This window comes from Cognaticolwellia beringensis, from assembly GCF_002076895.1.
In the GTDB taxonomy this organism is placed as follows: Bacteria; Pseudomonadota; Gammaproteobacteria; order Enterobacterales; family Alteromonadaceae; genus Cognaticolwellia; species Cognaticolwellia beringensis.
Genome location: NZ_CP020465.1, coordinates 57,672 through 173,014 on the forward strand (window position 1 = coordinate 57,672; position 115,343 = coordinate 173,014).

Annotated in this window: 91 protein-coding genes (2 of these 91 cut by a window edge); 63 read left to right on the plus strand and 28 right to left on the minus strand. The window is 39.8% G+C overall.

Annotated features, from left to right (window positions below; translation table 11 throughout):
• From B5D82_RS00240 to B5D82_RS00255, 4 genes are all read left to right on the plus strand, one after another.
• Positions 1-1,245, plus strand: the 3' portion of a protein-coding gene (locus B5D82_RS00240) for a M28 family metallopeptidase (RefSeq protein ID WP_081148243.1). It extends 450 nt beyond the left edge of the window; 1,245 of the gene's 1,695 nt are visible here — the last part of the coding sequence; the start codon falls outside the window, past its left edge; it ends in the stop codon at positions 1,243-1,245.
• 79 nt (positions 1,246-1,324) lie between these two features.
• Positions 1,325-2,164 (plus strand): HDOD domain-containing protein, encoded by an 840-nt coding sequence (locus tag B5D82_RS00245; RefSeq protein WP_081148245.1) that lies wholly within the window; start codon positions 1,325-1,327, stop codon positions 2,162-2,164.
• Positions 2,165-2,348: 184 nt separating this feature from the next.
• Positions 2,349-3,773, plus strand: coding sequence for a sodium-dependent transporter (locus B5D82_RS00250; RefSeq protein WP_081148247.1), 1,425 nt, complete (start codon positions 2,349-2,351; stop codon positions 3,771-3,773).
• An 86-nt stretch (positions 3,774-3,859) separates the two neighbouring features.
• Positions 3,860-4,753 carry a class I SAM-dependent methyltransferase gene (locus B5D82_RS00255; RefSeq protein ID WP_081148249.1) on the plus strand — a complete coding sequence of 298 codons (894 nt, stop codon included), beginning with the start codon at positions 3,860-3,862 and terminating at the stop codon, positions 4,751-4,753.
• Positions 4,754-4,817: 64 nt separating this feature from the next.
• Here the strand turns inward: B5D82_RS00255 and B5D82_RS00260 are convergent, their stop codons facing one another.
• Together B5D82_RS00260 and B5D82_RS00265 are read right to left on the minus strand one after the other, a co-directional pair.
• Positions 4,818-5,432: a LysE family translocator gene (locus B5D82_RS00260; protein ID WP_081148251.1), complete on the minus strand. Its 615-nt coding sequence runs from the start codon at positions 5,430-5,432 to the stop codon at positions 4,818-4,820.
• 38 nt (positions 5,433-5,470) lie between these two features.
• Positions 5,471-6,349, minus strand: a complete 879-nt coding sequence (locus B5D82_RS00265) for a DNA ligase (RefSeq protein ID WP_081148253.1) — start codon at positions 6,347-6,349, stop codon at positions 5,471-5,473.
• A gap of 219 nt (positions 6,350-6,568) precedes the next feature.
• Here B5D82_RS00265 and B5D82_RS00270 point away from each other — a divergent pair, with 219 nt between their 5' ends.
• Both B5D82_RS00270 and B5D82_RS00275 read left to right on the plus strand, forming a co-directional pair.
• The gene (locus B5D82_RS00270) at positions 6,569-7,081 is read left to right on the plus strand and encodes a hypothetical protein (RefSeq protein ID WP_157673812.1); all 513 of its coding nucleotides are present in this window, start codon (positions 6,569-6,571) and stop codon (positions 7,079-7,081) included.
• A gap of 164 nt (positions 7,082-7,245) precedes the next feature.
• Positions 7,246-7,500: a PGPGW domain-containing protein gene (locus B5D82_RS00275; protein ID WP_081148257.1), complete on the plus strand. Its 255-nt coding sequence runs from the start codon at positions 7,246-7,248 to the stop codon at positions 7,498-7,500.
• 113 nt (positions 7,501-7,613) lie between these two features.
• On the opposite strand, the gene B5D82_RS00280 is transcribed toward B5D82_RS00275, so the two are convergent.
• Positions 7,614-8,327, minus strand: a complete 714-nt coding sequence (locus B5D82_RS00280) for a DUF3581 family protein (protein WP_081148259.1) — start codon at positions 8,325-8,327, stop codon at positions 7,614-7,616.
• Positions 8,328-8,459: 132 nt separating this feature from the next.
• Positions 8,460-8,732, minus strand: a complete 273-nt coding sequence (locus B5D82_RS00285) for a GIY-YIG nuclease family protein (protein WP_172820609.1) — start codon at positions 8,730-8,732, stop codon at positions 8,460-8,462.
• Positions 8,733-8,904: 172 nt separating this feature from the next.
• Between B5D82_RS00285 and B5D82_RS00290 the strand changes: the two genes are divergently transcribed.
• The 5 genes from B5D82_RS00290 to B5D82_RS00310 all read left to right on the plus strand — a co-directional run bounded on the left by B5D82_RS00290 (position 8,905) and on the right by B5D82_RS00310 (position 13,720).
• Positions 8,905-9,705 carry a DUF2797 domain-containing protein gene (locus tag B5D82_RS00290; RefSeq protein WP_425429898.1) on the plus strand — a complete coding sequence of 267 codons (801 nt, stop codon included), beginning with the start codon at positions 8,905-8,907 and terminating at the stop codon, positions 9,703-9,705.
• A gap of 99 nt (positions 9,706-9,804) precedes the next feature.
• Positions 9,805-10,653 carry an HDOD domain-containing protein gene (locus tag B5D82_RS00295; RefSeq protein WP_245807528.1) on the plus strand — a complete coding sequence of 283 codons (849 nt, stop codon included), beginning with the start codon at positions 9,805-9,807 and terminating at the stop codon, positions 10,651-10,653.
• A gap of 331 nt (positions 10,654-10,984) precedes the next feature.
• Positions 10,985-11,323 carry a P-II family nitrogen regulator gene (locus B5D82_RS00300; protein ID WP_081148267.1) on the plus strand — a complete coding sequence of 113 codons (339 nt, stop codon included), beginning with the start codon at positions 10,985-10,987 and terminating at the stop codon, positions 11,321-11,323.
• A gap of 10 nt (positions 11,324-11,333) precedes the next feature.
• On the plus strand, positions 11,334-12,599 hold the full coding sequence (locus B5D82_RS00305) for an ammonium transporter (RefSeq protein ID WP_081148269.1): 1,266 nt from the start codon (positions 11,334-11,336) through the stop codon (positions 12,597-12,599).
• Between the two features lie 197 nt (positions 12,600-12,796).
• Positions 12,797-13,720 (plus strand): Dyp-type peroxidase, encoded by a 924-nt coding sequence (locus B5D82_RS00310; protein WP_081148271.1) that lies wholly within the window; start codon positions 12,797-12,799, stop codon positions 13,718-13,720.
• A gap of 244 nt (positions 13,721-13,964) precedes the next feature.
• On the opposite strand, the gene argR is transcribed toward B5D82_RS00310, so the two are convergent.
• Entirely contained in the window at positions 13,965-14,438 is a 474-nt protein-coding gene (gene argR, locus B5D82_RS00315; protein WP_081148273.1) for a transcriptional regulator ArgR, read from the minus strand.
• A gap of 256 nt (positions 14,439-14,694) precedes the next feature.
• On the opposite strand from argR, the gene mdh reads away from it, so the two are divergent.
• From mdh to lpxC, 22 genes are all read left to right on the plus strand, one after another.
• Positions 14,695-15,630, plus strand: a complete 936-nt coding sequence (gene mdh, locus B5D82_RS00320; protein WP_081148274.1) for a malate dehydrogenase — start codon at positions 14,695-14,697, stop codon at positions 15,628-15,630.
• Between the two features lie 312 nt (positions 15,631-15,942).
• The gene (locus B5D82_RS00325; protein ID WP_245807529.1) at positions 15,943-16,887 is read left to right on the plus strand and encodes a collagenase; all 945 of its coding nucleotides are present in this window, start codon (positions 15,943-15,945) and stop codon (positions 16,885-16,887) included.
• 70 nt (positions 16,888-16,957) lie between these two features.
• Positions 16,958-17,437, plus strand: coding sequence for a YcxB family protein (locus tag B5D82_RS00330; RefSeq protein ID WP_081148279.1), 480 nt, complete (start codon positions 16,958-16,960; stop codon positions 17,435-17,437).
• 362 nt (positions 17,438-17,799) lie between these two features.
• Positions 17,800-18,813 carry an extracellular solute-binding protein gene (locus B5D82_RS00335; RefSeq protein ID WP_081148281.1) on the plus strand — a complete coding sequence of 338 codons (1,014 nt, stop codon included), beginning with the start codon at positions 17,800-17,802 and terminating at the stop codon, positions 18,811-18,813.
• A gap of 24 nt (positions 18,814-18,837) precedes the next feature.
• Positions 18,838-20,466 carry an ABC transporter permease gene (locus B5D82_RS00340; protein WP_245807530.1) on the plus strand — a complete coding sequence of 543 codons (1,629 nt, stop codon included), beginning with the start codon at positions 18,838-18,840 and terminating at the stop codon, positions 20,464-20,466.
• Positions 20,463-21,572, plus strand: a complete 1,110-nt coding sequence (locus B5D82_RS00345) for an ABC transporter ATP-binding protein (protein ID WP_081148283.1) — start codon at positions 20,463-20,465, stop codon at positions 21,570-21,572. The genes B5D82_RS00340 and B5D82_RS00345 overlap by 4 nt, the downstream gene beginning before the upstream one ends.
• Before the next feature lie 273 nt (positions 21,573-21,845).
• The gene (gene mraZ / locus B5D82_RS00350) at positions 21,846-22,304 is read left to right on the plus strand and encodes a division/cell wall cluster transcriptional repressor MraZ (RefSeq protein WP_081148285.1); all 459 of its coding nucleotides are present in this window, start codon (positions 21,846-21,848) and stop codon (positions 22,302-22,304) included.
• Positions 22,305-22,354: 50 nt separating this feature from the next.
• Entirely contained in the window at positions 22,355-23,296 is a 942-nt protein-coding gene (gene rsmH / locus B5D82_RS00355; RefSeq protein WP_081148288.1) for a 16S rRNA (cytosine(1402)-N(4))-methyltransferase RsmH, read from the plus strand.
• A gap of 15 nt (positions 23,297-23,311) precedes the next feature.
• Positions 23,312-23,626, plus strand: a complete 315-nt coding sequence (ftsL, locus tag B5D82_RS00360) for a cell division protein FtsL (protein WP_081148291.1) — start codon at positions 23,312-23,314, stop codon at positions 23,624-23,626.
• A 21-nt stretch (positions 23,627-23,647) separates the two neighbouring features.
• Complete coding sequence (locus B5D82_RS00365; protein WP_172820610.1) at positions 23,648-25,405, plus strand: peptidoglycan D,D-transpeptidase FtsI family protein; 1,758 nt, start codon at positions 23,648-23,650, stop codon at positions 25,403-25,405.
• Positions 25,398-27,020 (plus strand): UDP-N-acetylmuramoyl-L-alanyl-D-glutamate--2,6-diaminopimelate ligase, encoded by a 1,623-nt coding sequence (locus B5D82_RS00370; RefSeq protein WP_081148296.1) that lies wholly within the window; start codon positions 25,398-25,400, stop codon positions 27,018-27,020. The genes B5D82_RS00365 and B5D82_RS00370 overlap by 8 nt, the downstream gene beginning before the upstream one ends.
• Positions 27,017-28,417 (plus strand): UDP-N-acetylmuramoyl-tripeptide--D-alanyl-D-alanine ligase, encoded by a 1,401-nt coding sequence (locus B5D82_RS00375; protein WP_081148300.1) that lies wholly within the window; start codon positions 27,017-27,019, stop codon positions 28,415-28,417. The genes B5D82_RS00370 and B5D82_RS00375 overlap by 4 nt, the downstream gene beginning before the upstream one ends.
• Entirely contained in the window at positions 28,417-29,499 is a 1,083-nt protein-coding gene (gene mraY / locus B5D82_RS00380) for a phospho-N-acetylmuramoyl-pentapeptide-transferase (RefSeq protein ID WP_081148303.1), read from the plus strand. Before B5D82_RS00375 ends, mraY begins: the two co-directional genes overlap by 1 nt.
• Positions 29,500-29,509: 10 nt before the next feature.
• Positions 29,510-30,904 (plus strand): UDP-N-acetylmuramoyl-L-alanine--D-glutamate ligase, encoded by a 1,395-nt coding sequence (gene murD, locus B5D82_RS00385; protein WP_245807531.1) that lies wholly within the window; start codon positions 29,510-29,512, stop codon positions 30,902-30,904.
• Complete coding sequence (ftsW, locus tag B5D82_RS00390; RefSeq protein ID WP_081148306.1) at positions 30,904-32,166, plus strand: cell division protein FtsW; 1,263 nt, start codon at positions 30,904-30,906, stop codon at positions 32,164-32,166. The genes murD and ftsW overlap by 1 nt, the downstream gene beginning before the upstream one ends.
• Before the next feature lie 4 nt (positions 32,167-32,170).
• Positions 32,171-33,265 (plus strand): undecaprenyldiphospho-muramoylpentapeptide beta-N-acetylglucosaminyltransferase, encoded by a 1,095-nt coding sequence (murG, locus tag B5D82_RS00395; RefSeq protein ID WP_081154209.1) that lies wholly within the window; start codon positions 32,171-32,173, stop codon positions 33,263-33,265.
• Positions 33,266-33,273: 8 nt separating this feature from the next.
• Positions 33,274-34,734 carry a UDP-N-acetylmuramate--L-alanine ligase gene (gene murC / locus B5D82_RS00400; RefSeq protein ID WP_094122839.1) on the plus strand — a complete coding sequence of 487 codons (1,461 nt, stop codon included), beginning with the start codon at positions 33,274-33,276 and terminating at the stop codon, positions 34,732-34,734.
• Entirely contained in the window at positions 34,731-35,666 is a 936-nt protein-coding gene (locus tag B5D82_RS00405; RefSeq protein ID WP_081148311.1) for a D-alanine--D-alanine ligase, read from the plus strand. Before murC ends, B5D82_RS00405 begins: the two co-directional genes overlap by 4 nt.
• A 3-nt stretch (positions 35,667-35,669) precedes the next feature.
• Positions 35,670-36,449 (plus strand): cell division protein FtsQ/DivIB, encoded by a 780-nt coding sequence (locus tag B5D82_RS00410; RefSeq protein WP_081148315.1) that lies wholly within the window; start codon positions 35,670-35,672, stop codon positions 36,447-36,449.
• A 5-nt stretch (positions 36,450-36,454) separates the two neighbouring features.
• Positions 36,455-37,690 (plus strand): cell division protein FtsA, encoded by a 1,236-nt coding sequence (gene ftsA, locus B5D82_RS00415; RefSeq protein WP_081148318.1) that lies wholly within the window; start codon positions 36,455-36,457, stop codon positions 37,688-37,690.
• A 77-nt stretch (positions 37,691-37,767) separates the two neighbouring features.
• The gene (gene ftsZ / locus B5D82_RS00420) at positions 37,768-38,931 is read left to right on the plus strand and encodes a cell division protein FtsZ (protein WP_081148320.1); all 1,164 of its coding nucleotides are present in this window, start codon (positions 37,768-37,770) and stop codon (positions 38,929-38,931) included.
• 138 nt (positions 38,932-39,069) lie between these two features.
• Positions 39,070-39,987 (plus strand): UDP-3-O-acyl-N-acetylglucosamine deacetylase, encoded by a 918-nt coding sequence (lpxC, locus tag B5D82_RS00425; RefSeq protein WP_081148322.1) that lies wholly within the window; start codon positions 39,070-39,072, stop codon positions 39,985-39,987.
• Between the two features lie 153 nt (positions 39,988-40,140).
• On the opposite strand, the gene B5D82_RS00430 is transcribed toward lpxC, so the two are convergent.
• Positions 40,141-40,602: a DUF721 domain-containing protein gene (locus tag B5D82_RS00430; RefSeq protein WP_081148324.1), complete on the minus strand. Its 462-nt coding sequence runs from the start codon at positions 40,600-40,602 to the stop codon at positions 40,141-40,143.
• A gap of 32 nt (positions 40,603-40,634) precedes the next feature.
• Here B5D82_RS00430 and B5D82_RS00435 point away from each other — a divergent pair, with 32 nt between their 5' ends.
• From B5D82_RS00435 to mutT, 4 genes are all read left to right on the plus strand, one after another.
• Complete coding sequence (locus B5D82_RS00435; RefSeq protein WP_081148326.1) at positions 40,635-41,531, plus strand: M23 family metallopeptidase; 897 nt, start codon at positions 40,635-40,637, stop codon at positions 41,529-41,531.
• Positions 41,532-41,657: 126 nt separating this feature from the next.
• Positions 41,658-44,336, plus strand: coding sequence for a preprotein translocase subunit SecA (secA, locus tag B5D82_RS00440; protein ID WP_081148328.1), 2,679 nt, complete (start codon positions 41,658-41,660; stop codon positions 44,334-44,336).
• 856 nt (positions 44,337-45,192) lie between these two features.
• Positions 45,193-46,368, plus strand: a complete 1,176-nt coding sequence (locus tag B5D82_RS00445; protein ID WP_081148330.1) for an IS4 family transposase — start codon at positions 45,193-45,195, stop codon at positions 46,366-46,368.
• A 434-nt stretch (positions 46,369-46,802) separates the two neighbouring features.
• Complete coding sequence (gene mutT / locus B5D82_RS00450) at positions 46,803-47,198, plus strand: 8-oxo-dGTP diphosphatase MutT (RefSeq protein WP_081148332.1); 396 nt, start codon at positions 46,803-46,805, stop codon at positions 47,196-47,198.
• A 144-nt stretch (positions 47,199-47,342) separates the two neighbouring features.
• Here the strand turns inward: mutT and yacG are convergent, their stop codons facing one another.
• The 9 genes from yacG to B5D82_RS00495 all read right to left on the minus strand — a co-directional run bounded on the left by yacG (position 47,343) and on the right by B5D82_RS00495 (position 56,012).
• On the minus strand, positions 47,343-47,579 hold the full coding sequence (gene yacG, locus B5D82_RS00455) for a DNA gyrase inhibitor YacG (RefSeq protein WP_081148334.1): 237 nt from the start codon (positions 47,577-47,579) through the stop codon (positions 47,343-47,345).
• Between the two features lie 183 nt (positions 47,580-47,762).
• A complete protein-coding gene (zapD, locus tag B5D82_RS00460) occupies positions 47,763-48,512 on the minus strand; it encodes a cell division protein ZapD (protein WP_081148336.1) in 750 nt (249 codons plus the stop codon).
• A 92-nt stretch (positions 48,513-48,604) separates the two neighbouring features.
• Positions 48,605-49,216, minus strand: coding sequence for a dephospho-CoA kinase (gene coaE / locus B5D82_RS00465; protein WP_081154211.1), 612 nt, complete (start codon positions 49,214-49,216; stop codon positions 48,605-48,607).
• A 205-nt stretch (positions 49,217-49,421) separates the two neighbouring features.
• Complete coding sequence (locus tag B5D82_RS00470) at positions 49,422-50,303, minus strand: prepilin peptidase (RefSeq protein WP_425429871.1); 882 nt, start codon at positions 50,301-50,303, stop codon at positions 49,422-49,424.
• Positions 50,304-50,399: 96 nt separating this feature from the next.
• Entirely contained in the window at positions 50,400-51,656 is a 1,257-nt protein-coding gene (locus B5D82_RS00475; RefSeq protein ID WP_081148338.1) for a type II secretion system F family protein, read from the minus strand.
• Between the two features lie 159 nt (positions 51,657-51,815).
• A complete protein-coding gene (pilB, locus tag B5D82_RS00480) occupies positions 51,816-53,525 on the minus strand; it encodes a type IV-A pilus assembly ATPase PilB (protein ID WP_081148340.1) in 1,710 nt (569 codons plus the stop codon).
• Positions 53,526-53,669: 144 nt separating this feature from the next.
• Positions 53,670-54,098 (minus strand): pilin, encoded by a 429-nt coding sequence (locus B5D82_RS00485; RefSeq protein WP_281255936.1) that lies wholly within the window; start codon positions 54,096-54,098, stop codon positions 53,670-53,672.
• A gap of 504 nt (positions 54,099-54,602) precedes the next feature.
• Positions 54,603-55,490, minus strand: coding sequence for a carboxylating nicotinate-nucleotide diphosphorylase (gene nadC / locus B5D82_RS00490; RefSeq protein ID WP_081148342.1), 888 nt, complete (start codon positions 55,488-55,490; stop codon positions 54,603-54,605).
• Complete coding sequence (locus B5D82_RS00495; protein WP_081148344.1) at positions 55,491-56,012, minus strand: retropepsin-like aspartic protease family protein; 522 nt, start codon at positions 56,010-56,012, stop codon at positions 55,491-55,493.
• 142 nt (positions 56,013-56,154) lie between these two features.
• Here B5D82_RS00495 and ampD point away from each other — a divergent pair, with 142 nt between their 5' ends.
• The 8 genes from ampD to B5D82_RS00535 all read left to right on the plus strand — a co-directional run bounded on the left by ampD (position 56,155) and on the right by B5D82_RS00535 (position 68,459).
• Positions 56,155-56,736 carry a 1,6-anhydro-N-acetylmuramyl-L-alanine amidase AmpD gene (gene ampD, locus B5D82_RS00500; RefSeq protein WP_081148346.1) on the plus strand — a complete coding sequence of 194 codons (582 nt, stop codon included), beginning with the start codon at positions 56,155-56,157 and terminating at the stop codon, positions 56,734-56,736.
• A gap of 208 nt (positions 56,737-56,944) precedes the next feature.
• The gene (ampE, locus tag B5D82_RS00505) at positions 56,945-57,823 is read left to right on the plus strand and encodes a beta-lactamase regulator AmpE (protein WP_081148348.1); all 879 of its coding nucleotides are present in this window, start codon (positions 56,945-56,947) and stop codon (positions 57,821-57,823) included.
• 757 nt (positions 57,824-58,580) lie between these two features.
• Positions 58,581-59,351, plus strand: a complete 771-nt coding sequence (pdhR, locus tag B5D82_RS00510) for a pyruvate dehydrogenase complex transcriptional repressor PdhR (RefSeq protein ID WP_094122841.1) — start codon at positions 58,581-58,583, stop codon at positions 59,349-59,351.
• A gap of 146 nt (positions 59,352-59,497) precedes the next feature.
• Positions 59,498-62,173, plus strand: coding sequence for a pyruvate dehydrogenase (acetyl-transferring), homodimeric type (gene aceE, locus B5D82_RS00515; protein ID WP_081148352.1), 2,676 nt, complete (start codon positions 59,498-59,500; stop codon positions 62,171-62,173).
• 25 nt (positions 62,174-62,198) lie between these two features.
• Entirely contained in the window at positions 62,199-64,187 is a 1,989-nt protein-coding gene (gene aceF / locus B5D82_RS00520) for a pyruvate dehydrogenase complex dihydrolipoyllysine-residue acetyltransferase (protein ID WP_081148354.1), read from the plus strand.
• 256 nt (positions 64,188-64,443) lie between these two features.
• A complete protein-coding gene (lpdA, locus tag B5D82_RS00525) occupies positions 64,444-65,874 on the plus strand; it encodes a dihydrolipoyl dehydrogenase (protein ID WP_081148356.1) in 1,431 nt (476 codons plus the stop codon).
• A gap of 141 nt (positions 65,875-66,015) precedes the next feature.
• Positions 66,016-67,968, plus strand: a complete 1,953-nt coding sequence (locus B5D82_RS00530; RefSeq protein WP_157673813.1) for an alpha/beta hydrolase family protein — start codon at positions 66,016-66,018, stop codon at positions 67,966-67,968.
• A 146-nt stretch (positions 67,969-68,114) separates the two neighbouring features.
• Positions 68,115-68,459 (plus strand): hypothetical protein, encoded by a 345-nt coding sequence (locus B5D82_RS00535; RefSeq protein ID WP_081148360.1) that lies wholly within the window; start codon positions 68,115-68,117, stop codon positions 68,457-68,459.
• Between the two features lie 191 nt (positions 68,460-68,650).
• Here the strand turns inward: B5D82_RS00535 and B5D82_RS00540 are convergent, their stop codons facing one another.
• Positions 68,651-71,446 (minus strand): bifunctional aconitate hydratase 2/2-methylisocitrate dehydratase, encoded by a 2,796-nt coding sequence (locus tag B5D82_RS00540; RefSeq protein ID WP_081148363.1) that lies wholly within the window; start codon positions 71,444-71,446, stop codon positions 68,651-68,653.
• 674 nt (positions 71,447-72,120) lie between these two features.
• Between B5D82_RS00540 and acnB the strand changes: the two genes are divergently transcribed.
• The gene (acnB, locus tag B5D82_RS00545; RefSeq protein ID WP_081148366.1) at positions 72,121-74,712 is read left to right on the plus strand and encodes a bifunctional aconitate hydratase 2/2-methylisocitrate dehydratase; all 2,592 of its coding nucleotides are present in this window, start codon (positions 72,121-72,123) and stop codon (positions 74,710-74,712) included.
• 344 nt (positions 74,713-75,056) lie between these two features.
• Here the strand turns inward: acnB and B5D82_RS00550 are convergent, their stop codons facing one another.
• From B5D82_RS00550 to B5D82_RS00560, 3 genes are all read right to left on the minus strand, one after another.
• On the minus strand, positions 75,057-76,232 hold the full coding sequence (locus B5D82_RS00550; RefSeq protein ID WP_081148330.1) for an IS4 family transposase: 1,176 nt from the start codon (positions 76,230-76,232) through the stop codon (positions 75,057-75,059).
• A gap of 1,150 nt (positions 76,233-77,382) precedes the next feature.
• The gene (locus B5D82_RS00555; protein ID WP_157673814.1) at positions 77,383-78,156 is read right to left on the minus strand and encodes a hypothetical protein; all 774 of its coding nucleotides are present in this window, start codon (positions 78,154-78,156) and stop codon (positions 77,383-77,385) included.
• Between the two features lie 76 nt (positions 78,157-78,232).
• Complete coding sequence (locus B5D82_RS00560; protein WP_157673815.1) at positions 78,233-78,940, minus strand: substrate-binding periplasmic protein; 708 nt, start codon at positions 78,938-78,940, stop codon at positions 78,233-78,235.
• A 386-nt stretch (positions 78,941-79,326) separates the two neighbouring features.
• On the opposite strand from B5D82_RS00560, the gene B5D82_RS00565 reads away from it, so the two are divergent.
• Both B5D82_RS00565 and B5D82_RS00570 read left to right on the plus strand, forming a co-directional pair.
• Positions 79,327-79,770 carry a YacL family protein gene (locus B5D82_RS00565; protein ID WP_245807532.1) on the plus strand — a complete coding sequence of 148 codons (444 nt, stop codon included), beginning with the start codon at positions 79,327-79,329 and terminating at the stop codon, positions 79,768-79,770.
• Positions 79,771-79,919: 149 nt separating this feature from the next.
• A complete protein-coding gene (locus tag B5D82_RS00570; protein ID WP_081148372.1) occupies positions 79,920-80,990 on the plus strand; it encodes a WD40/YVTN/BNR-like repeat-containing protein in 1,071 nt (356 codons plus the stop codon).
• A 96-nt stretch (positions 80,991-81,086) separates the two neighbouring features.
• On the opposite strand, the gene B5D82_RS00575 is transcribed toward B5D82_RS00570, so the two are convergent.
• From B5D82_RS00575 to rapA, 3 genes are all read right to left on the minus strand, one after another.
• Positions 81,087-82,103, minus strand: coding sequence for a DUF3530 family protein (locus B5D82_RS00575; protein WP_081148374.1), 1,017 nt, complete (start codon positions 82,101-82,103; stop codon positions 81,087-81,089).
• 116 nt (positions 82,104-82,219) lie between these two features.
• Positions 82,220-82,903 (minus strand): bifunctional tRNA pseudouridine(32) synthase/23S rRNA pseudouridine(746) synthase RluA, encoded by a 684-nt coding sequence (rluA, locus tag B5D82_RS00580; RefSeq protein ID WP_081148376.1) that lies wholly within the window; start codon positions 82,901-82,903, stop codon positions 82,220-82,222.
• A gap of 96 nt (positions 82,904-82,999) precedes the next feature.
• Entirely contained in the window at positions 83,000-85,912 is a 2,913-nt protein-coding gene (gene rapA, locus B5D82_RS00585; RefSeq protein WP_081148378.1) for an RNA polymerase-associated protein RapA, read from the minus strand.
• A gap of 411 nt (positions 85,913-86,323) precedes the next feature.
• On the opposite strand from rapA, the gene B5D82_RS00590 reads away from it, so the two are divergent.
• Both B5D82_RS00590 and B5D82_RS00595 read left to right on the plus strand, forming a co-directional pair.
• Positions 86,324-87,703 (plus strand): PhoH family protein, encoded by a 1,380-nt coding sequence (locus tag B5D82_RS00590; RefSeq protein ID WP_081148379.1) that lies wholly within the window; start codon positions 86,324-86,326, stop codon positions 87,701-87,703.
• A 171-nt stretch (positions 87,704-87,874) separates the two neighbouring features.
• A complete protein-coding gene (locus tag B5D82_RS00595) occupies positions 87,875-91,219 on the plus strand; it encodes an ATP-binding protein (RefSeq protein WP_157673816.1) in 3,345 nt (1,114 codons plus the stop codon).
• On the opposite strand, the gene B5D82_RS00600 is transcribed toward B5D82_RS00595, so the two are convergent.
• On the minus strand, positions 91,216-92,199 hold the full coding sequence (locus B5D82_RS00600) for a hypothetical protein (protein ID WP_157673817.1): 984 nt from the start codon (positions 92,197-92,199) through the stop codon (positions 91,216-91,218). The two genes, B5D82_RS00595 and B5D82_RS00600, sit on opposite strands and share 4 nt — an antisense overlap.
• Before the next feature lie 165 nt (positions 92,200-92,364).
• Between B5D82_RS00600 and B5D82_RS00605 the strand changes: the two genes are divergently transcribed.
• The 9 genes from B5D82_RS00605 to B5D82_RS00640 all read left to right on the plus strand — a co-directional run bounded on the left by B5D82_RS00605 (position 92,365) and on the right by B5D82_RS00640 (position 103,758).
• Positions 92,365-94,143, plus strand: a complete 1,779-nt coding sequence (locus B5D82_RS00605; protein ID WP_081148383.1) for an acyl-CoA dehydrogenase C-terminal domain-containing protein — start codon at positions 92,365-92,367, stop codon at positions 94,141-94,143.
• A gap of 242 nt (positions 94,144-94,385) precedes the next feature.
• Positions 94,386-95,114 carry a response regulator transcription factor gene (locus B5D82_RS00610; RefSeq protein ID WP_081148385.1) on the plus strand — a complete coding sequence of 243 codons (729 nt, stop codon included), beginning with the start codon at positions 94,386-94,388 and terminating at the stop codon, positions 95,112-95,114.
• Positions 95,115-95,532: 418 nt separating this feature from the next.
• A complete protein-coding gene (locus B5D82_RS00615; protein WP_081148387.1) occupies positions 95,533-96,876 on the plus strand; it encodes a hypothetical protein in 1,344 nt (447 codons plus the stop codon).
• Positions 96,876-97,631 carry an MlaA family lipoprotein gene (locus tag B5D82_RS00620; protein WP_081148388.1) on the plus strand — a complete coding sequence of 252 codons (756 nt, stop codon included), beginning with the start codon at positions 96,876-96,878 and terminating at the stop codon, positions 97,629-97,631. The genes B5D82_RS00615 and B5D82_RS00620 overlap by 1 nt, the downstream gene beginning before the upstream one ends.
• Positions 97,632-97,780: 149 nt before the next feature.
• A complete protein-coding gene (locus B5D82_RS00625; protein WP_081148390.1) occupies positions 97,781-98,554 on the plus strand; it encodes a 1-acylglycerol-3-phosphate O-acyltransferase in 774 nt (257 codons plus the stop codon).
• Positions 98,554-98,904 (plus strand): ribonuclease E inhibitor RraB, encoded by a 351-nt coding sequence (gene rraB / locus B5D82_RS00630; protein WP_081148392.1) that lies wholly within the window; start codon positions 98,554-98,556, stop codon positions 98,902-98,904. The genes B5D82_RS00625 and rraB overlap by 1 nt, the downstream gene beginning before the upstream one ends.
• 38 nt (positions 98,905-98,942) lie before the next feature.
• Entirely contained in the window at positions 98,943-99,101 is a 159-nt protein-coding gene (locus tag B5D82_RS19815; protein WP_157673818.1) for a hypothetical protein, read from the plus strand.
• 506 nt (positions 99,102-99,607) lie between these two features.
• Positions 99,608-101,995, plus strand: a complete 2,388-nt coding sequence (locus tag B5D82_RS00635; protein WP_081148394.1) for a TonB-dependent receptor — start codon at positions 99,608-99,610, stop codon at positions 101,993-101,995.
• Between the two features lie 173 nt (positions 101,996-102,168).
• The gene (locus B5D82_RS00640) at positions 102,169-103,758 is read left to right on the plus strand and encodes a tetratricopeptide repeat-containing sulfotransferase family protein (protein WP_081148396.1); all 1,590 of its coding nucleotides are present in this window, start codon (positions 102,169-102,171) and stop codon (positions 103,756-103,758) included.
• Between the two features lie 130 nt (positions 103,759-103,888).
• Here the strand turns inward: B5D82_RS00640 and B5D82_RS00645 are convergent, their stop codons facing one another.
• The 4 genes from B5D82_RS00645 to B5D82_RS00660 form a co-directional block, all read right to left on the minus strand.
• Positions 103,889-105,148 carry an MFS transporter gene (locus B5D82_RS00645; RefSeq protein WP_081148398.1) on the minus strand — a complete coding sequence of 420 codons (1,260 nt, stop codon included), beginning with the start codon at positions 105,146-105,148 and terminating at the stop codon, positions 103,889-103,891.
• A gap of 108 nt (positions 105,149-105,256) precedes the next feature.
• Positions 105,257-106,675, minus strand: coding sequence for an aldehyde dehydrogenase family protein (locus B5D82_RS00650; protein ID WP_081148400.1), 1,419 nt, complete (start codon positions 106,673-106,675; stop codon positions 105,257-105,259).
• Between the two features lie 84 nt (positions 106,676-106,759).
• Complete coding sequence (locus B5D82_RS00655; protein ID WP_081148402.1) at positions 106,760-107,959, minus strand: pyridoxal phosphate-dependent aminotransferase; 1,200 nt, start codon at positions 107,957-107,959, stop codon at positions 106,760-106,762.
• Positions 107,956-109,605, minus strand: coding sequence for a 5-guanidino-2-oxopentanoate decarboxylase (locus B5D82_RS00660; RefSeq protein WP_081148404.1), 1,650 nt, complete (start codon positions 109,603-109,605; stop codon positions 107,956-107,958). The genes B5D82_RS00655 and B5D82_RS00660 overlap by 4 nt, the downstream gene beginning before the upstream one ends.
• 316 nt (positions 109,606-109,921) lie before the next feature.
• Here B5D82_RS00660 and betI point away from each other — a divergent pair, with 316 nt between their 5' ends.
• The gene (betI, locus tag B5D82_RS00665; protein ID WP_081148406.1) at positions 109,922-110,569 is read left to right on the plus strand and encodes a transcriptional regulator BetI; all 648 of its coding nucleotides are present in this window, start codon (positions 109,922-109,924) and stop codon (positions 110,567-110,569) included.
• A gap of 14 nt (positions 110,570-110,583) precedes the next feature.
• Here betI and B5D82_RS00670 read toward each other — a convergent pair whose 3' ends face one another.
• On the minus strand, positions 110,584-111,534 hold the full coding sequence (locus B5D82_RS00670; RefSeq protein WP_081148407.1) for a GlxA family transcriptional regulator: 951 nt from the start codon (positions 111,532-111,534) through the stop codon (positions 110,584-110,586).
• A 335-nt stretch (positions 111,535-111,869) separates the two neighbouring features.
• Here B5D82_RS00670 and B5D82_RS00675 point away from each other — a divergent pair, with 335 nt between their 5' ends.
• The 3 genes from B5D82_RS00675 to B5D82_RS00685 form a co-directional block, all read left to right on the plus strand.
• On the plus strand, positions 111,870-113,915 hold the full coding sequence (locus tag B5D82_RS00675) for an acetate--CoA ligase family protein (RefSeq protein WP_172820611.1): 2,046 nt from the start codon (positions 111,870-111,872) through the stop codon (positions 113,913-113,915).
• 54 nt (positions 113,916-113,969) lie between these two features.
• Positions 113,970-114,752, plus strand: a complete 783-nt coding sequence (locus B5D82_RS00680; RefSeq protein ID WP_081148411.1) for an enoyl-CoA hydratase-related protein — start codon at positions 113,970-113,972, stop codon at positions 114,750-114,752.
• Between the two features lie 69 nt (positions 114,753-114,821).
• On the plus strand, positions 114,822-115,343 hold the 5' end (the start) of the coding sequence (locus B5D82_RS00685) for an acyl-CoA dehydrogenase family protein (protein WP_081148412.1). It continues 639 nt past the right edge of the window; the window shows 522 of its 1,161 coding nt (coding positions 1-522); its start codon is at positions 114,822-114,824; its stop codon lies beyond the right edge, outside the window.

Consider the following 115,343-nt stretch of genomic DNA (forward strand, 5'->3'; position numbering starts at 1 on the left):
GCGCCAACAGTGTTTGTTGGATATGGGGTGGTATCTAAAGAGTTTGGCTATAACGACTATGAAAATATTGATGTTAAAGGAAAAATTGTTGTTGCGTTAACGGGCAGACCTGATGATTTACCGTCTGAAGAAGGTGCTCATATTGGCTCAGGCGCTGAGAAGAGTCGACATGCAGCGGCGCAGGGGGCGGTCGGCTTTATTACGATACATACACCTAAACGTGAAAAAGTTCGAAGTTTTGAAAAATCTGCACAATATGCCAATGCACCACGTCTAAGCTGGCTCACGAAGGATGATGTGCCGTTTGGCAAACAACCGGAAATCGTATCTAGTGCTTATATTCAGCAAGATGCAGCCAAAGCGCTGTTTGAAGGTGCAGCACAATCATTAACTGATATTTATGACGCAGATACTAAAAATGTAGCTATAAAAGGTTTTGCTTTACCTTATCAAGTAACATTGAAAAACCGCTCTCTATATGAACAGATCACCAGTCCAAATATTATCGCCGCTATTGAAGGTAGTGATGCCGAATTAAAAAACGAGTTTGTTGTATTTAGCGCCCACCTTGACCATATAGGTGTAAGCTCACATAGCGATGAGGAAGACACCATTAATAATGGCGCATTAGATAATGCTTCTGGTGTCGCTATTTTACTTGAAACTGCGCGTTTATTAGCGCAAATGCCAACAAAACCAAAGCGTTCAGTATTGTTTGTTGTGGTAACGGCTGAGGAAAAAGGTTTGTTAGGCTCAAGCTATTTTGCTAATAATCCGACAATACCGGTGACACAATTAGTGGCTAATGTTAATTTGGATATGCCGTTAATTTTATATCCATTTGCAGATGTTATCGCTTTTGGATCAACCCATTCAACCATGGGGGAAATTGTGGCTACAGCGGCGAAGAAAATTGATATAGAGCTGAGTGAAGACCCTATGCCTGAACAGGCACTTTTCACACGCAGTGATCATTACAGTTTTGTTAAAGCGGGTATTCCATCGGTATTTTTGATGACGGGCTTTAAATCAACAGATGACAGTATTGATGGTGGTGCGGTATTTGGTGACTTTTTAAAGAATCACTATCATCAACACAGCGACGAAATCACGTTGCCGATTAATTACCAAGCTGCTGCCAACTTCGCATTGGTTAACATGATGATAGGTTTAGAGATTGCCAACCAATCAGAGCGTCCACAGTGGCATGTCGGTGACTTTTTTGGTCTAACATTTGCGCAATAATGTTTAATACCCATTGGAGTATTTATTTCAATTGGTTTCAATACAGATATTAAGCATTTAAATAAGGAATTATTAATTGATGAATGCCCTCGAATACGCCCAACAGGCAAATGGCTCTTTTGCGCTTCCCGACGCGTGTTTTAAAATAAAAGCCTTGATGGAAGATGACGATTCCACCATAGAAGATTTCGCCAATGTTATCAGTGTCGATCCTTCTATGACATCACGCTTACTGCAAATTGCGAATAGTGCCATTTACAGTTTTCCTGGTGAAATTAGTACTATTTCTCGTGCGATTACTATTATTGGTACTCAAGCTATTTATAACATGATGCTAGTTGATGTTGCCGCTACCGCATTTAAGCATTTTTCAACTGAATCTATCGATTTAAAACGCTTTTGGCATATGAGTGTTTTTTGTGGTTTAGCAACGAAAAACTTAGCTATTACCGCTGGAATTCGAGATATAGAACGGTTATTTGTTGCGGGTTTATTGCAAAATTTTGGCGAGCTTATTGTCGCGAAAATTTCACCAGACTTAGCCAAACAGTGTGAAGCTTATAATGCAGATATACTGCCGTGGGAATTACAGAAACAGGTGTTAGGCTTTACCTACACTGAAGTTTCCGCCGAGTTACTGAAAATTTGGCAGATCCCAGATAAAATAATTTTGCCAATTCGCCATTATAACAATGCCCATAACATTCAAATTAATCAAGATGTGAAAGTGCTTTACTTAGCCTCTCGATTGGCACTAGCTGAATGTCACCCTGAAGACTTTAGTTATGATGACAGTATTGATGCTGTGATATGTAACTCCTTGAAAGTATCAAGCAATGATTTAGAGGATGCGGCAAATTTCGCTACAATTGAAACAGAAAATATCCTCAACATTATGAATGCAAAATTTTATGGTTAACCACTCTTAGCAAGTGCAATATATAGTATACACTTTGCTGGCTAAGGACTGATTTCAAAACAAGACTTTAGGAATAAAGCCTGCTAGCATCGGTCGGCGCTTATTTTGGCGAGCAACAGGTAAATGGGCACTTTTTTAAATAAAATTATAATTATTAGCCCTAAAATTACAACGAAGGACACTTATGAGTACAGAAAGAGAGCATTTTAGTTCCCGCTTAGGGTTCATTTTAGCTGCTGCAGGTTCAGCAGTTGGTATTGGTAATTTGGTTGGCTTTCCTGTGAATGCGGCTAAAAATGGTGGCGGTGCATTTTTATTAATGTATGCACTTTTTGTTTTCTTTATTTGTTTACCTGTGATGGTTGCCGAAATGGCGGTTGGTCGGAAAACGGCAAAAGAGCCTGTTGGGGCTTATAAAACCTTAAGTGGCGGTAGTAGAGCTTGGGGCGCTGCTGGTTTTCTTGGCGTGTTAACCCCCTTTATGATCGCTGTTTTTTATATGGTGTTAACAGTATGGATTTTTGGCTATATCGTTTTAACATTAAGCGGTAATTTAGATTACTTAGCCAGCAGTAATGGTTTTGGTGAGTTTGTTAATAGCCCATATTTATTCGTGGGTATGGGGGTAGTTGCCGCCATTGTTAACTTTATCCTGGTTGCCGGTGTTAAAGACGGTATCGAAAGGGCGTCAAAAATATTGATGCCGACCTTGTTTATTATGCTCCTGATTATGGTGGGCTATGTTTTAACGTTAGATAACGCACTTTTAGGTGTTAAGTTCTTCTTAATTCCTGATGTATCTAAAATTACGCCTGCGGTGATTAATGGCGCGTTATCACAAGCGTTTTTCTCCTTGTCTTTAGGCATGGGCATACTGATTACTTATGGCTCTTATATTGACCGTAAAACCGATATTGTTGGTTCAGCAAAGCTTGTCGCTTTAACAGATACCGCGGTTGCATTCACTGCCGGTTTAATGATTTTACCAGCGGTATTTTCATTCAATCCTAATGTTAATCCAGCGGAATTGAGTGATAGTTCAGTATCATTAATCTTTACCTTTTTACCAAAAATATTTTTAGCGTTGCAAACTTCAATTGGTTATATCGGAGCAAGTGCGGTAGCGGCGTTCTTCTTTATTCTGGTGTTTTTTGCCGCTATTACCTCGTTAGTTTCTATTTTAGAGGTGCCAGTATCTTATTTAGTAACAGAGAAAAAACACAGTCGTAAGAAAGCCTTATCGATATTATTGATGACGGCAGGGGTATTAACTGTTTTTGCAACGTTATCATTTGGTATGGTGTCATATTTCACAGAGTTTACCTCTTATGCTGGCGGAACTCGCTCATTTTTTGATGTGATTTATGATGTTTTCTACGATACTATTTTACCGTTAAATGGCTTTTTATTATGTGTGTTTGTTAGTTACCGCTGGAAAAGATTGCAGTTATCTGAAGAACTTTCGGTAGGGAATACAAACTATAAAGGCTCTTGGGTTGAGAAGTATATTAACTTTTCGTTAGGGACATTTATCCCCGTAATAGTATTTGGTATTTTTATCAATACGGTTATGCAAAAGTTCTTTGGTTATAGTATTTTTGGCTTTTAAATAAAGCTAGTTGTTATTTAAAATGAATAGGGCCGGATAATTTGTTATTATCCGGCCCTATTTTTTTGTAGCTAGAGCTTCTTATAATGATTGAATTTATCCAACCATGTGACTTCAGTGAAAGCCAACGGCTATTCCATGGTCGTGGCCATGCATATCCTGAGTTGTCGCATGTCAATATTGATTGGTTTGAGCCCGTTATTTTGATCAGTTTATATCAAGAAGTCGAGCCAAATTGGTTAGCTGAGCAAGTCGCTCAATTAAAGACATTGACCGATAAATGCCAATCTATTCAAGTACAGTATCGCTGTCGAAAATTTGCCCCGTGCGAACTGCTCTGGGGACAAGAAATAACTAATCTGACCGCAAAAGAGCATGGGTTAAAATATCATATCAGTTTAGGTAAAGCGCAAAATTCAGGATTGTTCTTGGATATGCGAAATGGACGAGAATGGGTTAAAAACTGCAGCGAAAATAAGCGTGTACTGAACTTGTTCTCTTATACCTGTGCATTTTCGGTCGCTGCATTGGCAGGCAATGCAAGTAAAGTGGTTAATATTGACATGAGTAAAAGTTCTTTAACAAAAGGGCGAGAAAATCATCGACTGAATCAACAAGATCTCAGTAAGGTTATTTTTGAAGGTGTTGATATTTTTAAATCTTACGGGCGTCTGAAAAAGCATGGACCGTATCAACTGTTAGTTTCAGATCCGCCATCTTTTCAGAAAGGTAGCGTTGATATTGAAAGAGATTATAAGAAAATTATTCGTCGCTTACCTGATTTAATGTCCGACAATGGTGACGTATTGTTATGCTTAAATTCGCCAGATCTCAATATCGAATTTTTACTGGCAGAAGTGGCAAGAGAATGCCCCGATTGCGTATTTCAATATCAGCTTAATGCCCCAGAAGTTTTTAAAGAAGCGCATGATGGTAAAGGGCTAAAGTGTTTGTACTTTATATATAAACCAAGGGTGTAAGCCTTAATCGCTTGCAGGTATAAATTTTTTATTCAAGCAAAGCACTATATTTTATAATTTTTGACTAATTCAATACCACACGAGCCGCTAATAAAATCAAAAAGCTACCGGTAACTTTATCGACAATATGGCTATTAGCTTTTAGTTTTTCTAATATAGGCCCACGTGACATTGTAAAAGTAATAATGATATACCACAGCATATCGATAATGCCGACGGTTGCGGTCATTATGCCTTTCTGTTGCCAACCTGCATCGGGTTCAACAAATTGGCTAAATAATGCTAAGAAGAAAATCGCTAGTTTAGGGTTTAAGAAAGCAATTAAAAAGCCATCTCGCCAACCATTGATTGTTGGATCTAGGGCGCCATCTTTTTGGGCAAATTGAATACTTTGTTGCTTACTCATTAAGGCTTTAATGCCCAGGTACAACAGAAAAGCTGCGCCAGCGTATTTTATTGCCGCGAAAAGCATAGGCGATTGTACAATGAGCAGGCCAATACCTGTCGCTGTAATCGCTGCATATAATGCAACACCTAAACCGTGACTGATGGCTGTGGCATAGCCTTGTTGTGAACCACCGTTTAAGGTGTTTTTAATCACTATAGCAAGGCTAGGGCCTGGAGATAAGGCACCAAGAATACAAATAACAACCAATGATAACCATAAATGAAACTCCATAATTTGAGACGCCTTAGCTAGGTGAGTGTTTTAGAAAACTAATGTACATTTTTAATGCGAAGAAAACTGGCAAATCTTGGCACACCTCGCTGTGTTTTACCAATGTATTTATAGGTTATTACGCTGCCAACTTTCGGCGCTAACTTACGCTGATGATCAGATAATCCCGTCCCTATTTTAAAGATAATGCCTTCAGGCGTTTTAACCAATAATGCGCCAAGTAAGCCTTGATATTTTCCTTTCCCTGCAGAATGACCTATAACAACGGCTTCAGCGTCTTGATGTCTTTTGAGTTTTAATAGGTTTTTACTACGACCACGTTGATAAGTTGCTGATGCAAGGTGAAGCATTAAACCTTCACCATGATTATCAACAACGCGATTTAACCATGCGTACAAATCTGCATTATTTGCGACTTTTTGTTGTTGGATCATCGCCAGGTAAGGCGAGTGATTATCCTGAATTAATTGCTTCATGGTGGCAATTCGCGCCGTAAAACTATTTGTTTGTTGGGGTAAGTCGAAAATCATGAGTTTAAGATTTTTCCAGCATGCACCGTCTGAGCGTTTGCGTCTGACGCATGCGCTAATTTGTTCAAATTTTCCTCGCTCACTCCATAGTTCTCCTCCCATCGCGACTTTAGGCCAATTTTCAATAAACCATTCTGGAGGGGATAATAGATTACCACTTCTTGTTAATAGCTGTTTTCCAGTCCAGTATCCACGTACACCGTCTAATTTTTCACTCACCCAGTAGTCAGTAATAGCCGTACTTTTGTGATATTTAGTGGCAAGTTGTAATCGCGGTTTTTTCAGGTCCATCTGATCTTTTTTTACTTGTTGAGCTTGCACGCAGGGCAGTATAAATAGTAAAAAAATAAGGCAAAAAAATTGTTGATATGTCGTTGTTTGAAACATCCTTGTTCCTTTATTTATTCGCGTTGAATTTAATCTCATCTAACGCGTATTTTAAGTAAATTTGCATACAGTATAGAAGTGTTTTTTGTTATTGCTTCATCACTTATACATACTCCATAGGAAATAAACAATTAACCTGATTAGTCGTGAGATAAAGTCGATATTTTCTCAATGTTGACTACACTCTGGCTTAAAATGGAATTCAATGGATGATAGACAATGAAACGGACTTTTCTTTTTTGCCTAATGTTAATGATTTTATTAGGCTCATTTTCGGCGATAGCAGGAAAAAAACACTGCCAAGCTTATCGCAGTAAACTCGATAATATTCAAAATCAACAGCGTCAGGCTAGTTCAAACAAGCGTAGTCAAAGTTTATCTAATAAAGAAGCTAAAGCCCGAGATACATGGTGGCGATGTGAAACCGGTAAGCTGAAACCCAAATTAAAGAAAAAAAAGAAGAAAAAATCAAAGAAAAAGTACACGAGTAAGAAAAAATACCACAAAACTAGTACTGATCTAGTCGTTCAAAAATCGATTAAACCTTTAGTGCCTTTTGCCAGTAATAACCCTGTGGTAGTGCGTTCAATATATCAAGATGAAAAGTTGCAAGCTTGGCTGTTATTCTATAAACCAGCGAAAATGTGTGCTCGGCCAAAATCTACGCAACAGTTTGCCGCCTGTGTTGAAGATAAACGTAGCCAACAAACAAAATTTGAACAAAGCTATTAAATATACTTTTGCACTAGCGACTAATATGTTGGCTTTTACGCCACATTATTACCATAGTTTTTAAATGTATATTTTTAATTTATTGATAATATTGAGTAATTAATTTTGGAACGACTCTTGCTTTTTATTTTCTAAATAGACGGTTAATAATTTATAGGCCAAATATGCCAAATACTATAGCAGCAAAAATAAAGCGAACAGGTCTCATTATCCTAGGTTTTATGTGCTTATTGATTGGGGCCATATTTATACTTTTACCCGGCCCAGCAGTAATATTTATACCGCTTGGTTTAGCATTGTTAAGTGTAGAATATGATTGGGCAAAAGTGTGGCTAAAAAGAAGTCAGCGTTATTTTCGCCAAGCGGCTGTCAAAACTGATCAAGCGTGTCATTGGTTAGGCAGGAAACTACGTGGTTAATCTCGATAGGCTGAAAGTTGTAACAGCTTAATTAGCGAAAAATTTAATGAGTAATGGCTTTATCGCAATTACTCATAGTGACTTAAACCAAGCAGTGCTATTGAGCTGACAGGCTACTTTTGCGCTATATAAAGTGCTTTAGTATTATTATATTGTGTCACAATATTATCAATAGTGTCTTGGCAATACTCTCGTAAACCACTCAATAGCATAAACTTCTTGCCGTGACCTATGACTTTGTCTTGTGACACTAAATCAAACGATAAGCAGGCATTACCGCGTTTACCATCAATATCTAACGTCGTTGATGATAAGCGTAATGTGATGTCTTCAAAATCTAGGTTATCAAGATGAATTGACATACTTTCATACATTATCATCGGGCGAGTCGGGTTGATCATCACCTGACATTCTTTCATCAATTCTACGAGAATGTGTGGGAAAGTGTGGCCCGAAAATTCGACATATGCACGGGTCAATGCGGTAATGGAATTGCTGTTTTTGGTGTAGTCGCCTGACACTGACATATTCAAATATTCTTTTTGATTATCGTCGACGATGCTGGCCACTGTGGTTATTTCTGTTGGGATATTTAATTTTGTGGAATCAGTTACCATGCCAGAAAATTTAAAGCTCATTTCTTGGTGCAAACCGGCACGTTCCAATATTAATGAAAACAACAAGTCGCCCGGAACACAAAAGCGTTTGGCATCAATATTATGCAAAGGATTAAAATCATCAGCAATTTGCTTAGCAAAGTCACTTGCCTGTTGGCGTGTGAAACTAATTTGATCATCCGTAATTTGGCAATAATTCTCTAAAAACATGGATACTTGTCATCACTTAAAGCTATTAAAATCGGCGCTATTCTATCAGTATGCCTTGCTAAAATCGAAGGTTATTAATATATAACTCACTAAGCTGACCAGTAAGAATAAGGCCTTTAGAGGATATAGTGGCTATTTTTCTGCTGTACTGGTTGATGTATAAGTATTAACCAGTTGTTCTTTGTTATGTTTACTCAGCTGTTTAAGTTGATACTCACGGCGGCTTGCTTGCTGCCGGTTTAGTTGAGGCTCCGAATATGCCAAAGTTACCGGGCGGCGAACACGGGTATATTTTGCCGCTTTTTTATTACATTTATTATGCTCATCTAAGCGTCGTTCAAGCGAGGTTGTAATGCCTGCATAAAGGCTATTGTCGGCACAACGAAGAAAATATACGTACCACATAATAATAAAGTCTGATCAGAGAGCTAATAATTCATTTTCGCAATTTTTTGGGAGATATTCGAGATAAAAATGAATTAATGGTGGCTGCTAGTAGGCGATTTTTATACTATAAGTGTCTGAAAAAATAATAGGTTGAGATATGTTACAAACAGAAACAGGTGCTCTGCGCAAAATGCGTGCGGATTTAGCTTCAGATGGTACGGTAAATTATCGCATGGTATTGGGCGATCAAGAAGTTGAGCTAAATTCACTTATTGGGAAGCGCCTGACACTGAATTTTAGTGGTTATATCGATTGTCAGCATTGTGGCAGAAAAATAAAAAAGAGTTATTCTCAAGGCTATTGTTACCCTTGTATGCAAAAACTAGCACAATGCGACATGTGCATTATGAAGCCAGAAACTTGCCATTTCGAACAAGGCACTTGTCGAGAGCCAGAATGGGGGGAAAGCAATTGTATGATCCCTCATTATGTTTACCTAGCGAATACCTCTGGCTTAAAAGTCGGTATTACGCGCCATACGCAAATACCGACTCGGTGGATTGACCAAGGCGCCACACAAGCTCTACCTATTTTTAAAGTGAGCACTCGCTTACAGTCAGGGCTAGTTGAAATTGCTTTGGCTGAATTTATTGCCGATAAAACCAATTGGCGAGCAATGCTTAAAGGCAGTGCTGATGCGCTAGATTTAAAAGCCATAGCGGAAGAGCTGAAGCCTAAAATTGCAGAAAAATTGGCAAGCGTTAGTCTCAAGTATGGTGCTGATGCTGTCATAGAATTAGACGAAAGTGTTGTGGATTTACATTTTCCTGTTAAAGAGTACTTAACAAAAATTTCATCCTTTAACTTTGATAAAACACCGGAGGTTTCAGGTGTATTGCTCGGTATTAAAGGACAATATTTAATTTTTGAAACTGGCGTGATTAATTTACGTAAATTTACGTCGTATCATGTTAATTTACAGGTAAGTTAATTATTTCATTTGGTATTACATAGGCTAAACTGAATTTATTACCCGTAGATTTAGTTTTAGCTAAGTTATTATAGCGATGAAAGCGATTTTAGGATCATTATGATGAATGCTAACGATTATGCACAACAAGCCAGTGAAATATTTGTTCTTTCAGATTCTTTTGTCCGTATTAAGGAGTTGATTGATGATGAAGATTCAACGATTGACGACATCGCAGATGTAATTATAGTAGACCCAGCATTATCGGGAACCATATTAAAACTTGCCAATAGTTCATTTTTTAATTATCCCGGGAAAATTGATACCATTTCTAAAGCTTTGCTGGTGCTGGGAATTACCGAAGTATATAACCTCGTGATATCTTTTTTTACTAGCCGCGCGTTTAAGGAATTAAATGTAGATCCGGACTATTTAGATGATTTTTGGTGTAAAAGCGTTGATTGTGCGTTAATCGTTAAATACATTGGCGTTCAACTGAGAATCCCCAATGCTGAACGCCTATTTATTATAGGGTTACTGCATAACTTAGGTGAGCTTGTTATTCAACAGTCGTCCCCTGAAAAAGCATCCGTGGCTAATAAGTTCACAGCGACAGAGTTACCTTGGGATAAGCAACAACAAACCTTTGGTTTTACTTATGGTGAGTGCTCGGCCGAGCTTTTAAAGCAATGGCAATTACCGTATAGCATTATCGAACCTATTCGCAACCAAGATAATAATGATTTTTCCTACAGCACCGATGAAACTAAATTATTGTATCTAGCGAAAAGAATTATGTTGAGTCAATTTGATTGTAGTATGCACCCAATTGAACTGATTTTAACCGAAGATGCGATGCAGCAGTTACCAATAAATGAAGATATGCTACAAGGGGCAGTTAATTTTTGTGATTTTGAGCGCTTAAGTGTCTTATCAATTATAAATCCAGGCTCTGCGATGATTTTTTAATCGTTATGCTTAAAGCGTAAACTTCTCTACCTGAATCAAACACATTTCGATACCTTAATGGTCTTTGTATAGGCCTTTGGTCTTAAAACTAACTCCAGATCCTGCATTTTTTATTTACTGCATTTACATATCTTCTACCTATTCCATTCCTTCGATGTAAACCATTTTTTGCAAAAAATATTGCACCAGCAGCTTACAAATGAATTTCATTCGCACTGTCGTGGTGCGGGAGTATCTCCTTAATAATTTCTATGTCTATGTTTTTTAATGTTTATTCAGTTTGGCATAAAGCTTGATATGTAAAGGTTAATAATAATTAAGGAAATGCAACATGAAACTAGTAAGCGCAATCATAAAGCCATTCAAGCTTGATAATGTCAGAGAGGCTATTTCTGAAATAGGTATTGAAGGGCTAACCGTTAGTGAAGTAAAAGGCTTTGGTCGCCAGAAAGGGCATACCGAGTTATATCGTGGTGCCGAATATCAAGTGGACTTTTTACCTAAGGTAAAGCTTGAAATTGCGGTTAACGATGAGGTTGTGCAACGGTTAGTTGATGCAATAGCAGAAGCTGCACATACCGGAAAAATTGGTGATGGCAAAATATTTGTTTATGACCTTGAGCATGCCGTGCGCATTCGTACTGGTGAACAAGACGTAGAAGCGATATAGGAGCAAACTCATGGAACAAAATATTTTTCAACTTCAGTACGCAATGGATACTTTTTACTTTCTAATTTGTGGCGCGCTAGTGATGTGGATGGCTGCAGGCTTTTCGATGTTAGAAGCGGGTTTAGTTAGAGCTAAAAACACCACCGAAATTTTGACCAAAAATGTCGCGCTTTATGCTATTGCCTGCATGATGTACTTATTTGTTGGTTACGACATTATGTATGGTGGCGGCATGTTTTTATCCGGTATAGAAACGGTTGATCCTGCAAAAGTTTTAGCCGACTTTTCTACGCGTGAAGACGGCTTTACCGGTGCCGCAATATATTCAGCGGCATCTGATTTCTTTTTCCAAGTAGTTTTCGTTGCAACGGCGATGTCTATTGTTTCAGGTGCAGTAGCTGAACGTATGAAACTATGGGCATTTTTAGCTTTTGCTGTCGTGTTAACGGGGGTTATCTATCCAATGGAAGGTAGTTGGACTTGGGGTGGTAATGCCGTGTTTGGTTTATACACTTTATCTGAACTTGGATTCTCAGACTTTGCTGGCTCGGGTATTGTGCACATGGCCGGCGCAGCTGCGGCACTAGCGGGTGTTATTCTATTAGGCGCACGTAAAGGTAAATACGGTAAAAATGGTCAAATAAACGCAATACCAGGCTCTAACTTGCCGATGGCGACCTTAGGGACATTTATTTTATGGATGGGGTGGTTTGGTTTTAATGGTGGTTCAGTATTAAAACTTGGTGATATTGCTAGCTCACACTCAGTTGCTATGGTGTTTCTAAATACTAATGCTTCAGCTGCCGCTGGTGCTGTAGCTGCGTTAGTTTTAGCTAAAGTACTATTTAAAAAAGCCGATTTAACCATGGTGTTAAATGGCGCGTTGGCAGGATTAGTCGTAATAACGGCTGAGCCATCAACGCCAACACCTATGCAAGCAACATTGTTTGGCGCAATTGCGGGCATTGTTGTTGTGCTATCCATTATTGGCTTGGATAAAATAAAAATTGATGATCCGGTTGGTGCAATATCTGTACATGGTGTGGTGGGTTTACTGGGTTTGTTGTTAGTACCAGTAACGAACAGTGCCTCGAGCATTAGCGGGCAGTTAATCGGAGCTGCAACCATTTTTGTATGGGTGTTTGCTACCAGCTTTGTGGTTTGGTTTGTGCTGAAAAAAATCATTGGCATCAGAGTTAGCGAAGACGAAGAATATGAAGGTTGTGATCAATCTGATTGTGGTATGGAAGCCTACCCAGAGTTTACTCGCGGCTAAATAATTCAAGGTCAGTTATTCAGTAATCATAAGCCTGTGTATTAACGTACACAGGCTTGTTTTATTTTAGCATTGATACTTGCTTGAAAACGTTAAAGCTATCGAAGAATATAAATAATTTTCAAAGTTTACTGCCATTAGTAATAAACTGTGTAAAATTAAGAAATTAATCAATATATTTATGAGTGGATTGTTATATGGCAAGAGAGCAGTTTGGCGTTTGTGCGGAGCCCAGTCTTCACGGATATTATTTATTATTTAATGCTTTAGATGATAAAAATTTATTTTTACGTAAAGCACTATCCCGTTTGCCAGCCTTATTTGATAAATATGCTGACCGTTTTTCAGAAGCTAATTTAGCGGGTGTTATTGCTATAGGAACCAATTTTTGGGATGAATTATATCCCCAAGGTCGGCCAAAACATTTGCGACAATTTCCAGAAATGGCGATAGAAGATCGAACGGCGCCTGCCAATAACTATGATCTTTATGTTGAAATTCGTGGTGACCGAGCCGACGTGAATCATATTGTGGCGACAAAAGTTTGTCAGTTATTGTCAGACAGTGTCGAATTGGTCGAGCAAGTTCGAGCGTTTCGTTTTTTAGACGGCCGTGATTTAAGTGGTTTTGTTGATGGCACTGAAAACCCTCAAGGTCATCATCGTCGTCGAGTTGCCCTCATTAATGACGAGCAAGATCCCGAATTTGCTGCCGGTAGTTACTTACATATTCAGCGTTATCGTCATAACTTAAATTTGTGGAATTCATTGGAAGTTAAAGAGCAAGAAGATGTTTTCTCACGTACCAAAGTAAATAATGATGAATACTCAGAAGAAAATAAAGCACCTACGTCTCATATTAAGCGCGTTAACTTAAAAGATAGTGAAGGTAATAGCCTGGAAATATTGCGCCAAAGTATGCCTTATGGCGATATGAAATTGCAGGGATTGTTTTTTGTGTCTTATTGTCACACACCTGAGCCTTTCGAATTAATGCTTAAAAGTATGATTAGTGGTGATGCTCATGGCCATAGTGATCATCTGCTTAAATATACTCAAGCAGAGACCGGTGCAGCATTTTTTGTGCCGAGCTTGAATATTTTAGCGCAGCTTGGCGAATAGTTTCGCTACCAATTTTATTTAATTAGGTGGTCTATTTTATACGCAGATAACCTGGCCAACTAGACATTATTTGTATTAATAACTTCTTGATCACATTATTAAATAGTTGCTTGTTTTAACAAGAAGAAATGATCAGATGGTTGGTGGGATTGGTCTGAGTTGTAACGCTATATTTTTTGAATAAATATAGCGTTGTGCCTACATAAATTTAATTAACAATTGCCTCAATAACGAGGGTGAATAGTTAAGTTAAATTCTTTAAAAATAACGCTTCAAGTCGCGAAATGGTTTGTTTAATTGCTTTCACATTCGTGGGGGCAATAAAAATAGTATCGTCTCCCGCAATTGTGCCAAGCACGCCATCACTTTTACTTAAACTATCCAGCAAACGCGCGATTAATTGAGCGGCGCCAGGACTCGTTCTAATGATTATCATCACGTCGTTATGCTCTATATCGAGTACGAGCTGCTTAAGCGGGCTTTTAGCTGTCGGCATGCCTAACTCTGCAGGTAAGCAATAAACCATTTCTTGGCGGGCATTACGCGTTCTTACAGCACCAAACTTACTTAACATACGTGATACTTTAGATTGGCTGATATTCTCAAACCCTTGAGCTTTTAAAGCCTCGGCAATATCACCCTGTGAACTAAATTGTTCCTGGTTTAATAAATCTTTGAATGCTTGCACTAAAGCTTCTTGTTTTTTTTGTCCGCTCATATAGGTCCACTAAGTGATAAAATTATGGTCGACTATTATTGTGAAATAATACCTAAGTATTATTTCACAATTTTTATTATACGTTATCCTTATAGGTCAATACAGATTAATAATATGAAGTCTACTAAAGTTATGAAGCGCTGAGCGGGGAATAAATTTAATAGAATTAGTATAAACATTGTTTTTTGGCGGTTTATAATATATCTTTTGGCCGACAAATTTTTTACGTAATTACTCAAATCTTCGGAGACATCGAATGAAAGTTGCTGTGCTAGGCGCTGCTGGCGGAATCGGCCAAGCGTTATCTTTACTATTAAAAACTCAATTACCTGCAGGTTCTGAGCTATCTTTATATGACGTTGCACCAGTAGTTCCAGGTGTTGCCGTTGATTTATCACACATCCCAACAGCAGTAAAAGTTGCTGGTTTTGGTGCTGACAATTTAGCCGGCGCGTTAACAGGTGCTGATATTGTAATTATTCCTGCTGGCATGCCACGTAAACCCGGTATGGACCGTGCAGATTTATTTGCCGTTAATGCGGGTATTATTAAAACTTTAGCAGAAGGCATCGTTGCTAACTGTCCTAAAGCATTAGTAGGTATTATTACTAACCCAGTAAACGGTACAGTGCCAATCGTTGCTGAGGTTTTCAAAAAAGCCGGTACTTATGATAAAAACCGTGTTTTTGGTGTAACAACACTTGACGTAATTCGCTCTGAAGCATTCATTGCTGAATTGAAAGGCTTAAACGTAAGTGAAGTGAAAATTCCGGTAATTGGTGGCCATTCAGGTACAACAATTTTACCACTTCTTTCACAGGTTGAGGGTGTTACTTTCTCTGATGAAGAAGTTGCAGCCCTAACGCCACGCATTCAAAATGCCGGTACTGAAGTTGTAAACGCTAAAGCTGGTGGCGGTTCTGCTACACTTTCAATGGGCGCAGCAGCTGCTCGTTTTTGTTTATCTTTAGTAAAAGGTTTACAAGGCGAAGATGTTGTTGACTACGCTTACGTAGAAGTTGAAGGTGGCGATGCGCCATTCTTTGCTCACCCAGTACGTTTAGGTGTTAATGGTATTACTGAAATATTGCCATACGGCGAGCTAAGTGCTTTCGAAGAAAAAGCAAAAAATGACATGCTTGCAACATTAAACGCAGACATTAAAGAAGGTGTTGATTTTATCAACGGCTAATCTTTGCTAAGCTCTGCAAAAAACAAAACCGCGTTATCGCGGTTTTTTTTGTCTAATACCAAGTTGATTAATTAGCTGCTCATTTGAAATGGTTAAAATGAATAATGACGGCGTTATAAAATTGATAAGTAGCATAACTACTGACTAAATTTTATGCCTTGTCATTATCCATTTATCCTCATGAAAAAGTAGACCAATTAATTGAGTAAATTGGTATCAATTTTAATGTAAACCATTAAAACTCGGAGATAATCAATCAACTTTGTATTATATTATAGACAAAATATAAATGACTAACGGCTAGGTCTTACGTTGAAATATTTCACTTTTAAAAAACACGCCTTGAAAAATAGCTTTCCGATAGCAAGCTTTTTTATGACTGTGCTAATGACGTGCTCGGTTATAGCAAACGAAAACTCAGTATCATCACATAAAGCATTACATTCGGTTGATGAGGTATTGCAGCAAGTAACTGATTGCAATGCGACGATTGTTATTCGTTCTCAGTCTTTGAGCGCGAAGCAGTTAGCTAACGCTTGTGAAACACTTATCGCCCAAGAAGATCACTTTCACCTGACCTTTGCTACCAGAGGAAAGCCGGTAGCCGATGACCATAATGATAAAATGCGGGCTAATGTTTATGCTAATCGCGATGAATTTATTAAATATGCTAGCGCACATTTTACTATGCCTACGAATAACGGTGGCATGTATTTGGAAGGTTATCCCGAGCGAGATGACAACCGCGCTGAGTTTGTAGCTTATGAACGTGAAGGAAAGATTTGGAATTTATCACATGAGTATATTCATTATCTTGATGCCCGTTTTAATAAATATGGTGATTATTGCAATGGTTTACATGATGATCATGCGGGGCCTGAATTCTGTCCAAGTCCAAACTTACCCTATCCGCATATTGTTTGGTGGGTTGAAGGTTTGGGAGAGTATCTAGCATGGCGAGAAAACAACCCGAAAGCGGTTGCGCTAGCAAAAAACAACAGCTTTAAGCTGAGCGAGCTATTTAATACCAGCAGTAATGCAAATACCGGTACAGATCGGGTTTATCGTTGGGGCTATTTAGCGGTACGTTTTATGATGGAAAATCATCGTAAACAAATAGAACATATGCTGCATTTCACTCGAACGGGCAATTGGCAAGGCTATCAGGCGCTTGTTACAAGTTGGGCAAGCCACTATGATGATGAATTTAGTCAATGGCTGGTCGATTTACCCACGACTGAAACAACAACACAGTAATCTAGCCAATGTATCATTACATTAATCCGTTTGGTAAAATGCGAATAACTTCATAAAATATAATTGTAATATGACTCAGCCCTTTAGTTATCAATCTAGCTTTATATTAGACAAATCTCATTTTGGTGAGTGCTTTGATGAATCTGTACAAGTACAAACTCCGATTACTTTGTATCGTAAAGGTGCTCTATTGATGCTTGTTGGTGCCGCATTAGTGATGTTTTCAGAACTCAATCCTTATGCTGCTTGGTTTATTTTTTCTTTAGGCATATTAGAAATTGTCAGTAACCACTATAAAAAGTCGTGGTGGGTTGCACGCCAGATGTTAAGCAAAGTAGCGAAAGCTGAGATCCGCTTAGACATTAATGAAGATAGTATCCATATCTCGTCATTTTATAATGATAACAATATGCAATTTAGCGACATAGAGCTGATAACCCCAACAGATAATGGCTGGCTCATAAGCCATAAGAATAATAGACACTATATTTCCAATCGTTGTCTTAATGATTCAGCTAAAGCTTTTTTACACGCTAAAATTAGCCACTAGGCTAAAAGAAAGCTAAAGCTAAAGCTAAATCTAATACCTATACCTATTTGTAACGTTACCCATTAACGGATGATTTTTACTTTTTTAAAATAGCCAATGACCGCGTTATTTAATATTTACAGCAACGGGTTATTACAGTGAATAGCTTTCTGTTTGGCTTTTTTTTGTATGTAAAATAGACCTTAGATTTGAAGAAATAGCCGTTGTAAGCTTGTTTTTATCAGCATCATCAAACGAATTGGTATAAGTACAATAAAAGTTGAATGAGAATAATTCGCAAAAACCTTGACAGAGAAAGGTATCTTGATTAGTCTTGCGGAAAATATAAATTCATCAATTTTCGAATTGTTCAGGCGGGCTACATGTTGAATAAGATTTGGTTTTCTCCCTTTGTTTTAGTTGCACTTTTAGGTGCAAGTATTAATGTTGCAGCAAGTGACGATGTAAATGTTTACTCTTACCGTCAACCATTTCTGGTTGAGCCTTTGTTTAATGAGTTTACGAAAGAAACTGGCATTAAAGTTAATGTCGTTTTTGCAAAACAAGGCATGGCTGAACGATTGGCACGCGAAGGCGAATATAGTCCCGCTGATATTTTATTAACCACTGATATTAGTCGCTTAATCGAGTTAAAAGAAAAAGATTTACTACAAGCCGCTGAGTCTACTGAACTGACTGAGGCCATTCCTGCGCAATATAAAGCTTTAGACAATACTTGGTATGCATTAACAACCCGTGTGCGTAATATTTACTCAGCAAAAAGGTTAGGTAAAATTGACTTTAATTATGAAGATCTTGCTGACGAAAAATACCAAGGTAAAATTTGTACTCGCAGTGGTAAACATCCTTACAATGTCGCATTAGTCGCCTCCATGATCGCAGAGCACGGTGAAGCCGATACCTTAACGTGGTTAGAAAAAGTTAAAGCCAACTTAGCGCGTAAGCCACAAGGTAGTGATCGCGCACAAGTGCAAGCTATTCACCAAAACTTATGTGACATATCGTTAGGTAACAGTTATTACTTTGGTAATATGCTTAAAGATGAAAAGCAAAAGGTCTGGGCAGATGCGGTTTACATTAACTTCCCTAATCAAAAAAATCGTGGTGCCCATGTTAATATTTCCGGTATGGCGATGGCTAAATATGCACCCAATAAAGCTAATGCGTTAGCATTAATGAACTTTTTAGTGTCGGAGCCAGCGCAAAAAATGTACGCTGAAACTAACATGGAATATCCAGTACGTCCTGGCGTAAAGCCTTCCAAGTTAGTGGCTTCTTGGGGGCAATTCAAAGCCGATAACTTATCGTTAGAAGTTATCGCTAAACAACGCAAGGCAGCTTTGATTTTACTCGACAAGGCACAATTTGATTTATAGAGCTTTCAATTAAGATTTTACTTCGTGAACATCGGAAATAAAAGTACCAGCTGGAAGTTCTTCAGCTGGTTTTTTGCCTTCGCATTAATGTCGCCAATTATGGTGATGTTATTCGGTAGCATCAGTGCCTCTAGCGATCTATTTGCCCACTTATGGGCCACGGTATTACCTGAATATATTCGCAATACATTAGTGCTTGGATTTTGGGTGGCATTACTTTCATTTTGCTTTGGTGTGCCCGCTGCAGCGCTTATTAGCCAAACCAATATTGTGATGGGTAAACAGTTGAGGTGGTTGCTGATGTTACCGCTGGCAATGCCTGCCTATTTAGTCGCCTATTTATATACCGATTTATTTGATTATGCCGGCCCTGTGCAACGGTTATTACGCACTTGGTTTAATTGGCAATCTCCCAATGATTATTACTTCTTTGATATTAGAACCATAGGCGGAGCGGCAATTGTAATTGCCCTAGTGATGTTCCCTTATGTTTATATGTTGACACGCACCGCCTTTGAGCAACAAGACCGTAATTTACTTCGCGCTAGTCGTTTATTAGGCTGCACCGAACGACAAAGTTTTTATCAGGTCGCGCTTCCCTTAGCACGTCCAGCTATTGCTGTATCATTAGCATTGGTGACCATGGAAACATTAGCTGACTTTGCCACCGTGCAATACTTTGCTGTTAATACCTTAACTACCGCTATTTATGATACTTGGTTAGGCTACAGTGACTTTGCCGCCGCGAATGCACTCGCCAGTGTCCTGATGCTCTTTATTTTATTTATTGTCGTCGCCGAACAACGCGCTAGAGCAGGGCAACTGCATCAATCGAGCCGACCCAATACACAACACCAGCGTAAGCAGCTTAGTGTTGTTCAGCAAATAATAGCCAGTATATTTTGTTGGTTTTTAGTCTTTGCGGGATTTTTATTACCGATAATTTTATTACTCACAATGGCTATCGACTATGCCGACTATAATCAACTTGTTGCCTTAATTGCTACCGGAAAAAACAGTATTGAAATTGCAACTTACAGCGCTACTATAGCGACGTTAATTGCCTTAATGCTGGCTTTATTTCAACGTTTACATCAAAGTCGCGGACGAATGATACCTGTGCAAATTTCTGGTTTTGGTTATGCCATTCCTGGTACCGTACTTGCCATGGCGATGTTAGCCACATTTGGTCCTTTAGATCATGTTATTAACGATGTTGCCAAGGCGTTTGACTTTAAAGCACCAGGTTTAATTTTATCAGGGACAGTTTTTGCCATCGTCTTTGCTTTTGTGGTTAGATTTTCAGCCATTGCTAATGGCACAATTAACGCGGGTATTAGTCAAATACCCAAGTCACTTGATTTAGCACCATCTAGCTTAGGCGTAAAAACCTTACCGGCTATTTTTAGGGTACATTTACCGTTATTAAAATCATCTATCCTGGTCGCTTGGTTGTTAGTTTTTGTTGAAGCCATGAAAGAGTTACCCGCGGTATTGTTATTACGCCCGTTTAACTTTGAAACCTTAAGTACGCAAATATACCAGCTTATTTCTGATGAGCGTTTAGAGCAGGGTGCATTAGGCGCTATCTTGATTGTGCTTTTTGGCCTATTGCCTATTATTTTCCTTAACCGTCAGAAGGACAGCCAATGAAGTCACTTATTAACATTGAAAACTTAGCGGTTGAATTACAATCAAAAGTCATTTTATCGCAAGTAGATTTAACACTTTCAAAAGGTGAAATATTAGGACTTGTTGGTCCTAGCGGTTGTGGCAAAACAACTTTGCTGAATACCTTAGCTGGCTTTATTGCTCAAAGTGCAGGTACGATTGAAATTAACACGAACGATAATCAGCAAATAAAAATTAGCATCGAAGACATGTTGCCGGCTGAAGAACGCAATATTGGTATGATATTTCAAGATTACGCGTTGTTTCCGCATCTTAGCGTGAATGAAAATATCTGTTTTGGGTTGAAGAAGCTATCCAAAGCAGAGCAAGGCAAACGCTGTGAAGAATTATTGACTTTACTTGAATTAACTGAGTTTGGGCAACGTTACCCGCATCAACTATCCGGCGGGCAACAACAGCGAGTGGCCATTGCTCGAGCTTTGGCACCACAGCCTAGCTTATTATTACTCGACGAACCGTTCTCAAATATTGATGCCAGACTGCGTAACGAGTTAATGATTGAAATTAGACAGTTATTAAAGCGTTTAGGTATGACCGCTATTTTTGTTACCCATAATAAAGATGAAGTGTTTACTTTTGCAGATAAAATCGCCGTTATGCATCAAGGTAAAGTGCTACAAATGGGCTCTCCTGCCAACGTTTGTCAACAGCCTAACAGTTGGCAAGTGGCTGACTTTTTGCAATTGGGGAGTTGGCTACCTATCGCATTACCGGCACAAGAGCATGACGCGCAAATAACGAGTTTAGTCGGTCAATTGGCGCGCAGTGCTATTGTTAATGCCTTAGCTGACGAAGATGATAACAAGTCACTTAATTATCAATTATTAGTTAAGCCTAATAATATCGAGCTATGTCAGCATCAGGCGAATAATGTGCTTGTCGAACATATCAGCGTAACTGAGCAAGGCTATCATTATTTATTGAGTAGTATTGAGCAAAATAACGTATTGTCCTTTTCACAATTAAGTTTTTATAGCCAAGAACTTTATGCGTTAGGTGCTAAGTTAGCAATTAAATTAAAGGGTGAACATTTTCATTTATATGCCGCTGCTGATCCCCATTTATAAGGCAATTTTATCGTTGCTGTCGCCAATTTGTGACACTAAAATCACTTTTTTAGCTAAAAATAATTAATTGTTCTGCCTTAAAAGGGTATCAGATCCACAAAACCCCACAATTTCATTCACTTCCCTCAAAGCCTTTATTTTATTGGCACTCAGCGTGATCAATTAACGAAAACTTTGCTTGACATAAGTTTGCTTTACTCACTAAACTGTATCAGTGTGGGGAAAAGTGGGAATTAGTGGATCATTGGAGATCCCAAAACAATAAAGTGGATTATGTTTAGAGGCACTAGCGCAATTACGCTCGACAGCAAAAACAGAATTACGATGCCTACAAGGTATCGCGAAGAGCTGTTCGCTGATTGCCAAGGGAAAATGGTCTGTACTGTAGATATACAGCATCCCTGCCTATTGTTATACCCACTACCCGAATGGGAAGAAATAGAATTAAAGCTTTGTGGATTATCGAGCATGAATCCACAAGAGCGGTTATTACAACAAGTACTATTAGGTAATGCCTCAGATTGCGAAATAGATAAAAGTGGTCGTTTATTAATTAATGGCCCACTTCGACAACATGCTGGCCTAGAAAAAAGTTTGATGTTAGTAGGACAGTTGAAAAAGTTCGAAATCTGGAGTGAAAGCGCTTGGCAGGCACAAATGCAGCAAGGCATTGCAAAAATTCAGTCAGGTGAAATTGAGCTTACTGACCGTTTACTTGATTTATCTTTATGATAAATCGTTGAATAAAATAATGATAACTAGATGGCGTTTATAAACACATAATGCAACACGATAATGCACATATTTCAGTTCTGCTTGCCGAATCGATTACAGGGCTCGCGATAAAACCAGCAGGTATTTATATCGACTGTACTTTTGGTCGTGGCGGTCATTCAGGACTTATTCTTGAAAACTTAGGTCCGAACGGACGCTTGATAGCGATAGACAGAGATTTAACGGCGATAGCTGCGGCTGAAAAATATGCCGATGATCCACGTTTTATTATCGAACATCATGGCTTTGCTGATTTACAGATGATTGTTGAAAAACATGATTTGACAGAAAAAATAGACGGCATTTTATTAGATCTTGGCGTGTCATCTCCGCAACTTGATGAAGCAGAACGCGGCTTTAGTTTTATGAAAGACGGCCCGCTTGATATGCGAATGGATACCACTCGTGGCCAAACGGCTGCTGAATGGATAGCGGTTGCTGATGTTGAAGATATTACTTGGGTGCTACGTACCTTTGGCGAAGAAAAACATGCTTGGCGCATTGCTAACGCCATCGTAGATGAACGTGAAGTAACACCGTTGACTCGCACGGGACAATTAGCGCAATTAATTAAGAAAACAGCCCCACAAAGAGAAATTAAAAAGCACCCGGCAACACGAAGTTTTCAAGCCATTCGCATGTACATTAATAGCGAGTTAGAACAAATTGAGAAAGTATTGGCGGCATCATTGTCAGTACTCGCGACCGATGGTCGTTTGGTGGTCATTAGTTTTCATTCACTTGAAGACAGATTAGTGAAACAGTTTATGAAAAAGCATTCGCAAGGCAAAAAAGTGCCAAGAGGTATGCCAATCAGCGAAGAAGAATTAAATAAAGGTAAAAACTTGAGCTTAATTGGCCGTAAATTAAAACCAAGTAAAGATGAAGTGGAAGAAAACGTACGCTCTCGCAGCTCAGTATTAAGGGTTGCACAGAGGCTAGCGCGCTAACAATGGTGCGTTAGTATGGCAACCCCAAAAGTTGTGTTAACACTTGATATTTGGCATGACATTAAGCGCCATTTAGTTATTTATGGCATTTTGTTATTGGTATTGATATCGGCGTTTTCAGTGATTTATTTTACCCATTTGAATCGTCAAACTACCAGTAAAATTGAAGTGTTGTTAACCGAGCGCGACGCATTAGAAAATGAATGGCGAAATTTGTTATTAGAGCAAAATAGCTTAGCTGAACATAGCGCCATTGAAAGCAGCGCTGAAAAGCAATTGAATATGACCAGGCCAGATGCAAGCTCGGAAATTATTATTAAATTACTATGATTTATTACCACGGGTATGGCAATGAAAAAACCAGCACAATATAATCCAAACACGGTAGCATGGCGTTTTTACGTCGTGGTAGGCGCTGTTTTGCTTATTTATGCTGGCTTGATGGCTCGCACGGCTTACATTCAGGTATTTGAACCTGACATGCTGAAAAAGCAAGGCGATAACCGTTCACTGCGCACTAACACAAAAACCGTGCAACGGGGTTCTATCGTTGATCGTAATGGTCATGAGTTAGCGATCAGTGTACCAGTAGAAACGGTCTGGGCTGATCCTAAAATAATTTTTGATACTAATGCCTTGTCCATGACAAAACATTGGCAAGCGTTGGCTGACGTTCTGGGCCAAGACGTTAATAAATTAAAAGTTAGAGTCACTAAAAATCCAACTAAACGTTTTGTCTATATTGAACGTAAAGTTGCACCCGCCATGGCCGGTTACATTCAAGAATTGAAAATCCCCGGTATTTATTTACGTAAAGAATCTAAACGGTTTTACCCTGCGGGCGAAATAAGTGCGCATATTGTCGGTTTTACTAATGTCGACGATAAAGGCATTGAAGGCGTTGAGCGGGTTTATGATCAACTACTAACCGGTGAAGATGGCGAGAAAAAATATCGTAAAGATGCCAAAGGCCGTAAAATAGAAATTTTATCGGTTAAAGCGTCAACACAACCAAAAGAAATTACCTTGAGTATCGATCAGCGCATACAAGCACTGGCTTATCGTGAGCTAAAGGGCGCGGTTAAGGCGTTTAAAGCTACATCAGGCTCAGCGGTTGTGACCAATGTTAACACCGGTGAAGTATTAGCCTTGGTTAACAGTCCTTCATATAACCCCAATAATCGTGCTGGTGTTGCTATTCATCGTTTTCGTAATCGTGCAATTACCGATATTTATGAGCCTGGTTCAAGTGTGAAACCATTGACGGTTTTGACCGCCTTGGAATTTGGCAGTGTAACAAAAGACAGTATTATTGATACTTATCCAGGCTGGATGCGTTTAGGGGGAAGTCGTGTTTCTGACCCGCGTTACCTCGGTAAAATAACCTTATCTGAACTCCTCGTACACTCGTCAAATATGGGTACGACTAAATTGGCCCTGTCGGTACCAAAAGATTACTTAATCGATAAATTTTTTGACGCCGGATTTTCTGAAGAAACCGGTACAGGTTTAGTCGGTGAAAGTTCTGGCATGATGCACGATAGAGCACGTTGGTCAAAATTTGAATTAGCAACGTTATCTTGGGGTCACGGCGTGGCAATTACCCCTATTCAGCTAGCGCGTTTTTATACAACCTTAGGAAATGGTGGTATTAAAATACCTTTAACCATTTTAAAACAAGACGCTGACTCGCTAGCAAAACAAAAGCATGAACGTATTTTCTCTGCTGAAAACAGTCAAAATGTTGTAGAGATGTTAGAAAATGTGGTTAACGAACATTACACCGTTGCGAAAGTAGATGGTTATCGTGTCGGTGGCAAAAGTGGTACCGCGATTAAAGCGTTTGCCGGTGGTTATGGTAATGACTATGTTGGTTTGTTTGGCGGTGTAGCACCTATTTCTGATCCTGAAATTGCAGTAGTGGTGGTGATCGATGATCCCGGTGGTGATTTATATCATGGGGGAGAAGTTGCTGCGCCCGTTTTTTCTCGAATTATGAAGGGCACGCTGCGGCTGCTCAATGTCCCGCCTGATGCGAATACAAGAATGACCTCTGTAAAAGCAGAGCAAAAAGTTGAGATTTTACCCAAGGAGCGTGACCATGTTTGATCACGCTTTAGACGTTTCTAATGCATCGAAAAACTTTGCCGCTATTGAAGCGGTTTTAAGCGTTGGTGAAATAACGCTTTCATCAAGTGAACTCACAAAATTGAAAGCACGATTTAAAGTACAATTATCCGCGCAAAATAGTCAGCAATCAGCCGTAGCTAAGGCCAACTTAGTGAATGATACGCGTGCACTAAATGCCGGTGATGTATTCTGTGCGGTTATCGGTAGCTTACGCGACGGTCGTGAATATGTAGAACAAGCAATATCGGCAAACTGCGCCATGATATTGCAAGAAACCACTGAACAATCAGCACATGGGCAATTAACATGGCTTGAACAGGTGCCAGGCTCACAATTGCCCGTGTTGTCTTACTTTCAGTTAAACGATAATTTATTTAATGTCGCCAAAGCATTTTATGCTGAGCCACAAAAATCTTTAAATATTATTGGCATTACCGGCACCAATGGTAAAACCAGCACAAGCCAAATTATTGCCAATTTACTCGATTATTGTCATAAAAATTGTGCCGTTATTGGCACCAATGGCGCAGGTAAACTTGCGCAACTGCAAACTATTGAAAATACCACGCCAGGCGCAACAGAATTACATCAGCTATTGGCACTCTTTATCGAGCAAAATATTACCGATGTTGCCATGGAAGTGTCATCACATGCCTTGGCACAAAAACGCGTCAGTGCGAGATTATTTAATACTGCTGTGTTTACAAATTTAAGCCGCGATCATTTAGATTATCACCAAACCATGTCTGCGTATGCCGCAGCGAAACAAGAAATATTTACCGGTGATAATAAGCAAGTTGCGGTTATTAATGGCGACGACAAACAGGCGCAAAAATGGCTCGAAAATTGGCCAAAAGCACAAGCCGTTGTGGTGTATGGTCGAGATAAACATATTGCAGATTATGCCCGCTTCGCACAAGCGTTAAATGTTAAGCATCATGCTAACGGGGTTAGCTTCCAACTGATTACCGAGCAAGGCGAATGTGAAATTCATAGCCAGTTGTTAGGTGACTTTAATGTTGAAAACCTCTTAGCTGCTATTGCCGTGTTAATGGTTGAGAACATAGCACTAACTACAATTGCCAAAGCGATCACCCAGCTTGTGCCCATTATTGGTCGCATGGAAGCATTTTCGTCAGCGGGTAAACCTACGACTGTAGTAGATTACGCCCATACCCCAGATGCACTGGCTAGCGCGTTAGATGCTTGTCGATTACATTGCCATGGCAAACTATGGCTGGTATTTGGCTGCGGTGGTGACAGAGATGTGGGTAAGCGAGCATTAATGGCGAAAGTTGCCGAAAGTAAAGCGGATCATATGATCATTACTAACGACAATCCTCGCAGCGAAGACCCTGAAAGCATAGCCGCAGATATTATTGCAGGCTTAGGGGAAACAACGAATTTTGAAAAAATATTAGATAGAGAAACTGCCATTTTATCAGCATTAACACAAGCAGCTGCCGATGATGTCGTGCTTTGTGCCGGAAAAGGCCATGAAAACACCATTATTTTTGGCAATGAAAAACGCCATTATGATGAACGTGCTGTAGTAAAAGCTTTTTATTCAGCAGAAAAAGAGGTGACGGTATGATCTCGTTAACCTTAACTGAAATATCAAAAGCTATGAATGGCCAACTGCTGGGTGAAAACTTAACCATAAACGCGATTAGTACCGATAGCCGTGCATTGAAGGCTGGTGATGTTTTCCTCGCATTGCGAGGGCCAAATTTTGATGGTCATAAATTTCTAACGCAAGCCAGTGAACTTGGTTGTAGTGCGGTTATTGTCCAAGAAGCACAAGAAAACCTCAATATTGCACAAATCGTCGTTGAAGATACACATAAGGCATTAGGCGAAATTGCCGCGTATGTTAAAGCAAAAGTGGCGCCTAAAACGGTAGCGATAACCGGTAGCAGTGGCAAAACTACGGTAAAAGAAATGGTCGCAGCGATTTTAAATCGCTTAGGTAACGTACTCGCTACAAAAGGCAATTTTAACAACGATATTGGTGTACCACTAACGTTATTACGATTAGAAGAGCAGCATGACTTTGCCGTGGTGGAATTAGGCGCAAATCACATTGGTGAAATTGCCTATACCTCAGCACTGGTTAAGCCCGATGTCGCTATTATTAATAATATCGCCGCTGCTCACTTAGAAGGTTTCGGTGATTTATGTGGAGTTGCACGTGCGAAAGGTGAAATTTTTTCTGGCTTAAACGCTGGTGGCGTTGCTATTTATAACCAAGACACGCAGTGGGCTAACAAATGGCAATGGCGTTTAACAGATAAAAACGTTCTGCGATTTTCATGTAAGGACACCGCTGATTTTTACAGTCATCAAGAAGTTTTAGATGACAATGGCTGCGCAAATTTCACATTAACGACCCCCATTGGCAGCGTTGAAATCACACTAACCGTGCCAGGACATCACAACGTCTGTAATGCCGTTGCAGCAGCGACTATCGCAGTTGAGTTTGGCGCTAGTTTAGAAGATATTCGTTTAGGTTTAGCTGAAATGGCTGAAGTTAAAGGCCGATTGAATTTACATCAACTCGATAGCAAGACTAAATTAATCGACGATACCTATAACGCTAACGTCGAATCAATCAATGCCGCGTCAGACTTATTGGCGAGTTATTCAGGTCGTAGAGTGCTTATTTTGGGCGACATGGGTGAATTAGGCGAAGAAGCACGTCGTTATCATCAAGATGTCGGCGAACATGCGAAAAGTAAGCATATTGATGATTTGTTGACCTTAGGCATATTAAGTCAACATGCCTCTGATGCCTTTTATCAAGGACAAGAGACTCTAGCTCAACATTTTAGTAGTAAAGAAAAGTTAATGTCACGACTACAGCAGTTACTTCAAGGTGAAGAACAGCAAGTGACTATTTTAGTTAAAGGTTCGCGCAGTGCTCATATGGAATACGTAGTGGCTGATATTATTCAATGGCATAACAGTCAGACTATGCAGGAGCAGGCATAATGTTACTTTGGTTAGGTGAGTATCTCACCCAGTTTTATTCATTTTTCAATGTTTTTTCTTATTTAACATTTCGAGCCATAATATCAACGCTGACCGCGTTGATTATCTCGTTATATTTTGGCCCTAAATTGATCCGTGCTTTGCAAAATATGCAAATAGGTCAAACAGTCCGTGACGACGGTCCAGAAAGTCACTTAGTTAAATCGGGTACACCTACCATGGGTGGGTTATTAATATTGGCCGCCATCGTGGTCAGCGTTTTATTGTGGGCTGACTTAACGAACACCTATGTGTGGGTAGTGCTATTTGTGCTCGTTAGCTTTGGCTTAATTGGTTTTGTTGATGATTACCGAAAAGTTATTCGCAAAGACTCAAATGGCTTAATTGCCCGTTGGAAGTATTTTTGGCAAACCGTCATTGGGTTAGCCACCGCAATATTTTTATATCAATTTGCTCAAAGCCCTGAAGAAACCACGTTACTCATTCCGTTTGTTAAGAATGTATTACCGCAGTTAGGTTTGCTTTATATCGGCTTAGTGTATTTCGTTATTGTTGGTACTAGTAATGCAGTTAACTTGACCGATGGTCTTGATGGCCTTGCCATTGTGCCGACCATTATGGTGGCAGGAGCTTTCGCCGTTTTTGCTTACATGACTGGCCATGCTAATTTTTCTGAATATTTACATATCCCCCATATCGCTTTAGCCAGTGAACTTGTGGTTGTTTGTACCGCTATTGTTGGTGCTGGTTTAGGGTTCTTGTGGTTTAACACTTACCCTGCACAAGTTTTTATGGGTGATGTTGGCTCGCTTGCCTTAGGTGCGGCATTAGGTGTTATCGCTGTATTGGTTAGACAAGAGTTAGTGCTATTTATTATGGGTGGCGTATTTGTGATAGAAACGCTGTCGGTAATTTTACAGGTTGGTTCATACAAATTACGCGGCCAACGCATATTTCGTATGGCGCCAATTCATCATCATTATGAGTTAAAAGGTTGGCCTGAACCAAGAGTGATTGTTCGCTTTTGGATAATTTCTTTAGTGTTAGTGTTGATTGGCTTAGCCACTCTGAAATTAAGGTAAAAATAAACGCGTGAATAAACAATTGCAACAGTCGGTAACGACGCAATTAGCGAATAAACGAATCGTGATCTTAGGTATTGGTATCACAGGATTATCGTGCGCGCGTTTTTTACATCGTCATCACATTGCATTTGCAGTAAACGATAGCCGAGCAATGCCTATTTCTCCGGGTGATTTTAAACACCAATTTGCTGATAACACTTTAGTGTTAGGACAATGGGATCAAGCACTGATCGCCCAAGCAGATGTGTTAATTGTCAGTCCAGGTATTGATATTACAACACCAGCAATTAGTCATGCCATTGCTAAAAATTGTGATGTTATTGGTGATATAGAACTGTTTTGCCGATTAAGTACTACGCCGATAATAGCGGTTACCGGCTCAAATGGTAAATCTACCGTGGTGTCGATGTTAAATTATGTCGGAAACGGCTTAGGCTATCACGTGCAGTTAGGTGGTAATATTGGTTTGCCGGTACTGGATCAAATTGACCAAGAGCAAGCAGACTTTATTGTTTTAGAGCTATCAAGTTTTCAGCTTGAAACAGTAAAAAGTATGAAGCCACTTGCCGCTACCGTATTGAACTTAAGTGATGACCATTTAGATCGTCATAAAACCATTGAAAACTATGGCGCTATCAAGCAAAGCATTTATCAAAATAGCAAATATGTACTTTATAACCGCAATGATAATGCGACTAAACCTAGTAGCTGTTATGCCAGCAGTCAGCAGTTAAGTTTCGGTAGCGAACCTGCACAAACAGGTGATTTCGGCATTGCTGAACTCGACGGTGTTAGTCACTTAATGTTAGGGGATAAACCGTTATGCACCTTGGCTGAATTGCCATTACAAGGTGTTCATAATGCTTTAAATTATTTAGCCGTGTTAGCTTTAGGAAAATGTGCCGGCTGGGATTTAACTTCAATGCTAGCCAGTTTAATGACCTTTAGAGGCTTAGCACATCGTTGTGAAGTGATTGAAACAAACGACGGTATTCGTTGGATTAACGATTCAAAGGCCACCAATGTTGGTGCAACCCTTGCTGCTATTGAAGGGCTATCGCCTACACTGCAAGGCAATAAGCTGATTCTAATCGCCGGGGGTGATGGCAAAGGTGCTGATTTCTCTCCACTGACACAAGCATTAACCCAGCACGTCGATTACTTGATCACGATTGGCAAAGATGGTCGTAATATTGCTTCGCTAAGATCACCAGAGCAAGCAGAAAAAACTTCACACCTTGATTCACTGTCAGCGGCGGTAAAGCTTGCCCGAACACAAGCGAATGCAGGCGATATGGTCTTATTATCACCGGCGTGTGCCAGTTTAGATATGTTCGCTAACTATGTTGAACGTGGCGTGGTGTTTATAAAATCAGTGCTAACGCACAAGGAGCGAATATAATGATCGCCTCCTTTGCTAATTTGTCACAGTGGACGTTACCACCCTGGTTACGAGTTGAGTCAAGTTCGGTCGCCACTTTTGACCGAAGCTATGTGTTACTTGCGCTCAGTATGTATATGATCGGCTTAATCATGGTGGCAAGCTCTTCGATGCCAATTGCAGAACGATTATTTGCCAATCCATTTCATTTTATTGTTCGCCATATGATTTACATTGGGCTCAGCCTTTGTGTGGCAGCCTTGGCGTTACAAATACCAATGCATCAATGGCATAAATATAGTGGCAATTTATTGTTAGTAGGTATTGCTTTATTGGTGGTTGTTTTAGTTGTGGGCCGAAACGTAAACGGTGCTACACGCTGGATTGGTATTGGGCCGATAACCATACAAGCGGCAGAGCCAGCGAAACTATTTTTCTTTTGTTATTTGTCTGCTTATTTAGTTAGGCGACGCGATGAAGTCATGGAAAATGTTAAAGGCTTTGCCAAACCCTTATTGGTTTTTGGTGTGTTAAGTGGTTTGTTACTTATGCAGCCTGACTTAGGTACCATTATCGTCATGTTTGTCACGACCTTTGGCTTATTATTTTTAGCGGGTGCCAAGTTATGGCAATTTATTGCAATTTCAGCGGTCGGCGTCACGTTATTGTCAATGTTGGCCTATTTCTCACCTTATCGTTGGGCGCGGGTAACAGGCTTCCTCGACCCATGGAAAGACCCTTTTGGTAGTGGTTACCAATTAACACAATCGTTAATGGCTTATGGCCGTGGTGAAACATTCGGTCAAGGATTAGGTAACAGTGTACAAAAATTAGAATATTTACCTGAAGCACATACCGATTTTGTGATGGCTGTGCTTGCTGAAGAATTCGGTTTTATCGGCATAAGCGTTATTTTATTGTTAAGTATGACCTTGGTTTTTAAAGCCTTATTACTGGGCAGGAAAGCAGTCAGTCAAGAAAAATATTTTGAAGGCTTTTTTGCTTATGCCATTGGTATTTGGTTCTGCTTTCAGGCAGCGGTTAATATTGGCGCCAGTGCAGGCATAGTGCCAACCAAAGGCTTAACAATGCCGTTGATTAGTTATGGTGGTAGTTCCATGATCATTATGACTATGGCTTTGGTGATATTAATCCGCATTGATCACGAAATTAGATTACAAAGTATTCAAGCAACCAGTCGTGCAACTGGTACTCATAAAGGCTCTAAGAAGAAACAAAGTAAAGTGAATAAAACAAAACTTATCGAGGGCGAAAATGACTGAACAAATGAGTCATGACTCAAAGCGCCCAACACTGTTAGTAATGGCAGGCGGAACCGGCGGACATATATTTCCAGGTATTGCAGTTGCAGATGCCTTAGTAAAACAAGGCTGGAAAATACATTGGCTAGGCACTGCTCAGCGAATGGAAGCAGAGCTAGTGCCAAAAAGTGGCTATCCGATCTCATTTATTAATATGGCCGGTGTGCGTAATAAGAACTGGCAGACATGGTTGAAAACGCCATTCAAAATTTTGCAATCTGTGCTGCAGTCTATTCAAATATTGCGCAAAGTTAAACCTGATGTTGTTCTAGGAATGGGCGGTTATGCTAGTGCTCCTGGTGGAGTAGCAGCATGGTTATTAGGTATCCCGTTGGTATTGCATGAACAAAATGCCGTTGCGGGCATGAGTAATCGCTACCTGTCGTTTATAGCGACAAGAACGTTAAGTGCATTTCCTGGCGCTTTTAGTAAAAGAGTCAGCTCAAAAGTAGTCGGAAATCCATTGCGTAGCAATATTATCGCCATTAAAAACGTCATGCCGGAACAACCAGCAACCAGTAAAAAAGTGTTGGTAGTGGGGGGCAGTTTAGGTGCGAAGATACTGAACGATGTTGTGCCTCAAGCAATGAATCAAATTAAAGTACAGAGTATTGATGTTTGGCATCAAACCGGTGGTGGCAATGAACAAGCCGTCTTGAAAAGTTATCAAGACTACGGTTTGCCAGAAGAAAAGGTCAAGGTAACAGAATTTATTGAAGATATGGCCGCGGCCTACAAATGGGCTGACGTAGTTATTTGTCGAGCGGGTGCATTAACCGTGTCTGAATTAGCAATGGCGGCAAAACCGGCTATATTCGTGCCCTTGCCGCATGCGGTTGATGATCACCAAACCAAGAACGCTATGTATTTAGTTAATTGTGGTGCGGCAAAGTTAATCGCACAAAAAGAGTTTAACGGTACAACCCTGGGGCAAATGCTTAATAGTCTGTTTATTTCTGACAAAGTCGTACAACAGATGTCTAAAGCTGCGCACAATGCTGCCCATGCGGATGCAACTAACCTTGTGGCATCAACCTGTATCGAGGTAGTAAAAACATGAGTAAAGAAATGACGACAGAAAGTAATAACAATACTGCATTAAGTAATGCCAATAACAGGGTGCCAGAAATGCGCCGTGTAAAAACCATCCATTTTGTTGGTATTGGTGGTGCGGGTATGGGCGGTATTGCCGAAGTATTGTTGAACGAAGGCTATCAAATTACCGGTTCTGACATTGGTGAAAACCAAGTGGTTAAGCGTCTAACAGCCTTAGGTGCGAAAATAACTATCGGTCATCACGAAGATAATGTTAATGGCGCGAGTGTTATTGTGGTTTCAACCGCTATTAATGTTGAAAATCCAGAATTAGTTGCGGCACACGAACAACGTATTCCAGTCGTTCGTCGAGCTGAAATGTTAGCCGAATTAATGCGTTTTCGTCACGGTATTGCCATTGCTGGCACCCATGGTAAAACCACTACCACTAGCTTAATTGCTAGTATATTTGCACAAGCTAACTTAGATCCTACGTTTGTCATCGGCGGCTTATTAAATAGTGCCGGAACCAATGCACGTTTAGGGAGTAGCCGTTATTTAATTGCTGAAGCCGATGAAAGCGATGCGTCATTCTTGCATTTGCAACCTATGGTTTCTGTGATCACTAATATCGATGAAGATCATATGGAAACGTATCAAGGTGATTTTGAAAAACTTAAAGATACCTACATCGAGTTTTTGCACAACTTACCTTTTTATGGTTTAGCCGTGGTTTGTTTAGATAATCCAGTAGTACGAGAAATACTACCGCGCATTGGTCGCCAAGTGATTACTTATGGCTTCTGCGAAGATGCCGACGTTAGAGCAACCCAATATCAACAATCGGCCGGAATGAGCTCATTTGTGGTTGAACGCAAAGACAGCGCGCCTTTGGCTATTAGCGTTAATTTACCGGGTGAGCATAACGTATTAAATGCCTTGGCGGGTGTAGCGGTTGCTATTGATGAAGGCGTTGAAGATATCGCTATTCAGCAAGCGTTACAAAGTTTTGCAGGTATCGGTCGTCGTTTCGAGAAATTAGCTACTTTGAGCACAGACCAAGGTGAAATGGTGCTCATCGATGATTATGGTCACCACCCAACAGAAGTTAAAGCCACAATAGCAGCGATGCGTAACGGCTGGCCGGAAAAAAGATTAATCATGGTGTTTCAACCACACAGATATTCACGTACGCGCGATCTGTATGAAGATTTTGTTGAGGTATTATCAGAGGTTGATTGCTTATTTTTACTTGATGTTTATGGCGCAGGTGAAGCGCCAATTGCTAATGCTGACAGTAAAAGTTTAGCGCGTAGCATTCGTTTACGTGGCCAAATAGAGCCAATTTATGTTAGTGACAGTGACAAATTAGCCGAATTAATCGCGGCACAGTTAAAAGATGGCGACATGGTTATTACCCAAGGTGCCGGTAACATCGGTGCTATTGCACGTAGTTTAGCAACAGATAAAAAGTTAATGGTGGCAAGTTCATGAAACCTTTAATGGAAGAAAAATTAGCTGTTTTATATGGTGGTACATCAGCAGAAAGAGCGGTGTCACTTAATTCAGGAAAAGCAGTGGCTAAAGGCTTAAAAGAAGCGGGTTTCAATGTTCAGCTTATTGATACTCAAGATTACTGCTTAAGTGATTTAGTAAAATTAGATATTGACCGTGTGTTTATAGCTTTACATGGCCGTGGTGGAGAAGACGGTTGTGTGCAGGGTGCACTGCAATATATGAATATTCCTTATACCGGATCTGATGTACTGGGTTCAGCATTATCGATGGATAAAATTCGCAGTAAGCAAGTCTTTCAAGCGTTGAATCTACCGACTGCTGCCTTTGCTATTGTCGATAAAGCACATTATCAAGCAGAAGATGCGGCAAATATATTACAAGAGTTAGGCAATGTGGTCATGGTTAAGCCTGCGAATGAAGGTTCAAGCATTGGCATGTCTAAGGCAAATAATGCCGAAGAATTGCATCAGGCACTTATCGCTGCTTTTCATTACGACCATCAAATTTTGGTAGAGGCTTGGGTTCAAGGCCCAGAATACACTGTCGCTATTTTAGGGCAAACGCCGTTACCCGTTATCCATATGGTAACCCCGAACGATTTTTATGACTACGACGCAAAATATAAAGCTAACACGACGCAATATCATTGTCCGTGTTCACTCTCTGCTGAGGACGAAGCTGAACTACAAAGTATCGCCTTAAAAGCATTTAATGCTACTGGCGCTAAAGGGTGGGGGCGAGTAGATGTTATGCGCAATGCGCAAGGTCAATGGCAGTTATTGGAAGTCAATACAGTACCGGGCATGACAGAAACGTCATTGGTCCCTAAAGCCGCGAAGGTGCACGGCTTAAGTTTTAGCGAATTGGTGACCAAAATTGTTGCGTTAAGCGCACAAGGTAGTGCGTAACGTATGGCAACGGCAAGGCAAAAACAACTTCCATTAAAGGAAGAAGTCGCAGATTTACACTGGACTTTTTGGCTAGGCGTCACGTTTTTCGTTGCTGTTATTGTTGCCATTTTATCGTTTGGTATTTTTTTGAACAAACAACTTAGCGCTGAAGAGTCAGCGCCTGTCACCTCAATTGCGATTGCTGGTGAAATGCCTTACACCACGCGTGTAGACATTGAGCGAGCGATAGAAAAAGTTAATTTAGGTAACTTCTTTAACTTAGATGTAAATGACGTACAGCAAAAAGTGGCAAAATTACCTTGGGTTTATTCTGTTTCAGTACGGAAAAAATGGCCGAATGAATTGAAAATTTATATTGTTGATCAAAAGCCGATAGCGCATTGGAATGGGGACTTTTTAATTAACGCAAACGGTAAAGCGTTTCAGGCTGACGTGCAACGGTTAGTCAAGAAGTTACCGGCATTTTTCGGTCCAGAGGGCAGTGAACAAATAGCCTTAGACAATTTTAGAGACTTGAATAAGCTATTGGATTTTAGCCAATTAGCCATAGATGAATTAGTGCTGACTGAGCGTTTTGCTTGGCAGCTTATCCTAAATGATGGTGTCACCATTAATTTAGGCCGTGATAATCGTGTTGAGCGTATACAGCGCTTCATGGACATTTATCCAGAGATTAAATTGAATAAAAAGGAGGGTCAGCAAGTGGATTATGTTGATCTGAGATACGATACCGGTTTAGCCGTTGGTTGGAAGACCGCGGATAATAAAGAAAGAGTTTAGCCTGAATGTCAAAAATAACTGAAAGAAATTTAGTGGTTGGATTAGATATTGGAACGTCAAAAATTTCAGTAGCCGTTGGCGAGATCACGCCTGATAACCAGCTCAGTATCGTAGGGGTTGGAAATCAACCTGCGCGTGGCATGGATAAAGGTGGCGTTAATGATTTAAACCTGGTTATTCAGTCCGTTCAGCGCGCTATTAACGAAGCTGAATTAATGGCAGATTGCCATATAACTTCAGTATACCTTGGTATTTCTGGTAAGCATATTAGCTGTCAAAATGAAAACGGTATGGTGCCCATTAATGACAAAGAAGTGATGCAGGATGACGTTGATAACGTTATTCATACCGCGCGCTCAGTACCTATTTCTGCCGAGCGTCGGATGTTACATGTGCTTCCACAAGAATACAGTATTGACTGTCAAGACGGCATTAAAAGCCCAATTGGTATGTCAGGCGTGCGAATGGAAGCAAAAGTTCATATTGTCACTTGTGCCAATGACATGGCAAAAAATATTGTTAAATGTGTGGAACGTTGTGACTTAAAAGCTGACCAACTCATTTTCTCAGCGCTTGCTTCTAGCTATGCCATTTTAACTGATGATGAAAAAGAACTGGGTATTTGTGTTGTAGATATGGGCGCAGGCACCATGGATATCGCTGTATTTACCGGTGGTGCATTACGTCATACCGCGGTCATTCCGGTAGCGGGTAATCAAGTCACTAGCGACATTGCGAAAATATTCCGCACACCGTTAAGTCATGCTGAAGATATTAAAGTGCAATATGCTTGCGCCTTACGTCAAATGGTTAGCATGGAAGAAAATATTGAAGTACCGAGTGTTGGTGGACGCCCAGCACGTTCGATGTCTCGTCACACTTTGGCTGAAGTTGTTGAGCCTAGGTATCAGGAATTATTTGAACTGATCCAAGAAGAATTACGAGAATGTGGATTAGAAGATCAAATTGCTGCGGGTTATGTTTTAACCGGCGGTACCGCAAAAATGGAAGGTGTCGTTGAGTTTGCTGAAGAAGTATTTCAAATGCCAGCTCGTGTAGCGCAACCTTCTGATGTATGTGGATTGAAAGAGTATGTTAACGACCCAACATACTCAACGGTTGTAGGTTTACTGCATTATGGTATGCAGGCTAGTCAGCAACAAAATAAAGAACAAAAGAAAAGCGAGTCAGTTGGAAGTATCGGTTCGAAAATACTGGCTTGGTTTAAAGGCGAATTTTAATTAACGGCATTGGCGGTTAGTTAAAGGTAAAAAAGAGTTTTGGTGGAACAAAACGTAATAAAATCGGAGATAATAATATGTTTGAATTAATGGAAGATCACAACGAAGAAGCAGTCATCAAAGTTATAGGCGTTGGTGGTGGTGGTGGTAATGCGGTAGAACACATGGTTTTACAAACCATCGAAGGTGTTGAATTTATTACCGCGAATACCGATTCACAAGCATTACGTAATTCAGCCGCAAATGTTACTTTGCAGCTGGGTCATGACGTTACAAAAGGTTTAGGCGCTGGCGCTAACCCTGAAATTGGCCGTCGCAGTGCAGAAGAAGATAGAGAAACCATAAAAGAAGCCCTTAAAGGTGCAGATATGGTCTTTATCGCTGCTGGTATGGGCGGAGGCACAGGTACTGGTGCTGCACCTGTCGTGGCAGAAATAGCAAAAGAAATGGGTATTTTAACGGTTGCCGTAGTGACTAAGCCATTCCCATTTGAAGGTAAAAAGCGTATGAATTACGCTGATCAAGGTATTGAGTTTTTATCAAAAAATGTTGATTCACTGATCACCATTCCAAATGAAAAACTATTAAAAGTTTTAGGCCCAGGCACTAGCTTATTAGATGCTTTTAAAGCCGCGAATGATGTTTTATTAGGCGCAGTACAAGGTATTGCGGAGCTAATTACTCGTCCGGGACTGATCAACGTCGATTTCGCTGATGTTAGAACGGTAATGTCTGAAATGGGTACGGCAATGATGGGCTCAGGTACAGCATCTGGTCCAGATCGTGCTGAAGAAGCGGCCGAAGCAGCCATTTCAAGTCCGTTACTTGAAGACGTTGATTTAGCTGGTGCTCGCGGCATATTGGTCAATATTACCGCTGGTATGGATATCAGTATTGATGAGTTTGAAACGGTAGGTAACATGGTTAAAGCCTTTTCTTCTGAAAATGCTACGGTTGTTGTTGGTGCGGTTATTGACCCTGAAATGACAGAAGATCTACGAGTTACGGTGGTCGCAACAGGTATTGGTGCTGATCGAAAGCCAGATATTACGCTAGTTAACCCAACTCCTATTGCAGAGCCGCAAGTTGTTGGTGGTGATTATATCCCTAGTGCACAACCAGAGTTATCTGCTAATCCGGTTACTATGCCGGAAGCGAATGCTCAAGCACAAAAAGTGGCAGCAACAGAGCTTGATGATTATTTAGATATTCCAGCATTTTTGCGTAAACAAGCAGATTAATTCTGCTTATTTAAATTGCGCTCACAAGACTGAAAAAGTTGGAATATTGATTTTGTTAGGCTTTTTTGTTATATTACGTCTCCGCTGAAATCAGTGGCGGCTAATTAATATAAAAATATAGGCTTAAGAAGGCTATTTATGATTAAACAACGTACGTTAAAAGACAGTGTCTCTGCCATTGGTGTAGGGTTACATAAAGGTGAAAAGGTGCAGATCACTCTCCGTCCTGCGCCTGCTAACACCGGTATTATTTTTCGCCGAGTTGATTTAGATCCCGTTGTCGATATTCCCGCGACACCGGAAGCTGTAGGTGAAACTACTTTATGTACATGTTTAGTGAATGAGCAAGGTGTTCAGATTTCCACCGTCGAACATTTGCTTTCTGCTGTTGCAGGTTTAGGCATTGACAACCTTATTGTTGAGGTTGACTCACCTGAAATTCCAATTATGGATGGCAGTGCTTTACCGTTTGTATATTTAATACAATCGGTTGGCATCGAAACATCAAATGTTGCTAAACGCTTTTTACGTATCACTAAAACTATACGTGTTGAAGAAGGCGACAAATGGGCTGAATTAAAGCCTTATGAAGGTTTTCGTGTCAATTTTGCTATTGAATTCGAACATCCTGTTATCGTCAATACTTGCCAAGCGATGAGTATGGACCTTTCCAGTTGTTCATTTATCAAAGAAATCAGTCGTGCACGTACTTTTGGTTTTATGAAAGACATTGAGTTTTTACGCTCGCATAATTTAGCACTGGGTGGCAGTTTAGAAAACGCCATCGTGTTAGACGAATACCGTATGTTGAACAAAGACGACTTGCGCTATGACGACGAATTCGTAAAACATAAAATTTTAGATGCTATTGGCGACTTGTACATGGGTGGCGTTAGTATTTTAGGTGAACTCAATGCCTTTAAATCTGGCCATGCATTAAATAACATATTGCTACGTGAAGTATTTAAGCAAGTAGACTGCTGGGAGTGGGTTACTTATGAAGATACCGCTGAGTCACCGATTCAATACCAAGAGATTAATGCAGCGGCTTTTTAATACCGCTGAATAATCACATTGAAAAATAGAAACCAGCCATGCGCTGGTTTTTTTATTTGAACAATAAGTCGGTAGAATTTTTTAGGTCAAACGTTGTGCCGATAATCTTGAGTCAGGATTTTAACGGATAGAAAACTAGCATTTTAGTCAGGATTATTTCTTCGCGTGGGCCGCCAGCTTTTCAAGCTTTTTACGTAAACTATCGGGTGCTGTTTCAGCTATTTTTAATAAATGCTCGGCAGTCGCGGCTGAAATTGTTGAATTAATGGCGTTAGGTATCACGGTTTTTTCCGGCATTTTATTGCGAAATGGGGTGATCTTAATTTCTACCTGATTAAAGACATTATCAGTTACTTGGGTTAATTCTCGACAAATATTCATTCTTTCGAATTGTAAACGTTGGCTCCAAACCGCCGAATTTACCTCAATTACGATGGCATTAGCCCTGAAATTTGCTATTTTCCAGACATCTGCTGGTAGGTCGGGGCAAATTTGTCGTACAATGTCAGACAATACTGTTAAAGAGTTGGTTTTTGCGGCTATTTGTGCCAAAGTGCCTGACGTTGAATTAAACAGCGCTGACATGTCTGTAGGGATTCTAGATTTTCTTGCCATGAGTCAGCTCTGAACTAAACGATGAATGAATTATGAGTTTAACATTACTATACCGCGGAAAGAACGTTAGATTTTCAATGAAGCTAAATAAGCTACATTGGTTATCTGCTCTGACTGCCTTTGCCTTAATTTCTGGTTTTATTGTCCATTTAATTGCTTCTGCGGATGACGTACCTCAAAACCCGACCTATGGCATGTCAAACCTACCAAGTACCGATGTTCCTAAAGTAGATAGTCAAGTCATTGCTGTCACCATGAAATTGGCAGAATTACAAAGCCAAGTGCTAAGGTTGAATGCCTTAGGTGACCGCTTAGCAGAAGAAGCTAGCATTCCAGATAATGAGTTTAATTTTCAGCAATCACCGCCTAGTGGTGGCCCAATGATCCATAGTAATGATGGTAAGCAAGAAAATTTAGAAGCATTGCTATTGAGTATTACCTCATTGGAACAAACGCTACATCATGAAGAAAAACAATTAAAAATGCTTGAATCTGTCAGTTTTGGGCACCATATAGAAAATACACGGTACTTATCTGGTCGACCAATAACTAAAGGTTGGTTGTCATCGTATTTTGGACTTCGTAAAGACCCTTTTAACGGTAAACCTGCAATGCATAAAGGTGTCGATTTTGCTGGTAGTGAAAATGCTGACATTATTGCGACCGGATCAGGTGTTGTCAGTTGGGCGGGAGATCGCTACGGATATGGTAAATTAATTGAAATTAATCATGGTGATGGTTTAAAAACTCGCTACGGTCATAATAAATTAATATCAGTAGCCGTTGGTGATGTAGTGACCAAAGGTCAGGTTATTGCAAAAATGGGCAGTACAGGACGTTCAACAGGGCCACATGTACATTATGAAATATTACGTAATAACCGCCAAATAGATCCAAAACAATACGTATATCGAAAAGCAAAAGAGTAGCTTTATCACTAATTTCAGTTGTTTAAAATACTACTGCGATTACAATACTAAGCAAGTTTATGTGATCGGTCCCACCGGTCATTTTATTTTCAGCGGAAGATTTTCTTCTCAATATGGTTTAACACGATGTTTGTAAGTTTAATGACAAAACTGTTTGGTAGTCGAAATGATCGATTACTTAAACAAATGCAAAAAGAAGTAAGTAAAATAAATGCACTAGAACCCGTTTTCGAAGCACTCAGTGATGAAGAACTAAAAGCAAAAACACCTGAGTTTAAAGAACGCGTTGAACAAGGAGAAGAGCTTGATGCTATTCTTCCTGAAGCATTTGCCGTAGTACGCGAAGCCAGTAAACGTGTATTTGGTATGCGTCATTTCGACGTGCAAATGATCGGTGGTATGGTACTTAACTCAGGTAAGATTGCCGAAATGCGAACGGGTGAAGGTAAAACACTTACCGCTACATTGCCTGCTTATTTAAACGCATTAACGGGTAAAGGTGTTCATGTTATTACAGTGAACGACTACCTTGCGACTCGTGACGGAAATTGGAGTCGACCTTTATTTGAATTCCTTGGTATGACTGTTGGCTGTAATGTTGCCGGTATGGCACCGAGTGACAAACAAGCGGCCTATAATTCAGATATTACTTACGGTACTAATAACGAATTTGGTTTCGATTATTTACGCGATAACATGGCTTTTTCACCGGAAGAGCGAGCACAAAAACCGTTAAATTTTGCTGTTATTGATGAAGTTGACTCAATATTAATTGATGAAGCGCGTACGCCACTGATTATTTCGGGCCAAGCAGAAGACAGCTCGGAACTCTATCGTAATATCAACCTCGTTGTACCAACACTGGTGCAGCAGGAAGAAGAAGATAAAGAAGGCGAAGAAAGTACCGGCGACTTCACCATTGACGAAAAAGCCAAACAAATTTATTTAACTGAGCTTGGTCAAATTCATATCGAAGAAATCATGATCGAAAGAGGTTTGATGCAGCAAGGAGATTCGCTCTTCTCAGCTGCAAATATTACCTTATTACATCATGTTATGGCCGCTTTGCGCGCACACAAGTTGTTCCAAAAAGACGTAGATTACATCGTAAAAGACGACGAAATTGTTATCGTAGACGAACATACGGGTCGTACGATGGAAGGACGTCGTTGGTCTGAAGGTTTACACCAAGCTGTTGAAGCAAAAGAAGGTGTAAATATTCAAAACGAAAACCAAACACTCGCATCAATTACCTTCCAGAATTTTTTCCGCATTTATAATAAATTGTCAGGAATGACCGGTACTGCCGATACTGAAGCGTTCGAGTTTAATCATATTTACGCTTTAGAAACCGTCGTAATACCAACAAACCAGCCAATGGTGCGTAAAGATTTACCTGATTTAATCTACTTAACGGCTGAAGAGAAGTTTGAAGCGATTTTAGAAGATATTAAAGATTGTGTGGAGCGTGGACAGCCTGTACTTGTTGGTACAATCAGCATTGAAACCTCAGAGTTTTTATCGTCATTTCTAAAGAAAGCAAAAATTAAGCATAAAGTACTTAATGCTAAATTTCACCAGCAAGAAGCCGAGATTGTTGCCGATGCCGGTAAAATTGGCGCAGTAACCATTGCCACTAACATGGCTGGCCGTGGTACCGATATTGTACTTGGTGGTAATCTAAATACGACACTTGAAAAGCTTGATAATCCAAGTGAAGAAAAAATTGCAGAAGTTAAAGCGGCTTGGCAAGAAGAGCACGATAAGGTTTTAGCGGCTGGTGGTTTGCACATTGTAGCCACAGAACGTCATGAGTCTCGTCGTATTGATAACCAGTTACGTGGTCGTTCAGGTCGCCAAGGTGATGCGGGTTCAACACGCTTTTACTTATCAATGGAAGATGGCCTGATGCGAATTTTTGCCTCAGAGCGCATTACCAACATGATGCGTAAACTAGGCATGGAACGTGGCGAAGCCATTGAGCATCCTTGGGTAACTAAGAGTATTGAAAACGCTCAGCGTAAAGTTGAAGGTCGTAACTTTGATATTCGTAAGCAATTACTAGAATTTGACGATGTTTCAAACGATCAACGTAAAGTTATTTACGAGCAACGTAACGAATTAATGGATGAAGCAGATATTGCTGATGTTATTACAGCGATACGTGGAGATGTAGTAAACGGTTTGATCGGCCAACATATTCCACCACAGTCAATGGAAGAAATGTGGGATATAGAAGGCCTAGAAGAACGCCTAAAAGGCGAGCTTACGATTGAATTACCTATCGCGAAATGGTTAGAAGAAGACACTAACTTACACGAAGAAACGTTACGTGAAAAAATTCATAACGAAGTCGATGCAAGTTATGCAGCCAAAGAAGAAATGGTGGGTGCAGATGTTTTACGTCAATTTGAAAAAGCGGTTATGTTACAAAGCTTAGATTCACATTGGAAAGAACACTTAGCGGCGATGGATCATTTACGCCAAGGTATTCATTTGCGCGGTTACGCACAAAAGAACCCGAAACAAGAATTTAAACGTGAATCTTTTGAATTATTCGCTGAATTGCTCGATAACTTAAAATACGACGTTATTGGTATTTTAAGTAAAGTGCAAATTAGAGCTGAGTCTGATGTTGAAGCCGTTGAAGAACAACATAGAAAATCAGATGAAACGCCGAAAGAATTTAAGCATGAGTCTGTTTCTGAACCAGAACAAGCCGCCATGCCAAGAGTTGGCAGAAATGAGCCTTGTCCTTGTGGTTCAGGTAAAAAATACAAACAGTGTCACGGTAAATTAACCTAAACACTTAATGAGTAATCGTTTAAAAATGCCAGTCAATAGACTGGCATTTTTATCTTCAGACCTCCAATATTAAGAAGTAAGGTAAGTTTCTGTAGGTCGGGCTTCAGCCCGTCAGGAGTTAAGCAGCTAAACAGACAGACATTTAGCCTGATGGACTAAAGTCCAACCTACAAGGGCAGTCGCGGAAATAATGCAGCGTTAGGCTGTTTTTTGTAGGTCGGGCTTCAGCCCGTCAGCAGTTAAGCAGCTAAACAGCCATTTAGCTTGATGGACTAAAGTCCAACCTACAAGGGCAGTCGCGGAAATAATGCAGCGTTAGGCTGGTTTTTTGTAGGTCGGGCTTCAGCCCGTCAGCAGCTAAACTGTTAAACAGACAGACATTTAGCTTGATGGACTAAAGTCCAACCTACAAGGGCTGTTGGGGTAATAATGCAGCGTTAGGCTGATTTTTTTGTAGGTCGGGCTTCAGCCCGTCAGCAGCTAAACAGACAGACATTTAGCTTGATGGATTGAAATCCAACCTACAAGGGCAGTCGCGGAAATAATGCAGCGTTAGGCTGGTTTTTTGTAGGTCAGGCTTCAGCCCGTCAGCAGCTAAACAGCTAAACAGCTAAACAGACATTTAGCTTGATGGACTAAAGTCCAACCTACAAGGGCAGTCGCGGAAATAATGCAGCGTTAGGCTGGTTTTTTGTAGGTCGGGCTTCAGCCCGTCAGGAGTTAAGTAGCTAAACAGACAGCTATTTAGCTTGATGGACTAAAGTCTGAGGAATCCCCACAAGTTTAAGAAGTAAGCGCTTGATATCTGGTAAAATGTTAATCACCACAAAAAACAAATATACCAAATACAAGCGCTATGCCTTCATTATCAGACTTATTCACCTTTGATTCAAACACTTTAGATCCTAGAATTACAAAATCTCTTTTTACTGCTGCTGATAGTCTCATCAATGGTGCGGCATTGACCTTAACCTCGATGGGAAGACACGCTGCTAGCTTGCAGGGTAAATCAGAAAAACACGCGATAAAACGTATCGATAGACTGCTTGGGAGTCAGCCTTTATATCAGAATAGGCAGTCATTTTACCAGGACATTGCACGGCTGTTTATTACGACACCCCACCCACTTATTCATGTGGACTGGTCCACCGTCTACAACTATAACTTCGTCATGCTCAGAGCCGCCATTTCTATTGGAGGACGTGCAGTTACGATCTATGAGGAAGTTCATCCTGAAAGTAAACACACGAACCACCAAGTACACTTGAACTTCATTGCTAATTTAAAAAAGATATTACCTGAAGATATTCAGCCTATTATATGCACGGATGCGGGCTTTAAAATCCCGTGGTTTAAAGCGATCGAGGCTCAGCAATGGTACTGGCTTGCAAGGACAAGAGGCACTGTAAAATGCCAACGTCAAGGTGAAAGCGATTGGCATTATGTGAGCAAATGTCACCATCTTGCGCTCTCTATAGCAAGTGAGCTCAAAGGCGTAATCTTATCAAAGGCTCATCAATTTGTTTGTCGTGGTGTCTTATTCAAAGGACGAAAGATGTATCGCCATAAGCTTAATCGAAAGGGCGTAACCACAAAATGTAAAACCAATATAAAGAGTTCAAAGTCAGCTAAAGAGCCTTGGTTCTTAGTATCTAATTTACCTAGAAATACATTTAAACCGCAGCATTTAGTGAATATGTATAAACGAAGAATGGCCATTGAAGAATCCTTTAGAGACTGTAAAAATGAATACTATGGCTTAGGCTTGTCTCGTAGTTTAAGCCGTTCAGTAGAAAGGCTGCAGGTTATTTTACTGTTAAGTATGATGGTTCAATTTTATCTATATTGTGTAGGCAAGGCAGCGGAATCAGCAGGCTATCATCGGCAATTCCAAGCAAACTCGGTGAAAACTAAGCGTGTGCTATCTTATGGGTATTTAGCGCTAAGGATCCTACAACATAAGCGGTATTATATATCGGATAAGATGATAATCAGTGCAATGAAGGCACTGATTCATGAAAGTTTATATTGAGAAACTTGTGGGGATCTCTCAGACTAAAGTCCAACCTACAAGGGCTGTTGGGGTAATAATGCAGCGTTAGGCTGGTTTTTTGTAGGTCGGGCTTCAGCCCGTCAGCAGTTAAGCAGCTAAACAGACAGGCATTTAGCTTGATGGACTAAAGTCCAACCTACAAGGGCTGTTGGGGTAATATTGCAGCGTTAGGCGGATTTTTTTGTAGGTCGGGCTTCAGCCCGTCAGCAGTTAAGCAGCTAAACAGACAGACATTTAGCTTGATGGACTAAAGTCCAACCTACAAGGGAAGTCGCGGAAATAATGCAGCGCTAGGCTGGTTTTTTTGTAGGTCGGGCTTCAGCCCGTCAAGCGCTAAGCAGGCGATTAACGTGATTGAACAACAATCATTTTTACTGGGTATAATCTTTTAAATAGTTTTTTTAGGATAAATAATGACAAAAATTGTGCATGTGGCTGTTGGTGTGATCAAACAGGAAGATAAATTTTTTCTCACTAAGCGTTTAGCCGCTAGTCATCAAGGCGGTAAATGGGAATTTCCGGGTGGCAAAGTGGAAGAAAATGAAACGGTACATCAAGCGCTGCATAGAGAGCTAAAAGAAGAAGTTGCAATAGAAACCCTGACTTGTACGTCATTAATGCAAATTAGCCATGATTACGGCGATAAAAAGGTGTTATTAGACGTGTTTGTTGTTGATAACTTTACCGGTGAGGCAAAAGCCTTAGAAGGGCAACAGTCAGGCTGGTTTACCTTAGCGGAGTTTAGCGGGTTAAATTTTCCTGCAGCGAATCAAGCCATTATTGATCAGCTGCAAAAAAATTATCAGTAATCTATCAGTAATAATATTTCGATTGTTCAGTATAACTAGATCTTTAATTAAACCCTTAATTAAACCCTTAATTAAACCCTTAACTAAACCCAGTAACAATTATGCTAATACTGAATCATACATTTTATAGCGCCAACCGTTACTCTACTCAGGTTCGACAAAGAACTTATTATGCTGCAAAAATTCGGCTTCCAAAGCGTCTAGCATTTCTTCATTTAAGTCGACAGCACCTTGCACTGGCTGACTAATTTTATGGTTTTCGTCAGCCCAATCACCAATATCAATTAACTGGCAACGTTTACTACAAAATGGGCGATATTGACTCTCTTCTTGCCAAATCACTTCTTTTTTACAAGTGGGACAAGCTACTTTTAAGGTCATAGGAATGATTATCCGTTAGGTATTTCTAGCAATAAAATTATAACGCTATTATAAGAAAAATTTGATTAAAAGACAAAAATAAAGCGGTAAACGATGAGTTTTAAGCGGTCAGCTAAAACACACGTTATAAGCGAGTTGGTTATAACGAAAAGCCGACTGCTTAAAACGTAAAACTATATTTAATTATTTACATCGGGCCAACTGGAAGGTTGTTGCTTGTTTAGAATATTTTCGACCGGTTTCGCTGCAAGGCATCATAAAACGAATAGAGTAACGAAAACGATTACCGCTAATGGTTGGATAAAAAGGTAAATTATTAGCCACTTTAATGCGGATTAAAATTAAGCCCTCACCATTATCTTGGTAAAAACCACTGTCGGTGACTATTTCTTCAAAGGCAGCGCGTTGACGTAAAAATTTCAAGTTGAGTGCTAGCGCGGCATTAATTTGAGCTAATAGCGATAACCAATAGCGGCATTGCGCTTCAACTTCAGTGCTTGCTTGGTTTAACCAAAATTGTAGTTGTGGCAGGTCAAAGTGGGAACTCCCCCCTTGAATGGCAAAACGTTGTTTTAAACCGGTCAAAAATTTGTCAGCTTTTAACTGCAGCCACTGTGCACTAGGCACTTTTAGCTGGCTAGACAGCCCAACTGTTTTAGTTAAATTTTCTTCAAGAACAGCACTGTCAATATCTGGGTTTTGTGACCAAATTACTAAGTTTTGTTCTAATTTTTCTAGGTCTTTAATCAAGTCTCCCCGAATATCATTACGCTCTAAGGTGTCAAGAATGGCAAATAAGGCATTAAAAAATACACTATGACTTGTGACAATATTATAGTGTAAACAATCTGACGCTTGAGCAAATAATTGTTCAAGTTTTAAATAGTTACGAATGCGCTCATTAAGCGGATGTTCATACAATATTGCGGTCATTATTTAAAAACTTTATTTGGAGATTAGCGAGCCATGGCCTAATAGTAACCATAGCTGGACGAAATGGCGAATTATTTAGGGAAAATAGGCGTTTATAAAGGGGTAAGGGCTAGAAATTGGTATTTTTTATCTAAATCTATTACTTGTTGGCGAATGTCTTCTAAACTCGTATCTTGATTGTTGATAACATCATCAGCAAAGCTAAGGCGCTGTTCACTTGGCATTTGGCTGGCAATTATGCGTTTAATTTCGGCTACAGAACTTGGATCGCGGGCAGCCGTGCGAGCAATTTGGTTTGCTTCGTCAACATTAACCACTAAAACACGGTTAACTAACTTATGTAAATTATTTTCCAACAGCAATGGAGCGACTAATAAACAGTAGCTGCTATTGGCTTGCGCTATTTGCGCTAATATTTCTTGTCGAATTAATGGGTGTAATAAACTATTCAACCAAGCTTTATCTTCAGGCTCACTAAAAATACGGCTGCGAAGTTTAGCTCTATTGAGTTGGCCATTATGATCAATAAAGTCAGCACCAAAGTGTGCTTTAATCGCAACTAGTGCTTTACTGCCTGGCTCTACAACTATACGGGCCGCAATATCAGCATCAATAATGTCAATGTTTAACTCGGCAAAGAAGTCGCTTACCGTAGTTTTTCCACTACCAATACCACCGGTTAAACCAACGATAAATGTAGACATATGTAAGCCTTTTTTAGTTTTAAGTTTTAAGCTGTCAGCTGTCAGTTTTACCAAGCTTACTGGGAGCTATTGTTTTACTGAAAGCTTCTTTGACTGACAGCTTAAAGCTTGTTTTAGCTGTCACCTGTCAGTTTTCCAAGCTAATGGGAGCTATTGTTTTACTGAAAGATTTTTTGACTGACATCTTAAAGCTTGATTTAATTTTTTAAGTTAACGAACTTAAATACCAAGACCAAATTCCGTTACCCCAAAGCAGGGTTATCCAACCTGCAATAGCTAAATATGGGCCAAAAGGAATGGCTTGTTCACGCTGATGGTTCTTAAAGACCATTAAACTAATGCCAATAATCGCGCCAACGGCTGATGCCATTAAAATTAATAACGGCAGTAACTGCCAACCCAACCAGGCACCAAATAGCGCAACTAACTTAAAGTCGCCATGGCCCATACCGTCTTTACCGGTAATTAATTTAAACAGCCAAAATATACTGAACAAGCTCATGTAACCGGCAACAGCGCCAATAACTGCGTCGCTTAACGGTACAATGGCAGCATTAATATTCACCAAAAGCCCTAACCATATTAATGGCAGCGTTATTTGGTCAGGCAATAACATATGGTCTACATCAATTAAGGTTAAAGCAATTAAACCCCAAGTTAGCACTAATAGCATAAGCGTAGTGAAGGTAACGCCGTAATGGGCCGCGATCACCACACTTAATAACGCGGTTGCTAACTCAACTAATGGGTAGCGTAGTGATATTTTTGCCTGACATTGGCTACATTTCCCGCGTAAAAACAACCAACTTATTAGCGGTATGTTTTCATAGAAACGAATTTTATGTTGGCATGACGGGCAGCTAGAACTTGGCGTTGAAAGGGTGATCAGGCTATCGTCAGTTTGTATGGGTTTTGCTAACTCATCAGCTAAAAATTCACGGCATTCACTTTTCCAGCCTTGCTCTAACATTTTAGGTAAGCGATAAATAACTACGTTTAAAAAGCTACCAATCAGTAGCGAAAAAATAAACACTATGCTGTAGAAATAGGTGGGGGAGTGTGTCATTAAGGTGATTAAGTCGGTCAAAAGGTCTACCTTGTTATATAGCCGTTGTTAGAAGTTAGCGTTAAGTTATTAGCTTTCAGCTTTCAGTTAGAGGGACATCACTGAAAGCTGTAGTTATTAAACCACCATACCTATTTGGAATATTGGTAAATACATGGCGATGATCAAGCCACCAATAACCACGCCTAATACCGCCATTATCATTGGCTCTAACAGGGTAGTTAAGTTATCTACGGCGTTATCTACTTCTTGCTCATAGACAGTCGCTACTTTGGCGAGCATATCGTCAACCGCGCCAGACTCTTCACCAATAGCCACCATTTGAATCACCATATCGGGGAAAATAGCACAGTTTCTCATGGCTAAATTCATTTGCATACCAGAGGTTACTTCAGCGCGTATTTCTAAAATAGCATCACGAAAAACTGCATTGCCTGAAGCACCTGCGGCTGACTCTAGAGCATCAGGCAACGGCACACCAGCAGCAAACGTTGTTGAAAGTGTTCTGGCATAACGGGCAACCGCCGCTTTTTTTAATACATCACCAACAACAGGTACTTTTAATATTTTTTTATCAACACTGTCACGAAAGTTCTGGCTATTGGCATGCGCTTTTTTGAAAAGGTAAAAACTGAGGAATATACCAGCTAAGCCAAAATACCAATAAGCTTGCATAAAATCAGATATGGCTAACACTAATAACGTAAAACCTGGGAGCTCGGCGCCAAAGCTATCAAAAATATCTTTAAATACGGGTACTACAAATATTAATAAGACGGAGGTAACAATTAAGGCGATAACTAACACAGAAATAGGATAGGTCATGGCTTTTTTTATTTTTGCTTTCAATACTTCGGCTTTTTCTTTATAGACAGCAATACGATCATATATGGTTTCTAATGAACCAGATTGCTCACCAGAGTTAACCAAGTCGCAATATAAATCATCAAAATATTTAGGGTGTTCACGCAAGCATTCAGAAAGCGGGATACCCGATTGCAGTTTGTTGCCAATAGTGCCAAGTAATTTCTGCATATTGGCATTGTTGTGGCCAGCGCCGATCATTTCAATGGTTTGCACTAAAGGTACACCTGCGCCTAGCATAGTGGCAATTTGGCGAGTAAGTACCGCGATATCAACCGGAAGAATTTTTTTATCGCCGCTCATGCCAAATAAAGGTTTAGCTTTTTTACTGATTTTACCTGGGGTGATACCTTGCTTACGCAGTTGGGCTTTTAGCTCCAACATACTGGTGGCATTAAGCTCACCACTTATTTTTTTACCTTTACGGTTCAGCCCTTGCCATTTATAAACATCAAGCGCTTTAACTTTACTTTTCTTGTCTTTTACTTTTGTTGTTGAAGAAACAGCCATTCGCTTAACCTAAATTTTTATTATGAGTATAAATTAGCAAGAACACGTTCAAAAAATTTTATATTGAAAGCATCTTCTTGCACTGTTAGCTTACAACTCTTAGCATATAACTTACTGCACGTATCTGACAACCGATAGTAGACCGCTTAAAACTATTTACTAAGAATTAGTTACCCGGTTAACTTCTTCTAAACTGGTTACGCCTAATGCGGCTTTTTCTAAGCCAGACTGGCGTAAATTATTATAACCTTCGCGTTGGCATTGTGCGGCAATATCTAACGAGTTTGAGCCCGTCATAATTAAGTTTGCGGTAACATCACTAATTTTTATGACTTCGTAGATACCGACACGGCCTTTATAACCGCCGGTACAAAAATCGCACCCGACAGGTTTAAATAATTTAATATTTTCTAGTTGTGCAGGTAAAAAACCTTGGGCAATGAGTTCGGCTTCAGGTATGTGTTCTTCTTCTCGACACTGAACACATAAGCGCCTTGCTAATCGCTGGGCGATAATAATAGTCACCGAGCTGGCAACGTTGTATGACGGCACGCCCATATTTAATAAACGGGTTAGTGTTTCGGCTGCCGAGTTGGTATGTAATGTTGATAACACTAAATGACCGGTTTGCGCGGCTTTAATGGCAATTTCTGCGGTTTCTAAATCACGAATCTCACCTACCATAACAATATCGGGATCTTGTCGGAGGAATGAGCGTAATGCGCCTGGGAAGGTTAAACCTGCACGAACATTTATTTGTACTTGGTTAATTCCATCGAGATTAATTTCAACCGGATCTTCCGCGGTTGAAATATTACGCTCTTCGGTATTTAAAATATTAAGCCCGGTATAAAGTGACACGGTTTTACCTGAACCCGTTGGGCCGGTAACTAAAATCATCCCTTGTGGTTGTGCTAGAGCGTCCATGTATATTTTCTTTTGCTCTGGCGCATAGCCCAGCATATCAATACCTAGCATGGCACTAGACGAGTCAAGAATACGCATTACTATTTTTTCGCCCCACATGGTGGGCAGGGTACTAACACGAAAATCAATCGACTTCTTTTTCGATAAGGCTAATTTAATTCGGCCATCTTGTGGAACACGGCGTTCAGCAATGTCTAACTTCGACATGACTTTTAAACGTGCCGCCATGCGCGAGGCTAACGCTACGGGCGGTTTAGCTACTTCGTTTAATATACCGTCAATACGAAAACGAATACGATAAGACTTCTCGTAAGGTTCAAAGTGTAAATCAGACGCGCCTTTGCGAATGGCGTCGAGTAATATTTTATTAATATAAACAACGATTGGGGCGTCTTCTTTATCACCGCCAGCGCCAATATTATCTTCTTCTTTGCGTTCTTCTTGAACATCAATACCTGATAATTCCTCCGCGTCCATATCGGAAATATCAAGGGCATCGCTGTCTTGTTCTAATATTTTTTCAATACAGGCAGCTAACGCGGTTTCGTTGGCAATAACCAATTCGGTAGAGTAACCGGTATTAAACTGAACTTCTTCAAGGGCATCAAGATTAGTCGGGTCTGACATAGCAACGAATAAGACTTTGCCACGTAAATATAACGGCAAGGCTTGGTGTTTACGGATCAGTTTTTCGTTACGGACACCTTCAGGTACCAAGCTAGTATCAAAATTAGTTAAATCAATTAGCGGACAGCCAAAACTACGACACAGCGTGCTGGCAATGTCGTCGGCATTAATGCTTTTATCTTCAACTAAAAACCGTATAAAAGGTTTGTTTTGTTGAATAAAATCAGCACTAATTTTTTCCGCTATATCGCTAGGTACAACATTATGTTTAGTTAACGCAGAAAGTAGGCTTGATTGTTGGTGAAGTCCCTTCATAGTTCTCTTAATAAAGTTGATTAATAACCGTGAGTTAAAGTGTAACTTATTTTGTAATTGAATAACAAAATAATGTTAAATGCTAGATAATAAAAAAGCTCCTACGTGGAGCTTTTTTTAATTTGTACAAAAAGGTGTTAAAAATTAACAAACACCAGTAGCTATACACGTACCTGTTTGTGCCCAATTTAATGAGTTGTTAGCTGCAGTAGGGGTAAGAATATATGTTGATGCATCTGTATCTGAACCAGTACCAGTAATTACTGCAGTTCCTGCTGTTATTTCTACGGAAGCAACTTCAGAACCTGCTTCAGCACCTGCTTTTACAGCACCAATTTTCGCGTAAGTATCACAGTTAGCTAAAGTATAATCCCCTCGGGTTTGAAAACAAGTTTCAATTGCCGCTTTAACTGAACCTACGGCTAGTGGGATTTCAGAATAACGTGCTTTTTCTGTATAAGTATTATAAGCCGGTAATGCAACAGCAGCTAAAATACCGATAATCGCAACAACGATCATTAATTCAATCAGGGTGAAACCTTGAGCTTTTTTCATTGTGTTTAGTTTTTTCATCGTTATAAATTCCATTCATTATTACGGGGGCTGCATTGATATTGCGACAAAATTTGCTAAATGTAAAACTTTGTGTGCATTTATTTTTAGTTTATTGCGATTTATCGCTGTTTTTACGCTTTAATTGCTAAATATCATGTGATTTTAAAAGTTAAACATGGATATTAGATTGATAAGTATCAAGTTTAAAGTTTTTAGTTCTAAGCTGTCAGCTGTCAGTAAAAGAAAAAACAAGCTACTAACTATAGAGATTGTTGTTTTAACTGAAAGCTTCGAACTGACAGTTTAGGGCTAGTTTTTAGCTCTCAGCTGTCAGCGATCAGTAAGAGAAAAAGCAGCTACTATAGATATTGTTGTTTTAACTGACAGCTTCGCACTGAAAGCTTAGGGCTAGTTTTTAGCTCTCAGCTGTCAGCGATCAGTAAGAGAAAAAACAGCTACTGATAGATATTGTTGTTTTAACTGACAGCTTCGAACTGAAAGCTTGAAACTGACAGCTAATTTTTAAACAAAGCGCATGGACAGATCAACCGCTTGGACATGTTTGGTCAACGCACCTACAGAAATAAAGTCTACGCCGGATTTGGCATAATCTTTTAGTGTGCTTAAGGTCATATTGCCTGAAACTTCTAACTTGGTATTACCGGCTGATATTTCGGCGGTTAGCTTAACCGCTTGCTCGATCATTTCAGTGCTAAAGTTATCTAGCATAATAATGTCAGCACCTGCGTTTAGTGCTTGGGTTAACTCTTCTATGTTTTCTACTTCTACTTCGACGGTTTTATCACTATGGTTAATGCGGGCTGTGCTAATGGCTTTGCTAATACCACCACATGCGGCAATGTGATTTTCTTTAATTAAAAAGGCGTCGAATAAGCCAATTCTATGATTTACACCGCCACCGCAAGTTACCGCGTATTTTTGCGCGCTGCGCAGGCCCGGTAGGGTTTTACGGGTATCAAGTAATTTGGTGGTGGTGCCTGCAAGGTGTTTAACGTATGAGCTAGTGACGGTTGCGGTACCTGAAAGGCTTTGTAAAAAGTTTAAAGCGGTACGCTCGCCGGTTAACAAAATGCGTGCATTACCCGATAACTCGAATAACGTGGTATTGGCGGTTACGTGTTGACCGTCGTTAACAAACCAAGTGATTTTGGTTTCGGTGTTATAAATGTTATCAAGCTGTTTAAACACTTCATTTACCCAAGCAACACCACAAATAACACATTCGTCACGACTGATAATGTTTGCTACCGCTTGGTTTTGTGCCGGAATAAGTTCGGCGGTAATGTCACTGCTGGTGGCAAGTTCGTTATAGGTATTTACGCCTAAGTCTTCACATAATGCCCAAGTAACGGTTTTGGTGATGTCGTTTAATAATGATGCTGGTAACATTTAAAGCTGCTCTCGTAAAATTAGTTGTTTTCCGGTTTGGCTAAATTCTACTCTTTTTAGGGCGCTCATGCCCAACAGAATTTCATCGGCAGCCATACTAGGGTTAATATTTGCCGCGACATTATACAGGTAGATATTGCCAATGCGTAGCTCATTTATTTGTGTTTGATAGACAGTAATTGTGCCATTTGCGGTTTGCACGCGCATTTGTCCTTGTGCTTGTAAGGATAAATTTTCTGCTATATGTGCTGGAATAGACACGTGTGTAGCACCGGTATCGAGTAAAAAGGTGACTTGTGTGCCATTAATCGCGCCATTAGTCACATAATGCCCTTGCCGGTTTTGCTGCAACATAACTTCTGCTTTGCCGTTGGCTTGTAATGAAAGTTTAGGGTCTTGATTTGGATTATATTGCTCGTCGAGTAAATCTTGAAAAACAAACACTAGTAAAGCGATGCCGATAATCCAAGCTATCCAGACAAAACCTTTACCAAAACTTGCTGAAGTGTCATTTTTAGTCATATATGTCCAACTGTTAGATTAATCTGTTTGATTTACCCCATTCTACGAAGCTGAATTTTGCAGTGCTTCGGGGATAATATCTTGTTCTATTGATAACTTTACTATGTAATAGTGCTTTGATAAACAACCTGTGAATTATTGTATGTCATTTCTGCAAGATGGCCGAAAAAGTAACACTGCGCTAGTGCTTGAAAATGGTTGGTTGTGTGCCGCTGAAATTCAACAATCTAGCCACTGTGAGCCAAGAGCGATAGATGAAGCGGTTAGTTTGTTGGTTGTGCATAATATTTCATTACCGCCGGGGCAATTTGGTGGCAGCCACATAACTGATTTTTTTCTCGGTAACTTAGACCCGACTATTGATCCCTACTTCGAAAGCATATATCGCATGCGTGTTTCAGCCCATTGTTTAATTCAGCGTACCGGTCATATTGTGCAATATGTTTCTTTTAATGATAAAGCATGGCACGCCGGTGTTTCGTCTTATCAAGGCCGAGAAAAGTGTAATGACTTTTCAATTGGTATTGAGCTGGAAGGAACAGATGATATTCCCTATACTAAAGAGCAATATCAGCAGCTTAGTGCTTTGAGCCAAGCTTTAATAGGGACTTATCCTGAGCTGAAACGTAACATTGTTGGGCATTGTGATATTGCACCGGGGCGAAAAACTGATCCTGGAGACGCGTTTGATTGGCAACACTTTCGGGGGTTGTTGGAGAAGTGATAGCTTTCAGTTTTAAGCGGTTAGCTGTCAGTTAAAAGACAGTAAAAGACAGGAAAAAACAGTTATAAGCTGACAGCTGTCAGTAAAAGGTAGGGCAAAAAGGTCAGCAGTCAGCTGTTAGTAAAACAAATAGAATAATAGTGGTGGGTTGGCGGTAAGTGAAAGTCGACAACTTTATACTTGAAACTTAATAAATGGATAATTAAACATGAGCTTGATTAGTTTGTTAATTGCACTGGTTGCTGAGCGCTACTTGTCTTCTAGTGCTTGGCAATTCGATACATTATACCAACGTTATTTGGCGGTAATTAAGAAAACTAAGGTGCTGGCGGACTATAAAAATTCTGCCATATTGAGTTATGCGGTTATTTTTGTTCCGGTAGTGGGGTGTTATTTTTTATTAGCACAAATTGATAACGCTTTATTGTATTTAATTGCCTCAACATTAATCCTTATTGTATGTTTTGGTTGTATGAAAACCCGCGAAAGTTATAAAAACTATTTAGTTTCAGCTTTTAAAGGTGAATTAACTACTTGTGAATTGCACCACTTGCAATTACAGCAAGATAAAAATATTTCTAATATGGGATTCGGCCAAACTATGGTTTGGTTAAATTATCGCTACTTTATCGCGGTTATGCTGTTTTTTGTGTTATTTGGTCCTGCAGGAGCATTATTTTATCGGTTATTAACCAAGGTAAATGAATGTACTAACAAACCAGAAGCTGCAACAGATGAACAGGGCGATAGCTCAGAGCAAAACAGCCAAAACAGCGATGAAACTTGTCAAGCCAGCCAGCAATTATTATTTTGGGTTGATTGGTTGCCAGTAAGGTTAGTGGCTTTTGGTTATATGTTTGTTGGCCATTTTTCGAAAGCGCTGCCGGTTTGGATCGAAAACTTATTTGAATTTGAAAAAGCGCCGAGTAAAGTATTGATAGCCGTTGCGCAAATGTCTGAAGACTTTATGGTTGATGCCGATGACTGCACTGCTGAACCTTGCTTGTTAGTTAAGTTAGCCAAGCGAACCCTGTTACTGTTTTTAGCCGTAATATCTGTTCTGACCTTGACCGGTATTATTACTTAGTTAAGAGAAGTACTAAGCTATCAGTACTAAGCTATCAGTAACCAAGTAAAGCCAACCTCCGCTTTGCTTGGTATTTAGCTTCTTAGTCTACATACTGACAGCTTAAAACTGACAGCTAATAACTAATCCCGCCCCCTTTAATCAAAGCTCCCTGCTCTAGTCTTAAAACTGACAGCTTAAAACTGACAGCTAATAACTAATCCCAACCTCTTTAATCAAAGCTCCCTGCTCTAGTCTTAAAACTGAAAACTGAAAACTGAAAGCTTAAAACTCTAACTTCTAACTTCTAACTTCTAACAAATCCCTTTTAATTCAAATTATCTTGCCACAAAGTGAAATCAAAATGATTTACGCTAAACGCTTAAAGTTAACTACTTTACGTTGAACATTATTTTTTAGTCTACTCTTTAGTGCAAGCCTATTTACCACATCACCTTGATAGCCTATGTACATAGGTTAAGCCGCTTTGCTTATCTCTATTACTGTGTATTGTCTTTCATCATTAAACTTTATGAGTAATTGTACTACAGTGGTTATTAGTGTGGATTTTTTGCCTCAGGTGATGTGTTTACATGCGGTTGCTGGTTATAAATTAGTCGCTGTGTTTACAACCGTGTATTCATTTGTTACATTACATCTGAAATTATAAATTGGTAAGACCATTTTACCAAGCTTTTTTAAAAAAGTTCGACGCAATTTAGTTAACTTAGGTCGAAAATATTTGAGTCATAAAGGGTTTTAAATGTCGATTCCGAGTATTGAAAAGCCGGTAAAGCAAGCTAAGTTGTCAGATATTATTTTGGCTCAGCTTGAGACTATGATCTTAGAAGGTAGTTTGAAGCCCGGGCAAAAGTTACCGGCAGAGCGAGAGCTGGCGAAACAGTTCGATGTGTCTCGACCTTCATTACGTGAAGCCATTCAAAAGTTAGAAGCAAAAAATTTAGTCACGCGTCGCCAAGGTGGCGGAACCTTTGTAAGTGATAAAATTTTGGGTGGCCTGTCAGACCCACTATTTGCCTTAATGGCCAATAGTAATGAATCACAATTTGATTTATTAGAGTTTCGTCATGGTATTGAGGGGATGTCGGCTTACTATGCAGCGATGCGCGGTACACAAGCTGATTTTGATGAAATTCAGCGCAAGCATGACAACATTGGCACGGCTCAACTTGAAGATAGTTACCGCCTTGAAGCTGAAGCGGTATTCGAATTTTATATCGCAATATGCGCGGCTAGTCACAATGCGGTTATTTTGCATTTAGCCAATAGTATGGCGCCGTTGTTGATTGACAACATTGAGAAAAATTTAACAACTTTGGCTAAGCGACCCGACGTGTTTGGCCAAATATCTGATTATCGCACGCGTTTGATGAGTGCGATTGTCAGTGGTAAACCCCAAATTGCTTGGGGAGCTAGCCATCGACATTTAGCTTTCATTGAAGAAGTGCTATTAAAAATGTCACAGGAAAATAGTCGTATGGAACGTTCTATACGCAGAATGAAACGACCGAAAGTTGATACCAATTAACTCAATGAATTATCGATTATTCATAATTTATTAATTAAAACGGTATTGGTATAAAAATTAAAACGAGTTAAGGATATTTGCTTAAAAGCAGCTATCTTTAAACAACGAAATTTACTTAACAAACAACAAATGGAGACTAAGTAATTATGTCTGAGCTCCCAAATCAAGATATTGATTCAATGGAAACCCAAGAATGGTTGGAATCAATGGAGTCTGTGCTAGAAAAAGAAGGGCCAGAACGTGCTCATTTTCTACTTGAAAAATTAATCGATAGAGCCCGTCGTAGCGGTACGCATTTACCTTTTGACGCCAAAACTGCTTATGTAAATACTATTCCACCAGGGTTAGAGCCGCATATGCCGGCTGACCAAACGATAGAGTCACGCATTCGTGCTGCTATTCGTTGGAATGCTTTAGTGTTGGTATTACGCGCGTCTAAAAAAGATTTAGAGCTTGGTGGCCATATTGGTAGCTTTGCTTCTTCATCTACTTTATATGATGTTGGTTTCAACCACTTCTTTAAAGCTTCATCTGAAAAAGATGGCGGCGACTTTATTTTTGCTCAAGGTCATATTTCTCCGGGTATTTATGCTCGTGCCTTTATGGAAGGCAGATTAACGGAAGAGCAAATGAACAACTTCCGTCAAGAATGTGATGGTAAAGGTTTGTCTTCATACCCGCATCCACATTTAATGCCAGACTTTTGGCAGTTCCCTACTGTTTCTATGGGCTTAGGTCCATTACAAGCTATTTATACTGCACGTTTCCTTAAGTATCTTACTGACCGCGGTATTAAAGACTGTTCAGGCCAACGTGTTTATTGTTTCCTAGGTGATGGTGAAACTGATGAGCCAGAATCGTTAGGTGCTATCGGCCTAGCAACGCGTGAAGGTTTAGATAACTTAACATTTGTTATCAACTGTAATTTACAGCGTTTAGATGGTCCTGTTCGTGGTAATGGTAAAATTATTCAAGAACTTGAAGGGACATTCCGCGGCGCAGGCTGGGAAGTGGTGAAAGTTATTTGGGGTTCTTACTGGGATTCATTAATTGCCCGTGATACTTCGGGTAAATTACTACAGCTAATGAACGAAACAGTTGATGGTGAATACCAAAACTGTAAAGCCAAAGGCGGTAAGTACACGCGCGAAAACTTCTTTAACAAGTACCCTGAAACTGCAGCGCTAGTCGCGAATATGTCTGATCAAGATATTTGGCGTTTAAATCGTGGTGGTCATGATCCTGTTAAAGTTTACGCCGCTTATGAAAAAGCGATGAACACTAAAGGTCGTCCAACCGTTATTCTTGCTAAAACTGTTAAAGGTTTCGGTTTAGGTGCTTCAGGCGAAGCTTTAAACATTGCCCATAACGTTAAGAAGATGGATGTTGATTCGCTTAAACATTACCGTAATCGTTTTAATATTCCGGTAAGCGATGAAGAAATTGCTGACTTACCTTTCTTCAAGTTCCCAGAAGATAGCGAAGAATACAAGTATATGAAAGCACGTCGTGAAGCATTAGGTGGTTCATTACCTGCGCGTCGCCAACAAGCGGAAGAGTCACTTGATATTCCAGCATTAAAAATATTTGAGCCAATATTAAAAGGTTCAGGTGAGCGTGAAGTTTCATCAACAATGACTTTTGTTCGTGTGCTAAACAGCTTACTAAAAGATAAGAAAATCGGTAAGCGTATCGTTCCTATTATTCCTGACGAAGCGCGTACTTTTGGTATGGAAGGTTTATTCCGCCAAGTGGGTATTTATGCCAGCGAAGGTCAAAAATATGTTCCACAAGATGCTGACCAAGTTGCTTATTACCGCGAAGATAAAAAAGGACAAGTATTACAAGAAGGTATTAATGAACTAGGTGCTATGGCGTCTTGGGTTGCTTCTGGTACGTCTTATTCAACGTGTAACGCCACGACAATTCCATTCTACATCTACTATTCAATGTTTGGTTTCCAACGTGTTGGTGATTTAGCATGGGCAGCGGCAGATAGTCAAGCACGTGGTTTCTTATTAGGTGCTACTGCTGGTAGAACTACGCTTAATGGTGAAGGTTTACAACATCAAGATGGTCATTCACATGTGCAAGCGGGCTTAATCCCTAATTGTGTGACTTATGATCCAACTTACGGTTATGAAATTGCCGTTATTGTGCGTGAAGGTTTACGCCGTATGTATGAAGAAAATGAAAACATCTTCTTCTACTTAACCTTGATGAATGAAAACTATCAACATCCAGCAATACCAGAAAATAAGACTGTTGAAGACGAAATTATTAAAGGTATTTATCAACTTGAGCGCGTTGAAGCTAAAAAAGCTAAAGCCAACGTACAATTAATGGGCTCAGGTACTATTTTACAAAAAGTTCGTCAAGCGGCACAAATTTTGTCAGCTGATTACGGTGTATCAAGTGACGTTTATTCTGTTACTTCATTCAACGAACTGGCACGTGAAGGACAAGAAGTAACGCGCTGGAACATGTTACACCCTGAAAGCAAGCAAAAAACAGCTTATCTTTCTAAGGTAATTACTAGCGACAAAGGCCCAGCCATTGCAGCAACTGATTACATTAAAAACTATTCTGACCAAGTGCGTGCTTATATCAACACTGAGTATCGCGTATTAGGTACTGACGGTTTTGGCCGCAGTGATAGCCGCGATAACTTGCGTCAACATTTTGAAGTTGATCAAAACTACATTGTTGTTGCTGCGCTTTATGAATTGGCAAACCGTGGTGAGATTAAAAGCAAAGTGGTCAGTGAAGCGATTAAACGCTTTAACATTGATGCTGAAAAAATTAATCCGCTTTACGCGTAACTAAGACTAGATAAGGAATTAAAAAATGTCTGATATTGAAAAAATTCTAGTCCCAGATGTCGGTGGCGATGAAGTAGAAGTTATCGAGATTTGTTTTGCGGTAGGCGACAGTTTAGAAGCTGACGAAGGTATTATTACCGTTGAAACGGATAAAGCATCAATGGATATTCCAGCGCCATTTGCTGGTGAACTTATTGCCCTTTCAGTTAAAGTTGGCGATAAGATCAAAGAAGGTGATGTTATTGCTGAAATGAAAGGCGCTGGCGCTGCTGCTGAAGATAGCACAGAAGCACCAGTTGCAGCCGAGTCAGAAGAAAAAGCTGAACCAGAAGCTAAGCCTGAAGCACCGGCAGCAGAAAAAACGCCAAGTGCTGCTGCAAGTAGTGAAGTTATTGAAATAGCTGTGCCTGATATTGGTGAAGATGGCGAAGTTGACGTTATCGAAGTACTAGTTGCAGTAGGTGATGTGATAGAAGCTGAAGATGGCTTGATCACGTTAGAAACTGATAAAGCTACTATGGATGTGCCGTCACCTCATGCTGGTACGGTTAAAGAAGTGCTCATTAATACCGGTGATAAAGTTAAGCAAGGCTCTATTGTGATTAAGCTTGAAACTTCATCAAGTGCAGCTGAACAAGCACCTGCAGCTGAAGAAGCGCCTGCTGCACAAGCTCCTGCTGCTGAGAAATCAGCGCCTGCGGCGGCTGCAAGCAGTGAAGTTATCGAAATAGCGGTACCTGATATTGGCGAAGATGGCGAAGTTGACGTTATTGATGTGCTAGTTGCTGTGGGCGATGTTATTGAAGCTGAAGATGGTTTAATCACGTTAGAAACAGATAAAGCCACTATGGATGTGCCATCGTCACATGCCGGAACGGTAAAAGAAGTGTTAATCAGTACGGGCGATAAAGTTAAGCAAGGCTCAATTGTTATCAAGCTTGAAACGTCGTCTGGTGCTCCTGCTCAGGAAGAAACTCCTGCGCCTGCTTCAGCGCCAGCAAAGGCTGCTAGCCAAGCACCAGCGCCAGCAGCTAAAAAGGCAGCACCTGTGCCGCATCATCCGCAAATTGGTTTAACCAATGCCGATGCTATTTATACTTCACCTTCTATTCGACGCATTGCGCGCGAATTTGGGGTTGATTTAACATTAGTCAAAGGTACTGGACGTAAAGGCCGTATTTTAAAAGAAGATGTGCAGTCGTATGTTAAATATGAATTGTCTCGTCCGAAAGCTAATGCTGGTAGTTCAGTAGCCGCTGGAGAAGGTGGTTTACAAGTTGTTAGCGCTAAGCAAATTGATTTCTCAAAGTTTGGTGAAGTTGAAACGAAAGCACTGACACGCATTCAGAAAATATCGGGTCCATTCTTACATCGTAACTGGGTCACTATCCCACATGTTACGCAGTTTGATGAAGCCGATATCACTAATGTGGAAGCCTTCCGTAAAGAACAAAATGTTATTTGTGAAAAGCAAAAGCTTGGTTTTAAAATTACGCCATTAGTGTTTATTTTAAAAGCCGCAGCAGATGCATTGCGTACCTTTCCAACCTTTAACTCTAGCTTGAGTGAAGATGGTGAAAGCTTAATTCTGAAAAAGTATATTCACATTGGTGTTGCGGTTGATACACCTAATGGTTTAGTTGTACCGGTAGTGCGTGATGTTGATCAAAAAGGTATTCACCAGTTATCGCGTGAATTACTTGAAATTAGCATAAAAGCACGTGACGGCAAGTTAAAAGCAACGGATATGCAAGGCGGTTGTTTTACTATTTCTAGCCTGGGTGGTATTGGCGGTACAGCATTCACGCCGATTGTTAATGCTCCAGAAGTGGCGATTTTAGGTGTTTCTAAATCAGAAATGAAACCTAAATGGAATGGACAAGATTTTGAACCTAAGTTAATGTTACCGTTATCTATGTCCTACGACCATCGTGTAATTGACGGCGCACTAGCGGCACGCTTTACTGTACATCTGGCAGGTGTCATGAGTGATATTAGAAAACTCATTCTATAATTGCCAAATGGCAGATATAAAACAGTAATATGACACAAAGTTGGTAAAGTGAAAGTAATCGGTTAATTTTCGCTTTTACCAACTTTTTGCTAATAATTACTGATTTAAAGATAGCGATTCTGGTGCGGTTTAAGTAAAATCGTCGCCAAGTAAGATATAATCAAATGCTGAAATATTAATGGTTAACGCTTTTAATTTTACTCAGCAAATATAGGCTGGCAAAACCAGCAATAAATACATCAATTTTGAGGTTAGCATGAGTAACGATATTAAAACTCAAGTAGTAGTTTTAGGTGCGGGTCCTGGTGGCTATTCAGCAGCATTTCGCGCAGCAGATTTAGGTTTAGACGTAATATTAGTTGAAAGCCGTGAAACGCTTGGTGGCGTTTGTTTGAATGTGGGTTGTATCCCTTCAAAAGCACTTTTACACGTAGCTAAAGTTATTGACGATGCAGCAGCAATGGCTTCTCATGGTGTTACTTTTGGCGCTCCTAAAATTGATTTAGACAAAATTCGTGGCTGGAAAGAAGACGTTATTAGTCAATTAACCGGTGGTTTAGGCGGAATGGCTAAAGCACGTAAAGTTAAAACAGTATTTGGTTACGGTAAATTCACTTCAGATAAAACCATTGAAGTAGAAGGCGCTGACGGTAAAACAACCATTACTTTTGACAACGCGATTATTGCTGCTGGTTCATCAGTAGTTGATTTACCTTTCATTCCAACTGAAGACCCACGTGTAATCGATTCAACGGGCGCTTTAGAGCTTCAAGACATACCAAAAGAAATGTTAGTACTTGGTGGCGGCATTATTGGTTTAGAAATGGGCACGGTATATCGCGCGTTAGGCTCAAATGTTTCAGTTGTTGAGTTTGCTGACCAATTAGTGCCAGCGGCTGATAAAGATATTGTTAAAGTTTACACTAACTATAACAAGAAAAAATTCAACATTATGTTGTCAACAAAAGTCGTTGCCGTTGAAGCCAAAGACGATGGTTTATATGTTACTTTTGAAGGCAAAAATGCCCCTGAAGGACAAGTACGCTACGACAAAATTTTAGTTGCTGTTGGTCGTAAGCCAAACGGTCACTTAGTTGCTGCAGATAAAGCTGGTGTTAATGTTGATGAGCGTGGCTTTATTAACGTAACAAATGAGCTTCGCACTAACGTTAATCACATTTTCGCTATTGGTGATGTTGTGGGTCAACCTATGCTTGCTCATAAAGCGGTACATGAAGCACATTGTGCTGCTGAAGTGATTTCTGGTAAGAAACATACTTTTGAACCACGTTGTATTCCTTCAATTGCTTATACTGATCCAGAAATGGCTTGGGTAGGTGTTACAGAACGTGAAGCGAAAGAGCAAGGTTTGAACATTGAAGTGGCTAACTTCCCTTGGGCTGCTTCTGGTCGTGCAATTGCTTCTGCGCGTACTGAAGGTAAAACTAAGATGATCTTCGAAAAAGAAACTGGCCGTGTATTAGGTGGTGCTATTGTGGGTATCAACGCCGGCGAAATGCTTGGTGAAGTTTGTTTAGCCGTTGAAATGGGCGCAGATGCTGAAGACATAGGTCTTACTATTCATGCTCACCCAACGTTAAATGAATCAATCGGTATGGCTGCAGAGATTTTTGAAGGCACCATTACTGATATGCCAAACGCTAAAGCCGTTAAAAAGAAAAAATAATTTCGTTTTAACTTGGCGCTAACTCAGCGTTTAAGCACTTCAATTAAAAAGCCAGCGACTATGCTGGCTTTTTTGTGTCCAAATGGTGTATAAATATATTGTTAAATTAACAAATAAATAACAATAGCTTGGATGCAAATTATGAAGAAAATACTACCAGTAATCTTATTAAGTCTCATTAGCTGTTTAGGGTATGCCAAAACACCGGCATTAAATTATGAGCAGTTCGGCAATTTGCCTATGATTCAGTACCCTAGTGTTTCACCTAATGGTGAGCATATTGCGGCAATATATAATGCTCCAGATGGTCCTAGTATCGTTATTAGTGCATTTGGTTCAGCAGAAGTATCGACCATAGTGCAACTTAAAAAGAGTCAAGATCGTATAGAGGGTATATCGTGGGTTAACTCCACCCGATTGCTTATTACCGCAAGTTACTCAGAAAGTATAGGGAATAAACGGTTTAGACGTGACCGAATTTTTTCAGTAGACACTGATGGTACTGATCTCGTTGAACTTAAGACTAAAATGCCACCGAGTGCGGCGTCTTGGGAAAAAAGGAGAGCGGCTAGCTTGAGTGTGGTGTCATTATTAAAAGATGATAAAAAGCATGTGTTATTACAGACATATGATTACAGAGATGAAGTACAAGCGGTATATAAAGTCAATGTTTATGAAAATGATTTTGACAAGCTATTTGTCAATAAATTCAATGTTCATACATGGATAACCAACGATAAAGGACAAGTGCTATTTGGCTATGGCACCGAGAAAAGTAAGAAGGTCACGGATGTAAATACCATCTGGCACAGAAAAAACGAACAGTCAGAATGGGAACTTCTTCATAAACAAAAGGCTTACAGTGGTGAAACTTTTACGCCTGTTATGGTTGAGAACGATAAATTACTTGTTTTAACTGATTATAAGACTCGCCGACAAGCATTGTGGTCATATGATATTCAAGCGGGTAAGTTTATCGAGAAGTTGTACGGGCATGATAAATATGACATTGCTGACGTCATTTATAACCCTGATCGAAGCCGTGTTATCGGTGTGTACTATTACGATGATTATTTACGTCAACACTTCTTTCAAAATGAAGATAATAATATAGCGCTGTTAGTGAAAAATAGCTTTAAAGGTTACCAAGCTACTGTTTATAGTCGAAGTGAAGATAAAACTAAAATGTTGGTGTATGCGACGAAAGATAATAGTCCGCAAAAGTTTTTTTGGTTAGATATAAAAAACAAAAAAGGGGGCTTGTGGTTTAGCACATATCCATTTTTAGAAGGGCAGCCAATGCCCAATGTATTACCAATAACCTTTAATGCTGATGACGGTGAGGAAATTACTGGTTATTTGACCTTACCAGTTACCGCTGACAATAATAAAAAACCACCACTTGTGGTTTGGCCGCATGGTGGGCCTATTGGCATAAGGGACTATCAAACATTTGACCCGTACGTACAATTTTTCGCAAGCCAAGGCTATGCCGTATTGCAAGTAAATTACCGAGGCTCAGGAGGATTTGGTACAAACTTTCAAGCTTCAGGTCATCATGAGTGGGGCAAGCGCATGCAGCAAGATGTGTATAATGGCTTTGATTGGTTGAAATCAAAAAATCTTGTGAATACGGATAAGACTTGTTTTGCCGGTTATAGCTATGGTGGATATGCGGCCTTGACAGCAGCATTTCAAAAACCAGAGCAATATAGCTGTGTTGTTAGTATTGCAGGTATTAGTGATTTATTGACTCTGGCCGAAAAAGACTATAGATGGCAAGGGAATCTTCGTGCGCACATTGTAAATACTATTGGCGACCCAACAGATGAAAGTATCGCTGGAGAATTAGAACGTTTGTCAGCGACTAATAATATGGATAAAATTAAAGCGCCAATTTTATTGATGCATGGTCGTTATGATACACAGGTGCGTGTTGAGCAGTCTGCCGATTTTTATGATAAGGCAAAATCTGCAGGTTTAGATGTTGATTATGTGGAGTTTAAATATGGCACGCATTATTTAGATGAAGCTGATAATCGACTTGAGGCATTCAAACAGCTTAGTGAATTCCTTGAAGAACATTTGAAGTAATCCCTTTAAAACTTTATAGCTTGTAAAGCCAGCAACTCTGCTGGCTTTTTTGTATCTGTTGGCTATAGCCATAAAGATGTTGCACGACTATACTGTATGTAACTGAGACGCTCAATTTAACCTTGATTTATAAGGAAATTATAATAATGAAAAATTCAATTTACTTATTGTTAGCTTTAGCCCTAACGGGATGTGCAAACAATGTAGAGACGCCTAACGGTGCATCACAATGGGATTTCGATCATCAAGTTCAGTTTAAACAAACCGATTTAAAAGACGGTAAGCATCACCTACAAGTTATCGCAAAACAAAGTACAGAATTTAGTAAACTAGCGACTTTTTTAATGCGTCAGTCATTACGTATTTGTAAAAGTTATGGTTTTAAGATTGAAGTGCTAGAAGGCGTTGAACGCTTTGATGATAAATTGTCATTTCCAAATATGATCATGCCGTCGTTATCAGCCAATATTGAATGTCCTATTTCGCAGTAGGAATATAAAGTTTTAACACCGTTATTTACGGTGAGTATTCTGGGTAATAAAAGCGAGGCAATAAAAAAGGTTACTTAAATTAAGTAACCTTTTTTGATTTTACTTTTCACTGCTCTGGTTCAGTTAACAAGAAGTGCAATGAACCTAGCTAACGTCCACAAAGAGCATTAGCTAGGCAGATAGACAAAAGCTTATACCATTTTAATTGGTACGTACTTAGTCGTCATTTCTTCTGTAGGTGGAGCAAATCGAGTTAAATCGATACCTTCTACAGCTGCTTTGTACTCTTCAATGGTCGGGAAACGACCCAGTACAGATGAAAGTACAACTAAAGGTGTTGAACCTAGTAATGATTCACCTTTTTTCTCTGCGGTATCTGCTACAACACGACCTTGGAATAAGCGTGTAGATGTTGCGATAACCGTATCACCTGGTTCAGCTTTCTCTTGGTTACCCATACATAAGTTACAGCCTGGGCGTTCAAGGTACATGATGTTTTCGTACTTAGTACGAGCAGCGCCTTTCGGGTTTGCATCATCAAATTCAAAACCAGAATACTTACGTAAAATATCCCAATCGCCTTCAGCTTTAAGCTCATCAACAATGTTGTAAGTCGGTGGAGCTACAACTAATGGCGCTTTAAATTCAACCTTGCCGCTTTGCTTTTCAATGTTGCGTAACATTTGAGCGATGATTTGCATGTCACCTTTGTGAACCATACAAGAGCCAACAAATGCTAGATCTACAGGCTTACCATTGTAGAATGATACTGGACGAATAACATCATGCGTATAACGCTTAGATGCATCATCGTTGTTTACATCAGGGTCAGCAATCATTGGTTGGTCGATAACATCTAAATCGATTACAACTTCTGCGTAGTATTTAGCATTGTCATCTGGTGCTAATGCTGGATTAGTGCCTGATTTAACTTCTTCAATACGTTTATCAGCTAATGCGATTAATCCGTTAAGAGTGCCAGCTTCGTTTTCCATCCCTTTAGCGATCATGATTTGGATACGACTCTTAGCAAGCTCAATTGATTGGACTAATGTTTCATCATTTGAAATACAGATTGAAGCTTTTGCTTTCATTTCTGCAGACCAATCGGTAAATGTGAATGCTTGGTCAGCTAATAAAGTACCAATATGTACTTCGATTATGCGACCTTGGAATACATTCTCACCACCAAATTGCTTCAGCATTTGTGCTTGCGTTGCATGTACAACATCACGGAAATCCATGTGACCTTGCATAGTGCCTTTAAAGGTTACTTTTACTGACTCTGGAATTGGCATAGCCGATTCACCCGTAGCAAGAGCAACTGCAACAGTACCTGAGTCGGCACCAAATGCTACACCTTTAGACATACGCGTATGAGAGTCACCACCAATAATGATAGCGCGATCATCGATGGTAATATCATTCAATACTTTATGAATTACGTCAGTCATTGCGTGGTAAACCCCTTTAGGATCACGCGCAGTGATTAGACCAAACTTGTTCATAAAGCTCATTAATTTAGGAATGTTTGCTTTAGCTTTGCTGTCCCATACTGATGCTGTATGACAACCAGACTGGTATGCACCATCAACTAACGGTGAAATAGTAGAAGCAGCCATCGCTTCTAGCTCTTGGCATGTCATAGGGCCAGTAGTATCTTGCGAACCAACAATGTTTACTCTAACGCGAACATCTGAACCTGCGTGAAGATCGGTTTCAGAAAGAACACCAACTGCATTTCTGTTGAATATTTTTTCAACGGCAGTAAGGCCTTGACCTTCATGTGAAATCTCTTTCGAAGCAGCATAAACAAGTTTAGTTGGTACACCTAAAGCTTCAGAGGCAAAAGTTTGTAATTTTTTACCAAATACAACCGCGTAAGAGCCACCTGCTTTCATGAATTCCACTTTTTGTGGAGTGAAAGCTGAAGAGATGTCTGCTAGCTCTTTATCACCGTTTAATAACTTCTTCGCTTTAGTATCAATCGTTAACACAGTGCCGGTAGCAACTGAATATGCTTCTTCTAATACGGCATCGCCATTCTCGTCTACAACTGTGTTACCGTTTGCATCGACTTTCTTAACCCAGTTTTTAAGATCAAGACCAATACCACCAGTTACATCAACAGTCGTTAAGAAGATTGGCGAAATACCGTTAGTACCAGCAACAACAGGTGCAATGTTTATAAAAGGTACATAAGGACTTGCTTGTTTACCTGCCCAAAGTGCAACGTTGTTAACACCCGACATACGTGATGAGCCTACACCCATAGTACCTTTTTCAGCGATAAGCATAACTTTCGCTTCAGGGTGCTTAGCTTGTAGTGCTTGAATTTCTTCTTGCGCTTCTGGCGTGATCATACACTTACCGTGTAATTCACGGTCAGCACGTGAGTGAGCTTGGTGACCAGGAGATAGTAAGTCAGTTGAGATATCACCTTCACCTGCGATGTAAGTTACTACGTCAATTTTTTCAGCGATATCAGGAAGTTTAGTGAAAAACTCTGCATTAGCGTAACTTTCAAGAATATCTTTTGCGATAGCGTTGCCCGCTTTATAAGCCGCTTCAAGACGTGCTGTATCTGCGTCGTATAAGAAAACTTGCGTTTTCAATATTTCTGCTGCGGTTGTTGCAACTGAAGCATCGTCAGATAAGGCTAAATCTAGAAGAACTTCAATCGAAGGACCGCCTTTCATGTGTGACAATAGCTCAAAAGCAAACGTTGGCGTAATTTCAGCAACAGCATATTCACCTAAAATAATTTCTTTTAGGAATTTAGCTTTTTCACCAGCTGCACTGGTAGTGCCTGGTAAGGTGTTGTAAATGAAGAAATTAAGTGAATCGGCTCTGTGTTGATTACCTTGATCTTTAATTTGCTCAATAATTTCAGCTAGTAAATCAGCGCTATCAATTGGCTTAGGTGCTAAGCCTAGCTCATTCTTACGATTTTTAATTTCTGCTATATATTCTAAATACAGGCTCATTTGATTCCCTCTTTGACTAAATATACTAGTAATATAATCACTAGAGTTTGCTGATTTTTGCTAGTTTTGTTCGGCTGCTTATAAACATTTATTAAAGCTTGAATATGTATTTTTTTAGCTAGCTAGGGATAGTAAATTAGCTTAGCTGATAAACGCTGCTCCTCGTATACGTTGAATGTTTATTGCTCAATATTGCAAAAACTGACATTAAGACGATTAAGCTACATTACTGCGTTGCTGTTAATAAATTTTAATTCGAACAAAACTTATACATGAAAGGTCAACAAAGCCTAGCAGTGTAAAATTTGCCTATATTCTACCTGATTTTATACTTACTACTAATCACTTGGTTAAATAAGCACTATTCATAAAATCTATAGGTAGTAGAAAGAACGGTTATACTGGTGAGGTTTTTGTTAATAATTGTCATTTATATCGTATTTACATAACGTTAATTTCAGCTTGTTACATACTCTAAATTGCCTATGTTGAATAAAATAATCATGCTTCAAATTTTTTTAATTTGCTGATTTTAATGCTAATGTAAGCAGTAGTCTGAAAGTCTTTTAGAACTTTTAATCATAGGTACTTAACCACTTTTTCTTATCCTCGATAGTCAAGTTATCGAGTCTTAATAAAAGTATTGAGTGTCGTTTATCACAAAGGTGAATGTCGTGCTTAAAGAATATCGCAACCACATTGCAGAACGAACTGCAGAAGGTATTGTTCCAAAACCATTAGATGCTGAACAAACAGCAGCCCTTATTGAGTTAGTGAAAGCGCCACCACCAGGTGAAGAAGCTTTTTTAATGGATCTATTAACTAATCGAGTGCCTGCTGGCGTTGATGATGCTGCTTATGTTAAAGCTGGGTTTTTAGCTGCAGTGTCTAAAGGCGAAGCAACGTCTTCAATTTTAAGTGCTGAAAAAGCGACTGAATTATTAGGCACTATGTTGGGTGGCTACAATATTCAACCTATGATTGAACTGTTAGACAACAAGACTTTAGCAGCAACAGTGGCTAAAGGTTTGTCACAGACTTTATTAATGTTTGATGCTTTTCATGATGTGCAAGAGAAAGCTGAAGCTGGTAATGCTGCTGCTAAGCAAGTGATGCAGTCTTGGGCTGATGCCGAATGGTTTACATCAAAAGAAAAAGTGGCCGACAAAATCACGGTAAAAGTATTTAAAGTTACCGGTGAAACAAATACCGATGACTTGTCACCAGCACCCGATGCTTGGTCACGTCCAGATATTCCATTACACGCTAAAGCTATGCTTAAAATCGAACGTGAAGGTATAACACCTAACGAAGATGGTGTTGTCGGTCCTATTACGCAAATTGAAACATTACAAAAAGAGGGGATTCCACTCGCTTATGTGGGTGATGTTGTGGGTACCGGTTCTTCGCGTAAGTCTGCGACTAACTCAGTATTATGGTTTATGGGTGACGATATTCCTTGTATCCCAAACAAGCGCAGTGGTGGTGTATGTTTAGGTGGAAAAATTGCCCCTATCTTCTACAACACCATGGAAGATTCTGGCGCATTGCCGATTGAATTAGACGTGCAAAAAATGAATATGGGTGATGTCATTGATATTTATCCATATGAAGGTGTTGTTAGGAATGCTGCTGGTGACGTTATCTCAGAATTCAAACTCAGCGCAGTATTGTTAGATGAAGTTCGTGCTGGCGGACGTATTCCTTTGATCATTGGACGTGGCCTGACGGGACGTGCTCGTGAAGCGTTAGGTCTTAAAGCTACAGATATATTTGCCACTGCGGTTGAGCCTACAGCCTCAACAAAAGGCTACACGCTAGCGCAGAAAATGGTCGGTAAAGCTTGTGGTGTTGAGGGGGTTCGCGCTGGTCAATACTGTGAACCTAAAATGACGACAGTAGGCTCGCAAGATACAACTGGCCCTATGACACGTGATGAGCTGAAAGACTTAGCTTGTTTAGGTTTTTCTGCTGATTTAACCATGCAGTCTTTTTGTCATACTTCTGCCTATCCAAAGCCTGTTGATGTTGTGACGCATCACACCTTACCTGACTTTATGATGAATCGTGGCGGTGTTTCGCTTCGCCCTGGCGATGGTATTATTCATTCTTGGTTAAATCGTATGCTATTACCTGATACCGTTGGTACCGGTGGTGACTCACATACGCGCTTCCCATTAGGTATTTCATTTCCTGCCGGTTCTGGTTTAGTTGCTTTTGCGGCTGCAACGGGAGTAATGCCACTGGATATGCCTGAATCAGTATTGGTGCGCTTTAAAGGTGAAATGCAGCCAGGTATTACCTTACGCGATTTAGTGCATGCTATTCCTTATTACGGCATCAAAAATGGTTTATTAACCGTTGCTAAAGCCGGTAAAGTAAACGAATTTTCAGGTCGAATATTGGAAATAGAAGGCCTTAAAGGCTTAACCGTTGAACAAATGTTTGAATTGTCTGACGCATCAGCTGAACGTTCTGCCGGTGGTTGTGCAATTAAAGTTGAAGAAGCCGCGGTGGCTGAATATCTGCAATCAAACATTGTAATGTTAAAGTGGATGATCAGCGAAGGTTATGGTGATGTGCGTACCATAACTCGCCGTATTAAAGCTATGCAAGCATGGTTAGCAAATCCATCATTAATGGAAGCTGATAGTGACGCAGAATATGCACACATTATTGAAATTGATTTAGCCGACATTAAAGAGCCAATCGTGTGTTGTCCTAATGACCCTGATGATGCAAAACTATTATCAGAAGTTGCTGGTGTTGCAGTCGATGAAGTATTTATCGGCTCATGTATGACTAATATTGGCCATTTCCGTGCTGCTGGTAAACTGATTGAGAAGTTTGGAAAAACCTTACCAACACGCTTATGGGTTGCTCCGCCAACGAAAATGGATAGAGATCAACTTACTGCTGAGGGTTACTATAGTATTTATGATAAAGCGGGCGCACGAATGGAACCACCAGGTTGTTCATTGTGTATGGGTAACCAAGCACGTGTTGAAGAAAAATCTACAGTACTATCAACCTCAACACGCAACTTCCCTAACCGTTTAGGTAATGGCGCTAACGTTTATTTAACCTCAGCAGAGTTAGCCGGTGTAGGGGCTATTTTAGGTAAACTACCTTCGGTTGAAGAGTATATGCAATATGCTTCACAAATTGATGCAACAGCGGCTGATACATACCGATACTTGAACTTTCATAAGATGGAAAGCTACACAAGTAAAGCGGATCAGGTTATTTTGCAAGTAGAAGCCTAATTAGATGTTTTCTTGTCGCTAAATGAATAAATAACGGCGTTAGAAGTGCTCACGTATACACATACGCTGCGCGCTTCTGCCTTGTTATTTCACTTTTAGCTTAAAGAAAATACCCAATGTAGACTGACTAAATAACTAAATAACTAAATAACTAAATAACTAAATAAATAACGGTGTTAGAAGTGCTCACGTATACACATACGCTGCGCAATTCTGCCTTGTTATTTCACCATTTAGCTTAAAGAAAAGACCCATTATAAAAACACCTTTTTAGGTGTTTTTTTGTAAAAATATATTTAAATCAAAGCTGATGGACTAAAGTCTGAGAGATCCCCACAAGTTTCTCAATATAAACTTTCATGAATCAGTGCCTTCATTGCACTGATTATCATCTTATCCGATATATAATACCGCTTATGTTGTAGGATCCTTAGCGCTAAATACCCATAAGATAGCACACGCTTAGTTTTCACCGAGTTTGCTTGGAATTGCCGATGATAGCCTGCTGATTCCGCTGCCTTGCCTACACAATATAGATAAAATTGAACCATCATACTTAACAGTAAAATAACCTGCAGCCTTTCTACTGAACGGCTTAAACTACGAGACAAGCCTAAGCCATAGTATTCATTTTTACAGTCTCTAAAGGATTCTTCAATGGCCATTCTTCGTTTATACATATTCACTAAATGCTGCGGTTTAAATGTATTTCTAGGTAAATTAGATACTAAGAACCAAGGCTCTTTAGCTGACTTTGAACTCTTTATATTGGTTTTACATTTTGTGGTTACGCCCTTTCGATTAAGCTTATGGCGATACATCTTTCGTCCTTTGAATAAGACACCACGACAAACAAATTGATGAGCCTTTGATAAGATTACGCCTTTGAGCTCACTTGCTATAGAGAGCGCAAGATGGTGACATTTGCTCACATAATGCCAATCGCTTTCACCTTGACGTTGGCATTTTACAGTGCCTCTTGTCCTTGCAAGCCAGTACCATTGCTGAGCCTCGATCGCTTTAAACCACGGGATTTTAAAGCCCGCATCCGTGCATATAATAGGCTGAATATCTTCAGGTAATATCTTTTTTAAATTAGCAATGAAGTTCAAGTGTACTTGGTGGTTCGTGTGTTTACTTTCAGGATGAACTTCCTCATAGATCGTAACTGCACGTCCTCCAATAGAAATGGCGGCTCTGAGCATGACGAAGTTATAGTTGTAGACGGTGGACCAGTCCACATGAATAAGTGGGTGGGGTGTCGTAATAAACAGCCGTGCAATGTCCTGGTAAAATGACTGCCTATTCTGATATAAAGGCTGACTCCCAAGCAGTCTATCGATACGTTTTATCGCGTGTTTTTCTGATTTACCCTGCAAGCTAGCAGCGTGTCTTCCCATCGAGGTTAAGGTCAATGCCGCACCATTGATGAGACTATCAGCAGCAGTAAAAAGAGATTTTGTAATTCTAGGATCTAAAGTGTTTGAATCAAAGGTGAATAAGTCTGATAATGAAGGCATAGCGCTTGTATTTGGTATATTTGTTTTTTGTGGTGATTAACATTTTACCAGATATCAAGCGCTTACTTCTTAAACTTGTGGGGATTCCTCAGACTAAAGTCCAACCTACAAGGGCAGTCACGGAAATAATGCAGCGTTAGGCTGATTTTTTGTAGGTCGGGCTTCAGCCCGTCAGCAGTTAAGCAGCTAAACATACAGACATTTAGCTTGATGGACTAAAGTCCAACCTACAAGGGCAGTCGCGGTAATAATGCAGCGTTAGGCTGATTTTTTGTAGGTCGGGCTTTAGCCCGTCAGCAGCTAAACAGACAGACATTTAGCTTGATGGATTGAAATCCAACCTACAAGGGCAGTCGCGGAAATAATGCAGCGTTAGGCTGATTTTTTGTAGGTCGGGCTTCAGCCCGTCAGCAGATAAACGGTTAAACAGACAGACATTTAGCTTGATGGATTAAAGTCCAACCTACAAGGGCAGTCACGGAAATAATGCAGCGCTAGGCTGATTTTTTTGTAGGTCGGGCTTCAGCCCGTCAGCAGCTAAACTGTTAAACAGACAGACATTTAGCTTGATGGATTAAAGTCCAACCTACAAGGGCAGTTACGGAAATAATGCAGCGTTAGGCTGATTTTTTGTAGGTCGGGCTTCAGCCCGTCAGCAGCTAAACAGACAGACATTTAGCTTGATGGATTGAAATCCAACCTACAAGGGCAGTCGCGGAAATAATGCAGCGTTAGGCTGATTTTTTGTAGGTCGGGCTTCAGCCCGTCAGCAGATAAACGGTTAAACAGACAAACATTTAGCTTGATGGACTAAAGTCCAACCTACAAGGGCTGTTGGGGTAATAATGCAGCGTTAGGTTGATTTTTTTGTAGGTCGGGCTTCAGCCCGTCAGCAGCTAAACTGTTAAACAGACAGGCATTTAGCTTGATGGACTAAAGTCCAACCTACAAGGGCAGTCACGGTAATAATGCAGCGTTAGGCTGATTTTTTGTAGGTCGGGCTTCAGCCCGTCAATGGTTAAGCAAGCGCTTAACCTGATGAGGAATCGCACCTGTATCGGTTATTCTTTTTCCAATCGGCATGTCTGCTAAAGAGCATTAAATAAAAACGCTTAAGCAATATTGTAAAATGTGTGGACATATTAGCGGATTAATCTTTACCCAATTTACTTTTAACTTTTCTCATATGCTCACGAAAGCTTTTATCGAACTTTGATTCACCACAGCTGAAAAATTGCGTTGATGAACCTTCGCTTAAACCATAAACACTTAAGTCTTGAGTCACTGAACATCTGCCATCATCACCCTTGGTTATAGCTATGCCTGAACCCATGTTTTTAGTGTTTTTTTCTCGCTCTTTCTCTACATCTTTCATGGGGAAAGAATGTGGAACCGACGTTGAGTTGGTGTTAAACACTGAAGGTGGTTGATAGCTTTGATAAGGATTATCTGTATTTTGAACCGAATTTTTATTAAGTGTACTGCGCAGCTTTTGTAATTGCGTGAAGCTATCTAATTTTCTATTTGTAGGATTGGGTAAGGGTTTCGGCTCAGTGGTTTTATTGTTCGTTTCAGGTAATTCGATAGCTTCTATTACCGCTAAGCCAGTTAGAGGTGAATCATCAAGAGCGTTTTTTGTTATTTCAGGCGTTAGGTTCTTTTGTGTTGGTTTACTATTAAGCTCAGTTTGTTCATTAGAAGTGGCTTCAATTGGCGGTTCTTTTTCTAACAATTTTTTATTAGCTGAGCTTGTATCAGTTTTGGCTACATTTGGCGGGTAATATATAAAGCTTTTTATGGGGATTATTTTAGTCGTTGATTTTACTATTTTTGGTTTGTTTGCTTGTGCCATCAGCATTAAAAAAAGAATTATGCCATGAATAATCAGGGAAAATAGAATGGCGGAGTAAGTTCCTTTTCGCACAACGATATCAATATCAGATAAATATAAGGTAAGTTATAGACACGATAGCGCAATCTAAGTTCAATTGATATTCTCCTCAGTTTCTCACTTTATTTATAATAGCCTGTAGTTCACCGTTGTCAGATAGGTCTTTTACGGCTTGTGATAACTGCGTTATTTCATTGGCTAATACGGATTTTTTTGACACGGCAATATAAGATCCTACTGTTTTATCATAAGCGAACTTCGCTATTTTAATTCTGGTGTTGTATATCTCCTGATCAACCCAAGGTGTGATAGTTTCTTCGCGCTCAAGAAAGGTGTCAATACGTCCTTTTAACAGCATATCAACGAGTTGTTTGTAGTTAGTTAATGGAATTTTAGTGAGTTGAGGATCTTGGTCAAACTGATCAAAATATGATGCTCCTCTTAAAACGCCAATGTTCAAAGAATGCAAGTCTTCATAACTCTTTAACTCGATTTTATTGTCGGCATGGATATAGAATTGTAACGGTAGTTTTTGCATTTTTATGGGCGGTTCAAGGTACTTGAGAAACTGTTTTCTTGTTTCTGTTTTCCTTATCGCAATCATCATGTCGGCCTGGCCATTTTGTAATAGAGCAAAACAGCGGGCAGGAGGACAATAGACAAAACTTACTTTTTTATTTAATTTGGCTGCCAGTGCATTAGCGATATCAATGTTTTCACCAATGAATATACCGTCAACAATATTGGAGAATGGTGGTTCAATATGCATAGCAAAAACAATAGTATTTAGCGGTTGGGCTGTGATTTTAAATGACATAAAAAATAAAAAAAACAGGTAACCCAAACTAGCGCGAACGAGCAACGGTATTTGTTTAATTAAGTCTATTTTTACTATTAAAAAGTTATTGCCAATATTTGTGATAAATCATTTCCTTATTTACCAAGACTAAAACACTATTTTATTTCATTAACCTTAGTTATTTCGTGTTAAAAACTAGGGTTTTGCTACAATTAAGTGGCGATATCTATTATAACAACGTCCTTAGTAAATATAGTAGATTTTCATTATTAGATGATGGTTTTTTAGGCTAGCTTTTTTGCTTTCAATCAGATTTTAAGTACTGCTGCGAACGCTGAGTGAAATTAATCAACTTGGTATTAGCTAACAAAATACCAAACGGGTTATATAATTGAGTCTAAGCGATGCAGTTATTTAATCGCATGGGTAAAATAGGTTTTTCGGAAAATTTTCAGCATGAGGTATATATGGAATATCAATTTATAGATGATCCAATCACAGGCGGCGCTATCGCTAAATTCTCACTTGATCATGAAGTTATTGGTCCGTGGTTAGAAGTTGAAGTTGGCACTGATACAGAAAAACTCGCACAATTATTGTCAGCTATGGCAGATATTGAAGCGGAGAAAAAGTTAGAAGTTACCATAACAGGTAATGAATACACGGTAGTTTTTAATCGTGGCGATGTAACAGTACAAACCAATGCGAGTATGGACGGGCTTGAGATATTGCCAGATTCATTAATTGAAGAAGATATAGATTTTGATCAACAGGACTCGTCATCTTGTGGGCGTGAAGATTTTCGAGAAATACTATTGTCTTGGGCAAAGTTCGTCAATAAAAAGTAGTCATTCACAAGACCAATATCTTATTAATTACTTGATGAATTTTGGATTACGCTTTTGTTTGTATTATGCCTTTATTTGAATTGCTGACGCTTGAATTTTATCGAAAAATCATGATACTAAGGCTTCCACTTGTAATCTATGGTAAGTAAATGACTGTAAAAATTTCTCCGTGTAAATTGTTTCAAATGTGCTCAATTGTTGTGCTATTTATTGCTGTTAATGTGTCGTTCACCGTGCAGGCACAATTAACACCCTGGCAAAGAATAGATATAGCTAAAAAGGCGTCGTTGCGTGGCAGTGCAGTGTATCAAAATTCACTTTGGATCACCGGCAGTGAAAATACGGTTTATGTTAGCCAAGACGCGGGTAAAACTTGGCTAGATCGCTCGGTAGTTGCAGATAATAATACCGACTTTCGTGATATCGCATTATTCGATAATAACACCGCTATTGTAATGGGTGTTGGAGAAGGCGAGCAATCTGTTTTATATAAAACAATAGACGCAGGCATAACTTGGCAATTACTACTACAGAATGAAGATGCTAAGGGCTTTTATGATTCCATCGCCTTTTGGGATAATACCATGGGTTTATTATTGGGCGATCCCGTTGACGGTTTCTATGTTATTAAAAAGACCGAAGACGCGGGCAAAACATGGCGAAGAATCGCGCGGTTAAAACTACCTAAAATATTACCCAAAGAAGCCGCTTTTGCCGCTAGTGGTAATACGCTTATTACGGGTGAAAATGGTCAAGCTTGGTTAACTACGGGTGGCTTTTCAGCTTCGGTTTATTACAGCAGTGATTGGGGAGAAAGTTGGCAAAGACAAAGTGTACCACTTTTTCAACAAACACAAACCGCAGGCGGTTATGCATTAGCTTTGAACAATCAACAGCAGGTTTTTGTGCTAGGTGGAGATTATCTACAGAGACCCGCAAGTTACGCCAATATTGCCACTTTTGTAGCTAAGCAATGGCGGCCAATTGATGCGGGGCAACGGGGTTTACTTACCGCAATGAGCTGTAGCGATAATATCTGTATTGCCAGTGGTAAAACTGGCAGTGATATTTCTACTGATGGCGGTCAACATTGGCAAGCGTTTGACGATACATCTGCCGATAAAGACGACCAGGGTTTTTATACCATAGCTAGTGGTAATGGATTGTTTTTAGCTGCCGGAGCACAAGGAAAAGTCGCCATCTATCGCACTAGTCATTGAGAGTAGCTGAAAACCCTTTAACTTTATGCTTAACTTTATGCTTAGCTTTATTCTAAAATAGGCTATGAAATGGGTTATATTTATCTTGAGAAAACTTTACCAGCCGATGGTGCTAAGCCAGCTTATAATTTCTGTTGTTAAGGTGTTTTTAGGGTAGTAACCGGTAACTTGATTGCTTAATTGCTTTTGTCGGTAATAAACTTTCAATGCTCTTTTAGCGGCATTTTTTCTTATATTTGCATTCGCAATGACTAATCGATGATCGCGCTTTAAATATAAATCAAGTATGGGATAATCTGTTGCTGCCAATTGCTGCGCTATTTTATCGCTTGCTGGTATTGTCGGCATATAGCTACTGAGCATAACAAATGCAGCGGGTGCACCCACTAACGCTTGTTGATAAATATCGAGCAATACTGCGCTATGATTACCTTCTGCAACAACAATAATGACGCCAGGATAACTTTTAGCTTTCTCAATGAGCGCTAGCATAATATCGGCTAATTTTTTGCCATAGCTTGTTAAAGTTTCGATATCTTCCGTGCTGCGTTCTTGCACCATTAATGCTTGTGATGGGTAGTTTTCTGGTTTACTCGGAGGGTGTAAGGTAATGGTTGTCCAGCCATGCTGTGGCATATTCTTACGTAGCTGATTTAGTGCGTTAGGTGTTGCTATACTTTGTTGCCAATCAGGAATTAACAGCAGAGTACCTTTGTTAATTGCCGTGGTGTGTGCATTAACCGCCGTCAGATAATTTTCAGAATCAACAACTATTGAACTGATTTTCTCTTGCGATAAGTAGTGTTTAATATCTTGTTGTTGCTGTTCAAACGAATTAACAGGTGGGTTGATGATGACGTGGTGTTGATGTTCATCTTCTGCTTCCGTGCCTTTTATGGACTCAACTTCAGTGTTTTCAACCTCAACCTCAGGTTCTGTGCTTTTAGTCGCTTCTGATCCCTTTTTAGTCGTGTTCTCAGTTTTCTCTACTGTTTTTAGTGGCTCTTGTACTTCTTGAAAAGGGTCAAAGGCCAATGATTGAGAGCTATTAACCAGTAGGATCGATGTCGCTAATATAATGAAACTAAATAATGGTTTTATTTTCAAACGCATAAAGTAACTTTCCTCTGACAGATAATTGATTAACAGGGTGGCGCTACCAAACGCGTACTGTCTATAGTATCGACGTAAGCGAAATTTTCTTTAATTAACCTCAGTAACTTTTGGTGTTAATCAAAGGGGCAGGCTTTTGTAAATGTTAATGTTTGCGCAGAAACTGGATGCGTTATTTGTAGCATTTTGGCATGTAATTGCAAGCGATTACTCATTGTTAATGCTTGCTCGTGGGCATAAAGTCGATCGCCAAGTATTGGATGACCAAGAGAAAGCATATGGACCCGTAATTGGTGAGAGCGTCCTGTTACCGGTGTCAATTCAACTAATGTCGTTATTTTTTTATCGTTGTTTTCGCGATAACTTAAAACCTTGTAATGGGTTAGTGCGGCTTTGCCATTTTCATGATCTACTTTTTGCTTTGGCCTATTTGGCCAGTCACAAATTAACGGTTGTTCAACAGAGCCCTGAGCTTTTTCAATTTTACCAAAGACCCGAGCAATGTAACTTTTTTGCGTTAAGCGCTTTTCAAATTGACGGCTAATTGCAACATGGGCAGGTTTATTCAGTGCCATTAAAATAATGCCAGATGTTGCCATATCTAAGCGATGAACCACGGTTGCCGTAGGCAGCACTTTTAGCACTCTATTTTGTAAACAGTCTTGATGTTCAGGCAAGCGACCGGGTACCGTCAATAGCCCGCTAGGTTTATTGAGGACAACCATATCGTTATCTTGATAAACAATATCAAGGTAAGGACTCATTGGAGGCTGATAAATAAAATCAGGGTTAGCACCCATTTTAAGGTATTCCTTTTGAGCTTGCGTGAAACAAAAAGGCTACACAATATGCGTAGCCTTACTATCTTTTGTCATCAGTCGTTAGTGCGACATAGCCTAGTTGCTGACAACAATTAACCGCACAGCTTCAAACTGAATTTGTGCTTTTTCAATATATTCAGCTAAGGCATTTTTTTGCATCAAAATAAAGTCAATTTCTTGCTGACGCACACTTGGGTTTATTGCTTTTAGCGCCGTTAAACGTTGATGTTCTTCATCCATGGCTACTTGCATACCAGCAAGCGCTTTTGCTTGGATAGAAGAAATTTGCGCATCGGCATGTGCTTCTGCTTTGGCAACTAACGGAGCCACTTGGCTTCTTAATGCTTTAACTAATTGCAGTGCCACTTGTTTTTTCACCGGTGACAGTTGTTGATCTAATACTGTTTCGCTAACTTTATCGGCAAGGTTGTTACCATTTTTATCAACTAATATGCGAATAGGTGTAGTAGGCAAGTAACGGCCCAGTTGCAAATTGCTCGGAGCAATAGCTTCTAAGGTGAAAATACACTCTAAGAAAAATGTACCAGCTGGCAGTGCCGGGTTTTTCAATAGGCCAATACTTGAGTTACCTATTTCATCAGACAGGACAAGGTCCATAGCACCACGTACCATAGGATGATCCCAGGTAATAAGTTGGTAGTTTTCAACTGCTAGTGCGGTATGACGGTTAAAAGTAATCGTTGTACCGTCTTCAGGTAAGCAAGGGAAGTTAGTACACAACATATGCTCAGAAGGTTGCAGAGCAATGGCATTATCGGCTTTATCATCTTGTTGAATGCCAAAAACATCCAATAACTGAAACATAAATTGTGGTAAATGAATTTGTTGATCTAACTTTTCAATTTTTTCAACTAAGGCATGTGCTTTACCTTGGCCCGAAGAGTGCAACTCAAGCAATTTATCTCGGCCTGATTCAAGGTCTTGTTTGATCGTTAAATGTTTCTCATGACTTTGCTTGATCAACGTTTCCGCTTCATTAGAATCCCAACTGGCGCTAAGTGCTAAATCAAACAATTTTTCACCAAAGGCGTTAAAAACTGCATGGCCAGTAATACACGTATGCTCAAATGCGTTTAACGCTTTTTTATACCATTTAAACAGTAAACTTTGCGCAGAGTCTTCAAAATAAGGCACGTGAATACGAATAGTCTCTGTCTGACCAATACGGTCTAAACGACCGATACGTTGTTCTAGTAAATCTGGATTACGTGGTAAATCAAACAAGACTAAATGATGGGCAAATTGGAAGTTACGTCCTTCACTACCAATTTCAGAACACAATAGCACTTGAGCGCTATCTTCATCTTGAGCAAAGTAGGCGGCGGCACGGTCACGTTCAAAAATGCTTAAGCCTTCATGGAATACTGCAGCACGCATACCTTCTTTAACTCGCAACGCAGTTTCTAAGTCGATAGCTGTTTGCGCATTTGCACAAATAACTAAGACTTTTTCTTTCTTCAATGATTGTAAAAGCTCAATTAAATAATCGACACGTGGGTCAATATCATACCAATCTTCATGGCTGTCTAAGCTGAACAATGTTTCTGGTGTAAAAATAAGTTTTGCTTGTGCTTGTGATTTTAAATCTTCAGCAGTGCCTGACAATAATAGTTCATTGATAGCGTCTTGATAAGCTTCTGGCATTGCCATTGGCGCTGCATGTAATTCACGACCTGGAAAACCTTTTATGGTGTTACGGCTGTTACGAAACAATATACGACCTGTGCCATGACGGTCTAAAAGTTGATCCAGAATATGCTGGCGAGCATTTTTTTGCTCTGACTTTTCAGGATGATTTATTGCCGCAATATGTGCGCTGACATCGGCTTCGTGTAACAACGTGGTTAAGGTGGTTATTTGTTCGCTAGCAAGTGGTTCATCAGTGATCAGCGTATTGGCTGCATCCGCAACTTCAGTATAATGTTGTTCTTCTTCTGTAAACTTTTGATAGTCGAAGAAGCGATCAGGATCAAGTAAGCGTAAGCGCGCAAAGTGACCTTCATGACCTAATTGATCAGGTGTTGCGGTTAACAATAAAACCCCAGGTATGGTTTGCGCTAATTGCTCAATACATTGATATTCAATGCTGGCATTATCTTGCTGCCAACTTAAATGGTGCGCCTCGTCGACAACCATCAGGTCCCATTCTTCATCAATCATCGCTTCATACCAGCGAGGATTTTTGGTAATAAAGCCAAGATTAACTAGCACCAGTTGTTCTTGGCTAAATGGATTTTCATCATCGCCGTTATCTGAGGTCTCTTCACAGCGACTTTCATCAAAAATACTAAACGGCAGATTAAAACGACGTAACATTTCAACCAACCATTGGTGCATTAATGACTCTGGTACAATAATTAGCACACGTTTAGCACGGCCTGTTACTAATTGTTGATGAATAATTAAGCCAGCTTCAATGGTTTTACCTAAACCCACTTCATCAGCTAACAAAACCCGAGGTGCAAAGCGACTACCCACTTCTTCAGCAATATATAATTGGTGTGGGATCAAGCTAACACGGCCGCCGCTTAGGCCTGTTAAATCTGATTGTTGTTGGCTAAATTGATGATGTAAACAGTCTTTTCTTAAACGAAACCAATCAAGGCGATCAATTTGTCCGTTAAGGAGGCGATCGTGAGGTTTATTAAATTTAATGAAATGATCAATCATCATTTCTTTTAATGAACAAGCTTCGCCCGTGTCTTGTCTAACACCAAAGTAAGTTAATAAATTATTATTTTCTTCGAATGATTCAACGGTAAGCGACCAACCTTCATGGCTTGGAATATTATCGCCAGCATTAAAAATAACTCGGGTTAAAGGTGCATTATCTATGGCATATTGTCTTGCATCCCCTGTAGCCGTAAATACGATAGTAACAAAACGACCTTCGACAGCGGTAACGGTACCTAGTCCTTGATCTGACTCACTATCACTAATCCAGCGTTGTCCAGGGTAAAATGACATAAAAAAAAACTCCAACTCAATAACTCGCGTAAAAATACACGTCAAAAAAAGGGCGCTATAGTATCGTTAATCATAGAAGTGATCATTAAATAAATCAGTAAAAGCATACTTTTTTTATTTAAAATTAATCGAATTTAATTTTGTTTTAAGTCATAGCGCATTCCCAGCACAATAATAGTCCTTGATACTTAAGGCTTAATCAGTAAAAAGCTGCTTGCTTGCGGGGAAATAAACTGTAGAGTGGTTATAAGCTTGATGGTACAAGCTGTTTATATTGTTGTAAAAGCAATTATATAAATGAATGATTATTAAATTATTTTGGTTAGATGAGTTATCAACTTTTTGTGGTTTCTGGCAGCTGTTTCTAACAAACAACGCTGTGGAGCCTTCAACTTGTGAAAGGATTTTCATATGACAGTAAATAAAATTATTTATGTTTTAGATACCAATATATTATTACACGAACCCTTCGCCTTCCTCTCTTTCAAAGAACATGATGTTGTCGTACCGATGACGGTATTAGAAGAATTAGATTCTATTAAAGATCGCAACAAAGATGTGAGCCGTGATGCGCGAGTTGCCATCAGAGCGCTTGAAGATACTTTAGTTAATGCATCACCAGAGCAAGTGCTTTCTGGTGTTAAATTACCGCAAAATGATGAGCTACACCCGAGCGGATGTTTATCCATTTTTAACGATTATGCCTTAGACGAAAGCAAGGTAAAGTTGTCGTTTAATGAAAATGATAATCGCATTATTAGTACGGCTATTTATTTACAAGCACAAAACCCAAAAAACAAAGTGGTGCTGGTGACAAAAGATATTAACATGCGCTTAAAGGCAAAAGGTGCAGGACTTGCTTTTGTTGAAGACTACCGTACTGATCAGCTGATTGATGATATTCAATTTTTAACCAAAGGTTATCACCAATTTACGGGTGATTTCTGGCAGCACGTAAAAGAATGCGAAAGTGAAACCCAAGGTCGTAATACCACCCACTACATTAAACGCGATTTATTGCCCAACAGTTATATCAATGAATACCTTATTGATGAAGGTGAACATTTTGCGGGTAAAATTACCGGCGGGGACGATGAAAAGTTATCAATAGTCGATTTAAGTCGTGAACGCTTAATGGCAAAGCAAGCATGGGGCATTCATCCAAAAAACATTTATCAAGGTATGGCGATGGATGCTTTGCTTGATCCAACCATTGATTTAGTTATTCTCACCGGACCGGCAGGATGTGGTAAAACATTGCTTGCGTTGGCTACAGCGTTAGAACAAGTTATTGAACGCGGGCTATACGATAAAATTATTGTCACGCGCAGCACCCCTGAAATAGCAGAATCAATAGGGTTTTTACCCGGTACGGAAGAAGAAAAAATGGCACCTTGGTTAGCCGCCATAACCGACTCGTTAGAAGTGTTGCACAAGCAGGACGAAAATATGAATGGCAGCCTGGATTATATTATGGACAAAGCGAATATTCAGTTTAAGTCAGTTAACTTTATGCGTGGTCGGAGCATACAAAATGCGCTGGTGTTACTTGATGAATGCCAGAACTTAACGGCTTCACAGTTGAAAACCATTATTACTCGCTGTGGCGAAGGTACAAAAATAGTTTGTTCAGGTAACTTAGCGCAAATTGATAGTAACTATTTAACCGCAGTCACCTCTGGCTTAACTTACATCGTTGAGCGTTTTAAAGACTTTCCAGGCAGTAGTAATATCAATTTAAATGGCGTGGTACGTAGTCGTTTAGCGTCTTTTGCGGAAGAAAATTTATAAGTCGCTAGGTCACGGTGATATCAGTCAATGTTAATGATATCGCCGTTAATCTTTTCAATGCTGTTCTCAACGGCTACTTTGATTTAATATTAAGTCATAAAGTTAACGATAAATTGTTGATGAGTGAGCCATCAGCGCACTTTAGGTTTATTTAATTATCAGGGCTTCTTAGTGTTAGCAGAAAATTCAAAAGAACAACTTTTTCAACGCTACAATAAATCGGTAATTATGGTCTTTACAAGCATTATGCTATTGACCTTCATTATTACGCTTTATAGTTATTATCTTGCCCGTGACGCCCACCTTAACGATAAGTTAACGGAAATGAGTCGGTATAGTACCCAGCTAAACAATAAGCTGACGAGTACTGTTGAAACACTGACGGGTATTCGTGATTTAGCTGAATATTATTTACGTTTCCCGGCAGAATTAACCAGCAAAGCTCCCTCACTGCGACAAGAAGGTAAATATTTTTATCAGAATAAAAATCGCCAGAATCTAACTACAAATAATCGCATCATGAGTGGGAATATCACAGGCGTTGGCCGCATCGACGCTTTTACTCAATCATTTGTGCATGAGTTAATAATGGCAAATGCATTAACACCAGCATTTGTTACTGCGCAGGAGTCGATTAAAGAAGCTAACTGGTTGTATTACATTTCAGTGCGACGCTTTGTTAATTTATATCCTTGGGTACCTAGAAATATTTGGCAATATAGTGATCAAAGCTTAACTAATGGATTAATGCTAAAGATTAAAGGCTCAAAGCTTAAGGATGAAAAATTTTGGTCCCAGCCTTATGTTGATTCTGCCGGTAAAGGTTTAAATGCTGCTTTGGGCATGGGCGTTTATTTAGATAATGAGATAAAAGGGGCGGTGGTAATTGATATTAATACGGCGGGCTTTTATAACTATTTGCCTAATATAAGCGATAAAGATCATGGCTATATTATTGTTGATAAGCATAGTCATGTTTTATTGCATAAAAATATCGCTAATTTAACGCTAAATGCAAATACCGCTTTTAGTGATGCTGCGCCGTTACAATTAAACCAATTTAGTTATCAAACGCTATTAAACCTGCCGGCAAGTGCTGAAATTGGTGACTGGGTGGTGCAACGAAAGCAACTGCCAGTTAATAATTGGATACTACTTGAGTATCATCGAAAAAATAGTTTTTATGCGGTAATTAATCAGCGCTTTATCTCGATATTAGTTGGGGTTTTTTTCGGTTTGTTAAGTTTATTAGTGGTGATTTATTACGTGACACATCGCTCATTCATTGCGCCATCAAAAAAATTCATTAGTCATATTGAATATTGTTCAGCGGGTGATCCGGGTAAAATACAACCATCTGATGAGTGGCGACATTGGTTTAAAATCGTTGAAGACTTGTTTGGCGATAATCGTAGCTTAATGCAGCGTTTAAAAGATCAAAACAATGAGTTAGATTTAAGGGTGAAAGAAAAAACCCAAGCATTATTATATAAAAGTGAGCAACATCAGCGTGACTATGCCTTACTGCGTTCAGTGATGGATGCTATTCCAGATTATATTCTATTTAATGATCAACAAGGTCTTTTAATTGGTTGTAATAAAGCGGTTGAACAACTTGTATCACAAAAAGAAGCTGATATTTTAGGTGGCAAAATTAATGACTTTATTGCGACGGATATCGGCGAAGTCGTCGCTCAGAGAATTGTTGAAAATCAACGAGGTAATGCAACTACGACCTATCATCAAACCGTTTCAACTGAGCAGAATACCTATGAAATTTATCAAGCGCCGTTTTATGGTGAACTGAATGAGTCACTCGGTAGTATTATTTTAATTCGTGATGTTACGCAGCAATTCGAGATTAACCAAGCCCTGCAGCGAGCTAAAAATCAAGCCGAAGAAGCCAATCAAATTAAAAGCCAATTTTTAGCGAATATGAGTCATGAAATTCGCACGCCCATTAATGCCATTCAAGGTATGTTTTTTCTGTTACAACAAAGTAGCCTGAATAAAATCCAGGAACAATATTTGGGGAATGCACAAACAGCTTCGAATACATTGCTATATTTAGTCAATGAATTACTGGATTCAGCAAAAGTAGAATCTGGCAATATGTATGTACATAAAGAGCAGATAGAACTGGAAAGCATTGTATCGCAGGCACTTAATTTAAATATTGCAGCACTCGTTGGTAAAGATTTAAGTTTAAATGTCGCCATTGATAGCCAAGTACCTTTATATATTCATACTGACACAATGCGCTTAGTACAAGTGTTGAGTAATTTACTCAATAATGCGATTAAATTTACTGAGCGGGGTAAAGTTGAACTTACCGTGTCATTATCTTGCGCAGCTAATGATCTTAATCAAGCTAATAATAACGAGATTTTATTTAAAGTTAAAGACTCGGGTATAGGCATAGAGAAATCAAAACAAGTAGACTTATTTGAAGCATTTAAACAAGTGGATGAGTCTATGACCCGAGTTTATGGCGGTACTGGACTTGGGCTATCAATATGCCAACATATTGCGCAATTACTGGGGGGGGAAATTACCATAGAGAGTGCTTTAGACCAAGGCGCTGAATTTACCTTAGCTTTACCTTTAGACATACCTTTGGAGTTACCGGATAATGAAGCTGACGATAGCCATTATTCTGAGCGACTTTTATCTAAGTTTACAGCGCAATTATCGACAACTGCTGTGTTTAATTCAGCGGTAAATATACCCGATAAATTACGAGAAAACTTTACCGATATTGCCCAGCCCATTATTGATATTTCAAGCTTTACTGCGCTAGCAACTGTTACTGATAAAACCTCTAAAATATTATTTGTTAATAGTAATCAGTACCCGCAAGGCTTTACAGAGATTGAGTTGGCTATGATAAAGCAAGAAGTTACTGTGCTTGCGTTATGCCAGCCAAGAACAAGTATTATCGCAACTCAACTACTTGAACAACTAAGCCGATACCGGATTAATTATTTGTTACTTGAAATGCCATTGTATCGAGATGTTATTGCTAAGTTGGCTAATGAGCTTAAGCGAGTACCAGCAAGCGTTACATTAATCAATGATAACGTTACAACTGAGACGCTTGAGGTTGCTGTCGTTCGGCCTGAAATAATGCCCAGTCTCTCAGGACTAAAAATATTGTTAGTTGAGGACAATCTGGTTAATCAATTAGTCGCAATTAAACTATTAGAATCTATGCAGGCGTATGTGGTTGTTGCGCAAAATGGCCAAGAAGCGTTAGAGAAGTTACCACAAGAAAATTTTGACATTATTCTAATGGATATTCAAATGCCGGTCATGGATGGACTAACAGCAACCGAACATATTCGTGCACAACAGCAATATAACCAATTACCGATTATCGCCATGACAGCGCATGCGCGTGAAGAAGACAAGCAGCAATGTATAGCGGCCGGCATGAACTTACATATTGCTAAGCCTATTAGCTTGACTGTACTACGCGATAGTATTTTGTCGCAAGTGAGCAATACGCAGGATTAATTTAGGCTATTGCTATTGGTCTCAGCGCTAGGCTCAGCAAAAAATGCCTCTGCATAGTAACGGCCATTGCGAATCGCAAACTCAGAATCGGCTGTTAACTCGCCAACCCGCATCAGGGCAGGGCCCGTTGGCTCGGCTAGAATATACGCTAAACCATCAACTGTAATGGTAAGTTCGTTACCTTTGCTTGGAATATTAATGGCGAGTAAAGCATGATTATCGATAAAAACTAACATCATTTTCATTCGTGGCATTAGCGCCCTATAAATCGCGGCGGTGAGTGTGACTTTACTGTCGCAATCACCTTGGTTTTGAAATAGTGTTTGCAGTGGAGGATTAAAGCCAGCGCCTGTAGAAGTGGTTCTTGATTCTAAAGTTGAATAAGGAATGCTTTGCACAAAGCCGAGGACATAATCGCCGACCTCTCTAACATTTTGACTGGAAACTTTGTTTAAAATAAGCGCCTTTAGTACAGAAAAATCAGCAACGGAAGTTTGTGCAAATCGAACATGATCAGGCTTAATAGATACATTATTATCATAAGAGACAAATTGGGTGTAAAAATTACGGGCTAAATGTTCACTCATGAAGCCTTGTTTAAGCTTAGTTATGGTTTTATAGGCTTGGTCAAGGGTATTTTGGTTATCACTTTTTAGCTCAATTTGTAAATTATCGCCAGTCCCTATAAATTTTGTTTGTACATTGTCGATTGGGTTCTGGCTGAGCTTTTGTCTGATTTTTTGATCGACGTATTTTTTTGCATGCGGGGCGCTGTAGCCTTTAAAGTTTCTAAAACGATCAAATATAATGACTTTATTAATAGCAAAGCTCAATGATTGTGTTTGTTGAGCTTGGTCTAGCCATTGGTAATTGAATTGAACATATTCATCTGTGATTTTTTTACTAAAATCAAGCTGCTCCGCCCAGGCATAGCTTGGCAAACCTAATATTAAAAATACAACAATTCCAATAAATCTCACCACTGACCTTTATCCTGAGCAGTTAATTAATCAACTTGGTATAAAGCTTACTTTAATTTTTGCTGGCAAGCTAATTTCTCACTTTAGCTTTACTTTTACTGTGTTTCATATATATTCAAACAAGCGTTTTAATTAATTGTTTAAATTACCTGTTCGGAGAATGTAATGGCTGATTATCAAGTGCCTTTGAAAGATATGAATTTTTTGTTATATGACGTATTTAATGCCGATAAATTATGGCAGTCATTACCAACGTTAGCTGAACGGGTAGACCGAGATACCGCTGAAGCTATTTTGCAAGGTTGTGCAAAAATAGCGGAACAAGAAATAGCGCCATTATCACGAAATGGTGATGAAACAGGTGTTACCTTTGATGCCGGTAACGTAACCACAGCACCCGGTTATAAAGAAGCCTTTAAAACTTATGCTGAAGGTGGCTGGACGTCATTGGGCGGAGACCCTGACTTTGGCGGCATGGGTATGCCTAAAATGTTAACGGCATTTCATGAAGAAATGTTATGTTCGGCTGATATTTCATTCTCACTTTATCCAGGCTTAACCGCTGGCGCAGGCTTGTCGTTAGCGAAGCATGGTAGTGAAGCGTTAAAGACCCGTTATTTAACGCGCATGTATGCTGGCGATTGGGCTGCAAGCATGTGTTTAACTGAAGCTCATGCTGGTACAGACTTAGGTATGATCAGAACGAAAGCGGTTCCACAAGCTGATGACAGTTATTTAGTCTCGGGTACAAAAATATTTATCACTGCTGGTGAACATGACCTCACAGAAAATATTGTCCATTTAGTATTAGCTAAATTACCCGATGCCCCTGATGGTCCGCGCGGAATTTCATTATTTTTAGTGCCTAAGTTTCATGTTAATGATGATGAAACTATTGGTGAGCAAAATAACGTAAGTTGTGGCTCTATCGAACATAAAATGGGTATTCATGCTTCTGCGACCTGTGTGATGAATTTTGATGGTGCTAAAGGTTATTTAGTCGGTGAGCTGAATAAAGGCTTGGCTTGTATGTTCACTATGATGAATTTTGAACGCATTGGTGTTGGTATCCAAGGCTTAGGTGCAGCAGAACGCTCTTATCAAAACGCTTTAGAATATGCCAAAGACAGAATTCAAGGACGTTCATTGTCTGGTGTTAAATCGCCTGATGCGCAAGCTGATTCATTACTCGTACATGGTGATGTTCGTCGTATGTTATTAAACATGAAAGCATTGAATGAAGGTTCACGTGCGCTTTCAACTTATGTTGCTATGCAATTAGATATTGCGACATACGGTACCGGTGAAGAACAAGCGAAAGCAGACCAACTTGTTGCCTTGATGACACCGATTGCTAAAGCGTTTTTCACCGATCTTGGCTTTGAAAGTACGGTTGCTGGACAGCAAGTTTTTGGCGGTCATGGTTACGTGAGAGAGTGGGGACAAGAGCAGTTGGTGCGAGATACCCGTATTTCACAAATTTATGAAGGTACTAACGGTATTCAAGCCATGGATTTGTTAGCGCGCAAAGTTGCTGGTAGTAAAGGCAAACTCGTGCTGGTGTTTCTTGAAGAAGTGCGTGCTTACATTCAAGAAAGTAAAAACGAAGCTATGCAAGAGTTTATTCAACCGCTGGCGAATGCCACCGATGAACTTGCTGACTTAACCGAACACTTATTATTAGCGGCGCAAACCTCTCCAGAAGAGCTTGGTTGCGCAGCGAATGACTATTTACATGTCTTTGGTTATACCGCAATGGCGTTTGTATGGGCTAAAATGGCGGAAGTATCGCTTGCTGCGAATGATGATAAAAGTTTCCACGAAAGTAAAGTGCGCACAGCTCGTTACTACTTTTCAAGATTGTTACCACGTTGTCAGTCATTAATCACCTCAGCGAAATCTGGTCAGAGTGCGTTGTTTGATATAGACGAGGAGCTTTTTTAAGCTATTCGCTTAAATGCTCAACAAAAAGCCAATTCATTAATTTTGAATTGGCTTTTTTAATATTTGGCATGGGGTTTTATAAAACTATTATAAGTTTACTTAATGGTTAAACCCATATTATTGGCTTTATGTAAGGCAATTACATTATGTTACTTTGTTAGCTACAAAATCATACTTCTTTGTAGTTTTAATACATCTATAATCCGCCCGACGGACTTACCCGTTAAGTTATGGAATAGATTATGTTTGGTTTAAGTGCAGGTGTCATTGCTGAAAATAGTACCAGAAAAGTACTATTAATCGAAGATGACCGTATGGTGTCTAATTTAATTAAATCATTTTTGGAGAAATCTAACTTTATCGTTAAGCAGGTTTTTCGTGGTGATTTAGCAAGGCATGCGATTATTGAACATAAACCAGACTTAGTGATTTTAGATATTGGCTTGCCTGATTTAGATGGCTTTCAAGTTTGTCATGAATTACGAGAAATATATGATGAACCTATCATCGTATTAACCGCCCGAAAAACTGATGCAGATGAAATTAATGCTTTTCATTTTGGTGCTGATGACTTCATTAGCAAACCTGTTTCACCTCGAGTGCTGAAAGTACGAGTTGAGGCGATGCTGCGCCGGAAGCCGATGAAAGAAGAACGTCCCTTGCATGTGATTAAGTCAGGAAATATAGCCTTATATCCACAAGCGCATAAATGTGAAATTGATGGAAACACCATTCGGTTAAGTTCTTTTGAATTTCTATTACTGGCTTTTTTAATCCAAAATGCTGGGCAGGTGATGACGCGTGAGGTTATTTATACTTCTTTACTGAATCGTAAATACAATGGTGCTGAACGTACAGTCGATGTGCGGATTTCCAAGTTACGCGAAAAATTAGTCAAAGAGGGAATGGCACGAGTCAGCATTGATACTGTTTGGGGTAAAGGCTACACATTAAGTGAAACAGCAGCGTAATTGCATTTAGCAGTAGTTTTATTGTCTGGATTAGATATAGCTATAGGGCTGAAAACTTCCCTAGCACGTTAACATGACTACTCTTCTTTATTGGCTTAATATCCAAATATAGCCTGAGAGTGCTAAATAGATTCATTGTTTATTATTAGTATTTATAATGGCTTAAAGCGTAAGTGCAATAATATAAAATGAACATTGATCCCACATTGATCCCACATTGATTTGCAAATGGTCGCTGTAATTAAATTCCTTATTCCTCGTAAATTGACCTTGAATGTAAGCTAAACCGGAGACTCAAAGCGTGATAATTAAATGTCCTTTGAGAAAAATTAAGCGTTAAATTAGTTACTTTTTAGCAGTCAAAAGATAGAATACGTCTATTGCTCTTTGAAAACCTTAAACCTGCTGGCAGCAACTAATGCGTAAAATTATATTTTTTAAACTCACCCAACAAAAGCAAAAATTAGTGCGTATTTTGAGCGTTTTACTCGTCATGTTGTTAGCAGCATGCAGCAGTAAAGAGGAACCGGTCGTGGTTGCTATACCGGTTTGCGATTTCGAATATTCTCGCTATCAAGCAACCGTTACAGGCTATTGCCAAGAGCCTGTCGCCGATCTCCCCAAATCATTAAATGTGATTAATAAAAGTATAACGATTAAACCGTTAAACGAAATTTCTGAGATATTTTGGTTTAACAAAAAAATGAAATACTCGTTAATAAAACAAGAGGCTATTGCACCACTCATTTTTATTATTGCGGGTACCGGTGCGAGTTTTGAGAGTGCAAAAATGGTCAGCCTGCAAAAAAGTTTTTTTCAACAGGGTTATCATGTCATTTCACTGTCATCGCCGACGTTTGCTAATTTTATTGTAAACTCTCCAAACACCCAATTCATGCCTGGCGATTTAGCTCATGACGCAGAAGATTTATATAAGGTCATGAATTTAGTTTGGGCGCAAGTTCAAACACAAGACGATGTAAAGGCTTCGTCATTTTCACTTACTGGTTATAGTTTGGGGGGCGCGCACTCAGCATTTATCGCACTTCTGGATGAAGAGAAGCAAGCGTTTAATTTTGAAAAGGTACTCCTAATTAACCCGCCGGTGAGTTTATATAATTCTGTCAGTATTTTAGATGAATATTTTGACCTGCGTAACAATCGACAAGCCGCTGTGGCGATGTTTGATGAAATATTCTTACGCTTTTCAAATATTTACTCAGAGCAAAGATCTTCAAAGTTTGATCAAGGATCAATATACAATTTATTTAAAAATGCAGAGTTAACCGAAGCTGAATTTAAGCTGCTCATTGGTGCTTCATTTAGAATGTCGTCATCAGATATGATATATGCCATCGATGTTAGCTTTAATACAGGTGCAATTTCATATAAAGACCACACCATAGACAAATTTGAGAGTTTGACCCATTCAATGCAGCGAGCCAGTGATATTACGTTTGGTGACTATTTTGACCGCGCTATGCTTCCTAGAGCTCAGCGCGAAGATGCTAATATTACTAAGGCGGATTTGATCCAACGTTACAGCTTGCATGCCATTGAAGATTATTTAAAAAATTCAGAAAAAATATACTTAGTGACCAATCAAGACGATATTATTTTACAGGCAGGTGAGGTGGAATATTTACAGGAAATTTTCGCCGAACGAGCAAAAATTTTTCCTCGTGGTGGACATTGTGGCAATCTAGATAGATTAAGTTTTGTTGAGCATTTACATGCTACTTTCCAAGGAAGGGGTATTTAATGCCAGTGTTCTCAAATCAGCAAACTAATTTTATAGCATTATTATTTTGTACCTTATTGGTAGCATGCTCCTCAACACCAATATTAGAAGAGAAGGCTATAGCACCAAAAATTGCCTTGCCAGATAATCATGAAGAGTTGGGAATTATGACTGCTTATGACGATCCTTGGGAAGGGTTTAATCGTCGTATGTATTATTTTAATGCTAAAGCCGATGTCTATGTTTTATTACCGATAGTTGATGCCTATAAGAAAATAACCCCTGATGTTGTTGAGACAGGCTTGAGTAATTTTTTTAATAATTTGGGTGAAATATCGACTTTTATAAACTCCTTATTGCAGTTTAAGTTATCAGTAGCCGGTGAAACCTTTGGCCGCTTTCTTGTTAATTCTACTGTAGGTCTAGCAGGAGTAATCGACGTTGCAACACCTGTAGGTTTTGTTGAGCAAGATGAGGACTTTGGCCAAACCCTTGGTCATTGGGGGGTAGGTTCAGGACCCTATCTAGTGTTACCTTTGTTGGGACCCTCTTCACTTCGTGACGCGACAGGTTTAGCCTTTGATGCATTAGCTGATCAACAGTCCTTGGATGTGCTAGGCATGAAATCTGAAGAGGAACTTTATCTTTCACTCGTTAACAGTATTGATGCTAGAGCCAGATTACCTTTTCGATATTACGCTTCGGGTTCAGCATTCGAATATGAGTACCTGAAATTACTTTATAATAAGTATCGTGAAATTCAGATTGCTCGTTAACTTATGGGGACTCGTCAGTGGTGAAGACATTAATTTATTTGCTATTGACCAAGCTTGTTGCATATTAACGTCTAAAGGTGAGTTGTAGGTTTAGCTATTTTAAAAATTAAAGGTATAATCACGCCTTATAAATTTTCTAGGAATGCCTTTTGTTAGCTGTTATTCGTGTCATATTGATGACTTTAGCTTTAGTTTTTATCTCTCTTTGCTCTATTATATTATGTTTGATCCGACCATTTCATCGCGACAATGTCCATCATACGGCTAAGTATCTCGGCAAAGTTTCAAAAATTTTGGGCTTAGAGGTAGAAGTTAGAATACCCGAGTCGATAAAAAATATAGGCCCAGTTGTCTACATTTGTAACCATCAGAATAGTTATGATATTTTTACTGTGCCTGCTGCTGTTCAGCCAGGAACCGTGAGTGTCGGTAAAAAAAGTTTAAAGTGGATACCATTTTTTGGACAAATGTATTGGCTCACCGGTAATATTTTAATTGATCGTAAAAATAAAAATAAAGCCATGAATACAATTGATATGACCGCCAACAAAATTCGAGAAAAAAAATTGTCAGTGTGGTTGTTTCCAGAAGGAACACGTAGTTATGGGCGAGGTTTATTACCTTTTAAAACTGGGGCATTTCGCACAGCCGCAAAAGCAGAAGTACCCATTATTCCTGTTTGTGCGAGCAACACCCATAAAACGATCAACTTGAATCGCTGGGATAATGGCAAAATGATTATTGAATTTTTACCACCAGTCATTTTATCCACCAAAGATAAAGACAAAATTCGAAGCATAACCAATAAAACACGCAGTGATATGTTAGTTAAAATAACACAATTAAGCGAAGAAACGGGTCATGAACTTCCACAAGTAACTGATGAAAATTCACAGAATAAGCAAACAAGTGAGAGCAAATAATGATCGATGAAGAATTGCAAGAATGGAAAGAGCACACTGAAGAGTTAATCGCTATGTTAGTTGAAGATGGCACTAATGAAGAAGTTCATCATACGATAGAACATCATTTTTCTAGTGTCGACTTTGATACTTTAGAAAAAGCTGCGATTACCGCGTTTAAAAATGGCTTTGAAATTGAAGAGCCAGAAGAAGCTGAATTGGAAACGGGTGAAAAGGTTTTTGCTTTCGACATTATTACTGAGCAAGCTTTAGATTTTGATATTATTTTTGATGAAACAAAAAAAATGTTCGAATTGGCAAAACAATGCAAAGTTGATTATGATGGTTGGGGCACATATTTCGAAGAATAATTGATAAAAATACAAATAAAAATAAAAAAGGTTATCCGATGGAATGGTTAAATACTTTATTAAGACCTGAAACATTAGCGCTATTGATTCCGATTGTAGCCATTGTTGGTGCGTTTTCAGTTGCAGCACTAAAAGCACATCACCGGCATCAAGAGCGCATAGAGAAAATTAAAAACGGCTTTAATCCGGATTCATAAAAACGCAAAGTGGTGACACTTTGCGTTTTTTTCTTGCTATAACTCATCAACCTTAACAATCCAACAGTACTATCTTAGCACTTATAAATTTTATGCCTTGTCATGATCCATTTTCCCTCATGAAAAAGTAGATCACTTAATTAATCAAATTGGTATAACAGACAGCTACTTTAAAGCTTAGTTAGGCGTATTTATGCCTGCAGATCTTCATGAAAAAATACCTATTATGGCAAATGGCTATGTTGTCAATAATACCCTCTTATTACGCTTGTTCACTGGATGTTACGAGTCATATAGAATGATATTTCAATTATCTAAAAATCATTTTTTTGTCTCGATATCCGCCATGAAATGTCGAAAAACGTACCCTTTGTGACCAAAAAAGCAACATTTACTTGATCTGACTGAGTCATTATAAAAGCATGACTTGTTGAACCTAACAACAGATTAAGCGTATTAATTTGTTGTTGTCGAAGAATAATAATATTAATCGAGGGAAAGCGGATATGAAAGTGACTACAAAAAAACAGCATCTTAACTTACTTACAAAAAGCATAATATTGGCCAGTTTAGGCGTACCTGCTTTGGCGGTATCTGCAGATGCTGACATTGAAAATATCATTGTCACGTCGACCAAAAGAACAACGTCCATTATGGATGTTCCTTATAATGTTTCAGCGACAACAGCGGAAGCTCTAGAAAAAAAAGGTATAGTCGATTTTTCAAAACTGGCTCAGTCTGTACCCGGGTTAGCTTATACTGACACTGGCGGACGTGATTCTGGCATTAATAGTGGTTTAATTATCCGTGGTTTAAACACCAGTAGTTCAGGGTTTACTGATCTTGCAACCGTTGCTGCTCCCACTGTGTCAGTCTATGTCGATGAAACACCATTATTCTATAATGTGATTTTGAAAGATATTGAACGTGTTGAAGTACTCCGTGGGCCACAAGGTACCTTATATGGTTCAGGTTCATTAGGTGGCACGATCCGATATATTAGTAAAAAGCCCAATGTTGATGAGACTGAATTTGAATTTCATACCCGTGGTTCAAAAACTGACGGTGCTGGTAATATTAACAGTGACACTCATTTGGTACTTAATGTCCCTTTAAATGACAATATGGCGATTCGCGCGGTTGGCGGTTATATCGAACGAGCAGGCTTTATTGATGCCAATAGGCTTTATGCTTATGATGATAATAATCAGCCTATTGCTGCCGACCCTAATGATCCAAATAGCCCGAACAAAGAGTTTTCTAAAAAAGACAGTAATGATGAAACCATTAAACACCTAAAGCTTAGTTGGAGATGGCTGGTTAATGACGACATTAGCGTTACGGCAAGTCATCAAATACAGCAAGATAAATTTGGTGATCGACAAGTGGCTAATGACCAACATACAGATGGTGGTGATTATATAAGTTTACAGCGTATTCGAGAGACTTCAGAGCGAGAACTTAGCTTAAGCTCTTTAGAAATAGAAGCTGATTTAGGTTTTGCTACCTTAACCTCGGCAACCTCAAGTTTTGAAAGTGAATCTGATTTAAACGGTGATTTATCTGCAGAATATTATAATAAAGGCTATTGGGGCGATTATTACTATAATGGTTTTCCGCGTGAGTCCATTATTGGTGAATATGACAAAGACGTGAAAACCTTTAGTCAAGAAATCCGATTATCTTCAAATGGCGACGATAATTTAAGTTGGATTGCTGGGGCTTTTTATAGTAAACAAGAGTTAGGTGTAAGCAACGAAGATTTCCATCGTGGCTTTTATGATTGGCAAGACGATAATAATGGTTATTTTGCTGAGCAAGTGAGAACACTGAACGATTTGGGCGAAAAAAATGACTTGTTTTATGCATCATATCAAGAAGTTGAAGCAACAGATAAAGCATTGTTTGGTGAGCTTTCTTATCAACTAACTGATAAATGGCAAGTTACGGGTGGTGCTCGTTTCTTTAAAACATCGTTTGCCAATAGTATTGAGAACCGTTCGCCGTTATTTGGCGCTTGGAATTCTGATGACGGTGTCGACCCTCGCGGTGTTTACGGTGGCGATAATTCATCAGATATTAGCGATCATATCTTTAAGTTTAATACCTCATATGATATTTCCGATGATGTGATGGCTTATGTGACCTTAGCGGAAGGGTTCAGAAATGGTGGTAGTAATGGTATTCCGACCTCCGGTCCGTGGGCGGAACCCGAAAATTTAGTTAACTATACCAACGATACCGCGCTCAGCCTTGAAATAGGTGCGAAAGGCTATGCACTGGATAAAAAGTTACGCTTTAATGTTGCCGCTTATCGCATTGATTGGGACGATGTTATTTTAACAACGTCATCACCTAATGGTGGTTTTACTATCCTTACAAATGGTAAAACAGCGAGTTCTCAAGGACTGGAGCTTGAAGGGCATTACAGTATTACCGATGATTTAAATATCACGGCTGGCTACGCATATACCGATGCAAAGTTGACCGAAGATTTTTCTACCGATGGTATTAATGGTGTTGATGGCGATAAATTACCTGGTGTACCTGAAAATATGGTCACATTAGCGATAAACTACTTTCAATACATTGATAGCTTAGAGGTTTCTTATCATCTGAATGGCTCGTTTACGGATGAAGTAACCACGGCATTTTCAACCGATACAGATAACTTTACTCATGTTGATAGTTACACGATGTTGAACGCTTCGGTTTTTATCAAGCTTAATGATAACTTAAGTGTCAATTTATTTGTTGATAATATTACCAATGAAAGGGCGCCAACCAATACCCGAGGCTCAAAGTTTGCCGCGCTTGATCCAACTAAGCGTGATATTTATAGCTATGTTGCTCGTCCGCTTACGGTAGGTCTTGGTCTTAAATATACTTATTAAATTCTCAGGTGAAATAACCTAGGTTAAATAAGTCGTTAACATATATATTGGCTGGTAGGCTATTCAAGACATCATCTTGAATAGCCGCTGGTCATTTTTGTTTTAAACGTTACGGTATTTTATCGTTCATCACTTACTATGTGAGTAAGTAGAGTAAGTAGAGAAATTTCGCTATGGCAAACGCAGATAACAATATCGCAGAGCAAACATTTGAGCAGGTGCTTCAACAAGTAAAAAATAAACAATATATCAATGCAGAAAAAGCATGTCGGCAATTGCTGCTTACTTTCCCACAATACATACCAGCATGGCAATTACTCTCGCAAATACAATTAATGAATAAACAGCCTAAAGACGCTTTAGATTCAATTAATAAAATATTGCAGTTAAATCCTGATGATATTCCGACTAAGCTTAAAAAAATAAAATGTTTACATGCTTGCGAAAAATTTAAAGAAGCAAAGGACTTAGCGTTAAAGGTTTATGCTTTAGCCCCTGAAAATTCAGAATGGTGTGGTGTTTTGGGGGCATGTTTAAGTAGTTTAAAGCTCTACCCACAGGCATTGCAGCTCTATCTCGATCTCGTTCAGCGAGGGCATAAAAGTGCTTCGTTGTTTTATAATATCGCTACCATTGAGCGTTTTTTGGGTAATATGCCGGCTGCAGAATCGGCATTAAATAAAGCCATTGAATTTAATCCTCAAGATTATGAAGCCATAGCCTTACGTTCTGACATTATTACGCAAAAAACCGATAATAATCATATTAAACAGTTACAAGAGCTTTTGGAACAAGGCATCAAAGAGCCAAAAAATAGTGTCAAAATTAACTATGCATTGGCCAAAGAGCTTGAAGATATCGGCAACTATCAAGCCTCATTTCGATATTTAAAAGCCGGTGCTGATATCCGTAGAGAACACATGCAGTATGATGCGGAAAAAGAAACCCAAACCATTGCACGTGTTATGCAAAGTTTTAATCAATCTTGGCGAAATAACACAGCTAAAGGTTCGTCTAAACAAGCGCCTATCTTTATTATTGGCTTGCCACGCACAGGCACTACTCTGGTTGAACGTATCCTAGAAAGTCACTCTGAAGTAACCTCTGCCGGTGAGTTGAATAATTTTGCCACCACTTTAGTGGACTTGTGCCAACGCTTAAAACACGAAACAAAAGATAAGTCGGCTGACCTTGTCGCGCTTAGCCAAAATGTTGATTTTGATCAATTAGGTAAAGCGTATGTAACCAGTATTGCTGAACTTGTGCCTGCAGAAGATCGGTTGATTGATAAAATGCCCTTGAATTTTCTGTACGCTGGTCTCATTCATCAGGCGTTACCGAATGCTAAGATTATTCATCTGCGCCGTCATCCGCTTGATACTTGTTACGCTATTTATAAAAAATTATTTAAAAATTCTTATGCGTTTTCTTATAACTTGGAAGAAATAGCCAATTATTACATTGCCTATGACAAACTGATGCAGCATTGGCATGAGCTTATGCCAGGGGTGATTTATGATATTGAATATGAACAGCTGGTTAATCATTCGGAAGCAGAAACCAAGCGATTATTAGCGTTTTGTGACTTGCCTTGGCAAGCGCAGTGCTTACGCTTTTATGATAATAAAAGTGCGTCAACCACCGCCAGTGCTGCGCAAGTTAGGCAACCGATCTACAACCACTCAGTTGCCAAATGGCGCCACTATGAAAAAGAGCTTATGCCATTAATTCAGAGGCTTAAAGCTGCTAAAATTAAGTTATAGTGATTAAAACGCCTAACGAATGATTTAATTAATCTGTTAGGCGTTATTAGTTTTTGTGCTGTTATTTTAACTGTCTGTACTTGGTATTTAGCGTGGATATATATATCATCACGCTAAATTCTGCACATGTTCAACTGGGTATCGTTCGGTATTCGTCTTCTTTTTTCGGGGTCGAGTTTTTAAGCTTTAGCGCATTGGTCGCATCTTCATCACTGTGCCTTTTCGTTACCATCCAAAAAATAACTAAGCTGGCAATGCTGGTGAAGATGGCCAATAGATAGACATAGATAAAGTTGCCATCAAAAATCAAAATGCCTGCCATTGCCGGACCGACAGCGCCACCTATGGATTGAAAAGCAGGTATCATGGCAGCATAGCTGCCGTCTTTATCGGTTTTATTGACCGCTAATAACTGATAAGGCAAGCAAAAATTCCACGCGCTGGCATAAATAAGGGCAGATAACGCGTAAACCCATTTGTTATCACTGATCATCCAAAGGACTACTGATATGAAAAATAGCCCAATGCCAAATATCATTGGCTTTAATATACCGTAACGACTACCCACTTTAATGGCCAAAAATGCGCCAATTGAGCAAAGCACCAATACCGCCCCTAGCACAATACCAATAAATTCATAATCCATGTTTTTTGATACCGCGATTCGTTCTAAAAAGCCCCAAATACCAGTTTGGCCAATAAAGTAAATACCAATACCACCGAGGGCGATCAACGAAGGCACTGAAACTTTGCTTGGCATTTTACTGGTGGTTGCATGTTGAACTATGCTGCTAGTTCTATCATCAGTACTCGGCATGGAGAAAAGGAAAAATAGCGAGAAGGCAAATAACCCTGCAATGGTAAACAGCAAACCAGCGTAACCATAGTTGGGCGTAACGTGCAGTTGCAGAAAATAAATCACCGCACCGGCTACTACGACTTGTAAGCCTAACCCTAGGCTATAAGCTTTCGTGGGATCTTGTAAACCGCTGATACAACACATAACGCAAGCTTGCGCGACACCGCAGGCTAAACCTGTAATCGTTAGTAAAATTAAGAAGCCATTATAGTCTACAAAAGCAGCGGCATATAAAGACAGTACCGAAACAATGGTTGCTAGGCCGATCATCAGCTTCCAATTCAGCTTTCTGACCCATAAAACACTGGATAAGTTAGCGACCATTTGGCCGATTAAATACACGGTACCTAATAAGCCTATTTGTGGTTCACTATAACCTTTTAGATCCGCGGCGGAGCCTAAAATTATAAAGAGTACGTTATAAATAATATTATTTACGGTGAGAAAAATACCAATGCTGAGCAGTACCGCCCAGGTGTCAGTCATTTTTTTATTCACGTGCTGTTGCTGATTTGACGTATGTTCTAACATTTATAACACCTGTAATTTGGTTTGTTCATTCAAAACCAAAAGCTTAGTTGATGAATTTTTTTATCGTGCTTGTTATTTGAACATGGCAATAGTTTTGGCCTGATAGTGCTAAACTTGCATGGCTTTTATTTCTATAAATTCTTTTAAGCCATCTTCGCCCCATTCTCTGCCGTTACCCGATTGCTTATAACCACCAAAAGGGGCTTGGTAGTTAAATTGTGCACCGTTGATAAAGACTTGTCCTGACTTGATTTTTTTCGCTATTGTTATCGCCTGCGCTTTATTAGCGGCCCAAACTGCGCCTGATAGACCAAAAATACTGTCATTGGCAATCTCAATAGCTTGGTCAATATCGTCATAAGGAATGATTGACAGCACAGGGCCAAAAATTTCTTCTTGCGCTATGGTCATTGTATTTTCTACATCGGCAAAAATAGTGGCGTTAACATAGTAGCCAGTGCTTAATCCTGCGGGTTTACCTAATCCCCCAGTCACTAAGCGAGCTCCTTCATTAATTCCTTGTTGAATGTAGTCTAAAACGCTTTGTTGCTGATGTGCTGACACTAAAGGTCCCATATCACTGCGTGAATCTAGCGGACTACCAATCACAATTGTCTCTGCTTCCGATTTCGCAATGGTTATGGCTTGCTCGTAATGACTGCGCGGTATTAACATGCGACTTAATGCAGTGCAGGTTTGGCCAGAATTACACATAATATCTTCGACGCCGTACTTTACAGCCGCCTCAAGATCAGCATCTTCGGTAATGATAAGCGCAGATTTACCACCCAGCTCTTGGCAAACTCGTTTTACTGAATCGCTTGCGGCTTTCATGACACTGACGCCCACTTGGTTCGAGCCGGTAAATGACACCATATCAACATCGGGATGCGTACAAAGTGCATCACCGATTTCACGTCCAGGTCCAGTCACAATATTTAAAACGCCGGCTGGTAAACCTATTTCGGCACAAATCTCAGCTAAAAAGAAAGCGCTTAATGGTGCTTCGACACTGGGCTTGACGATCATAGTGCAGCCAGCAGCAATAGCGGGAGCAATCTTGCCAATGAGTTGATGTAACGGATAATTCCAAGGACAGATCAAGGCGCAAACACCAATGGCTTCTTTCACTATAATGGAGTTGCCCACTTGCTCGCTATCATCCATTAAATGGGCATAGTTAATATAAGATATGATGCCTTGAATAGGACCTCTAACTTGAATATCTAAAGCTAAATGGCGCGGCATGCCTAGTTCGTCAGAAATTAATGCTGCAAGTTCATGTTCTCGTTCTGTGAGTTTTTTCGCTAATACAGTAAGAAAATGTGCTCGTTCAGCGCCGGAGGTGCTCGACCAACTTTTAAACGCTGTTTTTGCTGCTTGTACTGCGCGATTTACGTCATCGCGATTACCTGAGATAACACTGGCTATCGCTTGCTCTGTGGCCGGATTGGTGACTGTTGAATATTGCTCGCTGGTTGAACTTTGCCAGTCACCATTGATAAACAGTTGTTGATAATTAATCATTTATTACTCCGGTCAGTATTAATGGACAGCTGTTCCATTAATACTGACTTTATTATTTAGTAGAACAAAGCCTTAGCCTAAATCTTAGCCTAAATCTTGCTGATGCTTATTTGCTTGAATATAATCAATGCAGGCGGCAATTCGATGACTCGCTTTCACTAAATCTTCTTCTGAAACACCTAGACTCACTCTGATGTGACCTTCGCCTGATGGGCCAAAAGCAACACCAGGTAAGGTGGCAACATCAAATTTATTGAGCAGTAATTCCGCCATGTCTTGGCTCGACATACCGGTCGCTCTAATATCAACCATTAAAAACATGCCCGCTTCTGGCAAGTGACAATGAATACCTTCAATATTTTTCAGCTGTTGATAAAATACATCACGGCGGCGCTGATAAGTTTGTCGCATTTGCTCAAGCTCGGGTAACTTGGTGGTAAGGGCAACTTTTGCGGCGTCTTGGATAAATGCTGGACTACCAAATAGCATACACAGGGTTAAGTTACCCAAATGTAAGGCCATTTCTTCAGGGCAGACTACCCAACCTAAACGCCAGCCTGTCATGGCATGAGATTTTGATAAACTATTAATGGTGATAGTGCGCTCAGCCATACCAGGCAGTGCGCAAGGACTAAAGTGCTCGGTGCCAAAGGTAACGGTTGAATACACTTCATCTGAAATAAGCCATAAATCATGTCGCTTACATATCTCTGCTACGGCTTCCATGGTACTGCGCGGAAAAACCGCACCGGTTGGGTTGTTAGGGCTATTGATTAAAATAGCGGTGGTTTTATCGGTAACAGCAGCAGCAATATCTTCCGGCAAAACTTGAAAGTTATTTTCTGGTCGCATCGGCACTTTAATTACCTTAGCACCCGTGGCATTGAATAAGGCTTCATAAGTGGTGTACATAGGCTCAGGAATAATCACTTCTGCACCCGCTTCCATAATACATTGTGCCGCACCATATAATGCACATTGGGCGCCATTCATCACCACAACTTGTGCTTTACTGACTTTTTGACCTGTGGACTGACTATGCCAGTCGGCTATGATAGTTCTTAACTCGGCATCACCAACGACATCGGTGTAATGCGTTGCGCCGGTTTGTAAGCCGTTGATTGCCGCATCTATTATTGGCTGAGGGGTATCGAAGTCAGGATCACCAACGGCAAGAATGACGACATCGTCTCCGGCTTTTTGTCGATCCATTGCACGATATAGAATTTGCCAAGCATCAGCAGAGTCACCGCCTATGCGGGTAGTTAAGGCAGAATATTTCATGCTGATGCTCCTGATAAGTGCGTAGTTGAACGTAGATAGTTTTCGTTCATTTGGATTAAGGTCACGCCTTTGAAGGTAAAGGCGTCGCGTAAATTTTGTTCTAGTGCCTGCAATGAATCTGGTTTGGCGGTATTGCAGCCAAAGCCTTGAGCAATTTTAATAAAGTCCGGAGTTTTAGGGTTAACGCCAATGGGCTCTATGCCTTGCGCCACCATATCGTCTCGTATTTGTCCTAAGCTATCGTTGTTCCATAATAAAACAACCAACGGCGATTTAAGCTCTTCACAGGCCGTGGCTAATTCTTGAATGGTATATAAAATACCGCCATCGCCTGCCAAAACTAAACCTGGGCGTTCAGGGGCGCCAAACTTAGCACCGATACTGGCCGGTAATGCATAACCTAAGGTGCCATAGCCTGTGGGGTGTAGCCATGAACGCGGTTTATTAACCTCAAATAAGTAATTACCTGTGTAGGCTATTTGCGTCATATCGGCAGAGATAAAGCTATCATCAGGTAAAACACGGGCGACAACATCCAGCACTTGTTGGTGTATTTTTTGTAACGGTTCAACGTCGGTTTTTACTCGATTTTTCAATGTCTTCAACATGGCCGTTGTGCTCTGAGCGTTTACTTTCTCTGCGCTTGATAACGCTTTGTAAAAGGCGTCTAGCGTACAAGCAGCATCGGCGATAATTGGCAGATCGGCCAAATACAAGTCATTCATTTTTTCTGGATCAATATCGACACGAATTAGTTTGCCTGAAAGTGGCAGTTTCTCTCGCCACATATCGGTTTCGGCTAACTCGGTACCTACTGCTAAAATAACATCGGCATCTGCTAAAAATTGCCAGCTTGGCTCAACGCATAATATTGAACCGGCGTAGAGCGGATGATCCGTTGGTAGTAACCCTTTTGCTGCCACCGTGGTAAATACCGCTGCGCCAAGCTGTTCTGCTAATTGTTGCAGCTCACCGCCTGCTGCTATTGCACCACCGCCGGCGATAATGATCGGTTTTCTTGCTTGACTGAGCATGTCGGTTGCTTGTATCACTGTGCGATTTTGTGGTGCAGGTCGGGGAGCTAACTGCACTGGCTTACTTAACCAATCGTTATTAATTGGCGCGTTAATCACATCAAGCGGCAATTCTATAAATACCGGTCTAGGACGTTCACTATTGAAAATACTAAAAGCTCTGGCAATAAGAGCAGGCACTTCGCTTGGGCTATATGCGGTGGCACTAAAAGCGGTAATAGGCGTGGTAATAGCGCGCTGATCTTTAGTTTCGTGTAATTCACCACGTCCGCGACCCATAGAGTTAACTTTGTTCACGCTACTGATCACTAGCATAGGAATGGAGTCAGCAAACGCTTGCCCCATAGGGGTGGCAATATTGGTTACACCAGGACCTGTGATGGTAAAACAAACGCCGGGCTTGCCTGTGACACGAGCATAGCCGTCGGCCATAAAGCCAGCGCCTTGTTCATGTCGGGCTAATACATGTTGTATGGTACTGCCACTTAAACCGTCATAGAGATCCAACGTATGAACACCCGGGATACCAAAAACGGTATCAACACCATAGGCTTCTAGTAGTTTGACCAACGCTTGTCCACAGGTAAGTTCATTTATTATCTTTGTTGTCATGGTGTAAACCTCTTTAACGCAATTTAGTATGTTGTTATACGACCGTACAATAATTAGCTGGGAAGAAGCTTGCTGTACGGTCGTTCAATAGTGGTTTAAAAATTTTTGCTAGCCCATTTCTTATAAATTAACGGCCGCTATTTAAACCTGTCGTCATTTTTTGTTAGTAACTGTTTTGTGCTATTAAGCTAGCATGTTACTATACGAGTGTACAATAGCGTGCTGTCACTTTATTTTTTTATTTAATTTATTACTATATATATTAGTCGGTTAAGTTTAAATCGACATAAATAACAACGTGTTTTAGGGAAATACCATGAAAGGTTTATTTGCTAGTCCAGCAAAAACAGGCACACGATTAAGCCCAGATGAAAGGCGATTAGCACTTATTGATGCCACATTGCGCTGTATAATCAAAGAAGGCCATGCCGGGCTGTCTGTACGTAAAGTTTGCCAGGAAGCGGGAGTCTCTGCGGGGCTTTTAACGCACCATTTTTCTGGTAAAGAAGAGTTGCTTACCGAGGCTTATCGTTATTTAACCAAAGATATCTACACACGCATTAATCAATCGTTAGCCCATGCAAGCGATCCCTCTGCACTGAATAAATTACGCTTATTTATCGATGTGAGTTTTCGCCGGCCAGTATTAGATAAAGACTATTTAATGATTTGGTTGGTGTTTTGGGGCTTGAGCAAACAAAAACCGGCAATAGCTGTACTACGCAATGAAGTGAATAACAAAGTCATAATGACACTAGAAAATCTGATGGCCGAAACGGTAAAAGAACTCGCTATTGAAGGTATTAACATTCGACTTGCTGCAACTGGTCTGTCGGCGTTAATGGATGGATTATGGCTAGAATGGTCGCTAAACCCAAGTAACTTTTCACCTGATGAGGCGGCAAAAATTTGTCAATGCTGGGTAGATGCCCTCGTCAATAATTGTTTAAAACGCCTGGCATAGAGAGTCGTTCTTACTTAGTTTCTTCTATCATCCGTCGGCGTTTTACCTAATATTCTTTTATAAGAGCGGTTAAAAGAAGCCCGTGAACTGTAACCTGAGCGGATAGCGATTGCGGTGGTATTTAAACTGGTTTCTGTTAACAGTCGCTGTGCGAACATGATCCGTAATCTTGAGTAGTAACCGGCGATGCTATTACCTAAAACCTTCTTAAAGTCTCGCTCTAATTGGCGTTGAGACACGAACGTTTGTCCGGCTATTTCAGCAACAGTTAATGGTGTTTCTATGTTGCGTTCCATAAGTTTTATTGCGCGAGCCAGCCGTGGTGTCTGATTTTCTATCATCGCCGGCACGTGCTCACGTTGTGGGGTACTGCCCGAACGCTCGGTATCAAAAATGAGTAAGTCAGATACTGCAATGGCTATTTCTTTACCAAAATCATGACTTATAATCGACAGCATTAGATCAAGTGCAGTAGTCGCCCCACCCGAACTTATACGATTTCGGTCAATAACATAGCGATTATTGCAAACATCGACCTGACGAAACTGCTCGCTAAAGGTCTCAATTTCAGCCCAATGAATCGTCGCACGATATCCATTAAGTAATTTAGCTTTTGCCAGAGGATAACTGCCTGAATCTAGCCCGCCAATGACTTTTATATGGTTTTTCAATTGGCGTAATTTTTCGATTACCGCATCTGTACTGTGCCTTTGATAGTTATAGCTTGCTAACACAATCAACACATCTGGCTTTTCTGACTCTAGCAATTGATTAATACCAAAGTTTACGCGCATTTCAAAACCACTGGAGCTAGTTACGGCATTACCATCCATCGATACTAAAGACCATTGGTAACCAGGGCCATCAATAAAACTGTTAGCCGCTCTTAGAGGTTCAATAGAATTAAATAAGCATAAATTACTAAATTCTGGCAGCAATAAGTAACAGTAGTGTTTCATTGTCATTTTATCTCGTTATTAGGGGGTATTGGAAATATAAAAAGTCTGTGTCCATAGTAAGCAGCAAATGGCATTTAGCTTTTCCTGAAAAATATGTCGTACTAATGAAAAAGGGTTGAACATTTACTCATCGCTATGTCGAAAAGTGTATCTATTTTGGCAAATAAAGCAACTTGTTAGCGAGATTGTTTGATTAGTATGGTTTTGTCACTAGGTAAATGTTTTTTAGTCCTTAACAAATAAAGTTTAAGTTTTGTGCTAAAAGCCTTTTAATATTTCGATAACAACCTGCCTAGTTGCTCAATTTATATTCCATGCTCAGTTGAATCAGGATGAAAGTTATGTCATTTGCTCGTTTTCTGCAACCACGCAATATCGCCATCATCGGTGGAAGAGAAGCTGAAGAGGTTATTCGTCAATGTATCAACTCTGGCTATCAAGGAGAACTTTGGCCTGTACACCCAAAAAAGCAGCAGATTGCTGGTCTCAAAGTTTACCCTTCAGTTAAAGATTTACCAGCAGCACCTGATGCGGCTTATGTCGCGGTAAATAGACATTTAACATTATCGATTGTTGCTGAGCTAGCGGAACTTGGCGCGGGTGGCGCTATTTGTTATGCGACTGGCTTTTCCGAATCAGGAGAAGAAGGGCAAGCATTAGAGAAAGAGCTGTTGAAAGTATCGGGAAATATGCCGCTATTAGGACCAAACTGTTACGGTTTAATTAATTATGTTGACCAAGCCATTATTTGGCCGGACCAACATGGTGGTGAAAAAGTTGAATCTGGTGTCGCTATAATTACGCAGTCTTCTAATGTGGCAGTTAATTTAACCATGCAGCAGCGCGGACTTCCTATCAGTTACATGGTTTCCTTAGGTAATAAGGTAAAATTTGATCTTCATGATGCCATTAGAGAATTTGCTAAACAAACCAGTGTTACCGCGATAGGTCTTTACATTGAGGGGATTAGCGACCCAAGTGCTTTTGAAAGTGCGGTGCGTTTTGCTCGCGAACTCGGTAAACCTGTAGTGGCTATTAAGTCAGGTCGCTCGGCAGCAGCGCAAAAAATAACGATGTCACATACGGCTTCTTTAGCTGGTTCAGATGAGTTGATTTCCACCTTATTTACACGCAATGGTGTAGGCCGGGTCTATTCGATGGAGGGATTAATTGAAGCACTAAAAGTCCTGCATGTTCATGGTCCATTAAATGGCTATCAACTCGGTTCAATGAGCCCGTCTGGCGGCGATGGTGCGCTAGTGGCTGATGCTGTTGAAGCAGGACGACTTGAATTGTCTGTATTGTCAGATAATCATCAAAATAGTATTAGAAATACGGTGCATGACTTAGTCTCGGTTTCAAATCCATTAGATTATCAACTGTTTGATTGGTTAGACACGACAAGATTGGCCTCTACTTTTACTGCCTTTATCGAGCAAGAGTTTGATATATCGCTCTGTGTTTTTGATTATCCACGTCCGGATCGTTGTACGGATGAAAACTGGCAGCCAGCGCAGCAAGCTATCATTAATGCGGTAGCGCAAACGAAAGCCAAAGTCGCGGTGCTTGCAACAATGCCAGAATGTATGCCAGAAAGTACCGCGAAACACTTAATGGCTAACTCAATAGTGCCTTTAGCTGGACTTAAAGCGGGGATAGAAGGGTTGCAAGCCGCCGCGGATATTGGTATCGCGTGGCAGTCGCCATTACCGGTCGAGATATTGAGTAGTAAAATAAGCGCTGCAAATGCACCGCTAACACTGTTAGACGAAGCGCAAGCAAAGCAACGCCTAGCTGAATTTGGCGTGGTGGTGCCTAAAAGTGAAATTGTCACTTGCCCTGAGCAAGCCCGTCACTCAGCAGGCAAACTTAACTATCCACTAGTTGTTAAAGCCTTAGGTGTAGCGCACAAAACTGATGTTGGCGCCGTAAAGTTAAATCTGAATTCGGCCGATGAGGTCAGCCAAGCTGTAAAAGCTATGGCACATTTAGCAGAACGTTTTCTAATTGAAGAGATGATTGATGAAGTGGTTGCTGAAATTATCGTCGGTGTGGTGCGAGATGAGCAATTTGGCCTTTATCTTGTAATTGGCGCTGGCGGTATTTTAGTTGAATTAATGCGTGATAGTCGCTCGTTACTATTACCCGTTAGCCGCCAAGAAGTGCTGAGTGCCTTGCAGAGTTTACGTAGTGCGGTTTTGTTCAACGGTTTTCGTGGACGTGAAATCGCCGACCTTGATGCGGCAGTTGATGCCATTTTAGCGATAGCTCATTTTGCGGAAGAAAATCGCGATAAAATCGAAGAATTAGATATTAACCCATTAATGCTTCGCGCTAGTGGTAAAGGGGCCGTTGCCGCCGATGCGTTATTAAGTATCAGAGCATAAGATAATTGTTAGCGAGGTAACGCTAATGCATAAATTTTTTACAGGAGAAGCGAAATGTCAGAATATTTACATGTAAGCACCAAAGGCCAAATACTTGAAATAGTGTTAGATAAGCCAAAAGGTAATGCGATTGATGCCAAGTTAAGCCGAGAAATGGGCAAGGTATTTGCGCAGTTTCGCGATGATCCTGAACTTCGGGTAGCTATTTTAACTGGCGCGGGCGAAAAGTTTTTTTGCGGTGGTTGGGACTTAAATGCCATTGCCGAAGGTGAAGAATATACCGGTGATTTCGGTGAAGGTGGCTTTGGCGGATTTCCTGAAATGGACACGTTACTCAAACCTGTTATATGTGCGGTTAATGGCTATGCATTAGGCGCCGGCTTTGAAATGTTACTTAATGCAGATTTTGTCGTTGCGGCTGACAATGCCCAATTTTGGCTGCCTGAATCACAAGTGGGCGTTGTGCCAGACATCGCCTCGTTCGTACTACCTAAAATAATGCCTCGGGTTAAGGCGATGGAGTTATTGTTAACCGGTAAACGGTTAAGCGCGAACGAAGCGGCGGACCTTGGCTTAGTAAATTCGGTGGTACCACAAGCACAGTTGTTAGCACATGCTTACGAACTTGCAGAAAAAATTATGAAATCAGCTCCGCTTTCTGTTGCCGCGATTAAAGAAGTGGTTAGAGAAACAGAAACGCTGTCATTTGCCCAAAGTTACCAGGAGCTGCGCTCAGGAAAATGGCCAGAGTTTCAAAAAATGCTTAAAAGTGAAGATGCTACTGAAGGGGCAAAAGCTCATCAAGAGCGTCGTGAGCCGAAATGGCGTGGCTGTTAACTGAATTGGCAGCAATCAATTTGCTCGTTACTTTATCAAATAAAATTTATATTTAAGGGCCGTATTGTTATGGACTTTCAACTAACAGAAGAACACAACATGCTAATCGAAGCGGTAAATAGCTTCGTTGAAAAAGAATTATTGCCGCATGAAGCCGAAGTTGAACGACTTCGTGAAGTACCTAAAGAACTTGCGGCAAAGATCAGAGATAAAGCCATAGCGGCGGGTTTCTATGCGTTTAATATGCCTGAAAGTGTTGGTGGGCCAGGACTTGACTACCTTTCCCAAGCGATAATTGAACGTGAATTATCTAAAGTGGGTTGGGCGTTACATGTTTATGTAGCAAGACCCAGTAAAATACTGATGGCTTGTAAAGGCAAACAAATCGAAGAATACCTATTGCCTTGTGTACGTGGTGAAAAAGTTGATTGTTTTGCCCTGACGGAACCTGATGCTGGCTCAGACGCGGCAAGTATTAGAACTCGTGCGGTTAGAGACGGTGACGACTTTATCTTAAACGGATCTAAGCACTTTATCAGTCATGCTGGTGATGCCGATTTTGCCATTGTTTTTGCTGTTACTGATGTTATT

Coding starts and splice junctions, on each gene's coding strand:
- B5D82_RS00275 (WP_081148257.1), top strand. CDS start 7,246: ATGCCAAATACTATAGCAGCAAAAATAAAGCGAACAGGTCTCATTATC.
- B5D82_RS00295 (WP_245807528.1), top strand. CDS start 9,805: ATGATGAATGCTAACGATTATGCACAACAAGCCAGTGAAATATTTGTT.
- B5D82_RS00550 (WP_081148330.1), bottom strand. CDS start 76,232: ATGCCTTCATTATCAGACTTATTCACCTTTGATTCAAACACTTTAGAT.
- B5D82_RS00640 (WP_081148396.1), top strand. CDS start 102,169: ATGGCAAACGCAGATAACAATATCGCAGAGCAAACATTTGAGCAGGTG.
- mraZ (WP_081148285.1), top strand. CDS start 21,846: ATGTTTAGAGGCACTAGCGCAATTACGCTCGACAGCAAAAACAGAATT.
- B5D82_RS00660 (WP_081148404.1), bottom strand. CDS start 109,605: ATGACAACAAAGATAATAAATGAACTTACCTGTGGACAAGCGTTGGTC.
- B5D82_RS00485 (WP_281255936.1), bottom strand. CDS start 54,098: ATGAAAAAACTAAACACAATGAAAAAAGCTCAAGGTTTCACCCTGATT.
- B5D82_RS00610 (WP_081148385.1), top strand. CDS start 94,386: ATGTTTGGTTTAAGTGCAGGTGTCATTGCTGAAAATAGTACCAGAAAA.
- B5D82_RS00645 (WP_081148398.1), bottom strand. CDS start 105,148: ATGTTAGAACATACGTCAAATCAGCAACAGCACGTGAATAAAAAAATG.
- ampE (WP_081148348.1), top strand. CDS start 56,945: ATGAGCTTGATTAGTTTGTTAATTGCACTGGTTGCTGAGCGCTACTTG.
- B5D82_RS00605 (WP_081148383.1), top strand. CDS start 92,365: ATGGCTGATTATCAAGTGCCTTTGAAAGATATGAATTTTTTGTTATAT.
- B5D82_RS00270 (WP_157673812.1), top strand. CDS start 6,569: ATGAAACGGACTTTTCTTTTTTGCCTAATGTTAATGATTTTATTAGGC.
- B5D82_RS00675 (WP_172820611.1), top strand. CDS start 111,870: ATGTCATTTGCTCGTTTTCTGCAACCACGCAATATCGCCATCATCGGT.
- B5D82_RS00655 (WP_081148402.1), bottom strand. CDS start 107,959: ATGAAATATTCTGCCTTAACTACCCGCATAGGCGGTGACTCTGCTGAT.
- B5D82_RS00345 (WP_081148283.1), top strand. CDS start 20,463: ATGAAGTCACTTATTAACATTGAAAACTTAGCGGTTGAATTACAATCA.
- lpxC (WP_081148322.1), top strand. CDS start 39,070: ATGATTAAACAACGTACGTTAAAAGACAGTGTCTCTGCCATTGGTGTA.
- rapA (WP_081148378.1), bottom strand. CDS start 85,912: ATGTCATTTTACCCTGGACAACGCTGGATTAGTGATAGTGAGTCAGAT.
- aceE (WP_081148352.1), top strand. CDS start 59,498: ATGTCTGAGCTCCCAAATCAAGATATTGATTCAATGGAAACCCAAGAA.
- B5D82_RS00570 (WP_081148372.1), top strand. CDS start 79,920: ATGACTGTAAAAATTTCTCCGTGTAAATTGTTTCAAATGTGCTCAATT.
- B5D82_RS00310 (WP_081148271.1), top strand. CDS start 12,797: ATGGCAAGAGAGCAGTTTGGCGTTTGTGCGGAGCCCAGTCTTCACGGA.
- rraB (WP_081148392.1), top strand. CDS start 98,554: ATGATCGATGAAGAATTGCAAGAATGGAAAGAGCACACTGAAGAGTTA.
- B5D82_RS00620 (WP_081148388.1), top strand. CDS start 96,876: ATGCCAGTGTTCTCAAATCAGCAAACTAATTTTATAGCATTATTATTT.
- B5D82_RS00475 (WP_081148338.1), bottom strand. CDS start 51,656: ATGGCTGTTTCTTCAACAACAAAAGTAAAAGACAAGAAAAGTAAAGTT.
- B5D82_RS00615 (WP_081148387.1), top strand. CDS start 95,533: ATGCGTAAAATTATATTTTTTAAACTCACCCAACAAAAGCAAAAATTA.
- B5D82_RS00245 (WP_081148245.1), top strand. CDS start 1,325: ATGAATGCCCTCGAATACGCCCAACAGGCAAATGGCTCTTTTGCGCTT.
- B5D82_RS00375 (WP_081148300.1), top strand. CDS start 27,017: ATGATCTCGTTAACCTTAACTGAAATATCAAAAGCTATGAATGGCCAA.
- rluA (WP_081148376.1), bottom strand. CDS start 82,903: ATGGGTGCTAACCCTGATTTTATTTATCAGCCTCCAATGAGTCCTTAC.
- B5D82_RS00680 (WP_081148411.1), top strand. CDS start 113,970: ATGTCAGAATATTTACATGTAAGCACCAAAGGCCAAATACTTGAAATA.
- B5D82_RS00590 (WP_081148379.1), top strand. CDS start 86,324: ATGACAGTAAATAAAATTATTTATGTTTTAGATACCAATATATTATTA.
- betI (WP_081148406.1), top strand. CDS start 109,922: ATGAAAGGTTTATTTGCTAGTCCAGCAAAAACAGGCACACGATTAAGC.
- B5D82_RS00255 (WP_081148249.1), top strand. CDS start 3,860: ATGATTGAATTTATCCAACCATGTGACTTCAGTGAAAGCCAACGGCTA.
- B5D82_RS00405 (WP_081148311.1), top strand. CDS start 34,731: ATGAAACCTTTAATGGAAGAAAAATTAGCTGTTTTATATGGTGGTACA.
- B5D82_RS00280 (WP_081148259.1), bottom strand. CDS start 8,327: ATGTTTTTAGAGAATTATTGCCAAATTACGGATGATCAAATTAGTTTC.
- B5D82_RS00530 (WP_157673813.1), top strand. CDS start 66,016: ATGAAGAAAATACTACCAGTAATCTTATTAAGTCTCATTAGCTGTTTA.
- yacG (WP_081148334.1), bottom strand. CDS start 47,579: ATGACCTTAAAAGTAGCTTGTCCCACTTGTAAAAAAGAAGTGATTTGG.
- B5D82_RS00565 (WP_245807532.1), top strand. CDS start 79,327: ATGCAGTTATTTAATCGCATGGGTAAAATAGGTTTTTCGGAAAATTTT.
- B5D82_RS00335 (WP_081148281.1), top strand. CDS start 17,800: ATGTTGAATAAGATTTGGTTTTCTCCCTTTGTTTTAGTTGCACTTTTA.
- ftsW (WP_081148306.1), top strand. CDS start 30,904: ATGATCGCCTCCTTTGCTAATTTGTCACAGTGGACGTTACCACCCTGG.
- B5D82_RS00410 (WP_081148315.1), top strand. CDS start 35,670: ATGGCAACGGCAAGGCAAAAACAACTTCCATTAAAGGAAGAAGTCGCA.
- B5D82_RS19815 (WP_157673818.1), top strand. CDS start 98,943: ATGGAATGGTTAAATACTTTATTAAGACCTGAAACATTAGCGCTATTG.
- B5D82_RS00370 (WP_081148296.1), top strand. CDS start 25,398: ATGTTTGATCACGCTTTAGACGTTTCTAATGCATCGAAAAACTTTGCC.
- B5D82_RS00540 (WP_081148363.1), bottom strand. CDS start 71,446: ATGAGCCTGTATTTAGAATATATAGCAGAAATTAAAAATCGTAAGAAT.
- aceF (WP_081148354.1), top strand. CDS start 62,199: ATGTCTGATATTGAAAAAATTCTAGTCCCAGATGTCGGTGGCGATGAA.
- argR (WP_081148273.1), bottom strand. CDS start 14,438: ATGAGCGGACAAAAAAAACAAGAAGCTTTAGTGCAAGCATTCAAAGAT.
- ftsZ (WP_081148320.1), top strand. CDS start 37,768: ATGTTTGAATTAATGGAAGATCACAACGAAGAAGCAGTCATCAAAGTT.
- B5D82_RS00650 (WP_081148400.1), bottom strand. CDS start 106,675: ATGATTAATTATCAACAACTGTTTATCAATGGTGACTGGCAAAGTTCA.
- ftsL (WP_081148291.1), top strand. CDS start 23,312: ATGGCAACCCCAAAAGTTGTGTTAACACTTGATATTTGGCATGACATT.
- B5D82_RS00535 (WP_081148360.1), top strand. CDS start 68,115: ATGAAAAATTCAATTTACTTATTGTTAGCTTTAGCCCTAACGGGATGT.
- murC (WP_094122839.1), top strand. CDS start 33,274: ATGACGACAGAAAGTAATAACAATACTGCATTAAGTAATGCCAATAAC.
- ftsA (WP_081148318.1), top strand. CDS start 36,455: ATGTCAAAAATAACTGAAAGAAATTTAGTGGTTGGATTAGATATTGGA.
- B5D82_RS00430 (WP_081148324.1), bottom strand. CDS start 40,602: ATGGCAAGAAAATCTAGAATCCCTACAGACATGTCAGCGCTGTTTAAT.
- B5D82_RS00330 (WP_081148279.1), top strand. CDS start 16,958: ATGACTCAGCCCTTTAGTTATCAATCTAGCTTTATATTAGACAAATCT.
- B5D82_RS00300 (WP_081148267.1), top strand. CDS start 10,985: ATGAAACTAGTAAGCGCAATCATAAAGCCATTCAAGCTTGATAATGTC.
- ampD (WP_081148346.1), top strand. CDS start 56,155: ATGTCATTTCTGCAAGATGGCCGAAAAAGTAACACTGCGCTAGTGCTT.
- mdh (WP_081148274.1), top strand. CDS start 14,695: ATGAAAGTTGCTGTGCTAGGCGCTGCTGGCGGAATCGGCCAAGCGTTA.
- B5D82_RS00365 (WP_172820610.1), top strand. CDS start 23,648: ATGAAAAAACCAGCACAATATAATCCAAACACGGTAGCATGGCGTTTT.
- murG (WP_081154209.1), top strand. CDS start 32,171: ATGAGTCATGACTCAAAGCGCCCAACACTGTTAGTAATGGCAGGCGGA.
- rsmH (WP_081148288.1), top strand. CDS start 22,355: ATGCAACACGATAATGCACATATTTCAGTTCTGCTTGCCGAATCGATT.
- B5D82_RS00250 (WP_081148247.1), top strand. CDS start 2,349: ATGAGTACAGAAAGAGAGCATTTTAGTTCCCGCTTAGGGTTCATTTTA.
- B5D82_RS00260 (WP_081148251.1), bottom strand. CDS start 5,432: ATGGAGTTTCATTTATGGTTATCATTGGTTGTTATTTGTATTCTTGGT.
- nadC (WP_081148342.1), bottom strand. CDS start 55,490: ATGTTACCAGCATCATTATTAAACGACATCACCAAAACCGTTACTTGG.
- B5D82_RS00285 (WP_172820609.1), bottom strand. CDS start 8,732: ATGTGGTACGTATATTTTCTTCGTTGTGCCGACAATAGCCTTTATGCA.
- coaE (WP_081154211.1), bottom strand. CDS start 49,216: ATGTCTACATTTATCGTTGGTTTAACCGGTGGTATTGGTAGTGGAAAA.
- B5D82_RS00670 (WP_081148407.1), bottom strand. CDS start 111,534: ATGACAATGAAACACTACTGTTACTTATTGCTGCCAGAATTTAGTAAT.
- B5D82_RS00435 (WP_081148326.1), top strand. CDS start 40,635: ATGAGTTTAACATTACTATACCGCGGAAAGAACGTTAGATTTTCAATG.
- pilB (WP_081148340.1), bottom strand. CDS start 53,525: ATGAAGGGACTTCACCAACAATCAAGCCTACTTTCTGCGTTAACTAAA.
- B5D82_RS00635 (WP_081148394.1), top strand. CDS start 99,608: ATGAAAGTGACTACAAAAAAACAGCATCTTAACTTACTTACAAAAAGC.
- zapD (WP_081148336.1), bottom strand. CDS start 48,512: ATGACCGCAATATTGTATGAACATCCGCTTAATGAGCGCATTCGTAAC.
- B5D82_RS00305 (WP_081148269.1), top strand. CDS start 11,334: ATGGAACAAAATATTTTTCAACTTCAGTACGCAATGGATACTTTTTAC.
- B5D82_RS00575 (WP_081148374.1), bottom strand. CDS start 82,103: ATGCGTTTGAAAATAAAACCATTATTTAGTTTCATTATATTAGCGACA.
- lpdA (WP_081148356.1), top strand. CDS start 64,444: ATGAGTAACGATATTAAAACTCAAGTAGTAGTTTTAGGTGCGGGTCCT.
- B5D82_RS00265 (WP_081148253.1), bottom strand. CDS start 6,349: ATGTTTCAAACAACGACATATCAACAATTTTTTTGCCTTATTTTTTTA.
- B5D82_RS00290 (WP_425429898.1), top strand. CDS start 8,905: ATGCGTGCGGATTTAGCTTCAGATGGTACGGTAAATTATCGCATGGTA.
- B5D82_RS00445 (WP_081148330.1), top strand. CDS start 45,193: ATGCCTTCATTATCAGACTTATTCACCTTTGATTCAAACACTTTAGAT.
- secA (WP_081148328.1), top strand. CDS start 41,658: ATGTTTGTAAGTTTAATGACAAAACTGTTTGGTAGTCGAAATGATCGA.
- mraY (WP_081148303.1), top strand. CDS start 28,417: ATGTTACTTTGGTTAGGTGAGTATCTCACCCAGTTTTATTCATTTTTC.
- B5D82_RS00495 (WP_081148344.1), bottom strand. CDS start 56,012: ATGACTAAAAATGACACTTCAGCAAGTTTTGGTAAAGGTTTTGTCTGG.
- mutT (WP_081148332.1), top strand. CDS start 46,803: ATGACAAAAATTGTGCATGTGGCTGTTGGTGTGATCAAACAGGAAGAT.
- B5D82_RS00560 (WP_157673815.1), bottom strand. CDS start 78,940: ATGTCATTTAAAATCACAGCCCAACCGCTAAATACTATTGTTTTTGCT.